The sequence below is a fragment of the Luteolibacter sp. LG18 genome (genome assembly GCF_036322585.1).
In the GTDB taxonomy this organism is placed as follows: Bacteria; Verrucomicrobiota; Verrucomicrobiia; order Verrucomicrobiales; family Akkermansiaceae; genus Luteolibacter.
The window spans coordinates 862106-974652 of sequence record NZ_AP024600.1; the positions used below are offsets into that span (position 1 = coordinate 862106).

General features: G+C 64.4%; 111 protein-coding genes (2 of these 111 running past the window's edge). 53 read left to right on the plus strand and 58 right to left on the minus strand.

Features of this window, described 5'->3' with window-relative positions; translation table 11 throughout:
* The 14 genes from llg_RS03545 to llg_RS03610 all read right to left on the minus strand — a co-directional run.
* Nucleotides 1–474 carry the 5' portion of a hypothetical protein gene (locus llg_RS03545; RefSeq protein WP_338287206.1) on the minus strand. The gene continues 99 nt to the left of window position 1, outside the view, so 474 of the gene's 573 nt are visible here — the first part of the coding sequence; it begins with the start codon at nucleotides 472–474; the stop codon falls past the left edge of the window.
* Nucleotides 475–519: 45 nt separating this feature from the next.
* Nucleotides 520–1527 (minus strand): phage protease, encoded by a 1008-nt coding sequence (locus llg_RS03550; protein WP_338287205.1) that lies wholly within the window; start codon nucleotides 1525–1527, stop codon nucleotides 520–522.
* Complete coding sequence (locus llg_RS03555) at nucleotides 1524–3608, minus strand: DUF935 family protein (protein WP_338287204.1); 2085 nt, start codon at nucleotides 3606–3608, stop codon at nucleotides 1524–1526. Before llg_RS03555 ends, llg_RS03550 begins: the two co-directional genes overlap by 4 nt.
* 145 nt (nucleotides 3609–3753) lie before the next feature.
* Nucleotides 3754–5757, minus strand: a complete 2004-nt coding sequence (locus llg_RS03560) for a hypothetical protein (protein ID WP_338287203.1) — start codon at nucleotides 5755–5757, stop codon at nucleotides 3754–3756.
* Entirely contained in the window at nucleotides 5754–6287 is a 534-nt protein-coding gene (locus llg_RS03565; RefSeq protein WP_338287202.1) for a hypothetical protein, read from the minus strand. Before llg_RS03565 ends, llg_RS03560 begins: the two co-directional genes overlap by 4 nt.
* Before the next feature lie 8 nt (nucleotides 6288–6295).
* Complete coding sequence (locus llg_RS03570; RefSeq protein ID WP_338287201.1) at nucleotides 6296–6562, minus strand: hypothetical protein; 267 nt, start codon at nucleotides 6560–6562, stop codon at nucleotides 6296–6298.
* Nucleotides 6559–7020, minus strand: a complete 462-nt coding sequence (locus tag llg_RS03575; RefSeq protein ID WP_338287200.1) for a hypothetical protein — start codon at nucleotides 7018–7020, stop codon at nucleotides 6559–6561. The genes llg_RS03570 and llg_RS03575 overlap by 4 nt, the downstream gene beginning before the upstream one ends.
* Nucleotides 7021–7028: 8 nt before the next feature.
* On the minus strand, nucleotides 7029–7355 hold the full coding sequence (locus llg_RS03580; protein ID WP_338287199.1) for a hypothetical protein: 327 nt from the start codon (nucleotides 7353–7355) through the stop codon (nucleotides 7029–7031).
* Nucleotides 7352–7975 carry a M15 family metallopeptidase gene (locus llg_RS03585; RefSeq protein WP_338287198.1) on the minus strand — a complete coding sequence of 208 codons (624 nt, stop codon included), beginning with the start codon at nucleotides 7973–7975 and terminating at the stop codon, nucleotides 7352–7354. The genes llg_RS03580 and llg_RS03585 overlap by 4 nt, the downstream gene beginning before the upstream one ends.
* Nucleotides 7968–8120: a hypothetical protein gene (locus llg_RS03590; protein ID WP_338287197.1), complete on the minus strand. Its 153-nt coding sequence runs from the start codon at nucleotides 8118–8120 to the stop codon at nucleotides 7968–7970. Before llg_RS03590 ends, llg_RS03585 begins: the two co-directional genes overlap by 8 nt.
* Nucleotides 8121–8246: 126 nt before the next feature.
* Nucleotides 8247–8783 (minus strand): hypothetical protein, encoded by a 537-nt coding sequence (locus llg_RS03595; RefSeq protein WP_338287196.1) that lies wholly within the window; start codon nucleotides 8781–8783, stop codon nucleotides 8247–8249.
* Nucleotides 8784–8914: 131 nt separating this feature from the next.
* The gene (locus tag llg_RS03600; protein WP_338287195.1) at nucleotides 8915–9202 is read right to left on the minus strand and encodes a hypothetical protein; all 288 of its coding nucleotides are present in this window, start codon (nucleotides 9200–9202) and stop codon (nucleotides 8915–8917) included.
* Between the two features lie 27 nt (nucleotides 9203–9229).
* Nucleotides 9230–9841 carry a hypothetical protein gene (locus llg_RS03605; RefSeq protein ID WP_338287194.1) on the minus strand — a complete coding sequence of 204 codons (612 nt, stop codon included), beginning with the start codon at nucleotides 9839–9841 and terminating at the stop codon, nucleotides 9230–9232.
* A 3-nt stretch (nucleotides 9842–9844) separates the two neighbouring features.
* Nucleotides 9845–10696: a LexA family transcriptional regulator gene (locus tag llg_RS03610; RefSeq protein WP_338287193.1), complete on the minus strand. Its 852-nt coding sequence runs from the start codon at nucleotides 10694–10696 to the stop codon at nucleotides 9845–9847.
* 54 nt (nucleotides 10697–10750) lie between these two features.
* Here llg_RS03610 and llg_RS03615 point away from each other — a divergent pair, with 54 nt between their 5' ends.
* The 20 genes from llg_RS03615 to llg_RS03710 all read left to right on the plus strand — a co-directional run bounded on the left by llg_RS03615 (nucleotide 10751) and on the right by llg_RS03710 (nucleotide 21664).
* Nucleotides 10751–10990: a hypothetical protein gene (locus llg_RS03615; RefSeq protein WP_338287192.1), complete on the plus strand. Its 240-nt coding sequence runs from the start codon at nucleotides 10751–10753 to the stop codon at nucleotides 10988–10990.
* The gene (locus tag llg_RS03620) at nucleotides 10987–11190 is read left to right on the plus strand and encodes a hypothetical protein (protein WP_338287191.1); all 204 of its coding nucleotides are present in this window, start codon (nucleotides 10987–10989) and stop codon (nucleotides 11188–11190) included. The genes llg_RS03615 and llg_RS03620 overlap by 4 nt, the downstream gene beginning before the upstream one ends.
* Before the next feature lie 359 nt (nucleotides 11191–11549).
* Nucleotides 11550–11762 (plus strand): hypothetical protein, encoded by a 213-nt coding sequence (locus tag llg_RS03625; RefSeq protein WP_338287190.1) that lies wholly within the window; start codon nucleotides 11550–11552, stop codon nucleotides 11760–11762.
* A 1-nt stretch (nucleotide 11763) separates the two neighbouring features.
* Nucleotides 11764–12030, plus strand: coding sequence for a hypothetical protein (locus tag llg_RS03630; RefSeq protein ID WP_338287189.1), 267 nt, complete (start codon nucleotides 11764–11766; stop codon nucleotides 12028–12030).
* 2 nt (nucleotides 12031–12032) lie between these two features.
* Nucleotides 12033–12278: a hypothetical protein gene (locus tag llg_RS03635; RefSeq protein ID WP_338287187.1), complete on the plus strand. Its 246-nt coding sequence runs from the start codon at nucleotides 12033–12035 to the stop codon at nucleotides 12276–12278.
* Nucleotides 12279–12287: 9 nt separating this feature from the next.
* Nucleotides 12288–13058, plus strand: coding sequence for a hypothetical protein (locus tag llg_RS03640; RefSeq protein WP_338287186.1), 771 nt, complete (start codon nucleotides 12288–12290; stop codon nucleotides 13056–13058).
* Between the two features lie 5 nt (nucleotides 13059–13063).
* Nucleotides 13064–13234 carry a hypothetical protein gene (locus tag llg_RS03645; protein WP_338287185.1) on the plus strand — a complete coding sequence of 57 codons (171 nt, stop codon included), beginning with the start codon at nucleotides 13064–13066 and terminating at the stop codon, nucleotides 13232–13234.
* 75 nt (nucleotides 13235–13309) lie between these two features.
* The gene (locus llg_RS03650; RefSeq protein WP_338287184.1) at nucleotides 13310–15418 is read left to right on the plus strand and encodes a hypothetical protein; all 2109 of its coding nucleotides are present in this window, start codon (nucleotides 13310–13312) and stop codon (nucleotides 15416–15418) included.
* Between the two features lie 26 nt (nucleotides 15419–15444).
* Complete coding sequence (locus llg_RS03655) at nucleotides 15445–16497, plus strand: ATP-binding protein (protein WP_338287183.1); 1053 nt, start codon at nucleotides 15445–15447, stop codon at nucleotides 16495–16497.
* Nucleotides 16494–16712, plus strand: coding sequence for a hypothetical protein (locus llg_RS03660; RefSeq protein ID WP_338287182.1), 219 nt, complete (start codon nucleotides 16494–16496; stop codon nucleotides 16710–16712). Before llg_RS03655 ends, llg_RS03660 begins: the two co-directional genes overlap by 4 nt.
* Nucleotides 16709–16915, plus strand: coding sequence for a hypothetical protein (locus llg_RS03665; RefSeq protein ID WP_338287181.1), 207 nt, complete (start codon nucleotides 16709–16711; stop codon nucleotides 16913–16915). The genes llg_RS03660 and llg_RS03665 overlap by 4 nt, the downstream gene beginning before the upstream one ends.
* Nucleotides 16912–17406 carry a hypothetical protein gene (locus tag llg_RS03670; protein WP_338287180.1) on the plus strand — a complete coding sequence of 165 codons (495 nt, stop codon included), beginning with the start codon at nucleotides 16912–16914 and terminating at the stop codon, nucleotides 17404–17406. Before llg_RS03665 ends, llg_RS03670 begins: the two co-directional genes overlap by 4 nt.
* 29 nt (nucleotides 17407–17435) lie before the next feature.
* Nucleotides 17436–17981: a host-nuclease inhibitor Gam family protein gene (locus llg_RS03675; protein ID WP_338287179.1), complete on the plus strand. Its 546-nt coding sequence runs from the start codon at nucleotides 17436–17438 to the stop codon at nucleotides 17979–17981.
* Between the two features lie 51 nt (nucleotides 17982–18032).
* A complete protein-coding gene (locus llg_RS03680; RefSeq protein ID WP_338287178.1) occupies nucleotides 18033–18296 on the plus strand; it encodes a hypothetical protein in 264 nt (87 codons plus the stop codon).
* A gap of 100 nt (nucleotides 18297–18396) precedes the next feature.
* Nucleotides 18397–18948 carry a hypothetical protein gene (locus llg_RS03685; protein WP_338287177.1) on the plus strand — a complete coding sequence of 184 codons (552 nt, stop codon included), beginning with the start codon at nucleotides 18397–18399 and terminating at the stop codon, nucleotides 18946–18948.
* A 29-nt stretch (nucleotides 18949–18977) separates the two neighbouring features.
* Complete coding sequence (locus llg_RS03690; protein ID WP_338287176.1) at nucleotides 18978–19256, plus strand: hypothetical protein; 279 nt, start codon at nucleotides 18978–18980, stop codon at nucleotides 19254–19256.
* 2 nt (nucleotides 19257–19258) lie between these two features.
* Nucleotides 19259–19606: a hypothetical protein gene (locus llg_RS03695; protein ID WP_338287174.1), complete on the plus strand. Its 348-nt coding sequence runs from the start codon at nucleotides 19259–19261 to the stop codon at nucleotides 19604–19606.
* 240 nt (nucleotides 19607–19846) lie between these two features.
* Nucleotides 19847–20581 (plus strand): hypothetical protein, encoded by a 735-nt coding sequence (locus tag llg_RS03700; RefSeq protein WP_338287173.1) that lies wholly within the window; start codon nucleotides 19847–19849, stop codon nucleotides 20579–20581.
* 159 nt (nucleotides 20582–20740) lie between these two features.
* Nucleotides 20741–21298 carry an SOS response-associated peptidase family protein gene (locus llg_RS03705; RefSeq protein ID WP_338287172.1) on the plus strand — a complete coding sequence of 186 codons (558 nt, stop codon included), beginning with the start codon at nucleotides 20741–20743 and terminating at the stop codon, nucleotides 21296–21298.
* Between the two features lie 54 nt (nucleotides 21299–21352).
* Nucleotides 21353–21664 (plus strand): hypothetical protein, encoded by a 312-nt coding sequence (locus llg_RS03710; RefSeq protein ID WP_338287171.1) that lies wholly within the window; start codon nucleotides 21353–21355, stop codon nucleotides 21662–21664.
* 209 nt (nucleotides 21665–21873) lie between these two features.
* Here llg_RS03710 and llg_RS03715 read toward each other — a convergent pair whose 3' ends face one another.
* The 3 genes from llg_RS03715 to llg_RS03725 all read right to left on the minus strand — a co-directional run bounded on the left by llg_RS03715 (nucleotide 21874) and on the right by llg_RS03725 (nucleotide 28780).
* Complete coding sequence (locus tag llg_RS03715; protein ID WP_338288171.1) at nucleotides 21874–24057, minus strand: PQQ-dependent sugar dehydrogenase; 2184 nt, start codon at nucleotides 24055–24057, stop codon at nucleotides 21874–21876.
* 138 nt (nucleotides 24058–24195) lie between these two features.
* Nucleotides 24196–27822: an autotransporter-associated beta strand repeat-containing protein gene (locus llg_RS03720; protein ID WP_338288172.1), complete on the minus strand. Its 3627-nt coding sequence runs from the start codon at nucleotides 27820–27822 to the stop codon at nucleotides 24196–24198.
* Between the two features lie 613 nt (nucleotides 27823–28435).
* Nucleotides 28436–28780: a hypothetical protein gene (locus llg_RS03725; RefSeq protein ID WP_338288173.1), complete on the minus strand. Its 345-nt coding sequence runs from the start codon at nucleotides 28778–28780 to the stop codon at nucleotides 28436–28438.
* A 147-nt stretch (nucleotides 28781–28927) separates the two neighbouring features.
* Between llg_RS03725 and llg_RS03730 the strand changes: the two genes are divergently transcribed.
* Nucleotides 28928–29683, plus strand: a complete 756-nt coding sequence (locus llg_RS03730) for a glycosyltransferase (protein WP_338288174.1) — start codon at nucleotides 28928–28930, stop codon at nucleotides 29681–29683.
* Here llg_RS03730 and llg_RS03735 read toward each other — a convergent pair.
* The 8 genes from llg_RS03735 to lpxB form a co-directional block, all read right to left on the minus strand.
* Nucleotides 29671–30666: a glycosyltransferase gene (locus llg_RS03735; protein WP_338288175.1), complete on the minus strand. Its 996-nt coding sequence runs from the start codon at nucleotides 30664–30666 to the stop codon at nucleotides 29671–29673. The two genes, llg_RS03730 and llg_RS03735, sit on opposite strands and share 13 nt — an antisense overlap.
* On the minus strand, nucleotides 30663–31334 hold the full coding sequence (locus tag llg_RS03740) for a DUF2334 domain-containing protein (RefSeq protein WP_338288176.1): 672 nt from the start codon (nucleotides 31332–31334) through the stop codon (nucleotides 30663–30665). Before llg_RS03740 ends, llg_RS03735 begins: the two co-directional genes overlap by 4 nt.
* 80 nt (nucleotides 31335–31414) lie before the next feature.
* Entirely contained in the window at nucleotides 31415–32761 is a 1347-nt protein-coding gene (locus tag llg_RS03745; protein ID WP_338288177.1) for a cytochrome P450, read from the minus strand.
* Nucleotides 32758–33732, minus strand: coding sequence for a hypothetical protein (locus llg_RS03750; protein WP_338288179.1), 975 nt, complete (start codon nucleotides 33730–33732; stop codon nucleotides 32758–32760). The genes llg_RS03745 and llg_RS03750 overlap by 4 nt, the downstream gene beginning before the upstream one ends.
* A complete protein-coding gene (locus llg_RS03755) occupies nucleotides 33729–34694 on the minus strand; it encodes a hypothetical protein (RefSeq protein WP_338288181.1) in 966 nt (321 codons plus the stop codon). The genes llg_RS03750 and llg_RS03755 overlap by 4 nt, the downstream gene beginning before the upstream one ends.
* Before the next feature lie 30 nt (nucleotides 34695–34724).
* Nucleotides 34725–36074 (minus strand): cytochrome P450, encoded by a 1350-nt coding sequence (locus tag llg_RS03760; RefSeq protein ID WP_338288182.1) that lies wholly within the window; start codon nucleotides 36072–36074, stop codon nucleotides 34725–34727.
* On the minus strand, nucleotides 36071–37015 hold the full coding sequence (locus tag llg_RS03765) for a lysophospholipid acyltransferase family protein (protein ID WP_338288184.1): 945 nt from the start codon (nucleotides 37013–37015) through the stop codon (nucleotides 36071–36073). The genes llg_RS03760 and llg_RS03765 overlap by 4 nt, the downstream gene beginning before the upstream one ends.
* 6 nt (nucleotides 37016–37021) lie before the next feature.
* Nucleotides 37022–38218, minus strand: coding sequence for a lipid-A-disaccharide synthase (lpxB, locus tag llg_RS03770; protein WP_338288185.1), 1197 nt, complete (start codon nucleotides 38216–38218; stop codon nucleotides 37022–37024).
* A 201-nt stretch (nucleotides 38219–38419) separates the two neighbouring features.
* Here lpxB and creB point away from each other — a divergent pair, with 201 nt between their 5' ends.
* The 10 genes from creB to llg_RS03820 all read left to right on the plus strand — a co-directional run bounded on the left by creB (nucleotide 38420) and on the right by llg_RS03820 (nucleotide 52975).
* Entirely contained in the window at nucleotides 38420–39136 is a 717-nt protein-coding gene (creB, locus tag llg_RS03775) for a two-component system response regulator CreB (RefSeq protein WP_338288186.1), read from the plus strand.
* Between the two features lie 57 nt (nucleotides 39137–39193).
* The gene (gene creC, locus llg_RS03780; RefSeq protein WP_338288187.1) at nucleotides 39194–40630 is read left to right on the plus strand and encodes a two-component system sensor histidine kinase CreC; all 1437 of its coding nucleotides are present in this window, start codon (nucleotides 39194–39196) and stop codon (nucleotides 40628–40630) included.
* 187 nt (nucleotides 40631–40817) lie between these two features.
* Complete coding sequence (locus llg_RS03785; protein ID WP_338288188.1) at nucleotides 40818–43958, plus strand: DUF1553 domain-containing protein; 3141 nt, start codon at nucleotides 40818–40820, stop codon at nucleotides 43956–43958.
* A gap of 3 nt (nucleotides 43959–43961) precedes the next feature.
* Entirely contained in the window at nucleotides 43962–45380 is a 1419-nt protein-coding gene (locus tag llg_RS03790; protein ID WP_338288189.1) for a DUF1501 domain-containing protein, read from the plus strand.
* A 233-nt stretch (nucleotides 45381–45613) separates the two neighbouring features.
* On the plus strand, nucleotides 45614–47623 hold the full coding sequence (locus tag llg_RS03795; RefSeq protein WP_338288191.1) for a VIT domain-containing protein: 2010 nt from the start codon (nucleotides 45614–45616) through the stop codon (nucleotides 47621–47623).
* Nucleotides 47620–48993: an exosortase/archaeosortase family protein gene (locus llg_RS03800; RefSeq protein WP_338288193.1), complete on the plus strand. Its 1374-nt coding sequence runs from the start codon at nucleotides 47620–47622 to the stop codon at nucleotides 48991–48993. Before llg_RS03795 ends, llg_RS03800 begins: the two co-directional genes overlap by 4 nt.
* Nucleotides 48990–49457, plus strand: a complete 468-nt coding sequence (locus llg_RS03805; protein ID WP_338288194.1) for a hypothetical protein — start codon at nucleotides 48990–48992, stop codon at nucleotides 49455–49457. Before llg_RS03800 ends, llg_RS03805 begins: the two co-directional genes overlap by 4 nt.
* Before the next feature lie 31 nt (nucleotides 49458–49488).
* Nucleotides 49489–50247, plus strand: a complete 759-nt coding sequence (locus llg_RS03810; RefSeq protein WP_338288196.1) for a hypothetical protein — start codon at nucleotides 49489–49491, stop codon at nucleotides 50245–50247.
* Between the two features lie 9 nt (nucleotides 50248–50256).
* Nucleotides 50257–51048 carry a hypothetical protein gene (locus tag llg_RS03815; protein ID WP_338288197.1) on the plus strand — a complete coding sequence of 264 codons (792 nt, stop codon included), beginning with the start codon at nucleotides 50257–50259 and terminating at the stop codon, nucleotides 51046–51048.
* 334 nt (nucleotides 51049–51382) lie between these two features.
* Nucleotides 51383–52975: an MFS transporter gene (locus tag llg_RS03820; protein WP_338288198.1), complete on the plus strand. Its 1593-nt coding sequence runs from the start codon at nucleotides 51383–51385 to the stop codon at nucleotides 52973–52975.
* Between the two features lie 72 nt (nucleotides 52976–53047).
* Here llg_RS03820 and llg_RS03825 read toward each other — a convergent pair whose 3' ends face one another.
* Nucleotides 53048–53899, minus strand: a complete 852-nt coding sequence (locus llg_RS03825) for an SMP-30/gluconolactonase/LRE family protein (RefSeq protein WP_338288199.1) — start codon at nucleotides 53897–53899, stop codon at nucleotides 53048–53050.
* Between the two features lie 159 nt (nucleotides 53900–54058).
* Here llg_RS03825 and llg_RS03830 point away from each other — a divergent pair, with 159 nt between their 5' ends.
* Nucleotides 54059–55081 (plus strand): N-acetylmuramoyl-L-alanine amidase, encoded by a 1023-nt coding sequence (locus llg_RS03830; protein ID WP_338288200.1) that lies wholly within the window; start codon nucleotides 54059–54061, stop codon nucleotides 55079–55081.
* On the opposite strand, the gene folP is transcribed toward llg_RS03830, so the two are convergent.
* Complete coding sequence (folP, locus tag llg_RS03835; RefSeq protein WP_338288201.1) at nucleotides 55059–55907, minus strand: dihydropteroate synthase; 849 nt, start codon at nucleotides 55905–55907, stop codon at nucleotides 55059–55061. The genes llg_RS03830 and folP overlap by 23 nt on opposite strands.
* Before the next feature lie 81 nt (nucleotides 55908–55988).
* Here folP and llg_RS03840 point away from each other — a divergent pair, with 81 nt between their 5' ends.
* The 3 genes from llg_RS03840 (at nucleotide 55989) to llg_RS03850 (ending at nucleotide 57471) form a co-directional block, all read left to right on the plus strand.
* Nucleotides 55989–56534, plus strand: coding sequence for a hypothetical protein (locus llg_RS03840; protein ID WP_338288202.1), 546 nt, complete (start codon nucleotides 55989–55991; stop codon nucleotides 56532–56534).
* A gap of 69 nt (nucleotides 56535–56603) precedes the next feature.
* Nucleotides 56604–57188 carry a YhgN family NAAT transporter gene (locus llg_RS03845; protein WP_338288203.1) on the plus strand — a complete coding sequence of 195 codons (585 nt, stop codon included), beginning with the start codon at nucleotides 56604–56606 and terminating at the stop codon, nucleotides 57186–57188.
* A 7-nt stretch (nucleotides 57189–57195) separates the two neighbouring features.
* Nucleotides 57196–57471, plus strand: a complete 276-nt coding sequence (locus llg_RS03850; protein ID WP_338288204.1) for an acylphosphatase — start codon at nucleotides 57196–57198, stop codon at nucleotides 57469–57471.
* Nucleotides 57472–57681: 210 nt separating this feature from the next.
* On the opposite strand, the gene llg_RS03855 is transcribed toward llg_RS03850, so the two are convergent.
* A complete protein-coding gene (locus llg_RS03855) occupies nucleotides 57682–58536 on the minus strand; it encodes a neutral zinc metallopeptidase (RefSeq protein ID WP_338288205.1) in 855 nt (284 codons plus the stop codon).
* 120 nt (nucleotides 58537–58656) lie between these two features.
* On the opposite strand from llg_RS03855, the gene rlmB reads away from it, so the two are divergent.
* Both rlmB and llg_RS03865 read left to right on the plus strand, forming a co-directional pair.
* Nucleotides 58657–59262 (plus strand): 23S rRNA (guanosine(2251)-2'-O)-methyltransferase RlmB, encoded by a 606-nt coding sequence (rlmB, locus tag llg_RS03860; protein WP_338288206.1) that lies wholly within the window; start codon nucleotides 58657–58659, stop codon nucleotides 59260–59262.
* A complete protein-coding gene (locus tag llg_RS03865; RefSeq protein ID WP_338288207.1) occupies nucleotides 59259–60059 on the plus strand; it encodes a hypothetical protein in 801 nt (266 codons plus the stop codon). Before rlmB ends, llg_RS03865 begins: the two co-directional genes overlap by 4 nt.
* 22 nt (nucleotides 60060–60081) lie before the next feature.
* Here the strand turns inward: llg_RS03865 and llg_RS03870 are convergent, their stop codons facing one another.
* The 3 genes from llg_RS03870 to llg_RS03880 all read right to left on the minus strand — a co-directional run bounded on the left by llg_RS03870 (nucleotide 60082) and on the right by llg_RS03880 (nucleotide 63572).
* Complete coding sequence (locus tag llg_RS03870) at nucleotides 60082–60792, minus strand: hypothetical protein (RefSeq protein ID WP_338288208.1); 711 nt, start codon at nucleotides 60790–60792, stop codon at nucleotides 60082–60084.
* Nucleotides 60793–61232: 440 nt separating this feature from the next.
* The gene (locus llg_RS03875) at nucleotides 61233–62384 is read right to left on the minus strand and encodes a homoserine O-acetyltransferase (protein WP_338288209.1); all 1152 of its coding nucleotides are present in this window, start codon (nucleotides 62382–62384) and stop codon (nucleotides 61233–61235) included.
* A gap of 195 nt (nucleotides 62385–62579) precedes the next feature.
* A complete protein-coding gene (locus llg_RS03880; RefSeq protein WP_338288210.1) occupies nucleotides 62580–63572 on the minus strand; it encodes a hypothetical protein in 993 nt (330 codons plus the stop codon).
* Between the two features lie 202 nt (nucleotides 63573–63774).
* Between llg_RS03880 and llg_RS03885 the strand changes: the two genes are divergently transcribed.
* Entirely contained in the window at nucleotides 63775–64347 is a 573-nt protein-coding gene (locus tag llg_RS03885; protein WP_338288212.1) for a DUF1802 family protein, read from the plus strand.
* 129 nt (nucleotides 64348–64476) lie between these two features.
* On the opposite strand, the gene llg_RS03890 is transcribed toward llg_RS03885, so the two are convergent.
* The 7 genes from llg_RS03890 to llg_RS03920 form a co-directional block, all read right to left on the minus strand.
* The gene (locus tag llg_RS03890) at nucleotides 64477–65136 is read right to left on the minus strand and encodes a hypothetical protein (protein ID WP_338288213.1); all 660 of its coding nucleotides are present in this window, start codon (nucleotides 65134–65136) and stop codon (nucleotides 64477–64479) included.
* 47 nt (nucleotides 65137–65183) lie between these two features.
* Nucleotides 65184–66173, minus strand: coding sequence for a TIGR02597 family protein (locus llg_RS03895; RefSeq protein ID WP_338288214.1), 990 nt, complete (start codon nucleotides 66171–66173; stop codon nucleotides 65184–65186).
* A gap of 411 nt (nucleotides 66174–66584) precedes the next feature.
* A complete protein-coding gene (locus llg_RS03900; RefSeq protein WP_338288215.1) occupies nucleotides 66585–67544 on the minus strand; it encodes a PfkB family carbohydrate kinase in 960 nt (319 codons plus the stop codon).
* A gap of 114 nt (nucleotides 67545–67658) precedes the next feature.
* Complete coding sequence (thiE, locus tag llg_RS03905) at nucleotides 67659–68282, minus strand: thiamine phosphate synthase (RefSeq protein ID WP_338288216.1); 624 nt, start codon at nucleotides 68280–68282, stop codon at nucleotides 67659–67661.
* A 13-nt stretch (nucleotides 68283–68295) separates the two neighbouring features.
* Nucleotides 68296–69648, minus strand: coding sequence for an acetyl-CoA carboxylase biotin carboxylase subunit (accC, locus tag llg_RS03910; RefSeq protein WP_338288218.1), 1353 nt, complete (start codon nucleotides 69646–69648; stop codon nucleotides 68296–68298).
* A gap of 63 nt (nucleotides 69649–69711) precedes the next feature.
* Nucleotides 69712–70173 (minus strand): acetyl-CoA carboxylase biotin carboxyl carrier protein, encoded by a 462-nt coding sequence (gene accB, locus llg_RS03915; RefSeq protein WP_338288220.1) that lies wholly within the window; start codon nucleotides 70171–70173, stop codon nucleotides 69712–69714.
* 133 nt (nucleotides 70174–70306) lie between these two features.
* Nucleotides 70307–71269, minus strand: a complete 963-nt coding sequence (locus llg_RS03920) for a hypothetical protein (RefSeq protein ID WP_338288221.1) — start codon at nucleotides 71267–71269, stop codon at nucleotides 70307–70309.
* A 111-nt stretch (nucleotides 71270–71380) separates the two neighbouring features.
* Between llg_RS03920 and trmB the strand changes: the two genes are divergently transcribed.
* The gene (gene trmB, locus llg_RS03925; RefSeq protein ID WP_338288222.1) at nucleotides 71381–72010 is read left to right on the plus strand and encodes a tRNA (guanosine(46)-N7)-methyltransferase TrmB; all 630 of its coding nucleotides are present in this window, start codon (nucleotides 71381–71383) and stop codon (nucleotides 72008–72010) included.
* On the opposite strand, the gene llg_RS03930 is transcribed toward trmB, so the two are convergent.
* The 4 genes from llg_RS03930 to llg_RS03945 form a co-directional block, all read right to left on the minus strand.
* Nucleotides 72011–73300, minus strand: coding sequence for a WD40 repeat domain-containing protein (locus tag llg_RS03930; RefSeq protein ID WP_338288223.1), 1290 nt, complete (start codon nucleotides 73298–73300; stop codon nucleotides 72011–72013).
* A gap of 107 nt (nucleotides 73301–73407) precedes the next feature.
* Nucleotides 73408–75648 (minus strand): ComEC/Rec2 family competence protein, encoded by a 2241-nt coding sequence (locus tag llg_RS03935; protein ID WP_338288224.1) that lies wholly within the window; start codon nucleotides 75646–75648, stop codon nucleotides 73408–73410.
* Between the two features lie 4 nt (nucleotides 75649–75652).
* Nucleotides 75653–76336: a tetratricopeptide repeat protein gene (locus tag llg_RS03940; RefSeq protein ID WP_338288225.1), complete on the minus strand. Its 684-nt coding sequence runs from the start codon at nucleotides 76334–76336 to the stop codon at nucleotides 75653–75655.
* A gap of 57 nt (nucleotides 76337–76393) precedes the next feature.
* A complete protein-coding gene (locus llg_RS03945; protein ID WP_338288226.1) occupies nucleotides 76394–76774 on the minus strand; it encodes a hypothetical protein in 381 nt (126 codons plus the stop codon).
* Between the two features lie 273 nt (nucleotides 76775–77047).
* On the opposite strand from llg_RS03945, the gene leuA reads away from it, so the two are divergent.
* Nucleotides 77048–78730: a 2-isopropylmalate synthase gene (gene leuA / locus llg_RS03950; RefSeq protein ID WP_338288228.1), complete on the plus strand. Its 1683-nt coding sequence runs from the start codon at nucleotides 77048–77050 to the stop codon at nucleotides 78728–78730.
* Between the two features lie 694 nt (nucleotides 78731–79424).
* Here the strand turns inward: leuA and llg_RS03955 are convergent.
* From llg_RS03955 to llg_RS03965, 3 genes are read right to left on the minus strand one after another with little or no spacing between them, the layout of a single operon-like run.
* Nucleotides 79425–80147: a uracil-DNA glycosylase family protein gene (locus llg_RS03955; protein WP_338288229.1), complete on the minus strand. Its 723-nt coding sequence runs from the start codon at nucleotides 80145–80147 to the stop codon at nucleotides 79425–79427.
* Nucleotides 80148–80173: 26 nt separating this feature from the next.
* On the minus strand, nucleotides 80174–80878 hold the full coding sequence (locus llg_RS03960; protein ID WP_338288230.1) for a hypothetical protein: 705 nt from the start codon (nucleotides 80876–80878) through the stop codon (nucleotides 80174–80176).
* Nucleotide 80879: 1 nt separating this feature from the next.
* Nucleotides 80880–81548 carry a M23 family metallopeptidase gene (locus tag llg_RS03965; RefSeq protein ID WP_338288231.1) on the minus strand — a complete coding sequence of 223 codons (669 nt, stop codon included), beginning with the start codon at nucleotides 81546–81548 and terminating at the stop codon, nucleotides 80880–80882.
* Nucleotides 81549–81701: 153 nt separating this feature from the next.
* Here llg_RS03965 and llg_RS03970 point away from each other — a divergent pair, with 153 nt between their 5' ends.
* Together llg_RS03970 and llg_RS03975 are read left to right on the plus strand one after the other, a co-directional pair.
* A complete protein-coding gene (locus llg_RS03970) occupies nucleotides 81702–81911 on the plus strand; it encodes an addiction module protein (RefSeq protein WP_338288232.1) in 210 nt (69 codons plus the stop codon).
* A 2-nt stretch (nucleotides 81912–81913) separates the two neighbouring features.
* On the plus strand, nucleotides 81914–82207 hold the full coding sequence (locus tag llg_RS03975) for a hypothetical protein (protein ID WP_338288233.1): 294 nt from the start codon (nucleotides 81914–81916) through the stop codon (nucleotides 82205–82207).
* Nucleotides 82208–82222: 15 nt separating this feature from the next.
* Here the strand turns inward: llg_RS03975 and llg_RS03980 are convergent, their stop codons facing one another.
* Together llg_RS03980 and llg_RS03985 are read right to left on the minus strand one after the other, a co-directional pair.
* Nucleotides 82223–82912, minus strand: a complete 690-nt coding sequence (locus llg_RS03980) for an Mpv17/PMP22 family protein (RefSeq protein WP_338288234.1) — start codon at nucleotides 82910–82912, stop codon at nucleotides 82223–82225.
* Nucleotides 82913–82931: 19 nt separating this feature from the next.
* Nucleotides 82932–83855 (minus strand): undecaprenyl-diphosphate phosphatase, encoded by a 924-nt coding sequence (locus llg_RS03985; protein ID WP_338288235.1) that lies wholly within the window; start codon nucleotides 83853–83855, stop codon nucleotides 82932–82934.
* Between the two features lie 145 nt (nucleotides 83856–84000).
* Between llg_RS03985 and llg_RS03990 the strand changes: the two genes are divergently transcribed.
* Nucleotides 84001–84504 (plus strand): DUF2062 domain-containing protein, encoded by a 504-nt coding sequence (locus llg_RS03990; protein ID WP_338288236.1) that lies wholly within the window; start codon nucleotides 84001–84003, stop codon nucleotides 84502–84504.
* Here the strand turns inward: llg_RS03990 and llg_RS03995 are convergent.
* From llg_RS03995 to ileS, 3 genes are read right to left on the minus strand one after another with little or no spacing between them, the layout of a single operon-like run.
* Complete coding sequence (locus llg_RS03995; RefSeq protein ID WP_338288237.1) at nucleotides 84473–85270, minus strand: TPM domain-containing protein; 798 nt, start codon at nucleotides 85268–85270, stop codon at nucleotides 84473–84475. The two genes, llg_RS03990 and llg_RS03995, sit on opposite strands and share 32 nt — an antisense overlap.
* A gap of 38 nt (nucleotides 85271–85308) precedes the next feature.
* On the minus strand, nucleotides 85309–85911 hold the full coding sequence (locus llg_RS04000; RefSeq protein WP_338288238.1) for a signal peptidase II: 603 nt from the start codon (nucleotides 85909–85911) through the stop codon (nucleotides 85309–85311).
* 11 nt (nucleotides 85912–85922) lie between these two features.
* Complete coding sequence (gene ileS / locus llg_RS04005) at nucleotides 85923–88670, minus strand: isoleucine--tRNA ligase (protein WP_338288239.1); 2748 nt, start codon at nucleotides 88668–88670, stop codon at nucleotides 85923–85925.
* A gap of 189 nt (nucleotides 88671–88859) precedes the next feature.
* On the opposite strand from ileS, the gene llg_RS04010 reads away from it, so the two are divergent.
* Both llg_RS04010 and llg_RS04015 read left to right on the plus strand, forming a co-directional pair.
* Nucleotides 88860–89534 (plus strand): response regulator transcription factor, encoded by a 675-nt coding sequence (locus llg_RS04010; RefSeq protein WP_338288240.1) that lies wholly within the window; start codon nucleotides 88860–88862, stop codon nucleotides 89532–89534.
* 90 nt (nucleotides 89535–89624) lie between these two features.
* Entirely contained in the window at nucleotides 89625–90326 is a 702-nt protein-coding gene (locus tag llg_RS04015) for a PEP-CTERM sorting domain-containing protein (RefSeq protein ID WP_338288241.1), read from the plus strand.
* 2 nt (nucleotides 90327–90328) lie between these two features.
* On the opposite strand, the gene llg_RS04020 is transcribed toward llg_RS04015, so the two are convergent.
* Nucleotides 90329–92374: a hypothetical protein gene (locus llg_RS04020; RefSeq protein WP_338288242.1), complete on the minus strand. Its 2046-nt coding sequence runs from the start codon at nucleotides 92372–92374 to the stop codon at nucleotides 90329–90331.
* 263 nt (nucleotides 92375–92637) lie between these two features.
* Complete coding sequence (locus tag llg_RS04025) at nucleotides 92638–93408, minus strand: hypothetical protein (RefSeq protein WP_338288243.1); 771 nt, start codon at nucleotides 93406–93408, stop codon at nucleotides 92638–92640.
* A gap of 761 nt (nucleotides 93409–94169) precedes the next feature.
* Here llg_RS04025 and llg_RS04030 point away from each other — a divergent pair.
* The 4 genes from llg_RS04030 (at nucleotide 94170) to rimO (ending at nucleotide 99744) form a co-directional block, all read left to right on the plus strand.
* Nucleotides 94170–96770, plus strand: a complete 2601-nt coding sequence (locus llg_RS04030; RefSeq protein WP_338288244.1) for a LamG-like jellyroll fold domain-containing protein — start codon at nucleotides 94170–94172, stop codon at nucleotides 96768–96770.
* 154 nt (nucleotides 96771–96924) lie between these two features.
* Nucleotides 96925–97524: a L,D-transpeptidase family protein gene (locus llg_RS04035; RefSeq protein WP_338288245.1), complete on the plus strand. Its 600-nt coding sequence runs from the start codon at nucleotides 96925–96927 to the stop codon at nucleotides 97522–97524.
* Nucleotides 97525–97557: 33 nt separating this feature from the next.
* A complete protein-coding gene (locus llg_RS04040) occupies nucleotides 97558–98232 on the plus strand; it encodes a hypothetical protein (RefSeq protein ID WP_338288246.1) in 675 nt (224 codons plus the stop codon).
* Between the two features lie 108 nt (nucleotides 98233–98340).
* Entirely contained in the window at nucleotides 98341–99744 is a 1404-nt protein-coding gene (gene rimO, locus llg_RS04045; protein ID WP_338288247.1) for a 30S ribosomal protein S12 methylthiotransferase RimO, read from the plus strand.
* A 28-nt stretch (nucleotides 99745–99772) separates the two neighbouring features.
* On the opposite strand, the gene llg_RS04050 is transcribed toward rimO, so the two are convergent.
* Entirely contained in the window at nucleotides 99773–100294 is a 522-nt protein-coding gene (locus llg_RS04050; RefSeq protein ID WP_338288248.1) for a DUF4190 domain-containing protein, read from the minus strand.
* A 107-nt stretch (nucleotides 100295–100401) separates the two neighbouring features.
* Between llg_RS04050 and llg_RS04055 the strand changes: the two genes are divergently transcribed.
* Entirely contained in the window at nucleotides 100402–101304 is a 903-nt protein-coding gene (locus llg_RS04055) for a hypothetical protein (RefSeq protein WP_338288249.1), read from the plus strand.
* Nucleotides 101305–101516: 212 nt separating this feature from the next.
* Here the strand turns inward: llg_RS04055 and llg_RS04060 are convergent, their stop codons facing one another.
* From llg_RS04060 to llg_RS04075, 4 genes are all read right to left on the minus strand, one after another.
* A complete protein-coding gene (locus llg_RS04060) occupies nucleotides 101517–104102 on the minus strand; it encodes a TIR domain-containing protein (protein ID WP_338288250.1) in 2586 nt (861 codons plus the stop codon).
* Nucleotides 104103–104222: 120 nt separating this feature from the next.
* On the minus strand, nucleotides 104223–105623 hold the full coding sequence (mpl, locus tag llg_RS04065) for a UDP-N-acetylmuramate:L-alanyl-gamma-D-glutamyl-meso-diaminopimelate ligase (RefSeq protein ID WP_338288251.1): 1401 nt from the start codon (nucleotides 105621–105623) through the stop codon (nucleotides 104223–104225).
* A gap of 131 nt (nucleotides 105624–105754) precedes the next feature.
* Nucleotides 105755–106636, minus strand: coding sequence for a haloacid dehalogenase-like hydrolase (locus tag llg_RS04070; RefSeq protein WP_338288252.1), 882 nt, complete (start codon nucleotides 106634–106636; stop codon nucleotides 105755–105757).
* Between the two features lie 62 nt (nucleotides 106637–106698).
* Entirely contained in the window at nucleotides 106699–107592 is an 894-nt protein-coding gene (locus llg_RS04075) for a TIGR01777 family oxidoreductase (protein WP_338288253.1), read from the minus strand.
* An 88-nt stretch (nucleotides 107593–107680) separates the two neighbouring features.
* Here llg_RS04075 and lptD point away from each other — a divergent pair, with 88 nt between their 5' ends.
* Together lptD and llg_RS04085 are read left to right on the plus strand one after the other, a co-directional pair.
* Nucleotides 107681–110251 (plus strand): LPS assembly protein LptD, encoded by a 2571-nt coding sequence (gene lptD, locus llg_RS04080; RefSeq protein WP_338288254.1) that lies wholly within the window; start codon nucleotides 107681–107683, stop codon nucleotides 110249–110251.
* A gap of 2 nt (nucleotides 110252–110253) precedes the next feature.
* Nucleotides 110254–110904, plus strand: coding sequence for an NAD(P)H-dependent oxidoreductase (locus llg_RS04085; protein ID WP_338288255.1), 651 nt, complete (start codon nucleotides 110254–110256; stop codon nucleotides 110902–110904).
* A gap of 210 nt (nucleotides 110905–111114) precedes the next feature.
* Here llg_RS04085 and llg_RS04090 read toward each other — a convergent pair whose 3' ends face one another.
* Nucleotides 111115–111558, minus strand: a complete 444-nt coding sequence (locus llg_RS04090) for a hypothetical protein (protein WP_338288256.1) — start codon at nucleotides 111556–111558, stop codon at nucleotides 111115–111117.
* 45 nt (nucleotides 111559–111603) lie between these two features.
* On the opposite strand from llg_RS04090, the gene llg_RS04095 reads away from it, so the two are divergent.
* On the plus strand, nucleotides 111604–112547 hold the 5' end (the start) of the coding sequence (locus tag llg_RS04095; protein WP_338288257.1) for a pitrilysin family protein. Its footprint extends 1567 nt past the window's final position; 944 of the gene's 2511 nt are visible here — the first part of the coding sequence; it begins with the start codon at nucleotides 111604–111606; its stop codon lies beyond the right edge, outside the window.

Here is a 112547-nt window from a genome sequence, read left to right on the forward strand (position 1 = left end):
CGCCGCGTTGCTGGATCCGGTGGCCGCCGGAGTCGCGCCGCTGAACGCGGTGGGAGCGGAGCCAGTGTCCAGGTAGTGAGGATGCGGTCGGAACAGCACGAGCTGCTCGTCCTCCCAGTCCTCCTCGGCGATACCGAGGACGAACAGGCGTCCCGTCTGCGCGGCCAGCTTGGTGGCCTTGCCCAGGTCGCCGCCGGTGGCCAGCACCAGGATGTCGCCTTTGCTTCCGGTGCCGTTGGCGCGCACGCGGACGTTCTCCAGCGGCGTGAGCGGCAACACCGTGCCGGAGGTTGCCCCGCCTTCCAGGATGATCCAGAGGGTGAGGTCGGAAGCGGCGGACGGAAGGGCGAAGCCGTCGCTGGTCAGTTTGGCAAGCAGGCCTTCCTTGCCGGTCAGGTCCGCGGCGAATTCGCCGGGGATATGCCCGGCCTGGGTGTTGCTCTGCGTCGAGAAGATCGCTTTGTTCGAGTTCATGGGATCGGAACTATCGGGTTGAGGTTGGGTGTGGGTGGGGTTGGATCAGGACAGTTCGCCAGCGGCGCGGTTGAAGGCCGCGTTCCACGGGATGCGTTCGGTGCGCTGGATCTCGGCGGCACGGTTGCGGATCGCGGCCGCCTTCTTCTTCCCGGCGGCCTGCTGTTGCTCCGTGCCGCCATCGCTCACCGCGTCCGGGGCTTTCGCCTTCTCGCGGTTGTGGATCGGAGCGACCGGCTTCTTTTCGACTTCCTTCACTTCCTGCTTCGGGAAGGTGGTTTCCATCAGCTCCTCGGTGGCCTTGCGGTTCAGGATGAGATGCGCTTTCCAGCCAGCGCGTGCGGCTTCGGGGACGCGATCACCGAAACGATTCATGATCGTCTCAGCGGCGTTCTCCTTGTTCTCGGTTTCGGCGGTCGCCTGGTCGCTTTTCAGCTTGGCGATCGCGGAAAGGATGGCGGCCTCGTCGGCATCGGCGGGCAGCCCCAGTGCGGTGGCGATGTTCTTCATCGTCGGTTGTGTTGTGGTTTCGGTTTTCTGCCCGCCCTTGGCACCAGCCTCGGCACGGTTCGAAATCGGTTTGATCCGGCCCCGGTTGTTGGGGCGGTTCGTGAAGGCGAGTCCCGCCAAACGCAGCGGCCTCACCTTGCCGCCGCCGAGGTCTTCGAGATCCCCGGCGTCGTATTCGGTGGAGAAGAACTTGAATCGACGGTTCCTCACGGCGGGCTCGCCGATGTCGGTCAGGTCGAGCTTCGCGCACAGGATGCCGTTGCGGACCTGCACATCCTGCGCCCAGGCCATCGCCGCCGTGCTCTTGTCCATGTCGTGGGACAGATGGTCATGGTCCACGAGCAGACCGGCCCATGTGGCACCGGCGGCCGCCTTGTCGGATTGGAAGCGGTTGACGATCGACTTGAAGGCGATGTCATCGAGCACCTGCTCACGCGGGTTCTCGTCTTCATCGACTCCCGCCGGATAGGTGCCGGGGGCTTCGATCTCAAACCAGCCGTCGGCCGGGACTTCGCCTTTGCGGTTGTGGATGGGGTGGCTCATTCGGAATCGGATTTGGGTTGGATCAGGGCGGCTGCCAGCTCCTCGCCCAGAGCGGCCTCCAGTTCGGGGGATTGCAGGAAGTCGGGCATGTCCGCCGAGATCTTCTTCAGCGCCGCCCGCATCGCCGCCTCGTCACCGGCCGCGAGGGCACCTGCCAGGGCTTCGCCGAGCGGCTGCAAGTCCGCGGAAAGGGCGTTGCAAAGCTTTTGCATCGAGGCTGTCCGGCCCATGGCATCGGCCTCCTTGTCGCCGCGCACCGCCCGGATGAAGTCTTGGAAGGTGTCGCCGTTCTCGGCGGAGTAGTGCCGGTTCATCAGCGCCTGGCCGGTGCTCTCCATCTGGAGCAGCAGGCCGATGACCGCCATGATCGGCGCGTCGATCCGGAACACATCCATCGGCACGTTCGGTCCGTCTTCCAGGGCGGACTTGTACTGGTGATGCCCGTCGACGACGTGGTTGTCGGACGAAATCAGGATGGCGCGTTGCGCGCCCTGGTGGGCCTTCGCGGCCGCCACCTTCGCGGGCGAATACTCGGCCTGCGTCGGCTTGAGGTCCGCGGGCTTCACCGACTCCTTGGTGTAGTCGATGCCACGGGCGCGAAGGAAGTTTACCATCGCCGCCCGGTTGCCGCTCTGGATCTGCGGCATGATCTCCCGCGGGATGCCCAGGGTGCCGGTCTCACGGCCGAACTTCTTCCATCCTTCCTCGGAGGGCTGGCGATTGAAGATGTTCCCCACGATCCGGAGCATGTCCTCGGGATGGCGCTTGAAGTCGTTGCGGCTGGTCCGGCCCGCCAGGCCCATCAGTCGGTTGAGCAGTTTCCCCTCGGGAGTCTGCACGGACGGGGCGAGCACCATCTTGTATCCGGTCTTCTCTTCGATGTAGGCCGGGTCGACGGTGAAGCCGCTTCTGTTGAGAAGGCACGCATCCTTCACCACCTGGCTGCTGTCCTGTTCTTCGTTGGCCGCCAGCTCGAAGCGCGCCCAGGCTTCCTCGCCCGGTGTTTCCGCTTCGATCACCTCGGCGTCGATGGCGGCTCGCAGGATCTCGGAGATCTCCGCGGCCTCGGCCCGGGCGATCGCGGCGAAGGTATCGGCATGCGCATTGCCCGCGAGGGTGCCGCTGCCGCTCTGCGCCAGCATCGTGAGCATCCCGCCGGTGCCACGCAGCACCACCTGTTCATCCTGGTAGGCGAGATGTTCTTTAAACGGATTGTTGCCACGCGCTCCGTTGTCGACGGTTTCGACCTTCGACCCGCCGGGCAACACGCCACGGCCGTCGCTGGTGATCTGGTCGGCCGCTTCGAGATACTCGTCCTCCTTGTCGGACGGAACGTTCTCCGGCATCACGATGAAGACGGCCGGGATGCCGAACTGTTCGATAAAGCCGTCCCAGTCTTTTTGAGACAGGCCCTTCCGGACGTAGGCGATGAGCGCCACGCGGTTGATCGGCCGGGCCACCTCGCGGGAAATGAATCGCGGCTCCGGAACCTCTTCGCCGGCATTGGTGCCGAACGTCGCGCTGCGGTTGTATTTCCAGGCACCGTAAAGCCCCTGGCGCACCCAGAACCATTGGTCCACGGGAGCGAGCGCGATGATCTCGCCATCGCCGTTGGTCACCTTCTCCAGCCGGGAGAAGCCACGGAAGCTCGCCATCGCGAGATGCTCGAAGGCGGCGCTGAGATTCTTGATCCGCTTGTAGGTCGCCTCCAGCGCGGCCTTCTGGCGCTTGGCCACGCCGGTCTTCCCCGCCGGAACGTCGACCCGCATCACGATGTTCCAATCCAGCTCCTGGATGGCGGACGTCCGGCGCTCGATCAGAGCGCCCAGGGTGGCGTCCTGCATCTCGATGTAGCGGTAGGTCCACATCAGGTCCGCGAACGCCCCGCGCTCGCCTTCCTCCAGCAGGCACACGGCCCGCTGGATGGTGAGGCTCCGCAGCGGATTGTAGGTGTCCCGCCACGAGTTCGCCGCCGCCACGTGGAATCGGTAGCTGACAGACATCACCGCCCGGTTCACGATGCCGCGCATCCGGCCGAAGAACCCGCCGGAACGGGTCGGAAGGGTGGTTTCCCGGCTCATCGGCGGACCTCCTTCCCCGGAAGGGTCGCGGACCCCGTTGCAAAACGGCGCAAACCCGTTGCAAAACGGTTAGGAACGGAAAGCCGGATGATCTTGGCTCCCAAATCTAACCCCCCCTTAAAATCGATTCTGGCGCGTTTCTCGCTCATACCCCTTTGAGGCTCCTTTCCTTGTTCCGGGTCCGCTTGCCGCCCGGGCGTGGTTTGATCGGGGCGCGCTTGCCCACGGCCGCCTTCACCACCTGCTCCGCGAGGCCGGAATAGGCGTCTGCCAGGGTCAGGTGGTTCTCGCACTTGTCGACATAGTCGCCCTTCTCACCGTTCTTCTCCTCGCGGGCCGATCCGGTGATCAGATGGCGGTCCAGCGTCTGCAGGATGGCCGGGCTTCCCGGCGGCTGCACCGGCAGGCGCATCACCGGTTCCTGGAACACCTCGCCCTTGTGCTGGCGATAGACGTTCTCCTCCGGCGTCAGGAATTCATTCACCACGCGGTCGATCGTGTCGAAGCGGTTGCACTTGATGACCGGATAGTAGCGCGTGATGCCGTCGGCCTGCTCCTGCCCGATCTCCTGGACGATGCCGCCGCCCTGGGGCCGCGTGAACTCGACCACCGCGCACTTGAGCCCCTTCCATTCGCTGTTCTTGCCGTCCCACACCAGGCCGCCGGGGAACTCGATCCGCGAGTTCTCCGGATCGGAAACCTTCGGCCACTTGATGCCTTCCAGGCCGTTGAGCTTGTAGCAGAGCTGGCGCGCTTCGTTCACCGCCGGGCGGGCGTCGACGAACAACGCCGTCAGACCGATCTTGTGGAAGAGCGTTTCGGCCCGCCGCACGACGTCGGCAATCGGGATCTCCTCGGCGTGGACGATGCGCTTCTCCACCTCGCTGGCGACCTCGCGGGCCACGAACCAGCAGCGGTTGCCCGTGTCCAGTCCGCCGTAACCGGTGGTACCAGGGCGCAGCGCCAGCGCGAAGTTGAACGGTTCTCCCGCCCCGCGGCTGCGGATCAGGATCTCCGGGGACAGCGCCTGCGTGGCGTTCTTCGGCAAGGCCAGCACCTCGCAGCAGAACACGATCATGCTGTCCGGATCGATGACCGCCGCCTGCCAGCGGCTCACGATCTGGTTGAGATCGATCGCGTCGATCGCGAGCTGCGGAATCGTGAAGGACACATTCCGCATCTCGATGCGATCCGGCACCAGGTGCTTCTCGATCGGCTTGCGGCGGTCCACCACCGCTCCCGTCTCCGGATCGGCGAGGTAGAACACCTGGCCGGGCTTGTAGGGCCAGCGTTCCTTCTTCTCGTTCTCGAACTGGCCGGTGTGGGTCAGCTTCGGATCGCTCGGCTTCGGCACGCCATCCACCGCCAGGCGGCAGCATTGCGGCCACGAGGTTTCCAGGCGGATCTGTTTGCCGCCGCCCACATCGAAAACGGAAATGCCCTGGCTGCCGTCCTCCCACTCCTTGTTCTGCCCGGCACCGTGCATGCGCTGGGTGCCGATCGAGATGCGGAAGCGCAGCTTGCCCGCCGCCATGCGGCCCACGAGATACTTCGAGTTCTTCGGCGGGATGTCGTCCTTCTCATCCTCGGCGGCCAGCTCCATCGAGAAGGTCGTGGGGATCTTGTTCATCCCCATGATCATCCCCACGGCGTTGCGTTTGCCATCATTCACGGAGAATGCGCCCTTACGGTTGAGCGCCCGGCCACGGTTGTCCTTGGCCTTGCCCACCGTCATCAGCGGGCCGAGGAAATCGATCTGTTGGATGACGTCCGGCCGCAGCTTCGAATCGACCACGCCTTCCACCAGGTTCTCGTCCGGCAGGTAGAGGCCCACGTTCTGGAACCGGATCGCCGTCATGTAGGCCATCAGGTTCAGTTCCAGGATCGTCTTGCCGAACTGCGCGCCGCCGCACAGAGCCAGCACGGAATCCTCCAGCGGCACGCCCGTGTGGGAGCCGAGCACCAGGTCGATGTATTCGATGACCGGAATCAGCGCCTCGCGCCCTTCCAGGGAATACGGCACGTAACGGCCATCGGGCGTCCGCGCCCTGGCGTGCTTTTCGAGGAACTCCCGGAAGCTGCCGATCTTAGGCACCTCCTTGGTGCCGTCCTTCGCCAGCCGTTCGTCGAGGCGATTGATCAGGCTCATTGCGCCAGCACCTCCTTGAGCTGCTTCCAGATCTTCATTGCCGCGTCGTTGCCCTGGATCTCGCCCAGCAAGGCATCGAGTCCGGCTTCCAACTTGGTCTTCGTCGCCAGCTCCAGCTTCTGCCGCTCCAGGGAGTGCTTCTCCTTGGCCAGCCGCAGCTTCGCCAGGGCGACGTAGCCCTTGATGTCCAGGTTCTCGGTGGCCTCGGACGTGAAGACGATCTGCGCCACACGGTCCAGCTCCTCCGGCGTGATGCTCGGATCGTTCGCCAGCTCGGCCTTCGCTTGGTTCGCCCGGCGCTTCGCCTCGGCAATGCGCCGCCTGAATGCCAGCCAGCGATAGAAGTCCGACAAGGTGGACAACGCCACGGTGAAGCCGTAGCGCAATGGAATTTCCACCAGGATGGCATCGAGCTTCAGCTTCTTGCCGCCTTTCTCCGGATGGCGGAAGCGCCACAGCACCTCGTGCTCCTCGTCGGAGAGGTTCTGCAGTTTCGCGTCCGGGCGCGGATCTTGATCTGGGTCCAGCATTCACCCGGTCAGTTGAATTTGGCCAACAGTCCTTCGCCCCGCTCCGTGATCGCCCATTGCACGATCGTTTCATCGATCTCGCAGGGCACCTTCACGATGCGCTTGGTCTCCTCCAGCCACTGGATGTGCTCGGTCCACTCGTCGTCTTCGATGGGCGGGCGGGTCAGGCCGTTCACGTGGGAACGCAGCGACTCGTCCACCAGGGCATACCCATCCGCCCGCTTGAGCGCGGTGAGGATGCTTTTGCGGATCTGGGATGTGCGTTGCGGGTTCATTGCTTGCGCGATGGGGTCTTGATGCCGAAGTGCAGGAAGATGAGATCGAGGCGGCCGTGCCAATCGCGGGCGACGTCATCGATCTTGTCGTTGAAGGCGGCGGTGATGTTCTTCTCCCGCTCGTGGCCGGAGGTGATGATCTCCTTGAATTGGGCGGCCTGCTCCGTGCGGAGCTTCTCCACGGCCGTCTCGATCAGATCGACGCGGGCGGCCAGCGCCTGGTGCTGGTCCCAGGATGGATGCGGCGGGTTGTTCGCCTGCACCGAGACCGTGGGGAACGGGGCCTGCACCGTGACGTTGCGATGGCGCTCACGCTCCTTCGTCGTGGCGTGACGGTGCACGCCGACCAGGGCGGGAACGATCAGGGCGAGCCCTGCGAACAGCGCGCCGATCATCTTGAGCACCCACTCGCCGGAGAGCTGGGAATCCGGAGCGGCCGCCGCTTCGGCGAGGATCATCGCCAACATCACTGCGCACCTCCCTTCAACCACCGCCTGCGGATCTCGTGGATCACGTCCGCCCACAGGTCGCCAGGCGTGCCGGTGAGCACCGCCTTGCGTTCCAGGTAGGCGTCCAGCTCACGCAGCGAGCTGGACGTGACTCCCATCACGAACTCGCGGCGGCTCGTGGCGTCGCAGGCCTGCCGGAACATCAGCTCGCCGTTGCAGATCACCGGAGCACCGGCGGCAACAACCGGGGCCGCGAACTTGATCGGCGGTCCCGGGCGCGCTCCCTGGCAATCCGCGCAACCGCAGCCTCTGGCATGCACGAGTTCGGCGAATGGATCGATCACAGCACGGACCCTTTCTCTTGGAAGAGTTCGCGGTAGTGGTCGTTGGGCGAGGCGGGCAACGACGCGGGCTGGTAGTGCGGGAAATCCTTGATCGACGTCCAGTCACCGCCCCAGGCGAGGCCGCATTCATCCGCCAAGGCTGTCGCGATCTCGCGATGGATCTTGTCGGCGAGGCCCGGCTCGTGCTCGTCCAGATAGCTGCCGCCACGGAACACCCCGAAGTCGACGGCGACGGCGAAGTTGTGCCAGGAGGAACCCGGCTTGGCCTTGGTGACGATCTGACCCGGCGTGGTGCGACCCTGGTTGTAGAGCGCCTGTTGCTCGGCCATCGTGCGGGTGCCCTGCACCGCGACGTAGGAGAGCCCGCGATCGGCAAGCCGGGCATTGGCCTGGCGATAGAAGTCGCGGAAGTTCGGCACGATCTTCGGATCGAGCTTCGCGAAGACTCCGGCCGTGCGGCTGTCGATGTCGCCGGAGGGCGGGATCGGTGCGGGCGTGGCGACCGCCGGAGCGGGCAGCGCGGCCAGGATGGCGGCGGCCGTGGCCGGGCCGTAGGTGCCATCCACCGTCACGCCGAGGCGCGCCTGGATCTGGCGGGTGAGTTGTGGGAGATCACTCATCGTCTTTGGAAGGGTTGATGCCGTGGGTTCGATCGAGGGCGCGCAGCAGCATGCGGAACAGCAGGCCGACGATTCCGGCCATCATCAGCACGCCGATCAGCGTGCCGAAAAACGGGTGGTGGAAATCGATCGCGGCGGTCTGCATGCGCTGGCTGGGGGCAGGGACATTCCTGTCCCGTGGTTGGAAAGTTGTGCGGCGGGGCGTCCTCGATCCGGCTCGCGGATCTCTGCCCTCACGCGGTGCGCATCGGCACCGCTCGCCGCAAAGGGGTCACTTCGTGGCGTTCACCACGGCGGCTTCCGCTTCCGCCTTCGGAAGCACGCGGATCGGCATCGGCTGCACCTTCGCCGCCTTCGGTGGCTTCGGGGCCTTGGCACCCGTCAGCCCCTGGATGAGCTGCCCGGCCAGCGAGGCGAAACCCGTGTCCAGGGCCTTCGTCTCGGTCACGACCTTGTAGCCCTTCGCGTCGGTCCGCGTGATGGAAGTGGTGCTGCACGACGTCAGCGACACCGCCAGGAGCGCGAACGCCGTGCAGGTCACCAGCATCAGCGCGGCGCTCCCCCCGGAGCCCGCGCCTTTGCCGATGAAGAAGGAAAGCCACGGCCACTTGCCCACGGCCTTCACCAGGACGGAGCCGATGTAACCGGCGATCACCAGCGTGGCCGGATCGATCGCGTTGTTGAGGCTCGTGCCGACCATGTCGATCAGCGCGCCTTGGGAGATGAACTTGTGTTTCAGGAACAGGACGAGACCGGCGAACAACGCGGTCAGGATGTGCCGGACGTGGGATTGGAGTCGGTCGTTCATGGGGTGGGTGGTTTCTTGCGAGGAGCCCACCTTGCCGGACCCCGCGGCGGTTGATTCGCCACCCGCCTCCACCTACCTCCACTTGCCGCTACTCGGTCCGGAGGCACCCCCGAAAACCGCCTCCGGAGGCTCTAACCGATCTGCCTGAACTGGCTCTGCTTGTGGTGCCAGACGGACAGGAGATCGACCCGCCAATGCGAGTTCTCCCGGTCCGGCCGCCGCTTGTAGCCGCGGATCGCGCCGGACTTGATCAGGATGTAGATCGTTTCCCGGTCGCAATCGTCGAGCAGCTCGCACGCCTTCGCCACGCTGCCCCAGCGCGGCAACTTCGCCCCCGTGCGCGGGGATACCACGTGCTTCTCCTCTGCCCAGGAAAACAGGGGCAGGGCGTCCAGCTCGTGATTCCCGTCGGGCCTCATGCCCCGACTATAGCACAGCCGGATTTTTTACTTTTGGGCGGCTTGCTTTGCCCTGATCTCCGCGCACTCGCGTTGCAATCGGACAGCCTCGTTCAGCTCGAAACGGGCCTTATCCCCCAGAGCCAAGGAAACCTTCGTTGCCCCTGCCGGGTCACGTTTGAAATCCAAGGCCTGTTCATGAGACTCAGCGTCAAACTTGTCGGCTTTGCCAAGGTGATCGTCTTGTTCCAGCATGAGATGGAGCTGTAGATTGTCGGACTTCTCAGCATCCCGATCCAGGTTGGCGCGCTTCTGGTCTAGCAGCTTCCAGGCGATGTCCGAGTCGAGCTCCAGCTCCTTGGTTTTCCTGTCCTGCTCTTCTGGCATCGGGCCCAATCTTAGAGCCCTGCTTTTTTCCTGTCGGATTTCCATACGTTGCTGGACAGCCTTGACCCGCTTCCCAAGCAATTCGTTCACCTCAACTAGCAACGCCGCGCCGTCAAGATTGCGTATTTCCCGGCGAATCTCAGGGTTCTTTAAAACCGAGTCCGGCTGAGCGCTGGAGGTCAGCGGCTTGACGTCATCGCTTTTGTCGCAGCTCACCAGCAGCAGCGCGGTCACCGTCAATACGCCCAATTGAAAAGGGAGAGAATCCTTCATGGGTCAGTTGGTGATTTGTCTCCACATGCCGTAAACCGGATAGGCCCACGTGACATCCTTCTTTTCGATCACGTCAGGCTCATAGCGCCTGTTCAGCGGGATCAATCGGATCGTGTCGCCGCGAATTTCAATTCGGCGAAACACCACCCCGTCGTTGGCCAGCTTCAACACAGCCAGGCAGTTCGTGTAAATGCGGCGCTCCGGCATCAAGATCAGGAGATCGCGCTCTTTGTATTCCGGCTCCATCGAGTCGCCTTCCAGCCGGACCGCGAATGCTTTCTCGTCGCGGCATTCGGTGGGCACGTGGTCCTCTGGATCACAATGGAGCTCTTCGTAGCTCTGCGCTTCTCCAGCGTGGGCCATCCCGATCACGGGAATGTAGCGAGTCGTTCTTTTCGGTGGAAACCTTGGCGGGGGAGCTTCTCCCACTTGAGCGATCTGAACAAATTGCTCACCTTGAATTCCTGACTCTCTCTCCAATTCGTTCAATCTTTCCAAAATTCGAGGCTGAGGATCTTTCTCTCCCTTCTCGATGTAGTGAAGCTGAGTCCTTGAAATATTAAGCAACGTGGCCAATTCGGCCCGACTTTTGATCCCACGTTTGGCCATCAGGACGGCAAATCGCTGAACAAAGGTTTCAGAAGAGTTCATTTTTGTCTTGCGCCAATGAACAGAAAGTTCACTGTGCCGCTGAACAAGTTGTTCAGAAATGACAGGAGCCCGCAACCAAAAACCAAAAGCTACGGAGACCCGCAGGCGCGCCGTCGATGTGGAGCTGGCTCGAAAGGGCTGGACCCAAAGCGACCTCGCCAAGGCCATCGGCCGTGCCCGCAACACCGTAAACCGAGCGATCAATCACGGGGAAAATCCTAAGACCCTGAACTTGATCCTCAGCGAACTCGGCATCCGATGAGCGATTCGATCGACAAGAATTTTGACGACGAATGCCGCCGAGAGGTGGCGAGTCTCTCCCTCTCCCATTCGGAGGGCCTTCCGATTAGTCGCCGCATCATGGTGGCTCACGGATTGTGCCTCTTGTTTCCAAGTGGCTCGGCCGAGCGAGTGGCGGCTTCGAATTTGGAAGCCACGCTTAAAGACGCGGAAGAACGTCAACTCCAACTGGAGGAAGTGCTGAAGCAACAGCCATGACCACCCCCGCCTCTAACACCGATGCCTTCGCGGCGGCGATCCGCGAGCTGACCGAGCTGCGCGACGATGAACGGGAAATGGCCCGCGAGGCCACGGCTCGGAAGTGGATCGAATCCGGAGCGACCCACCGGAACTACGCCCGCGGCCTCACCGAAGCCATCGCCGTCCTCACCCGCCACCAACAGCAAGCCACCCGCTGATCATGACCGACGACACCTTCAACCGCCTTCTCCTGATCCGGGTCCTGCTGGGGGATTGCGTGGAGGACCTGGGTCTTGCGCCGGAGCTGCTGACGGCGTCGCAGGCAGTGAGCTGGCTGCTCGGGTCCCGAAGCACTCCCAGGCCAGCCGCAGGATCTCCGTGGTTTGGCACCATGTCTCATGCACCAAGCGGTCACGCTGGTGGAACAGATCTACGAGCCATCGGTGCTGCTTTGCCTGCTCTTCTAGCCGGGCTTCAAGCGCGGCAACTCGTTCCCGCAGTCTCACTAGTTCCTCGTCCATGCCCGGACTGTGGCCGTCCGTCCGTTCCCCCTCAAGCCCACTGATCACCCTCACCCATGTCCGACGATCGCACCCCCGAACAACTCGCCTTCGATCAGCGCGTGCTCTCCCTGCACCAGCGCCAGGCGTCCGGCGAAGTGCCGCCGCCCGGGCGGATCTCCCAACGCCAGCTCGCCCGCGAACTCGGCATGACCATCCGCGAGATCCAGCGGGCCGAAGCCCTCGCCCTGGAAGCCATCCGCCGGTCCTTCATCACCCGCACCCACTGACATGAAAACCCTCGCGTGCTTTGCCATCCCCGCGATCGCCGTGGCCCTCATCGGCACCGCTGCGCTCACCGCCGGTGCGGTCCTCCTCTGCGTGGAATCCGGCCTCGGCATCCTCGCCCTCCTGATCCTGGCCGTCGCGGTCGTGATCATCGCCAAGGGCTGCAACGCGCTGCACCGACTCTTCCTCTTCATCGAGTCGAACGACGGCCCGGCCCGCCTCAACCGCCCCGCCCGCCGGATCGCCCGCTGCCCCATCGAACGCGCCTGACCATGAGCCGCCGCCCCGCATCGTCCGCCGGAGGGGTGCCCCTCGCCATCGGCATCGACCGCATCACCGAAGACCGCATGGCCCGGGACGAAAGCCCGACCCTCTACGAGTTCTACGACTTCGACCGCGCCTGCGACCGGTGGCTGCGGAACCGCACCAGCCAGGAGCGCAAGCTCGCCGAATGGAAGGACGCCTGGCGCGAACGCCGCGCCGCCAGCCTCTCCGAATCCGCTGAATCCCTTTCCTGATTTCCACCCATGCCATCCAAGAAGACTCCCAAGAACGCCCCCAAAGTCATCGACATGGAGGTGCTGCCCCCGGCCGGAACGCTGGCAAAAACGAACACGAGTTCGTTTTTGGCCGCCACCGGAGCCGCCGCCATCAACCACCATTGGCAGGCCGCGCAGCACCACCACCGCCAATCCTGCGCCCACCTGATCATGGCCGGGCACGCCCTGCTCGACCTGAAAAAGCAGACCAAGCATGGCAAGTGGGAAGCGCTTTTCGACGGATTCAAGGGCGCGGACGAGCCGGTTTTCGACTTCTCCATCCGCTGGGGTCAACGGCTGATGGACATGGCCAAGGCCTCTAAAAAGCATCTGCCCGAATTGCAGGGACTGCCCTTCGAGCAGCCGATGACCGAGTGGGAGGAAGGCCAGCTCAAGACCCTGAGCACCGCCGTTTCGAAAAAGGCCGATGGCGAGACGCTCCAGCAGCTCGCCGTGGAGTGGGGCGTCGGCAAGAAGCGCCAGATCCCGAAGCCCTCCACCGCGATCACCTACATCGCCGGGGACGACGAGGACGAGCCCGAGGAGGAAGAGGAGACCGCAACCCCCGCGCCGCTTACCAAGGCTCAGGAGAAGCAGCAGCGGATCGAGGAAGCCCGCCACGCCTTCAACGGCCTGATCGAGCGATGGCACAAGGCCGTGTCCCTCGGCCAGCTCGACGACCTCCCGCAGGCCGATCTCAAGGGAGCCGCCGAGTTCCTGAAGTCCCAACACGACCAGGTCAAAACCCGGATCAAGTGACCGCCATGGACCTGACACCCCATCTCCTGCTCGCCGCCGCCCTGTTGCAGTTCCGTTTCTGCCACGTGGTCGAGTTCGGCCCCCGTCACGTCTGGCTGGCGATCGCCACCTATGCCGCCTGCGTCGTGCAGATCGTGTTCTGCATCGTGGTGATCTTCGCCCCATTCCTCCGCTGATCACTAATCACTGCTGACTCGGCACTCTCCGTCTTGCTGAAAACTGCCAACTGAAAACCAGCAAACTCTTCACCCATGCACCTCACCATCGTTCACCCCGACTACGCTTCCCAGGATTGGGAGGACGTGCCCCTCGATCACCGGCCGCTCGTCCGCGCCTGGCTGCGTGAACTCGCGGAGGCCCCGAAGCGCGGCGTCACGAAGTGGCTTCAGGAGATGGCCCAGCGCCTCGGCATCTCCTACAGCACCGCCCGCCGGAAATACGATGATCTTCGTAACAGCGGCGGGGACTGGAAGGTGCTGGTGGACAGCCGCCGCATGGTGACCCCGGCGGAAATGGCCCGCACCAGCCTGCCGGTGTTCCGGGCCGAACTGGCCCGCCGTTTCGAGAAACACCAGCGCAACGGCCGCGCCGCCTTCCGCAAGCTGCGTCAGGATTGGAAGACCCGGGCGAAGACGATCCCCGGCTACGAGGATTGGGTGGGATGGCCGGAACTGCCGGAAGGGTGGAGCGACCGACGCCTCTACGCGATTGTCCAGGAGGAGACGAACCAGGCGCGCCGCCGCTCGATCCGCATTGGCACCAGCAGCAAGACGAATCCCTTCCTGCCCACCGTGCTCACCACCCGCGTCGGCCTGTGGCCGGGAGCCGTCCGGCAACTGGACGACGTGTGGCACGACAACTTCGTCACCGTCGGCCGCAAGCGCGAGCTGACCCGCGTGCTGGAACTCGGCTCGCTCGATCTGTTCAGCGCCTGCCGCTACAACTACGGCGCGAAGCCGCGCATGCGGAAGGAAGACGGCTCCGGATTCGAAAACCTCAAGATGCGCGAGATGCGCTTCTACCTGGCGGGGGATCTCTGGAACTTCGGCTACTCGCCACGCGGCACGATGTATATGGCGGAGCACGGCACCGCCGCGATCAGCGAGGACATCGAGCGCATCCTCTACGATGCCACCGGCGGCATGATCCGCGTGGAGCGCCAGCCGATCGAAGGCAAGCAGGCCGCGCTGTGCGGATTCTGGAGCGGCAGCGAGGGCGGCAACTTCCGCGCCAAGGCCGCGCTGGAAGTGGTGCACAGCCTCATCCACAACGACCTCGGGCACCTGTTGCTCCAGACCGGCCTGGACAGCGACCACCGCCCCGTCACGACCGATCGGCAGCTCGCCTACATCTCCCGCATCGTCCGCGATGTGTTGAAGAAATTCCCGGAGCGCCTCGACCAGCTCAAGCTGCCCGCCCTCGACTTCCACACCCAGTTCTGGCCGCTCGTCACCGACTACTACCAGCACGGGCTGAACGCCCGCACCGATCACGAGCTTCAGGACTGGGAAGCGCTCGGCCACGTCATCACCGAATACACCGCGCTTCCTGGCAGCGGGCTGTTCCTCAACGAGCAGGCCTTCCTCGGACTGCCGGAAGCCTCGCAGGCCATCATCCGCCACAGCGCGAATGCGGCTCCGCAGGACTGGAGCCGCCGCCGCAACCTCAGCCCGATCGAGATCCACGAACCGGCCCGCAAGTCGTTCCTGCCGCTTCCCGCCTCCGTCTACTGCGAGATCATCGGCGGCGATCTGGCCCGCGAGGTGACCTGCAAACGCGGCTTCCTGGAATTCGAGGACAAGGACATTTCCGCCGAGCCGCTCATCTACAAATCCCGCTTCCTCCGCAGCCGTGGCGAGATCGCGCACGGCGAGAAGGTGAGCATGTTCGCCAATCCCTACAACAGCGCCACGGCCTTCGTGATGGATGCCAAGGGCCGCCCGCTCGGCGAGGTGCCGCTCTTCAAGAAGGTGCTGCCCATCGATCCCGATGCCTTCGGTTCCGCCGCGCCTTTCGAGTCCCGCCCGGAGATCCGCAGCAACGACCTCCGCGAGGCCGCGATCGAGAAACACGAGCGCGTCGCCGACATCCTGGAGCCGAGCCGCATCATCCACACCGAGGTGGTGCAGGAGGCGCAAGACCTCCGCGCCCACAATGCCCGCGTCGTGAGCGGCAAGCCGGTGACCCCGGAAGAGATCGCCGCCGCCCGCACCGAGGCCGGGAAGAAAGGCCACCGCACCGCTGCTGCAAACCGCCTGCAGGGCCGTGGCAGCGAGCGCGATTGGGACGCCGAGCCCGGCCCGCAACCGGCCCCACCCGCGCCCGTGATCCACGACCCCTTCGCCTCCCTCGACGACTGATTCCCCACCTCTCACACCGCCACCCCATGAAAGAACAAGACTCCACCGTTAGAAGCCCCCACGCCGGAACCAACTACGGCATCGCTCCCGATCAATTCGAACTCGTCATCAAGGCGCTCGATGAGGAGCAGCAGGAGACCCTGCGCTTCTGGTACTACCTCGCCAAGGAGGAGAGCTGGACGCTCCGCCAGCTCGCCAAGCACAGCGGCGAACACTCCACCACGCTGACCCGCGTCTTCCGTGGCGTTTACGAAGGCAACATCGGCAACGTGTGCGATCGCCTCGAAAACAGCCGGGTGGCCTTCAAGGGCACCGTCGCCAATCCGGATTTCACGATGACGGCGCTGGCCAAGCGCATGTTCGAGATCTTCGACGAACTCCGCGAGCTGAACCTTGTCGGCCTGCTGTGGGGAGAGAAGGGGATCGGCAAGACCACCGTGGCCGAGGAATACCGCCGCCTGAACAACCATGGCAAGACGGTCTACGTCCGCTGCCTGGCCCGCTGCACCTTCCCGCAGTTCGTCCACCACGTGGCCCGCTCGCTCGGCGTCACGGTGAAGAACCAGAACCAGTTCACCGTCCGCGAGAAGATCGTCGGCGTGCTGTCCGCTGGCCAGCGGCTCCTGATCGTCGATGAGCTGCACGAGCTGTTCGCCACGATGCGCCCGGACATGGCCGCGAACTGCTGCGAGTTCCTCCGCGAGATCTACGACCGCTCCGGCTGCGGCATGGCCCTGATCGGCACCGAGCGGATGATCAGCGAGTTCAAGACCGGCACGCAGAAGGAGATCCTCAGCCAGCTCCTGGACCGGGGCTACGAGTTCCGCCTGCCCGGGAAGTCCACCCGCAAGGACTACGAGGCGATGCTGAAACACTTCGGCCTGGCCACACCTGGAGCGGCTGAGCCGGACGCCGCCGAGATCGTCAAAGACCTCGTGGACGCGCACGGCCTCCGCAAGTTCAACGTCCACCTCCGCAGCGGTGCCCGCCGCGCCAAGCGCCGCAATGAGACCTACACCTGGGCGCACTTCGTCGAGGCCTTCGACAACCTGGCCACCCTCTCCACCGCCGCCAAATGAGCCGCAAAGTCCTTTGGTTCGATCGCGGGCGGGACGCCTTCACCGAGGGCAAGCCCTGTCACTTCGATGACGCCCGCGTCTCCGGCCACGACCGCCAGGAATGGTATCGCGGCTGGAGACACCAGCAGCACCTCAACGCGAAGCCCCGCCCCGATCACGAACGGGAGGACACCCGCGCCGCCCTCCGCGAAATCCGCGAATCCCTCGACCGATGAAAACCGATCTACCCACCACCGCCGCCGCATCGGCCTTGTTCGACGCCTGGTCGGAAACCCTCGAAACGCACGCCCATCTGCTGGGCCGTGAGAAGGACAAGACCATCGCATCCATCCGCCGCACCGAAGCCCACATCGGCCGGAGCCTCGCCGCCCTGGGCGATCTCCGCAGCCAGCTCGAAGCCCAGCAAACGAAGCCATGATCGCTCCACGCCCCGTCATCCCGGACATCATCGACGAACAACAGGTCGCCGAGATGCTCGCCCAGGCCGCCGACCTCCACCAACTCGCCGAGGGCGATTCCCTCGGTGCCGTCCTGGCCAGTTCCTCGTCCGATGGCGCGAAGATGGCCGATGAGATCGCCGAGTATCTCGACGTGGTCGCAGGCAACATGAAGGCCCAGCAATCGGCCGGCGTCCCGATCGTCGAGCGCCTCCGCGATTACGCCCGCCAGATCCAAGCGTGGTTCCTCATGGATCTCGCGATGGACGGCGGCGGCCCGGACATCTGGAACGACGCTGCCACCAGCAAGCCCGAAGGGCACGTCCTGGTCTTCTCCGGCGGCGACATCAACTCGGGCTACTTCGATGAGCGCGACGGCTGGCTGTCCCTCTGCGGCCTCCCGTTCCAGTCGCCCGTCACCCACTGGACCGACCTTCCCCCATACCCCGGCGAATGCCCGCCGGTCGAATAACCCACCTCCAACGCAAACCACCCACCACCATGGCCAAATCGAAACCATCCAAACTGCCCGCGATCGAAACCACCGAAGACCTTCACGCCACCGTCGACAAGGTCGCGGTGCTGGAAGCCGAGAAGCGGGGCCTTGAAGCCGCCCGCGACATCGACCTTCAGAAGGTCCGCACCAAGCACGATGCGCAGATTGAGGAAAAGGGCACGCTGATCAAGGCGCTCACCAACCTCTGCGCCACCTACTGCAAGGCGAAGAAGGCCTCGCTCTTCGGCAAGCTCAAGTCGGCCGCGTCCGCCCTGGCACGCTTCGGCATCCGCGAGGGCACGCCCGCCCTGTGCCTGCTCAACAAGAACCACACCTGGGAAACGGTGCTCGCCCGCCTCAAGGATCGCGGCCTCACGGAATACGTCCGCGTCGTCGAGGAGATCGACAAGGAGAAGCTCAAGGGCGCGAAGCTCACCGAGGCCCAGCTCGCCGAACTCGGCCTGCGGGTCGACACCAAGGAATCGTTCTTCATCGAATCCAAGAGCGACGACGCGAACCGCATCAAGACCGCCACCGACGACGAAGTCTAACTGGGAGCGAGGACATTCCTGTCCGTTCTTCGCCTCTAACCAAACCCACCTATGCCCGCTCAATCCGACCTATCAGTGGAGAGTCAGGACGACGTGATGCACGACATCAACCTCGCCCTTGGTTCCAGCCACCTTGCCCGGGCAGGCGTCAGCCTTTCCGAACTCGAAAGGAAGGCCGAGGAGCATCCCCGGCTTCTGTCCGCCCTGGAGCACCTGGTGAACTACATGCGCCACTTTGAGATCGAAGACCCAGAGTGGCCCATCGAGTCCCTTCGTGAAGCCGAAGAGCTCATCGAACAAGTCCACGCCTCCTAACCCCTCTCCGGTGGCGGGCCACGGTTGCACCCGTGCCGCTGACTGCAAGCAGCGGGCCGCCCGCCACCGGTTCCTTTCTGATCACTCCCCACTTTCCCCGATGAAACACGCCATCGCCATTCTCGAAGCCCAGCGCGATCTCCACGCTCACAACGAGAAGATCCACACCCGCGCCAGCGAGTGGGACCAAGCCGCCCTTTGCTTGATCGTCGTCGACGATTGCGAGCAAGCGATCGAGCTGCTCAAGCGCAAGTCGAAGGGCAAGCTCACCGACGAAGACAAGGCCCTGCTCGCCGCGCTCTGGAAGGCCGCCCCGAAGATGGCCCGCCAGCGTAATTCCAAGCACGAGGTGGAGGTGGCCTGGCTCGCGGTCCCCGTGAAGGAACGACCCACCCAGGCAACCATCCTCGCGGCCCTCGCCGCCTGGTGCCAGTGCGAGCAGTGGAAGAAGGACGGCGGCGCCTACATCCGCGGTCTCGCCCGCTGGATCAAGGACCGCATGTGGATCGACCCGCCGGAGATCGAGCAGGCCGCCTCCCGCTACCGCCCGGCACCGAAGCCGGAACCCGCTCCCGCCGAGCCCCACGAAACCGCCACCGTGGCCGACATCAAGAGCCTCACCGCCGCCGTCAAACGCGGCGGCCGCCCATAACCCCCAGCCTCCACCAAACACCGCCAGTCATGAGTGCGAAGCGAAAGCCCAAACAACAGCCCCTCTTTGAGGACGAGGCAGATCCCTGGACCGTGAAGGTCGCAGTCGTGAAGGACCGCAAGAAAACCGAAGGCACGATCGATTACGACGGCCTGCACAAACTCCTCTACCGCCGAGTCGTCATCGATCGCGGCACCGGCCGGATCTACCTCGCGAAGATCGAAGCCCAGGCCCGCCACTTCAACCTCCGCAACGCCACCCCCGAAACCCGCACCAAGGGCGAGGACACCACCGGCAACCTGATCTGACCATGGCCCGAAAAACCAACGCATCGAAGTCCGTCCACATTGTCACTTTCGGCCACCTGTCCTTTGCCTTCGAAAGCTTGCCCAAGGCCACCAAGGCAATCGAGCTGCTCGGCTCCATGGAACGGGTCCAATGGGAGTGTGATGATTCAGGCTCCTACTACATGCCTTATAAGTCGGAGTATCGCAGTGACACCGAACTGAAGCTGGAAACCAACCAGCCCTATGAGCCACGGCTCCGGCTGATTGGCCTTCCGGCTCCCATCAAAAACGCCAAGCCCTGCTCGGCCTGCGGCACGGACACCCCAAAAGGCGGACAGTGCCCGGCGTGCGGGCTGTGGGCTTCCTCCTGATGTCATTTGCGGATCATGACGATGAGAGAGGCAAGGGCGATCACGATGGTAAGGATGGCGTAGATGTGTGCTGCAAGTGTCATACGGCCTCCATTAGCCCTTAGTTTTTAATGCATTTTTCTCCCCGCCCGGCAGGGCTTCCGCCCTCCGGACTCCTTCGGTGATTTCTGCGCCCATGCGCGAATCCTTCCCTAGTTTTTAAACCCCATCCACCGCGCCCCGTGCGCATCCCTCCCAGCCATGAAAACCGATAAAACCACCGGCCGCGCCCCGGCGAAGAAGGCCGCAAAGAAAGCCCCGAAGCGCCAGGGCAACCTCAAGCCGCAGACGCGCCAAAAGATCGCGATCACGGCCCGCCAGGCATTCGACCTCCAGAAGCATGTCGGCAACATCGAGGATGGTGTGACGTTCGAACAGTGGCGTCACGCTGAGGTGATGGCGGCCGTGAAGCGCCCCGGCATCAGCGCCTGCGACGGCCTGCATTTCCGCGATCTCATGGTTCACTTCCTCGTCCTCGCGGGCCGGGAGGAGGAAGCCCTGCCCTACGGTCTCAAGACCGGCAAGGTCCGCGACCACGGCGACGTCCAGGACACCCACGAGGAGCGCGAGAAGTGGCTGGCCATCATCGCCACCGATCTCCGCCTGCACGCCGAGCTGGCCGCCGAGCCGGTGGAACCGCAGTCGCCCGCCTACGCCGCCTCCTGGCACAGCATCAAGGCCAACGGCGGCCCGATCCAGGAGGGCTACGTGGTGTTCGTGGCGGCTCAGAAATTCGGCATCCAGAAATGCCGGTTCGAACGCCTGAAGGAACTCCTGACCGCGCCCCAACTGGAGCAGCTCCACCACACCATCCGCAACCGGATCACCGCCCGCGAGGGCAAGGGAAGCCCCGAAAACCGGAACAAGAGCCAGCGCCGCAAGCCCGTCCAGCCCGCCGATCCGGGCGACCTCGCCCCCCGCGACGTTCCGTTCTGAGTATTTGCCGGAGGGCTGGCCATGGTCCAATTTGGGGCCATGTGCAATCTGTTCAGGAGCCGCCGAAACTCCCACCAGGCCACCATTCCGAACACTGCCCGCGAGTCCTATTTGTCGCACCAGGCTGCTCCGGAAGCCGATTTGGTGAGGCCGTCTGAGATGGCCTTGGTGATCGCCATCGGCCGCATGCGGGTGCCTGTCGCGGTGCCCATGCGATGGGGATGGAGCCGGGATTTCAACCCCACCATCTACAATGCGCGGGCCGAGAAGGTCGGGACGGGCATGTGGGCTCAGGCTTCTCGCTGCCTCTTCCTGGTGAGCGATTACTACGAAACCGACAAGACCACCGGGCAGAAGTGGCGGATCTACGCCAAGCGCCCGGTGGTGACGAGTGGGTTCTACGTTCCAGGCCTGTGGGAAATCGGTCCGGAAAAGCGTCTGTTCGCCGCGATGCTGACCGAACCGGCATCATCCTTGCTGGACGGCATGAACGACCGCCAGCCGTGCGCGTTCGCCGACTGGAGGGAGATGGAGCCTTGGATCAACGGGGGGAACCTACCCAACCGCACGAAACTGCACCTTGCCAAGGAACAGGAAGCGGCAAATAGGCAAAGCCTCCAGGACATCCAGGAACGCAACCACTCCCACTTGGCTTGGAGGCTTCGACAGGAAGCGGACCGGAATTCCCCGGATGGACCAACACTTCCCGGACTCTGATTTTCAGGAGGAGCGGCCCCCGGCATTGGCTGAAATCCCGGTTTGACGGCCCGGATGATCCACCTCCACGATGCCGAACCTATGGAGATTTCGCTGCCTGCCGAGGATTACGAACGACTGCTGGCGCACCTGGAAGCCAGGCAGGACGGCAAGGTCGACCAGATGCTGGCCGCCGCCGCCCTCGCGAACCGATCGGAGATCAATATCCAGGGGAATAGGGCCGCATTGGAGGCCGTGGCCTGGTTGACCCACACCCACGCCGTGTCCTACTTCGACGATTCCGAGGATGCGGAACCCATCCTGATTCGGGTTTTGCACCCGCCCGGCCACCCCTCTGCAAGGCCGTTGCAAGCGCCTGGCCACTGAGAAGCGAACCCGCGTTCGTTTTTCTCATTTCGGTGGCAAACCGGGGTTTTCGGGCCGGTTTTTTCTCAAAAGGGGTTTTTCGGGGTGATGGCCCTGGAAAGCCCCATTTTTCGGGGTTTTTCGGCCTTTTCGGCCTTTTTCGGATTTCTCAACTCCCATGGCAGGGATCACCAAGTCCGCTGCAAGCACTCACAAGTTGAAAACTTGTGCTACTTAGCGCCCACGCGAGTGCGGGTCGGGAGATAGCCATTGGCTTCCACGAGGATTTCCCAGGCACCGCCGGGCGCGGCGGAAGCCGGTGCGGGCGGCAGTTTCAACTCCCCGGAGAGGGTGCCCTTGGTGGCGGAAATGCCATCGCCGAGATGCAAGATCGCCTTCACGATCTTGTCGGCCTCCGCCTCGCTGATCGCCTGCGCGGGCATTGGCACCTCACCCCAATCGCCGGTGCTACCCTTGAGCACACGGCCCTTGAGATACTCCACGGCATCGGTGCGGTCACGGTTCCGCAACGCCACGTCGACATACCGCGGCCCGACGGAAGCCTGGTCCACCTGGTGGCAGGCGAGGCACAGGCGGGACGTCACCAGTTCCTGGATGTCCGGTGCGAATTCCGGACCACCGGCATCATGGCCGGTCGGCGGGATGTAACGGGCACGGACGGAGACCGTCTTCGCGTCCGGGGCCACGGAGGATTTGACCTGGAACTTCACCGTCTCTCCGAACCCGAGGGCTTTCGGCTTTCCTTCCAACTGGAGTGCCAGCTCGGGCTGTGCGTCCTGTTTCACCAGCGGGAACCGCTTGATCGCGACACCGCCCTTGCCATCGGTGGCGACGGCGCGGAGCTCGGTGCCGGAACCTTCCGCCACCGTGACGGTGGCCGCCGTGCCGAGATCCTTCTCCGCGGTGCCGCTGGTGAGGAACCAGCGGACGGTCACTGGATCGCCATCGGCATCGGAGGAAGCCGTCACCGCGTAGGTGCCGTTCTTCCCCGTCACGGCCGCGGCGGAAATCTCGGGTGCATGGTTGTCCGTTCCCGGGCGAAGGCGGCGGATGCGTCCGTCCTTGTTGAACCACCAGTTGGTTCCGTATTCGAGCAGCCACACGGTGCCGTCCTTCGCCATCTCCATGTCCATCGGGTGGAGCAGCTTGTCGGCGAAGGGCGCCAGGGAAACCAGCTTCTCGCCTTCACCCAGCTTCGCCTTCCACATCCGGCCACGGGCCCAGTCATACGTGAGGAGCGTGTGGTCGTCCTCCTTGCCGAGGAGGTTCCATTTACGGGATGCATCGTAATAAAACACCGGCCCCGCCATCGCGTTTCGGGATCCCTTCCCCACCATCGGAAACTCCGGACTATCCGCGTAGGGATACCAGATGAAGGCGGAGCGGGCCGACGGCAGGACCGGCAGGCCGGTGTTCCGCGCCCCCGGATTTTTCGGCACGGCGGGATCGGTCATCTCGCCAGGCTGACCGGTGGTGAAATCGACGATCGGGTACGGTTTGTTATCCCCGACGAGGAATGGCCAGCCATAGTTGCCCGCGGCACGGGCCTGGTTCACCTCGTCGTAACCACGCGGCCCCCGTGGCCCGTCGTTGTTGGCATCCGGACCGACCTCGCCCCAGTAGAGCGCACCCGCCTTCGGATCGAGCGAGATCCGGTAGGGATTCCGGCAGCCCATGACGTAGATCTCCGGGCGGGTTTTGGCCGTGCCCGGCGGAAACAAGTTGCCCGCGGGAATCTCGTAGCCGTTCTCGGTCGGCCGGATGCGGAGCACCTTGCCACGGAGGTCGTTGGTGTTCCCCGCGCTGCGCTGGGCATCGAACTGGACGCGGTCCGGGCGGTTGTCGATCGGCGCGTTGCCGTTGCTCTCGAACGGGTTCGTGTTGTCCCCGGTGCTGAGGTAGAGCAGGCCGTCCGGCCCGAACGACAGCGACCCTCCCTGGTGGCAGACCTTGCGGTCCCGTTCAACCGGGATCTCCAGCAGCATCTTTTCCGAAGCCCGGTCGATCTTCCCGTCCCGATAGGTGAACCGGGACAGGCGGTTGAGCGTTTTGACCGGGTCGCTGTAGTAAATGTAGAGCCGCCCGTTCGTGACGAACTTCGGGTCAACGGTGATGCCAAGCAAGCCCTCCTCCCGCGCCACCGGGCTGTCCGGATCGGCGGCACGCAGGGCGGAGACATCGAACTTCGCGACCTCGAACATGCCGCCTGTTTCCGGATTCACGCGGAGGACACGGCCCTCGCGCTCGATCACGAACATTCCGCCATCCGGCAGCAGCGCGATCTCGATGGGGTCGTTCAGCCCGTCCGCCACGGGGGCGGAGAGTTCATACGCCTCCTTGGCCGCGAGGGAGGCGGTCAGGGCGGCCAGTGACAGAAGGATGGGTTTCAACATGCGGGCCTGATTACGCCGTGCCCGCCCGATTTATTCCATGGGGATTTCTACCGACACGGGCGCGGACAAAAAATATCCCGCCCCGGTCGAAACCGGGGCGGGCCTTGCCTCACCCGATAAAAGGGGAATCCACCTCGGTCACTCGGAGACCGACGCGCGCATGAACAATTTCTCAAGTTCGCCCGGATGAGCGCCCGGCACATAGAACGACCGGTAAATCCAACCGCTGGAAAGCGGGGGAAGATTCGCCTGCAGGGGACCGCTCTGGCCGGATGGCACCTCGGCAATGTCGAGATTCCAGTAGGTGAGATCCACGCTGCCCATGATGTAGTAGGTGAACCCATCCACCGGCAACGACGCCAGCATCCCGCTATACCCATCCGGGAACGAGGCCGCGGCACGAACCGGTAGCGTCAACGTCAGCACGGACTGGCCGTCCACCGTTGCAACCTTCACGGACATCTTGCTGGCGGACTTGCCCGACAGCGGATCTTCATCGAAAGCGAACTCCTGGAGGTTGTTGCGGCCGTCGCCATCGGGATCCTGCGCCTTGCCGTTGTTCGCGACGGTCAGGCCCTTGGCGGTCGCCCAATCCTCGTAGGTCGCCACCGCGGCACCGGTATTGACCTGGAGAATCCCGGTACCGGTGATGCGGCTGGTCTTGTTCACCGCCGAAGAGGTCGGGGAACCCCAGGTGCCGGAAGCCTGCTGCACGCCATCGATGTAAAGCTCGTCGATGGTGTCCGTCCCGGCGAAGCCAAGATTGAGCATCGCGCCGTTGGAGATCTTCACGTCGGCCACGTCCGCCAGCGAGGCGTTCGCCAACGAGAGCGTGCCGCCGGTCGCGACCGTGTCACCGGTGTAGGTGTTGGTGCCGGAGAGCGTCAGCGTGCCGGCACCGGTCTTCACCACCGAACCCGCGCCGGAGAGCACGCCGGAAAGCGTGACGTTGCGAGCGGTGGTGAGGTCCACCGAATCCAGCGTGTTGAAAGTCGTGCCCGCGGTGCTGGTAAGCGTGAGGTTCGCCGTGCTGGTCCAGTCCGCGTAAGCGCCGACGGTGCCATTGCCGAGGCTCACCACGCCATTGCTCGATTTCACGATACCGCCGGTGCCGAGGTTCAGCGTGCCGCCGGAATTGCCCGTGAACGCGTCACCGAGGTAGGCGGTGTTCGCGTTGTTGCTGTTCGCGCCGAGCGTCAGTTGTTTGAGGTTCGCCACGGCGGTGCCGGTGACCTTGAAGGTGGTGGTGCCATCCCAACCGACCTGGAAGGCCGCATTGGGAACATTGAGCGTGCCGCCCGTCAGGTTGTAGATGTTGCCGCCAACGGACCAATGACCGACACGGATCTGGTTCGTGGAGGTCGTGAGGTTCACGGTGCCGCCGGACTGGTTGACCACGCCGGGCCCCGTTCCCGTTTGTTCGCCGGTGAAGAACGCGCCACTGTCCGTGAGGGTACCGCCGGAGATGTTGGTCGTTCCGTTCAAGCCCATCGACCCGAAGTTCACCGTTCCGGCGGTGTTGTTGTAGGTGCCGGATTGCAGCACCGCGAGCGACACGGTCGAACCGGCATTGTCGGTGACGCCGGTTCCAGTGACGGTGAGATTGCCCGCGTTGGTGAACGTGCCGCCACCTGCCACCTGGATGCCGGAGGAACCATTGAGGCTGCCCGCCGCGGTGACCGAAAGGGTGTTCGCTCCGACAAAGGTGGCGCCCGTGTAGGTGTTCGCCGCCGTCAGGATGGTGGTGCCGCTGGAAGTGGTGCCGAAGCCGCCCGCACCGGTGATCGCCCCAGAGAAGGTCATGGAGGCATAGCCGGAGTCCACGTTCAGGAAACCACCGGAGGAAATCGCCACCGGGTTCGCCAGGTTGACCGCGCCGCCGCCGGAGTTGGTGGCGAGCTTCGAGGAACCATTGACGGTCACCGCGCCGGTGCCGAATCCCTGGTTGCCGCCACTGAGGCGCACGAAGACGTTGTTGAGCGTGGTGCCGCCCGCGTAGTCGTTCGTGCCGCTGGTGATGTTCACTTCACCCGGGCCGTAAACCGCAAGCTTCGAGGACGTGTTGTCCGTGATCTTCGACGACAAGGTGAGGACACCCGTGGAACCATTCACGAGCGCCAGCGTACCGCCTGCCGAGGTCGTGAGCGTGCCTCCGGTGATGATGGAGGCATTGCCCGCGACAGTGGAGGTGACCAGGACACCGGCGTTCAAGGTCAGGGTGTTCCCCGTGCCGATGGTCACGGTGCGTGCCGCCGCATCATTGAAGGTGATGCCGTCGATGACCACGCCCGCGCCCACGCTGTTGGTGAAGGCCGCGCCGGTGGTCACGTATTGGGTCGCACCCGAAACCCAGGTGCCGAGATCGGAAGCCGTGTTGTTGGTCGTGCCGCCGGTCACGAAGTTGCTGGCATCCGTCCGCGCGAAGGCCAAACCGGCGGTGCCGTAGGTGGCGTATGGCAACACGCTGTTGGCGGTGGTGCCAGGGAGCTTGAGCTGGGCGGTCCCGGTGCCGGTGACGGACACGTTCAGGATCGAGCCGCCGAGGCCAAGCGTGCCGCTGCTGAAATCCGCGCCAAGCGTCTGCCCCGCAGCCGTGGCCATCACGATCTTCGCCGTGCCGCCGCCGGTCAGGTTGAGCCCCTTGGCCGCCTGGGTGCTCGCGGCCGCCGCATTTCCCGTGAGCTGGAGCGTGGCACCACCGGCGATCGAGGTCGCCGTGGTGCTGGAGATCTTCGAGGTGTTGCTGGCGGTGTAGTCGAGCACCAGCGTGCCCGCGTTCACATTGGTGGCACCGGTGTAGGCATTCGCCCCGAGGAACCGCAGCGTGCCCGCACCGGCCTTCGTGAAGGGGTTCGGACCGTAGGTGTTGTTCGACACCACCGAGGAGATGTCGAGGTCGTAGCCGGAGACCGTGGTTCCCTTCGCCACGGTGAAGACCGCGCCCTGCGTCTGGCGGATGTCCAGTTTCACCCCGCTGATGGTGGAGGTGGTCGGAGAGGCCAGCGAATTGAGCGCCGAGCTGCCGTTGAAGAAATCGAGGTTGCTGTTCGCCACACCGGTCATGCTGCCGCCGGTCAGGTTGATGACCGCGTTGCCGAGCGTCTGGTTGCCGGTGGTGCTGACATCGAGCGTGCCGCCCACGATGTTGAGGTTGGTGAGCGCGGTGGCACCGCCGTTGTAGCCGGTCGCGTCACCGGTCGCGAGCCGCAGCGTGGCTCCAGTGTTCACCGTGACGGTACCGCGGATGGTTCCCGAACCGCCGCCGCCGCCCGTCAGGCTCAGCACGCCGCCATTGACGACGGTGTTGCCGGTGTAGGTGCTCTGCGCGCTGAGCGCGAGGAGACCCGAGCCAGCCTTGGTCATGCCAACGGTGCCGGTGATCACGGAGCTGATCGTCGCGTCCGTGGTGGTGGTCAAGGTGGGCGTGGTGCCCGCCAAGGTCAGGGTATTCCCACCCGAGAGCACCCATGGGCTGCCCGCGGCGCCATTGTCGGAGAACACGATATTGGTGATCGTGCGGGCCGAATCGAGCGTCACGGTCGTGCTCGCCGTGATATCGCTGGTGAAGCTGGCCGTCGAGCCGGAGGCATCGGCTACGATGCCTCCCGACCATTTGGCGGTATCGCTCCAATTGGACGGACCGGTGGTGGTATCGGTCCAGGTTCCGCTGGCGGCGTGCGCCACGGAGACCATGACGAAGGTGATTCCGGCGGCGGCAGAAGTGGCGCCACAAAGGCGCGAGAACAGGCATTTTACAAGTTTCATGCAACTAACAATGAACGAATTAAACAAAAGACGCCGTTGCGCTAAGGCCCGGATGCCGCGAGGTCAAGGAGCATTCCCCGGAAACGCCCTGCCGTTAGGCGGTTTCTGCGTAAATACCCGAGCCCTGCTAGCACCTACGATATCTCCCGTAGTTCCATCTCCATAAATTGCACGTAATAGATGGCCCGTTCGTGGCACAAAAAACGCCGGACGTTTCCGTCCGGCGCGAAACCTATCCCCTCTCCCGGGGATCATGGATGCGATCCACCCGCGCTCGTCACGCGTGATGGTGGTGCCGATGTTTGTGATGGGCCTTTTGGTGGTGCTTGTGATGCTTGTGCGCCTGACGATGGTGCTTGTGATGGCCTGAACCCTCCGCGGCGGATGCGAGAGGAGAGCCCACGAACAGGGCGGCGGCGCCCATGAGCAGCATGAGGTATCGTTTCATGGTTGGAGGACGGAGTGATCCGTCTGCCGATGAAAGCGTTCTCCACAGTGGAAGTTGCGCGGGGATTTCCAGGAAATTCATCCCCGCGCCGGATTGCGAAAAGCAATCGAGCGCCGGGCGTTTCCACCCGGCGCTCGAGACGTCCCTACACTGTTGCAAAAAGAATCAGCCTTCCTTCTTTGGCTCGCCGCCGTCGCGCTTCGGACGGTTCGGACGCTCACCGCCCTTGCCGCCTTCCGGGGCCTTGATGGCGTCGACCTCGGCCTTGGAAAGCTCGCCGTTCTTGTCGGTGTCCCAGCTTTCGAGCAGGCGCTTGGAGAGGCGCTCCGGGGCGGCGGCCAGCTCTTCCTTGGAGAGGGCACCGTCCTTGTTGGTGTCGAACTTGCCGAGGATGCGCTCCTTGGCCGGGCCGCGCTCCGCGGGCTTGTCGCCTTCCCCTTCGGCGCGGACGGCCTGGGTGCTGAGGGCGAGGGCGGAGATGCCGGCGAGGATGATGAGATGATGTTTCATGATTCGGATGGAATGACGGGTTCGACCGCCTGGACATGAAACCGCCGCCGCGGAAAAAGTTGCGCGGAACCGGATGGGAAATCGAACGGTCGGACCTTGACGCCTCTTCCACGCCCGAAGAGCCTTCCGGAACAGCCATCTCCCACCGTGATCCCGCCCGACATTTACGTAACCTGGAAGAACAAGGATCCGGACACGTGGCCGAAATGGATGCGTGAGTATCTGGACGGCTGGCGGACGATGAATCCTGGCCATCGCTTCCACCTCTTCGACGACCGGGACTGCGAGGAACTCTTCAACACGGAGCGGCAGGGAGTGCTCGATGATCTCGGCATCGACATCGTCGACCTCTATCACCGCCTCGACAAGCAGGTGGAGAAAACCGACCTGTGGCGCTACGTGACGATCTACACCCGCGGCGGCCTCTACACGGACGCGGACACCGCCTGCCTGGAACCCTGCGATCACTGGATCCGGCCCGGCGACCGCGCGCTGGTGGGCTTCGAGCGTTTCCGCTGCGACCACCCGACGCAGTACTGCCAGTGGACCTTCGCCGCCGAGCCTCGGCACCCGTTCCTGGCGATGGTGCTCAAGCACGTGGCCGCCAGCATTCTGAAGGTGCGGGGCAGCAACCGCTACGCGACGCTTTCACGAACCGGCCCCATCGTCTTCACGGACGCGCTGATCGAATTCGTCGAAAGCGGCGGCCACTGTTTCAAGTCGGTGATGGACAAGGATGCCGTGGTTGCCCACGGGCTCCGTCTGCTGAAGAAGAAGGCCTTCAGCGGCGGCCATGTCTATCACCGCTTCGCCGGCACCTGGAAACACTGGTTCCACCGCCCCGGCTTCGTGTGGCGGAAGATCCACGCCGGCTCCAGCAAGCCGAAGCGTCAGCGGTCATAGACCAAACCGCCCCACTCGATCCGCTTCGTCCGGCGGCCGTTCCACATCACCGCCAGGCCAATGGCGATCGCCGCCGGCTCGAACAACAACGCGGCCGGAAGCAGCCGTGGCAACCCTCCCCGGACCAGCCACACCGCCACAAACATCGCCCCGGCCAGCCAGCGGACGAGAAAGGCAACCAGGAACCACGCGGGTGCGCAGGCCGCGGCCGCCGCCAGTCCCAACAGCGACAACATCCACAAGCCGAGCGCGACCGACAACACGGACACTCCACCGGCACAGATCCGCTGGGCGCGGTCGACCAGCACACGCCACGATCCGCAGGCACGGACCGATGTCGCGGGACGAGCTACTAGAGTCATCGTGCCTCCATTCCGCCGCAGCGAGCGGCCGAAGACCAGGTCCTCGGTGAGCCCGAATCCCATCGCCTCGTATCCGCCCGCCTTGAGATACGCCTCCTTCCGGAACGCGCAGTTTCCGAAGACAAAGCCGGAGTTGAATCCCAGGCGGTTCAACCATGAGCACACGCCGATGTAGAACAGCCCGTCCACGGTCTGCACGAGCGCGACCCAGCGGTTCCCGCCATCCGGCCGCGGCGTGAACCGCACCGGACCGCCCACCAGATCGGCCCCGGTGGCATCGAGCCGGGCGCACAGAACGCTCACCCAGTCGTCCGGCACGAGGGCGTCGGCATCGGTGACCACCAGGATCTCCCCCCGCGCGGCGCGGAAACCGGTGTCCAGAGCCACCTGTCGGGAAGTCAGGAATGGATGATCGAAGCGATCGATCCGGATCACCCGGAGATGTTCCAATCCAAGACCGGCGAGGATGGCGCCCGTGTCATCGGTGCTGCGGTCGTCCACGATGAGGATCTCCAATCCCCCGTCATAGCGCTGCGCGGCGAACGAACGAACGCACGCCGCGATGGTGGAGGCCTCGTTGTAAGAAGCCACCACGATCGAAACCCGCGGACAACCGTTCATCGGAACCATTCCATCGAGAATTCCAAAGGTTGCCAGCCCTGATCCTGCAACTCGGCCATCAAATCGACGACCTGCCGCCATGTCTTCGGCTGGGAAAGTTCGGCCGGATGCAAGGTGAGGCGGAAGGTCGTGCCGCTCTCGATCCAGCGGCGGAGCTGCACGCGTCGGATCGAGCGGTTCACCGTATGCCGCCACGCCAGTCCGCCATCGTCGAAACACACCGCGGGCATCTCCACGCGGCCGCCCGAAACGGTCTCGTAGCGGTTGGAGAGCATGAAGCCCTCGAAGCCCAGCTCGACGAGCGTCTCGCGCACCACGGCATTCTGTTCCCACCGCGGCGCACAGAACCAGGAAGGTGTTTCCCCCAATGCGGTGGCAAACAGGTCCCGGGATTTCTCCAACCGCTCTCTCGCCTCAGCCCGGGACAGCGACGCGAATTCCGAATGGTTCTCGGTGCCGTAGAAAAGCGTGTTGAACAGGTCCGGGCCGAGCGTGTGCGTGTAGCCGTGCAGCACCTTGCGACCCGGAAAAACTTTCAGCCGTTGGACGAAGGCTGGATGCCGGTCGAGCGGATAGCGACCGCTCCAGTCCGGCACCACCAGCACCATCGCCTTCGAGCGGGCGCTTTCCGGGAAGGCCTCCAAAAGGAGGTCGAGTTCTCTGTCCATGCCAGGGTGGACATCGTGGATTTCTGGCACGAAGTGGCGCGGGGGGATCATGGGTTTGGGGGAGAAAAGAAACCGGGACGCTAGGTTCGCCTCCGGACCATCATCGGAAGGCCCTTGCGGGGCCGGAGGGTGACCAAGGTCTCCTTCCCCACCGGACCGGACCGCGCCATCTCGAAGCGGAAGCGCCGGCCGATGAGCACCATGGCGACCATGGCCTCCAGGCGGGCGAAGCCCTCGCCGATGCAAAAGCGCGGGCCCATGCCGAAGGGGTAGTAAGCGAACTTCGGAATCGACTCCTTGTTGCCCGCCTCGAATCGCTCCGGCCGGAACGCCTCGGGATCGGGGAACCATTCTGGATTCCGGTGGGAAACATACTGGAGCATCAGGAACTCGTCCCGCGGCTGGACCTCCATGCCGGATGGCAGGCGGTCCGCGGCGACCGCGCGGCGGGCCAGCGTCCACGCGGGCGGATAGAGCCGCATCGACTCCGCCAGCACCGCGGCGGTGTAGGTGAGGCGGCCGACGTCCTCAATGGCCGGGGCCCGGTCGCCGAGCACGGCCTCCCATTCCGCGGCCATTTTCTCGTGGATCTCGGGATGTTTCGAAAGCAGATACCAGGTCCAATTCAGGTGGTTCGCCACCGTTTCGTGGCCGGCCAGGATGATGGTCACCACCTCGTCCCGCACCAGCTTGTCCGGCACCGCGGTGCCATCCTCGTAGCGGGACGAAAGCACCATCGAAAGCAGGTCGTTCGGCCACTGCTCCTGAGGCAGGGCCTTGCGATCCGCGATGATCTTTTCCATCGCCGCATCGATGTTCGCGATGGAGCGGTCATAGGCGCGGTACAGTCGTGCCGTCATCCAGCGTGGAAGCGGCGGGAGCAATTGCAGGCGCGTCACGAGCTTCATCGCACGGCCAAACTCATTCCCCAGTTCCCGGCCCTCGTGGTAAAGGTCGATGCTGAACAAGGACAAGCCGACGATCGAGATGGTGAGGTGCATCATCTCGGACGCCATGTCGACCCGGTCGCCGTCCTTCCACCCGGCGATGTGCCGCTCGGTCGCGCGGGCCATCATTTCGCCGAAGGAGGCGATCGAGGACTTGTGGAAGATCGGCTGCATCATCTTCCGCTCCTTGCCATGGAGCGGCTCCTCGCTGCTCACGAGACCTTGCCCCAACAGCTTCTCGCCCACGGTGAGACTGCCGGTCTTGTGGTAATTGAGCGGGTTGGACACCAGCAGGTGCTTCACGTCCGCCGGATCCCGGATCACGAAGGTCGGGACGCTCATCGGCAGCGAGAAACGGTCGCCGTGCCGCTCCGCGAGCTCGACGAGGTAATCGACGAAATTCATCCGGTGGCGGATGACATGGCCGAGGAAAGCGACGATGCCAGGACCGGGCGCGCGCCGTTGGGAAGGCTGGGTCATGCTGGGACGGTTTCGGAAAGGGAGAACGCCGGATCGGCCGGGACTTCGGAAAGCTCCTTCAGGTTTCCATGTCCCAACAACCACCATTGCTCCGGATACAGCGCGAGCTGATCGGCGAGGCGGGCGCGAAAGAAATCGAGGACAGCGCCGGGCGTGGGATGGTCGGTGCCGCGTCCGGCCTGGATGGGCGCATGAAACCGGATGTTCGAACGGCCGGTTTCATCATGCCAGGTATCCACCCACACCACCGGCACCTGGTGGCGCACCGCCATCACTCCCGGGCCGGTGTCCACGGGAAACACCGCGTGATCGCCCACCGGCATCCAGATGCTGCGGTCCGAGCGCGATGCGAAATCGAAGGAGAGATAGAAAATGCCCTTCTGTTTGAAGGCGGCCTTCGCCCCCTCGTAGGCCCCCATGCGCACGAAGGTCAGGGAACAATCCAGCTCATGGGCCACGCCATCGAGGTAGCGGACGATGGCATTCGGCAGGAACTGGGTGAGCACCGAGGAAACCGGATGGCCCAGCGACGCGGCGACGGCTGGGGCATGCCACCACGTCCCGGCATGGGCGGACACCATCAGCACGCCCTTCCCTTGCTCCAGCGCCGCGGCGAGATGCTCGGCCCCGGATACGTTCACCTGCGAGAGGATGCCGCACGGGCCCGCCCCCTGGAGGCGGGAGATGTGGATCTTCAGGCGGCTCAGATACTCGAAGCGGCCAGCCTGGATTTCTCCAGCACGACCGGGATCGTAGGCGAGAGGAATGTTGCGGCGGGCGATCGGCTCCTCCGCCACCGTGAAAAACTTGTTCAGTCTCCGCGAACGCGCCATCGCACGATCATCCGGCAGGTGGCGGACCCAGCCGAGGGCGCGGATGTAGACCCAGCCGAAGAAATGCCGGGCCGCCATTTCGAGCCGGCCGGGTGCGGCCGGAGCGGGACGCGCAGGAGGCTTTTCGGGCTGGGTCATGCTTCGGGAGGATTCGGGGAAAGGCGGACGACGTCCCACGGCCACCACTGCTCGGGCTGGCTGCGGACGACCAGCAGCATCTCCTCCAGCGCGGTTTGAAGCAACACTTCCGCTGCTTTTTGCAACCGCAGCCCGGGAGCCGGCAGCGGCAACCTCGAAACCACGATCCGGTGGCGGTTTTCCCCGGTCCGGACCGCCGTGAGCGAAAGCACCGGCACCCGGTGGCGCAAGGCCAGCAGCGCAGGGCCGATGTGGACATCCATCCGGCATCCACCGAATGGCAATGGCACCGTGTGTTTCTCCTCCACCGGAAAATCGATGAACATCCCGAAAAAACCGTTGCGCGCCAACACCCGCGCCATCTTCGCGGGCAGGTCATCGCCGAGCAGCACCCGCTCGACAGACACGCCGCGGAACATCCGCTGGATCAGGCCCTCCATCCGGTCGAGGCGGTACATTCCATTCGCGTCCGCGTAGTTGATCGCGTTGCCCGCGATCGCCACATCGTAGCCACGCGGGCCCAGGCTGGCGACCACCGCGCCGGGGCTGCCGAGATGATTGAGGAACAACACGGCGCCGCGCCCTTCCGCCCGAACCTTTTCGAGAACGTCTCCACCCACAAGTTCGATCCGCTCCAGCAATTCGGGCTTCGGCATCCAGGTCAGGTCGATCGGCTCGAACACGCTGCGCCCCAGATGCATGGCATGCTGGTCCCAGAACCGTTGTTTCGCCTCCTCGTCCGGGAAGTCTCCGAGCACCCCTGCGACATGCCGGAGCACATCGTCCTTCAAGTGGCCGCGCATCAACCATCCGAGCCGCTTCGCGAAGCGACCGTAGGTCCAGCGCGGTGGAAGCCAACGGAGCACGTGGAACAGCGCGATCACCACGCCGCTCGCCGCGACGATCTTCCACGGCGGATTCGGGGCACCGGCGGGATCCCTGCTTTCCAGCCCGGCATTCATGGATGTGAGGGAACGACCATCGGCTCCACCTCAACGCGCCTTCCGGACGATCATCGGCAGCCCCTTGCGCGGCCGCAGAGCGATCAAGGTTTCCGGCAACACGGGACCGGACTTCGCCATTTCGAACCGGAAGCGGCGGCCCATCTCCACCAGCACCAGCACCGCCTCCAAGCGGGCGAACCCTTCACCGATGCAGAACCGCGGCCCGAGGCCGAAGGGGTAATACACATACTTCGGAATGGCATCCTTGTTCGCCGCGGAGAATCGCTCGGGATCGAACTTCGCCGGCTCCGGGAAATAGGCCGGATTGCGATGGGAAACGTACTGCATGATGAGCAGCTCGTCGCCCGCCTTCACCTCCAGCCCGCTGGGCAGCTTCCCCGGAGCCACCACGCGGCGGGCCAGCGTCCACGCGGGCGGATAGAGCCGCATCGATTCCGAAAGCACCATCTGGGTGTATGGCAGCCGCGCCATGTGCTCCATCGAGGGAGACTCATCGCCCAGCACCTCGTCCCATTCGCGGAGCAACTTGTCGTGTGCCTCGGGGTGGCGGGCCAGCAGATACCACGTCCAGTTCAGGTGGTTCGCCACCGTTTCATGCCCGGCAAGGATGATGGTGATGACCTCGTCCCGCACCAGCTTGTCCGGCATCGGCGATCCATCCTCGTAGCGGGAGGACAGGATCATGCTGAGCAGGTCGTGGGGCCACTCGCTTTCGGGAAGGGCCTTGCGGTCGGCAATGATCTTCCCCATCGCCTCGTCGATCTTCCCGATACTGTCATCGAGCCTCCGTTGCAGAGCCCCCATCGCCCATTTCGGCAAGAACGGCAGGAGCTGGATGCGGGTGACCAGATTCAGCGCGCGGTTGAACTCCATGCCGAGTTCCCGCCCCTCGCGGTATAGGTCCACATTGAAAAGGGACAGCCCCACGATGGTGATCGTGAGATGCATCATCTCCAGGGACATGTCGATGGAGTCCCCGTCCTTCCATTCGCGGGTGTGGCCCGCGGTGGACTCCAGCATCATGTCCGTGAACTTCGCGATGGAAGCCTTGTGGAACATCGGCTGCATCGTCCGCCGCTGCTTGCCGTGGAGCGGTTCCTCGCTGCTCACCAGCCCCTGGCCCAGCAGTTTCTCGCCCACGGTGAGGCCGCCGGTCTTATGGAAGTTCAGCGGATTGCCGACCAGCACGTGCTTGATGTCATCCGGGTGGCGGATCAGATAGGTCGGCACCTCCAGCGGCAGCACGAAGGTGTCGCCGTGCTTGTCCGCCTCCTGCGTGAGCGCCTCCACGAACTGGAACCCCTCGCGCAGGAAGTGTTTCAGGAGGTCCAAGCGCGATGGCCCTGGCGTGCGGGTGGGTATTTGGGTGGCACTCATTTCAGGGCGGGTTGATCCTGTGAAACACTCGAAGCGGCGGGCTGTTCAAGACAAACCTCATCCCATGGCCACCACTGCTCCGGATGGCGGCGCAGGGTCGTGCACATTGCATCCAGCGCCGCTCCCACCACCTCCGCCGCGGCCTCCCGAGATTGGATCGAGACCGGATCGGGAATGCGGGTCACCACCACGTGATGCCGGTTCGACCCGACCCGCGTGCTGGTCACGCCGAAGATGGGAGCGCCCTGGCGCAGGGCCAACAGACCGGGACCGAGATTCACGCTCACACCGGTGTGGCCGAAGGGCATGACCACGTTGTGTTTCAGCACCACCGGGAAATCGATGAAAATGCCAAACAGGCCGTTCCGTTTCAGCACGGACGCCATCCGCGCCGGCAGGCGGTCGCCCAGCAGCACGCGCTCGACGCGTCCGCGCTTGAACAACCGCGCCACCATATCCTCCACCGCGATCACCGGATTGCCCGCGATGGCCACATCATAGCCACGGAGCCCGAAGGCCGCGACCAGCGAGCCCGGGTTCCCCATGTGATCGAGAAACAACACCGCGCCCTTGCCTGTGGCGAGAGCCTCCTGGATCAGTTCCTCCCCGGTGATCCGGATGTCCGCCACCAGTTGCTCGTCCGTGGACCAATACATCTGGAACGGCTCGAACACACAGCGGCCGATGTGCTCCACGTGGCCTTTCCACACGCGGTCCCGCTCGGCGGGCGATTGGAACGGCCCCAGCACCTTCTCCATACGGGAAAGGATCTTGTCCTTGTGGCTGTGTCGCATGAACACCGCCACCGGGTGTCCGAGCCGGGCCAGCCACCGGTCCGGCAACCATTTCGCCAACAGAAAATTCGCCGCCACCACCCACCTCGCGACCTGAATCAGGCAAGCGGTGACCACTCGGATCAGCAGGCGGCGAACACGGGCCACGGCACCTCAGGCTGATTTCAACTGGCAGGCCAATCCCACCGGCACGGCCTGATGTTCTGCCGTCAGATGCACCAAAGCCCATGCCGCGCGCTCGATCGCGCCCTGGCCGCCCAACACCGCCGGGATGCGGGCCAGATTCCGCCGCATTTCAGCCGCGCGCACCGAATCCCCCAAGATGGACGATGCCTCCTGGACAATGGAATCCACGGTGAAGTTTTCCTGCAAAAGCTCGGGGACGACCGCCTCATCCAGCAGGATATTGGGCATCGCCACAAACCGGGTCTTCACCAGCAGCTTGGCCGCCCAGAACGTGAGACGGCGCACCTTGTAGAACACCACCATGGGCACACCGGCGAGGGCGGTCTCCAAGGTCGCGGTGCCGGATGCCACCAGCGCGAGCCGGCATTTCGGCACCACCCGCTCGGACCAACCGGGACGCAACTCGATGGCGTGGGTCATGTCCGCGGATTCGATCATGCGCAGCAGCGGTGCCCGCAAGTGCTTCGCCGCCACCGGCAACAGGAACTTCATGCCCGGATCCATCTGCCGCAGCCGCTTGGCCGCGGCAATCAAGGTGGGCGCGTGGGATTCGATCTCCTGCACCCGGCTGCCGGGCATCAACGCCACCGGACGCCGGTCCTCGTCCCCGGGAATCAGGCCCGGATCCTTGGACTTCTCCACCAGATCCAGCAACGGATGGCCGTACCACTCCGCACGGGCCCCGCAGCGCCGGAAAATCTCCAGCTCCTTCGGAAACGCCGGAATCACCAGTGACGACTGGCGGGCGATCCGCCGCGCGCGCCAACGGCCCCAGAACCAGACCTGCGGCACGAAATAATGGACGAAGGGAATACGCTCCCGCCGCAACACCGCGACCAGGCGCTCGTTGAATGCCTCGCCGTCGACCAGTACCACCAGATCCGGCCGCTCCGCCTTCAGCAGTTCGGCCAAGCGGGCGCGGGCACGCTTCATTTCCGGCAGGAAACGCAGCGACTCCTGGAGCCCCACGTACCCCCAGCCCGCGGTATCGCAGCGGATCTCGACCCCGGCGGACCGCATGTGGTCCCCCCCGTAGCCCACCAGCTCCACCCCCGGGTGGATGCGCTGGAGCGTCCGCGCCAGTTGCGCGGCCTGATAGTCCCCACTCACCTCGCCGGCGGACAGGAACATCTTCAGGGGGCGGTCTCCCGGAGGCTGCTGCATCACCGGATTCCTCGCTCGGTTCGGGTTTCGAACTCCCCATGCCCGGAGAGCGGGAGGGAGAGCAGGGAAATTACGCAGCGGTTCACTCCGGGCAGACTACTGGACTGGCCTGCTCGGGATCAAGTCCGCTCGTTCGCAGTTAGGACATCGATTTCGCCTGTTCTTCATTGGCATTTCACGGAACGGCGCTGGAATGGCCCCATGCCCCGCGTCCTGCTCGTCGAAGATGAACCCGCGATCGCCGACACGCTCGTGTATGCCCTTGAAACCGAACGATTCGAGGTCACCCACGCGCTCACCGGCAGCGAGGCCCTGGCCGCCTATGCCGAGCTCAACCATGACTTCGTGATCCTCGACATCGGCCTCCCCGACATGACCGGTTTGGACGTTTGTCGCAAATTGCGCGATTCCAGCATGGTGCCGGTGCTGTTCCTGACCGCCCGGGACGGCGAAATCGACCGCATCCTCGGCCTTGAGCTCGGCGGAGATGACTACGTGACCAAACCCTTCTCCCCCCGCGAGATCGTCGCCCGCGTCCGCGCGATCCTCCGCAGAGCGGCCGCAACCGGCGCCAATGGAGCCGAGGCCACCCCGCCCGTCACCAGCCCATCCACTGAAGTTCCCGCCACCGCCCTCCACCACGACACCACCGCCATGCGCATCCACTGCCATGGCAAGCTCCTCGATCTCACCGCCCACGAGTACAAACTGCTGCTTGTCCTGCTCGGCCAGCCCGGCCGGGTGTTTACCCGCGACCAGCTTCTCGACCGCGCGTGGGAAGACCCCGGCGCTGTGACCGACCGCACCGTGGACGCCCACGTCAAATCGATCCGCGCCAAACTCCGCACCGCCAAGGAAGGCGCCGAAGACTACATCCAAACCCGCCGCGGCCTCGGCTACCTGCTATCCCTCTCCTGACACTCTTCTTCTCTCTTTTTAGTCATTAGGATTTAGTCATTTGGCATTTCTTCCACCGTGCGTTTCACCCGCGTCACCCTCTTCTTCATCGCGTTCATCATGGTGCTGGGCTTCTACCAGCTCGCGAACTACTTCCTGTCCGGGGTCGAGCCGCAGACCTTCCAGGCCACGGAGGAAACCATGGTGGACGCCGCCCACCTCCTGGCGGAGCTGGTGGAGAACGAGATGGAGCACGGCAAGCTCGACACCGAGCGGCTACGGGAGGTCTTCGATGGCGCGCACGACCGGGTCTTCCGCGCGCAGATCTTCAACCACGTGAAGGAACACGTGGGCCTCAACGCCTATCTCACCGACGCGAAGGGCATCGTCATCTTCGATTCGGAAGGCGGCAAACGCGAGGGCCAGGACTTTTCGAAACGGCGCGATGTGTCGCTCACCCTCCGCGGCCTCTACGGCGCGCGCAGCAGCCGGAACAACGAGTCCGACTCGACGTCCTCCATCCTCTACGTCGCGGCCCCGGTCGGCGATCCGGCGAAACCCGCCGGGGTGCTGACCGTTTTCAAACCCCAGGCCGACGCCCTGCCAATGATCAAGGAGCGCAAGCTGGTCATCTACCGCGCCTTCAGCCTCATCGGCGGTGGCACCCTGTTCCTGATCACCGTCGTCTTCCTGTGGCTCTACCGCCCGATCGGAAAAATCACCGAATACGCCCGCGCGATCGAACGCGGCGAACGCCCGACCCTTCCCAAGATCGGCATCGGCCGCGAGGTCAACACCCTCGCCCATGCCCTGGAGTCGATGCGCGAGGCACTCGAAGGCCGCGCCTACGCGGAGCACTACATCCAGACCCTCACCCATGAGATGAAAAGCCCGCTCGCCGCCATCCGCGGTGCCGCGGAGCTGCTCAACGAGGACATGCCGGCGGACACCCGCCACCGGTTCATCGAGAACATCCGTGCCGAGTCCGCCCGCACCGAGCGTCTCATCAACCGCCTGCTGGAACTCTCCGCCATCGAGAGCAAGGCCCGCCTCGAATCCGCCGAGGAGATCGATTTCCAGACCGTGATCACCCAGGCGATCGACCAGGCCCGCCCGCTGGCGGAACTGGCCGGCATCCGCCTCGACTGGACCGCGGCGGAGCAAGCCATCCCCTTGCGCGGCGACGCCTTCATCCTGCGCGCTGCCGTTACCAATCTCTTGGAAAACGCCATCGACTTCTCGCCGAAGGGCACCCCGGTGGAAATCACCACCACCGTCTCCCACGATCGCATCACCTTGGCCGTCCGCGACCACGGTCCGGGCATCCCGGACTACGCCCGCGAGCGCATCTTCGACCGCTTCTATTCGCTCCGCCACCACACCATGGGCCGCAAGGGCACCGGCCTGGGACTGACACTCGTGCGCGAGGCCGCCGAGCTCCACGGCGGGCTAATCTCACTCGAGCCCGCGGAGGGCGGCGGCACCGTCGCCACCTTCAGCCTGCCGATCGGTTGATTGCCCATGTGGCAAACCATCATGGGTTTCAGCTCCGCTTTGTATCAGTGGGTGGCGTGATTCCAGCGCATGGCAGGGAGAAGCCCCATAATTGCGTCAGCCTGATAATCCGCCCGGCATCCCGCCGTTGAATGCAGCGCCGTTTTGCATCCACGCCAAGTTGATTGCGAGGACGGCGTATTCCCTGATGCCAACGCCCGTCCAGTCCTTCGCCGCCGTCCTCAGCGCCATCGCCTGCGGCACCCTCGCGCATGCCGCGGAACCGGTGCCCGCCTACAACAAGGACATCCGCCCGATCCTTTCCGACAAATGCTTCCAGTGCCACGGACCGGATTCGGCGAACCGAAAGGGCGACCTCCGGCTCGATCGTCGCGAGGACGCGCTGGCCGCGAAGGCCATCGTCCCAGGCAAGCCCAAGGAAAGCCACCTGATCCAGCGCATCCATGAGCACGATCCGAAGGAGGTGATGCCGCCGCCGGAATCGCCCCGCCAGCTCGATGACCGCGAGCGGGACCTGCTCGCCCGCTGGATCGCGGGTGGAGCCGTTTACGAGAAGCACTGGTCGTTTTCACCGCTGCCCGCCTCGGTGGCTCTCCCTGCCCCGAAGGACACGACATGGCTACAGCAGGATCTCGACCGCTTCATCGCCGCCCGGCTCGACCAAGAGAAGTTGCAACCCTCCGCACCCGCTTCGCCCGAACGCTGGCTGCGCCGCATCACCTTCGATCTCACCGGCCTGCCAGCCACCCGCGCCGATCTCGATGCCTTCCTCGCCGACTCATCCGCGGAGTCCAAGGAACGCGTCGTCGACCGGTTGCTTGCCTCCCCGCGTTACGGCGAGAAAATGGCCGTCGATTGGCTCGATGTTGCCCGCTACGCGGACTCCTTCGGCTACCAGTCCGACCTCGACACCCACGCCTGGCCCTACCGCGACTGGGTGATCGATGCGCTCAACCGCAACCTTCCCTGGGACCAGTTCATCACCTGGCAACTCGCCGGCGACCTGCTGCCGAATCCCACCCGCGAACAGATCATCGCCACCACCTTCAACCGCATCCACCGCAAGACCCAGGAAGGCGGCAGCGTGGAGGCGGAGTTCCGGCAGGAAGGCATCTCCGACCGCGTCCACACCTTCGGCACCGCCTTCCTCGGCCTCACGCTGGAGTGCACCCGCTGCCACGACCACAAGTACGATCCGCTCACCCAGCAGGACTACTATTCCCCTGGTACTTTCTTCAACTCGATCGACGAGTGGGGCCTCCTCCATGGCAACGGTTCCATCCAGCCGAACCCCACCCTGCTGCTCACCACCGCGGACCAGGACAAGGCCATCGCCACCCAAACCGTGGCGATCCAGGAAGCGGAAACCGCGATGGAAAAGCAGCACGAGGAAAGGGAAGCCGCTTTCCAAGCCTGGCTCGCCTCGCCGTCGAGCCCATCCCCCGATCTCGCGATCTCCTGCGATCTGGACGCCATCGACCGGAACAACCTCGCGAACGCCGCCGATCCCAAGCACCCCGCCACCACCAATTCCAAGAACAAGCTCGTCCCCGGCCACCGCGGACAGGCTCTGCTTTTCACCGGCGATGACCCGCTCAAGCTCGGCAACCCCGGCATCGCCAACCGCGAGGATTCCGTCTCGGTGGCCTTCTGGTTGAAACCGGGACCGGCCGCGAAACGCCAGGTCGTCTTCCACAACAGCGCCGGCTACGATCCCGGTTACAACGGCTTCGAACTCCTGCTGGAGGATGGCAAGCTGCGCTGGCAGGTATCCCGCGAATGGCCGGGCAACTGCATCTCGGTGCGCGCCCAGCAGCTAGTTCCCGCCGATCAATGGACGCACGTGACGGTGACCTACGATGGATCCTCCCGCGCCAACGGCCTGAAGGTTTTCCTCAACGGGCAGCCCGCGCCGCTCGACACCGTCCGCGATCACCTCACGAAAAACAGCGGCAGCGGCGAAGGCTTCGCGTTCGGGGAGCGGGTCCGCGACTCCGGCCTGCGCGAAGGTGCGGTGGATGACATCCGCCTCTACAAGCGCGCCATCACCCGCCTGGAGGTCGAGGCCCTGGCCGCCGACCAGACGCTGGCAGACCGCATTGCCGCGCGATCGAAGAACGACGCCGAGAAGGCTACACTGCGGGAGTTCTATTTCTCCGCCGTCGATCCGGATCTACGGAAGGCAACCGACGATCTCCAAGGGCTCCGCGTGGCACTGCGGAAAACCCTCGATGGCGTGAAGGAACTCCCCGTCATGGAGGAGATGGCGGAAGCCCGCCCCGCCTACATCCTGTCCCGCGGTGCCTACGATGCCCCGCAGGGCGATCCGCTTCCGCGTGCCACGCCCGCCGTGCTGCCAGCCATGCCCGCGGATCTCCCGCGCAACCGCCTCGGGCTCGCACGCTGGCTCACGCAGCCGGACCACCCGCTCACCGCCCGCGTGCAGGTGAACCGCGTGTGGCAGCATTTCTTCGGACGCGGCCTCGTCGCCACCGCCGAGAACTTCGGAACGCAGGGCGAACTGCCGTCCCACCCGGAGCTGCTCGATTGGCTGGCCCGCGATTTCATCGCCCACGGTTGGGATCTGAAACGCCTCTGCAAACAGATCGCCCTCAGCGCCACCTATGGCCAGGACTCGAAGGTCACGCGGGAACTGCGCGAGCGGGATCCCGCGAACATCCTCCTCGCCAGGGGCCCGGTGAAACGCCTGCCCGCGGAAGACCTGCGCGACCAGGCGCTGGCGCTCTCCGGCCTCCTCCAGCCCGCCATCGGCGGACCGTCCGTGAAACCCTACTTGCCGGACGCCGCCACCTGGCGCGCGCTCAACAGCTTCCTCCCGGAATACAAACGCGACGCAGCGCCCGCCATCTACCGCCGCAGCCTCTACACCTTCTGGCGCCGCACCGCGCCACCGCCCGGCATGCTCGCCTTCGATTCACCGGGCCGCGAGGTCTGCGCCGTCAAACGCCAGCAGACCAACACCCCGTTGCAGCCGCTGGTGATGCTCAATGACCCGCAGTTCGTGGAAGCCTCCCGCGCGCTCGCGCTCCGCATGATGAAGGAAGGCGGCACCGATCCCTCCGAGCGCGCCGCGTGGGTCTTCCGAGAAACGCTCGATCGCCAGCCCGACGCCCGCGAGGGCCACCTGCTGCGTGAGCTCTACGATTCCCAGCTCGCCACCTTCCAGGCCGATCCCGCGCAAGCCGAGGCCTACCTGAAGGTCGGCGACCTGCGTGCGCCCGCCGGATTCCCCGCCCCGGAGCTCGCCGCCTGCACCGCGCTCGCGAACGCCGTCCTCAACCTCGACGAAGCCATCACCCTGCGCTGAACCATGGACGATCCGCTTTTCATCACCCGCCGCCATTTCTTCTCCCGCATGTCCGCGGGGCTCGGCGGCCTCGCGCTCGGATCGCTGATGGGAAACCGCGCGTTCGGCGAAACCGCATCACCGCTGCTGCCCGGCTACACCCCGAAGGCGAAGCGCGTGATCTATTTGTTCATGAGCGGCGGCCCGGCCCAGCACGACCTGTGGGACGACAAGCCACTGCTCCGCCAGCGCAACGGCGAACCGCTCCCGGACTCGGTGCGCGGTGGCCAACGCCTCACCGGCATGAGCGGGAACCAGGCGATCCTGCCGCTCGCCGGATCGCAGTTCAAATTCAGCCCGCGTGGGAAAAACGGCACGATGGTCAGCGACCTGCTGCCGCACACCGGCGCGATGGTCGATGACCTCTGTCTGGTGAAGTCGATGTTCACCGAGGCAATCAACCACGATCCGGCGATGACCTTCTTCCAGACCGGCTCGCAGATTGCAGGCCGCCCGAGCATGGGCTCGTGGATCCACTACGGCCTCGGCAGCATGAACGAGAACCTGCCCTCCTTCGTGGTACTGGTGACGAAGAAGCAAGCCGACCAGCCGCTCTACGCCCGCCTGTGGGGCAGCGGTTTCCTCGACTCACGTTACCAGGGCGTGCGTTTCTCGTCCGGCGCGGATCCCGTGTTCTATCTCTCGAATCCGGATGGCGTCTGCGGCAGTGGCCGCCGCGCCCTCCTCGACAAGCTCGGCGACCTCAACCGCGCCTCGTTCGAAAAGGAACTCGATCCCGAGATCGAATCCCGCATCGCCCAATACGAGATGGCGTACCGCATGCAGACCAGCGTGCCGGAAGCCACCGCGATCAAGGATGAGCCGAAGGGCGTGCTCGATCTCTACGGACCGGACGTGGAGAAGCCCGGCACCTTCGCCGCGAACTGCCTGCAGGCCCGCCGCCTCGCCGAACGCGGCGTGCGCTTCATCCAGCTCTATCACCCCGGCTGGGACAGCCACAACGATCTGCCGAAGCACCTCCCCGGCCTGTGCAAGGAAGTCGACCAGCCCTGCGCGGGCCTGCTGAAGGACCTGAAACAACGCGGCATGTTGGAAGACACGCTCGTCGTCTGGGGCGGCGAGTTCGGCCGCACCAGCTACTCACAGGGCGTGCTCACCGCCGACAACTACGGCCGCGACCACCACCCGCGCTGCTTCTCGCTGTGGATGGCCGGCGGCGGCATCAAGCCCGGCATCGTCCACGGCGCGACCGACGACTTCGGCTACAACATCACCGAGAACCCGGTCCACGTGCACGACCTCCACGCCACGATCCTCAACCAGCTCGGCCTCGACCACACCAAGCTCACCTTCTTCCACCAGGGCCGCCACTTCCGCCTCACCGACGTGGCCGGCAAGGTGGTGAGGGAGATCCTCGCCTGAGCACACCCCGTTTGAAGCCCCTCCTCCACGGCCCTCTTCGTCGCGGAGCGACCGAACGATCGTAGCCGTGGCTTTCAAGCCACGGACCCCGGCCCGTTTGGAAACCGGAGTCGCGGAGCGACGATGGAAGAGCCTGGAGTCCTTCACGCCGCTTTCACCTCCCTTTCACCAACTCCCGGCCAAGGTTTCACACGCTCCCGCTTTCATCTCGTCGTCCACTCCCGACGACCGCCATGAAACTCGTGCTCCGCCTGATCTACTTCGCCGCCGTCTTCGGCTTCCTCGCCGCCACCACCCACGGCGAAACCACCGCCGCCCCCTATTTCCAAACCGTCACCACCGGCGGCGAGAAATCCGGCGACCACCTGCCGCTGAAATCCAGCACCGCGGAGGTGAAGATCGATGGCACCATCGCCCGCGTCTCACTGGAGCAGGTCTATGCCAACACCGGCGACAAGCCGATGGAGGCCCTCTACGTCTTCCCCGCCTCCACCCGCGCCGCCGTCCACGGCATGGTCCTCACCACCGGCGGCCGCTCCATCACCGCCCGCATCAAGGAGAAGGCCGCGGCGAAGGCCGAATACGAACAGGCGAAGACGGAGAAGAAAACCGCCGCCCTGCTCGAGGAGCACCGCCCGAACGTCTTCCAGATGTCGGTGGCGAACATCCTGCCCGGCGATGACATCCACGTCACCGTCCAGTGGTCGGAGAACATCCCCGCCACCGATGGCACCTACGAGTTCGTCTTCCCCACCGTGGTCGGCCCACGTTACGGCCACGGCAGCGCCGAGCCCACGGAAACCTGGTCGGCGAACCCGCACCTCGAAGCGGGCAGCCCCTCGACCGCCACCTTCAGCCTCGGCGTCCAGCTCGCCACCGCGCTGCCACTCGCGGAGGTGAAATGCACCAGCCATTCGGTGAACGTCGACTTCCAATCGAAGTCGACCGCCGCCGTGAAGCTCGTCACCCGCTCCGGCGAGGAGGCCGCGAACCGCGATTTCATCCTCCGCTGGAAGCTCGGCCAGGACCGCGTCGACACCGGCTTGCTCCTGCACAAGGGCGAACACGAAAACCACTTCCTGCTCCAGGTGGAACCACCGAAGCGCGTGACGCCCGACCTCATCCCGCCGCGCGACTACGTCTTCGTCCTCGACATCTCCGGCTCGATGCAAGGCTTTCCGCTCCAGACCGCGAAGGACCTGCTGTCCCAACTGACCTCGGTGCTGCGGCCCGATGACACCTTCAACATCGTGACCTTCTCCGGCGGCAGCGAGGTGCTGTCCGAGAGCCCGGTGGCGAACACGCCCGCGATGGTGGAGCAGGCACGCATCTTCATCACCAAGCAGCAGTCCAGCGGCGGCACCGAACTCGGCCAGGCCCTGGAACGCGCGCTGAAGCTCCCCGGCGGCGAGGGCCGTTCACGCTCGATCGTGGTGATGACCGATGGCTTCGTGGGCTTCGACAAGGAAGTCTTCGCCACCATCCGCAGCCACCTCGGCCAGGCCAACCTGTTCTCCTTCGGCATCGGTTCCTCGGTGAACCGCTCGCTCATCGAAGGCATGGCCCGCGCCGGACAAGGCGAACCTTTCGTCGTGACCCAACCTTCCGAGGTGAAGGAAACCGTGACCCGCTTCCGCGATCTCATCGCCAACCCGGTGCTCGCGAAGATCCGCGTCGAGGCCGATGGCGTGGAGCTCTCCGGCATCGAACCCTCGCCCTACCCCGACCTCTTCGCGAACCGCCCGCTGGTCATCACCGGCAAGTGGAATGGCGAACCGAAGGGCCGCATCATCGTCCGCGGCATCGCGGGCAATGGCGCGCCCTTCGAAAAAGCCATCGACCTCGCCGAAGCCGCCACCAAGGGCACCGACCATCCCGCGCTGCCGGTGCTGTGGGCCCGGGAGCGCGTCCGCCATATCGAGGACGCGCTGATCACCCACGATGGTCGCAGCGTGCCCGCCGCCCCGCTCGAAACGGTCCGCGAGATCACCACCCTGGGCCTGACCCACCAGTTGCTCACGCCTTACACCTCCTTCGTCGCCGTGGATGAAACGCCGCGCTCCTTCGAGGGCCTGGCCCAGACCGTGAAGCAACCGCTGCCGCTTCCCGCCGGGGTTTCGAGCAGCGCCATCGGCGGCACCAGCCAGCCGATCGTCGCCAACGGCTCCGTGCCCGAACCCGGATCGATCGGCCTGATCTCGCTGCTCGTCGCCCTGCTCGCCCTCCAGCGCCGCCGCCCATGAACGCTTCCGTCTCGCTGCCGCCCGCGATGATCACCGGCAGCCCATCCAGCCGACCGCTCGGCGGGGCCGCCCGCGCCTGGTTCGCCGCCTGGTTGATTACCGCCGCCCTGCTGCCGGTGATCGTCTGGTTCATCCGCCGCCTGGACGACGGCAGCGATGAACCGCTCGGACTCATTGCGCTCGCACTGGCCTTCGTTCTCGCGTGGCGGGACCGCCGCTCGCTCCGCGCCACCCCGGCCTCCCGCACCGCCGGGGCGCTGCTGGTGCTGGCAGGCGCGCTCGCCACGCCGTGGCTGCCGCCGCTGCTCCGCGCCGCCACCGCGGTCACCGGCATCGCCTTTTTCTACGGCATCCATCGTAATATCGGCATCGCCGCCCTGCTGGCGCTCTCGCTGCCGGTGATCGCCTCGCTCCAGTTCTGGGCCGGATATCCGATGCGGGTCGCCTCCGCCTCCGGGGTGGTGGAAATCCTCCACCTCTGCGGCGTCACCGCGGAGCGCGCCGGCACCGGCATCATGATCGACGCCCGCACGATCAATGTCGATCCCGCGTGCAGCGGCATCCGCATGCTGTGGCACATCGTGTTCGCGGGCGCGGCCCTCGCCGCACTTCACCGCCTGCCTACGCGCCGCGCGCTGGCCCTCGTCATCGGGGCCGCCGTGCTCGCCATTCCCGCGAACACCCTGCGCGCGCTCCTCCTCGTCATCGAATCCACCGGCAGGCTGCCGCACCTCGGGGCGTTCCACCAAGGCACCGGCCTCGCCTGCACCGCCGCCGTGCTCGGCCTGCTGTGGTGGTTCGCCGCCCGCGGCCGAAGCGCGGCTCCTTCAACCGCACCCTCCGCCCCGATCCACTCCCGCCATCTGGCGGTGCTGGTCCTCGCCGCCATCGCGGGCCCGTGGCTGGCCGTCTCGTCCCACCGCGACATCGTCCCCGCGCCCTTGTCCGAAGCCCCCGCCACCTTCTCCTTCGAAGGCCTCACGCTGCCGCTTCAACCGCTCCCGGCCACGCCCACCGAACAAGCCTTCGCCAGCGGCTTCCCGGGAACCCTCGGCAGTTTCACGTGGAGCGACCGCCAGGTCATCCTCCGCCGCGTCACCACCGCCACCCGCCAGCTCCATCCATCCCGCGATTGCCTCCGCGCCGCCGGTTACTTCACCACCGACTCCATCGTCGAAACCCACGCCGACGGCGGAAAGTGGTCGCGCTTCAGCGCCATCCGCAGCGGCCGCGAACTGATCGTCCGCGAGCGCATTCTCAGCGAAACCGACGGCCAAACCTGGACCGATGTCTCGCCCTGGTTCTGGTCCGCCCTCTTCCATCCGCTCAATGGCCCCTGGCGCGCCGAAACCGTGATCGAGGAGCGATGAAAGAGCCCCGTCCGTTTCTCGCGTTCCTCGGAACCATCATCGGCCTCGCAACCGGCGCGGGTTCACTCTGTCTCCTCGCCGCGTGGGACTTCCGCAGCAGCGTCCGCCAATACTGGAGGTCAGGCGACATCGAGCATCTTCTGGCCCGGGCGATGCAATATGGCATCGCCTTCAGCGGTTTCATGACGATTCCGTATCTGGTTTGCTCACTCCTCTTTTTCTCTCGTCTCCGCACGTCCCGAACCCGGTGGTGGATCACGATATTCCTCGGCATCGCACCCACCGTCCTCGTCCTCTCCCCCAAGCTGATCTCCGCTTGGTATTTCATCACGTGGCACATTGCCGCCGCCTGTCTGCTGGGAGGCATCGCCCAGGTCGCGGCGTTGCACATGCTGCTCTCCTGGCACGGATCGAGAACGTCACCTTCACCCCTTCTTCACCCAAACTCCACCCACCGCGAATAAAGCCTTCATCCGCCCCCGCTTCATTGAAGCCGTGACCCTGCGCGCGTTCCTGCAACCCGACACCGCCTGGCTGGATGACCCTGCCTCCCGCCGCATTTGGCAAACGGCGCTCGTCACCTTCCTCGGGCTCGCCGCCTACGGGTTCAGCGTCGGCTGGTGGCGATCGCCGGTGATGGCCGGCTATGTCGCGCTGAAGATGCCGCTGCTCATCGCCCTCACGCTCGGCTGCAATGTCCTTCTCAATGGCTTGCTTGCCCTACTGCTCGGCACCGGGCTGGGCGTCCGCCAATCGTTTCTGGCCCTGCTCATGGCCACCGCCGTGTCCGCGCTCATCCTCGGCTCGCTGGCACCGGTGACGCTCTTCCTCGCGTGGAACGCACCGCCGCCGGACTCCCCCGGCGCGGGCGCGGCCCACTCCGCCTACCTCGTCACCCACACCTTCCTCATCGGCTTCGCCGGAGTCGCCGCGAACGCCCACCTCTACCGCCTCCTCCTCGGCCGCGCGCCGAACCGCTCCGCCGCCAATGCCACCCTGCTCGCCTGGCTCGCGGGCAATGGCTTCCTCGGCGCGCAATTCTCCTGGGTGCTCCGCCCGTTCTTCGGCTCGCCCGGTCTGGAGGTCGCCCTCCTCCGCCCGGACCCGCTGAAGGGCAATTTCTACGAATCCGTCTGGCACTCGCTGGTCCACATCACCGGCAGCGACTCCGCCGCCGCCTGCGCCCTCGTCCTGATCGCCCTGCTTCTCTCCATCCCGATCCTCGCCGCCCTCCGCTCCCAACCCACCACCTGAACCACCACCATGGAAACGCCCACCACCCCGCCGCCGCTCGATGCGCCGCTCCCGGAGAAACTCGACTTCCGCACGCTCTTCGAAGCCCTGCTGCGCCGCCCCTACGAACTCGTCCACCGCCTCGCCCAACGCGGACACGGTGCCACCGGCCGCTTCGCCGCCATCATGACCGGCTCCTTCCTCCTCTTCGGCGTGGTCATCGGCTGCTTCTACAAGCATGAGCAACTCTGGGCCGCCCCGCTGAAAATCACCGCCGGCCTCGCCATCGCCGCCCTGATCTGTTTCCCCAGCCTCTACATCTTCTCCACCCTGGCCGGTGGCCGGCTTTCGATCCAGCAGCTCGCGGCCGGCTTCGCCGGAGCTCTCGCCCTCGCGGGCCTGCTGCTTCTTGGCTTCGCCCCCGCCGTCTGGATCTTCTCCGAATCCACCGACTCCTACGGCTTCGTCGGCGCGCTCGGCATCGGCGCCTGGCTCGTCGCCCTGCTCTTCGGCCTGCGCTTCCTGAAGACCGCCGTCTTCGCCGCCGGTGCCAACCGCTCGGGCCCGCTGATCCTCTGGGGCGGCGTCTTCGCGCTGGTCACCCTGCAAATGACCACCTCGCTCCGTCCCATCCTAGGCCACTCGGACAAGCTCCTCACCCAGGAGAAGAAGTTCTTCCTCGCCCACTGGGGTGATTGGATCGGCGAAAGCCAGAAAACCACGACCCAAACCACGCCCGTTCTGCGAAGCGCGGAGGCAACTCCGAACCAAAATCCCACTCCCGACCCGGAAGCCCACCGCAACCCACATGTCGATAATTGATCAACCCTAACTCACATGAAAGCCCCTACCCCGCATCCCGGCTTCGGATTCCCGGAGCCGCCCCGGAAAACTTCCAGACCCTCCTCTGAAACTCCGCCACACTCACCCTCGCATGCTTACAGATCCTTGATTTCAAAGCCTCCGCCATCGCGGGCAGGCCGCCACGCCCCGTCATCCCGCGATTACCGGAAATGGCGCGACGAGCTCCTTGAATGAACCCTAGTCATTACAGACCGGATTCCTGATTCGCGAAATTGCTTCCCCCCGTGGCTAGGAGTGCTAGGGTGCCCATCACCAAACTCCAGAATATCCCAAGCAAACGCGAACCCACTTGATGAATACTGGCCTATTCCGATCCACCGATGGCAAAAGCCACGCCGTCACTTTCTGTCTGGTAAGCTCGCTGTTCCTCCTCTGGGGATTTTGCAACGGGATGATCGACGTGATGGACAAGCACTTCCAGGAAGAGCTTCACCTCACCCTTGCCCAGTCCGCCTGGGTTCAGTTCGCCCACTACCTCGGCTATTTCCTGATGGCCATCCCGGCGGGCTACCTCGCCAACAAACTCGGTTACAAGGGCGGCATCATCGCTGGCCTTCTCATGGTCGCCGTCGGCGGCTTCTGGTTCATCCCAGCCACCCAGATCGCGACCTTCTGGGCGTTCCTCGTCGGCGTCTGCTTCATCGCCTCCGGCCTGACATTCCTCGAAACCATCGCCAATCCCTACTCGACGGTACTGGGTCCGAAACAATTCGCCGCCACCCGCATCAACCTGGCTCAATCCTGCAACGGCGTCGGCTGGATCTTCGGGCCGATCGTCGGTAGCCGGTTCTTCTACGCCCAGAATGCCGCGGGTAAAAGCACCGGCGCTGAAACCCTCTGGATCCCCTACGTTGGCGTCGCCGTGGTGGTGATCATCCTCGCTGTCCTGTTCTTCTTCGCCAACGTGCCGGACATCAAGGCGGATGATGAGTTCCACATGGACGACAGCGCCGCCGATCCCGCCCCCGGCAAGCAGGAGGTGATCCCAAACCGCCCCGTGGCGATGGGCCTGCTGTGGCTGAACATCGTGGTGCTCGCCATTGCTGTCGGCATGATCTGCTCGGCGGTCGCCACCATCTGGGACCCCAGCAAGGAATTGCCCACCTTCATCGGCACCTCGGTCATTCTCGGCCTCATTGGTACGGCCATCCTGTTCACGAAATCCAAGGCAATCACCCACCACAGTGTGTGGAGCCACCCGCATTTCTCCTCCGCCACGCTCACGCAGTTCTTCTACGTGGCTGCCCAGTGCGGCGTTTTCGCCTACTTCATCAATTACATGACCAGCCAGATCCCGGCCATGCCGATCGAATGGAAGAATGGCATGGACAACTTCGCCTCCCACATGGGACCGCTCCAAGGCTGGTTCACCGGCTGGCTTGAGGTCCACCCGAACGGGAATCTGGGATTGAGCAACCTTGGTGCCGGCAACCTCGCCTCCCTCGGCTTCTTCTGCTTCCTTCTCGGTCGCGTCGTGGGTGCTTGGCTTCTGAAACAAAACCCCGCCCACAAGATCCTCGGCATCTTCGGCACGGCTTCCGCCATTTGCAGCCTCCTGATCTTCCTCAAGCTCGGCTGGCTCTCCGCCATCGCCTTGTTCCTGAGCTACTTCTTCATGTCGATCATGTTCCCCACGATCTTCTCGCTGGGAATCCATGGCCTCGGTTCACGCGCCAAGAAAGCCTCGTCCTTCATCGTCATGGCCATCATGGGCGGCGCGATCATGCCGAAGATGATGGGCCACATCGCCGACGTGAAGGGCATGTCCATCGCCTTCATCGTGCCGCTGGTCTGCTTCCTCGTCGTGGCAGGCTACGGCTTCTTCTGGAGCAAGCTCAGCGGCTCCGATGGCGTCGTCGGCCTCGAAAGCAAAGGCGGCCACTGACCTCCCCCTTCCACGTAAAACGGCGCGCCGGTCATCCGGCGCGCCGTTTTGCTTTAAATGGATCTGAAGTGGTCAGCCCGCGAAGGCATTCGCCTCCACACCCTTCACTCCGAGCCCGCGGACCACGAACAAGCGGCCGCCATGCTCCTCCTGGACCTTCGCATGCACCCCGGTGGTCACGTAAAGGTCCGCCAGCCCCGGGCCACCGAAAGCGCAGGAGGTCGTCTCCAGCGCCGGGATCTCGACGCGGCGGACTTCTTCGCCCGTCGCCGGATCGTAGCACGCCACACAGCCACCATGGCAGAAGGCCACCCACAGGCGGTCGTCCGAATCGATCGTCATGCCGTCCGGCGAGGCGTCGATCGCCTCGGTGGAGACCACGCTGCGCAGGTTCCGCAGGTGGCCGCCGTCGTAATCGAACGCCAGGATCTCGCGCCGTGGCGTGTCGATGTAATAGACCGTCTTCCCGTCCGCGGACCACACGATCCCGTTCGAGTTGGTCACCGGACCAAAGGCCTCGTGCAGCGTGAGATCCGGGTCCAGGCGGTAGAGCTTCGCGTCGCCCGTCTTCTTCACCAAGCTGATCGTGCCCGCGAAAAAGCGGCCGTCCGGCGAGCACTTGCCGTCGTTGAAGCGGTTGTCCGGCTTGTCCGGCTCCGGATCGGCGATCGGCGACAGCTCGCCGGTCTCCTCGTCCAGGAACAGCAGCCCGTGGTCGCCGGCGATCACCAGCCCGCCGCCATCCCGCGGCACCACCGTGCCCACCCGCTGGCCCACGTTCCAGGATCGCTCCTCGCCGCTGGCCGGATCGTAGCGGTGGACCTGATGGCCCTCGATGTCCACGTAGTAGAGCGCGTTTTTCCACCAGATCGCGCCCTCACCCCAGCGGGCGCGGACGGTCGAGACGGGTTCGATGTTCAACATGGCCCAAACGTTAGGCACCCGCGCCGCGGAGTCGAGAGCCGGATGACCCTCCGGGTGGGCATTTTCGCCATGCTAACGGCTGGGAAATCACGTTGTCATCGCCCCCGAATCCGCGTATAGGGCACGTCCAGCGACAAATCGCGAATCCCCTGTCCCGCCATGCCGCGTCCCTCCCTCTCGTCCTTCCTGAAGCTCGGCTGCCTCGCCGCCGCCCTCCTTTGCGGAAGCCTGCCCCCCCTCGCGAAGGGCGAAATGCAGGGCCCCTGGGAGGTGATCAAGATGAACGACCGCGACTACGTGACGGTCGACAGCATCAAGACCTTCTACAATTTCAACAAGATCACCCGCACCGGCGAGGCCATCCGCCTGGAGAACCCCAAGGTCATCATGGACCTCAAGGTCGGCTCCCAGGAGTGCGTGATGAACGGCGTGAAGTTCGTCTTCAGCTACCCGATCGAATCCTCCGGCGGGAAGGCCGTGGTCTCCCGCATGGACCTCGCCAAGCTGATCGACCCGGTCCTGCGCCCGAACTACATCAAGAACGGCGGCGATTTCCGCACCGTGGTCCTCGATCCCGGCCACGGCGGCAAGGACAACGGCGCCACCAATCCCCTCGGCACCGAGGCCGGCTACACCCTGATGGTCGCCAACAAGACCAAAGCCATGCTCGAGGCCAAGGGCTTCAAGGTCGTCATGACCCGCAGCAGCGATGTCTACCTCTCGCTCCAGGAGCGGGTGAACGTGGCCAATGCGGTGAAGGAAAACGCCATCTACGTCAGCATCCACTTCAACTCCGGCGGCCGCGCTGCCCGCGGCATCGAGACCTTCGCGCTCTCCCCGCAGGGCGTGGCCCACTACGGCAAGGGCCTCAAATCGAGCGATTTCGGCATGTTCAATGGCAACGAACATGACTCCGCCAACATCGCCCTCGCCACCGCCGCCCACGGCTCCGTGCTCCGTCGCCTCGGCGCGAACAGCTTCGACCGCGGCATCAAGCGCGCCCGCTGGAGCGTGCTCAGCGGCGTGCGCCACCCCGCCATCCTCGTCGAATGCGGCTTCGTCACCCATCCCTACGAGGCCCGCCTGATCGAAAACGACGACTACCGCACCGCGGTGGCCGCCGGGCTGACCGATGCGGTGGTGAAATACCGCTACGCCGTCAGCCAGAAACCGGCACCCTGAGGATCGCCTCCACCATCCGCAGCGCCTCGACGTTCGGCCGGACGTCGTGCACCCGGTGCAGCATCACGCCCATCTCGCGGGTGTGCGCCGTGATCGCCACCGTCGGCCAATCGCGCTCGTCGAGCCGGTCGCTGCCGAGGATGCGGCCGATGAACGATTTCCGCGAGATCCCCAGCAGCAGCGGGAATCCCTCCGGAGCCAACCGGTCGAGGTGCCGCAACAGCTCCAGATTGTGCTCGTGGCCCTTGCCGAACCCGATCCCCGGATCGAAGCACAGGGTCGCCGGATCCAGCCCCGCCGCCGTCAGCGTCGCCAGCCGCTCCGCGAAATAAGCCCGCAGCTCCGCCACCACGTCGTCGTAACGCGGCGCGAACTGCATCGTGCCGGGCGTGCCCTGCATGTGCATCACCACCACCCCGGCTCCGGACTCACGGCACACCCCGGCCATCGCCGGATCGCCGGTCAGGCCGGAAATGTCGTTCACAATGTCCGCGCCCGCCGCCAGCGCCTCCGTCGCCACGGACGCCTTCCAGGTATCGATCGAGATGAACCCGTCCCACTCCCGGCGCAGCGCCCGGATCACCGGCACCGTCCGCGCGATCTCCTCCGCGGCGGGCACCTCCGCCGATCCCGGCCGGCTGGACTCGCCGCCCACGTCGATGATTTCCGCCCCCTCCGCGATCAGTTTCCGGGCGTGTTCCAGCGCCTCCTCCACCGCCGCGTGCCGCCCGCCATCGGAAAACGAATCCGGCGTGACGTTGAGAATCCCCATCACCACCCCGCGTCGCGCGAGGTCCAGTTCACGCCCTTTGATCCTCCATTTCATGGGAAAAACTGCCGCTTGCGCTAACACGCGGCCCTCCCTAGCTTGCGCTCCATGATAGGTCTGACAATCCGGAATTCAGTCGTGGCTTTGCTTTTCGGAATGGCCGCCGTGTGCTCGGCGGTGGACAAGGATTTCAATGCCGTGGATGGACCGAACGTGCGCGTGATGCGCCACGAGGACGGCTCCCGGACCATGTTCGAGCGCAGCCCGGACAACCTCACCCTCACCACCAAGACCTTCACCGGCGGCGGCGTCCTCCAGCTCCTGACCATCTACCGGATGGACAAGAACACCAACCCACTGAGCTGCAAGATCTACGACGGCCAGCGCCAGGAGCTCTTCAAGGTCAACTACGGCTACCGCAAGAGCGACGGCCAGCTCGTGGCCGAGGCGATGTTCGACTCGCGCGCGAAACGGCTCAACCCGCAGACCGGCGAGGAGATGCCGGTGCGCTACATCACCTACACCTACGACTCGAACGGCAAGCGCAGCGCCCCCACCGCCATCACCACCCAGAAGGGCGCCCTCGCGGACGACCTCTACAAGGGCAAGAAGATCGATCCGTTTGTTCCCGAGGACAACCCGTTCAAGCAAGCCGCCCCCGCCAAGCCGGCCGGTCGCCGCTGAACCCCGCCTGACAGCCCCTTTTTCCAAATGCGGCGGGACAGGATCCCGCCGCATTTGTTTTTTCCCGCCATGAACCTCGCCGCCACCGCGCTCACGCTCTTTCTCGTCTTCGACCCCTTCGGCAACATGGTGATCTTCCACACCGTGCTCGCCAAGGTACCGCCGGAGCGCCGTCGCCGCGTGATGATCCGCGAGCTGCTGTTCGCCCTGCTGATCCTGATGGGCTTCCTGTTCGCGGGCTCCACCATCCTGTCCATCCTCGGCGTCCGCCCCGCCACCCTCAGCATCTCCGGCGGCATCCTCCTCTTCCTGATCGCGCTGGGCATGGTCTTCCCCGCGAAGTCGATGCTGCAGGACGCCACCAACGAGGAGCCGTTCATCGTCCCGCTCGCCGTGCCGCTCATCGCGGGCCCATCCTCCATCGCCCTGCTGCTCCTGCTTTCAAACAAATACCCCGGCGCGCTCGGCCAATCCGCCCTCGCCCTGGGCATTTCCTGGGGAGCCGCCGCCTTCATCCTGCTGATCTCTCCGTTGATCCTGAAACTGCTCGGCAACAAGGGCACCGCCGCCTTGGAGCGCCTCATGGGCCTGCTGCTGATCCTCATCGCAGTCCAAATGTTCCTCGACGGCCTCGCCGCCTACACCGCACGCTGAGCGCCACATGATTGCCAAACGGGTTATCTTCGAAGGCCGCGTCCAGGGCGTGGGCTTCCGCTACACCACCAAGGATCTCGCCCGTGGATTCGAGGTCGTAGGCTGGGTGAAGAACCTCCCGGACGGCACCGTGGAAATGCAGGCGATGGGCGAGAAGGAAGAGCTCGAGGATTTCCTCAAGGAGATCACCGAGGAATCCGCCGTGTCCCATCACATCCAAACCGTCCGTACCGAGGCCATCCCGCTCCTCGAAGGCGTCCGCGGCTTCAGCATCGAAAAGTAGCACAAGCATTCCTGCTTGTGAGTGGGAAGATTCCCGCACAGCCGTGCAGATCCAGTATGGCTTTGAGTCGCCAGTTGCTGGTGGTCCGTACAGAGAGGGAAAGAACCACCGATGACTCTTTCTCTTCACCCTAGCCCCTGAATCCTAGTCCCCAGCCCCTCAAGGGCCGACCGGATCGACATGGATGTTCGCGAATCTTCCCTGCACGCCTCAAAGATCCCGCGCGCTGAACGTATCCCCCTGCCGGATATCGCCCGTCTGATACCCCTTCATGAACCACTTCACCCGCTGGGCCGAAGATCCGTGGGTGAAGGAATCCGGCACCACCCGGCCCTGCGCCTGTTTTTGAAGCGTGTCGTCCCCGATCGCCTGTGCGCATCGCATCGCCTCCTCGATGTCCCCGGGCTCCAGGAACTTGTTCCGGTCGTCCTGCTTCCGCGCCCACAGACCCGCCAGAAAATCCGCCTGAAGCTCCAGCCGCACCGACAGCGCGTTCTGCTCGGACTTGCTCGCCCCGCGGGCCCTCGCCTCGTCCAGAGGGCGTGACAATCCCAGCTCATGCTGGACGTGGTGCCCCACCTCGTGAGCGATCACATAGGCCTGCGCGAAATCCCCCGGCGCGCCGAAACGCTCCTTCAGCTCCCGGTAAAACGACAGGTCGATGTACACCTTCTGGTCCGCCGGACAATAGAACGGCCCCATCCCAGCATCCGCCAGCCCACAGCCGGACTGCGTGCGCTGGGTGAAAATCTCCAGCCGCGGCTGGTCGTAATGCCGCCCCAGTTTCTGGAACTCGACGGTCCACACGTCCTCGGTGCTGCCCAGCACCTTCTTCACGAAGCCCACCATCTTCTCATCCCCCGGCGAGGCCGGAGCAGTGACCGCCGGCCCACCTTGCTCCGCCACCATGTTCAACAGCGCCCGTGGGTCCTTCCCCATCAGCAGCAGGATCACCACGACCACCACCGTGCCCATGCCACCCAAGGCAATCCCACCCCGGCCACCACCACCGCCTCCGCGATTGTCATCCACATTGTCGCTCTCCCGCAGGTCGTCCAGTTTCATAAGGATAAGGGCACCGGTTTCGCCCATCTTCATCCCTCCCCCATCGTTCGGCAAGTCACGAACCGCCCGCCCGTTCGATCCGGTGTTGCCCGCCACCATCACCGCCGCCATGCTCGGCCCATGAAACAGCGCCCGCGCGGCCCAGCCTCCCGTCACGACCGCCAAGAACACCAGGCCCGCGACAACCGCCACGTCCGCAGCACCGAGGAAACCACACCCTCGCTCGATGAGGAGGATCTCTATACCCTCCTCGCGGACAAAAAGGACGCCTTCGTCCTGATCCTTGACTGCGTCCAGGACCCCCACAACCTCGGCGCCATCCTCCGCACCGCCGATGGCGCGGGCGTCCACGCCGTGGTCGCCCCAAAGGACAAGGCCGTGGGTATCACCGACACCGTCCGCCGCATTTCCGTGGGCGCGTCCGACCATGTGCCCTTCGTGCAGGTCACCAATCTCGCCCGCACCATGGAGAAGCTCAAGGCCGCCGGCCTGTGGCTGGTCGGCACCTCTGACCGCGCCGACAAATCGATCTACGAACTCGACCTCAAGGGCCCGCTCGGCCTCGTGCTCGGTGCCGAGGAAAAAGGCATGCGGCGCCTCACCGAGGAGAACTGCGACTTCCTCGCCTCTCTCCCGATGGCCGGCAAGGTCGAGTGCCTGAACGTCTCCGTCGCCACCGGCGTGTGCCTCTACGAAGCCGTCCGCCAACGCCGCGGCGGCAAATGAAGGGCCCGGTCCGGATCCTGTCCGACCTCCACCTCGGCCACCGGGTGTCCCGGATCGCCACGGTGGAGTCCCTGCGCCCGCTCATCGCCGGAGCAGGGACCGTGATCTTCAATGGCGACACTTGGCAGGAGCTCGCCCTGCCCTTCCGTGAAAAATCCGCCCGCATGCTCGACGAGCTGCGGGCCCTCTGTGCCAGCGAAGGCGCGGAGCCGGTGTTTCTCTCCGGCAACCACGATCCCGGCTGGCCCGGCACCGGCTGGTTGGAAATGGCGGAAAGCCGCATCCTCATCACCCATGGCGATGCCCTGTTCTTCGATGGCTCGCCGTGGAGCCGCGAGGCGATCCACGGCCAGCAGATGATCCGGAATTTGTGGCGGGAACACCATGCCGCCGCCTGCAATGCCGGTGAACGCCTGCGTCTCGCTCGCCGGATCGCCCGCAACCTCGTCCCCAAGGTTTTCCCGAAGGGCAAGAAACTCTGGCAGCGCGTCTGGGAAGCCGCCCATCCCCCGCAGCGGGCCCTCAACATGCTCCACGCTTGGCTGAGCCAAGCCGGAGCCGCCGCCGATTTCGCGGAGCGCTTTTTCCCCAAGGCCGAGATCGTCATCATCGGCCACTTCCATCTCGGTGGCATCTGGCAGCGACGCGGCCGACTGATCATCAACACCGGCGCCTTCCTGCCTCCGGGCAAGGCCACCTGCGTGGAAATCCACGAGGGCTGGCTCACCTGCTCCCGCGTGCTGGAGAGCACCGACACCTGCACGCTGGAGGCCCCGTTCGCCCGCTGGCGGCTGTGAACCGCCGCGCGGACGAAACACATCAAGCCGCACGACGGCGACGCAACAGCGCCAGCCCCACCGGCAACACCGAGATGACCATCACTGAAGGCTCAGGCACGGCAGCCGCCACCTTCGAAGTCACCGTCACGTTGTCGTAGCGAGCGGTCGGGAAAGGATAGCCACCGGTCGTCGCACCGAAGAACAACGCCACCGTGCTCACGCCGTCGTAGTTGAAATCCATCGTGATGCCCGTGCCGGTGCCAGTGAACGTGGCGGATGCCACCTGGTTCGACACCGCGCTGCCCAGCGCCTGCAGCTGACCCGTCTGCGTGTTCAGGATCAGGGAATTCCCGCTGGATTTGGTCAGATCGTAACCGGAGCCTGTCCAGATCCCCACGGTGGCGGTATCGTTCGCGTCACCCGTGTAGCTGACGATGTCGAACGTCAGCGTGTATTGCCCGGCCGACGGAAACAGCGAAGGGGAAAGCAGGATCGCCGCGCTGCGGAACCCGCTGTCGCTCGCCGCTTGGAGGGTGCCGGAGGCCAGCGTGATCGTCGGACCGGAGCGCACCCATTCACCGAAGTTCAGTTGGTTGCCGTAGTAGCCACCCAGATAGGAGTTCGGCTTATCGGCGAGGGTGGTGCTCGAAAAGTTCTCGGTGAACACGGTGGCGGCCATGGCGGCGGGGCTCAGGAGAAGCACGGCCAAGGCACGACGGTACAGGGATCCCGGGAGGGAGAGGAAGCTCATGGGGGATAGGGGGATGAACGTGAACCGCGGAACGGAAGTGGGGTGTGGGGGACCCGAACCGCGTGGGCACAAAATCGGCCAAACGCATCCGGCTTTCAACCCAAAATCCTTAATCAACCTTAACGAGATCGCGTGTATCCCATCACGTTACTGGGTTTTACGCATCCCCACCTCCGTAGCCGAAGTGGTGACACTTCGGGGCACGGCCCTGGCCCTTATATACCTCTTGGCCTCTGCATCCCGAATGGGATGACAGCCCCAGTAGCCGGAGGTTGAGAAGCCTTGGCGACGACACCTCCGGTTAGGCCGGGAATATCATTCGATCCCGAAGGGGATCGCAGCCGAGCTCGAAGGCACGCGGAATTCCATTTCCCATTCCACCCGCGGAGCCGGGACACGCCGCTGCCCGCCCCCTCTTCACCACTCCTCCGGGAACCCGCTCAAGACCGCCCCAGCACCCACGCGATGTGCGGGGTGTAGAGGTTCGGCTCCAGCAGGAACGAATCGTGGCCCTTGTCCGAGTGCACGGTGATGTGCATCACATCCACCTTCGCCCTCTCCAAGTGACTCACCAGCTCCGTCTGTTCCTCGGGGTAAAAGCAGAAGTCCGAGTCGATCGAGAACACCAGCCACTTCTGGCCGGCATCCTTGACGCGGGCGAACAGGTCCTCCGGTGAACCCGCGTCCCCTTCCTGCGCCCCATCGAAGCGCGACCACATGTCGTTGATCCGCAGGTAGGTGTTCGCATCGAAGCGTTTCACGAACTTCTTCCCCTGGTGCAGCATGTAGCTCTGGAACTGGTCGCGCACGCGGTACCAGGCCAGCACGTCGTCCGGCTGCACCACGTCCTGGCGCGCCCGCTTCTCGATCGCATCGAGGTGCACGAAGGTCTTGTGCGAGATCATACGTGCCAGCGCGAGACCATACAGCGGCGGAGCGGCGTCGTAGTAATCGCCACCATTGAAATTCGGATCATTCTCGATCGCCAGGATCTGCTCGAACAACACCAGCCGGTTCAACACCGTGGTCTTGTAGCCGGAAGCAATCGAAATCACGTTCGCCACCCGCTGCGGGAATCGCGTCGCGAAGGTCAGCGCCAACAGGCCGCCGACCGACGGTCCGATCACCGCCACCAGCTTTCCGATGCCGAAATCATCCAGCAGCCGCGCCTGGGCTTCCACCTGGTCCGCGGCGGTCACATGCGGGAACTTCGATCCCAACGGCTTGCCCGTCTCCGGGTCCAGGGACGTCGGACCGCTCGATCCATAACAGCCGCCAAGGTAATTGGCACAGATCACGAAATAGCGGTTCGTGTCGATGGCCAGGCCCGGCCCGATCATGTCGGACCACCAGCCCTCGTGCAGCTCCGGCTGCCAGATCCCATTGATCGCCTCGATGTCCGGGTTGAACCCCGCCGCGTGGTGCGAGCCTGAAAGCGCGTGAAACAGCAGAATCGCGTTCGATCCATCCTCGTTCAACGTCCCCCAGGTCTCATACGCCAGCGTCACCTCGCCCATCTCCCCGCCGTCACGCAAACGGAACGGATCGGCGGCGCTTCCCGTGCGGAAAAAGCGGGTGGTGACATTCGACATGCGCGGGACGCTAGTGGCCCCGCCCCCCGGAGTCCAGAGCGCATGCCTCCCGGTCCAGTTTCGCCCCTTCCTAAGCCAGGAAGACCGGAACCAAAACCATCGCCAAATCGCAAGCCAAGCCCTCGAATGACCCACCTCGATGAGGCGCCCCCTCCACAGGCTTCATGGCAGTCGGGGACCGCCAGCGACGCGCGGCTACTTTTTCAACAACTCCTCTACTTTGCCGCGGGTACCCTGATCGACAGTGGAAAGACTAGCGCGGATCTCCTGCGCCGTGTCAGCCTTCAACTCCGGGTTCGTGATACGCCCGGCCCACATGGCGGCGGAAACAGGATCACCGGAGTCCAGCAAAAGAAGAGAAGTCGCTTGGTAGGGCTGATCGTATTTCGGCGCGGACGACCGGTTCCCAAGGTGGCTGGTGATGACGTCGTGGTTGGCCGGCGAAGCGTTGCGGATGACGTTGGCGAGGGCGTTGGAATAACCTTGGTCGGATTCAAGGCCATCGAGTTCACGCATGGCCACGGTGACATCGGCACGGGAAAGGCCTTTGTTGGAGGCGAAGACCGTGAAGAAAAAGGAAATGGAGGAACCGGGACGGTTTGCCCGATAGTCGGCAAGGGCGGCCTCCAATCCCTTGCTGTCGACCTCGGCGCTTGTGATCGCGCGAACGGCAAGGACGGGATTGGCGGCGATGCGGTTTTCTTTGAGAACGGCCCAAGCCGTGCCTGGCTCATTTCGGGCCAAAACCGAATAAAGAGCGCTTCCAAAGGCGAGAGATTGCCCCCCATTCGGGACGGTAGCGGCGATGGAGATGGCGGCTTCAGGGTCCTTCTTCAGCATCGCCTCAATGAGAGCGCCATAGACCTCCTCTAATGCGGCATCCGGAGAAGGCAATGTCTTAACAATCCATTCAATGCCAGCGCCGGGATCACTCTCCCCATACTCGGCAGCCTTGGCACGAAGAGCCGCGATTTCCTCTGGCGTGTGCTTGGCCACGACGACAGGGCTCCCGGGCTTCGGTCTTTTCTTGTAAGCAGCCGCTTCCCCATCCCGAACGGCACGATCAGGGCGGGTGGCACGAACGGACTTCAAATCGCCCGAAGCCCCCCCGGAGTCCGATCCGGATTTCTTATCACAGGAGGAGAGGCCGAGAGAAAGCGCGAGAAAGAGACTGGAAGCGCGGCGCATGAGACTGGGTATTGCGCAACGAGTAACCCACGGGCATGGGAACTGCAAAATGAAACCGCCGCAGCGGAGGGTGTTTGCCGACGACGCTCTTCAGCCCGGAACTTGAAGCAGACAACCGCTATTCCAGCACCACAATCCAGAGCCCGTTCAGACTCCGATTTCTGCTCTGGATTCCAAGGCTTGGATTCCGGAACCTCTGTCCATGTCAGACGTGATCGGCTTCAAAGAGTGGCAGGTAGTGTGTGACGCCCTCGCGTCCGGTCGCCAAACGGTAATTCTTCGCAAAGGCGGCATCCATGAAGGCCGTGCAGGCTTCTCCTTCGCCCACGAGTCGTTTTTCCTTTTCCCAACCCGCTTCCACGCCCAAGGCAATCATGTGACGGAAGGTGCGGCCGAGCCCATGCCTGAGTGGCAACCCGGAGATACAGTTCGTATCACCCACCACGCCAAAGCACTATGGGCGAGAACCCTTACTGACTGGAACCAAGTCGACGCCCTTACCCCCTATCATATTTACGCCCCAGAACTCGTCCGTGAACGGTTCGATTGGGAGGGCAAAGGCATGACCAGCGGCAGCATCCACGTCGCCCTCCTCCAAGTCAGCCAACTCGCCGAACCTTGGGAGTTCCCTTACGCAGGGAAATACGGAGGCTGCAGAAGCTGGGTAAACCTACCTGCTCCTCCGGAAAACTGGGAAAAGGCAAGCACACCGGTGATCGATTCGAGCACTATGAGCCACATCGACATGACCCTTGGGCAGATCCGCGCCCACTGAGTTCGCCGGGTTCCTAGGGACAAACATGGTCGACGGCATCCACCGCCGATCACTTCCGTTAGCCCAAAATAAAAGGAGGCGGGTTTTCACCCGCCTCCTTGAAATACAGCCTTTTCAGCCAAAACCGGATTAGCGGCGACGGCGAAGAAGAGCAAGAGCGCCAAACGCACCCAAGAGGGCGGCGGACGGCTCGGGCACGAAGGTCAGGTTGGTCGGACGAACCGGATCCACCGACGTGAAAAGAGGATTGTATCCGACGTTGGAACCATCACCAGGAAGCTTGAGGCCCGGGTCGGTCACGATTCCAAACTTGCTGCCACCTGCCACAGTACCACCGAGGAGGGTGGTGCGGTCGAACCAGATGATAGCGAAGGAATCGCCAGCAACAGTGCCGAGAGTGGAACCGGAACCCTGGACGCCAAGACCACCGTTAAGGGTAAGGCCCGCAATGGAGATCGCCGAACCAACACCGCCGCCCGTCCCGAGGGAGGTCGCGGTAAGGTTATTCGAAGTAGCGATATAAAGGACGTCGTCCCCGGAACCGGGCATGAGAATCCCCCCCGCGGTCGTATTCAGCGTCCACCCACCCTGATAGTTCGCGGTATCAAAACCATTGCCGGAGGCATCGACAACGATACCCCACACGAGGCCGTTGGCAGTGCTGCTGCTGGAATCCGCAAGGCTGGTCAGCGCACCAGTGCCGACACCACTGATGGTGAGGGTGACGGTTGCATTAGCGAAGGCAGACAAGCCAACTAGGGCGAGAAGAGAACCAAAGATTTTTTTCATGGAATTTAATTCAGAAATGATTGCGTAAGTGGCTATTCAACCGTTCTTCAGAGAGAAGCGCGATAGCTTTGGCTATCGGAAACAACAACATCGCCCACTGGCGCATCGGCAACGCGACGGTAGATGTAGCCTTCACCCGCCTTGAGGGTAAAAGTGTTGGTCACATCATTGCTACCACCATCATACCAAGCACCCGCAAAGTAGAAGAGGTTGTCGCCGGACTTATTCAGGCCGACACCATTGTCGAAAAAGATCAACTGATCGCCGTCAGAAGAGCCCAATCCAGAGGAACCGATGGTTTGATCAACCGGCGACAGATAGGAGATGCGGTTGTCCTGTTCGGTGCCAGCCGCCAATTTGGAGATCACGACGCGGCTGTTGAACTTCGGCACTTCTCCCGACACCACCAGCGACTGCTGGTTGCTACCGGTGACATTGCGGATGATGAAACTCTCACCCGGATAAAGAACGGTGTCATTGGCAATATTGCTGCCTGCGTCATACCAGTCACCGGCGAAGTAGAAAAACAGAGCATCCGGCGCGAGGTTCGTTCCAGCCGTTGCACCGCTGAAAGCGTCGAGCTCCAGGCCGTCGACAAGGGTGTTGCCCGAGAAAAAGCTCTTGATCGTGCTGGCCGGGCGAATCGAAACCGTATTGCCAGCGGACACGCCGGTAAGGCTGTCTCCAGGCTGAAGGGTGAGAGTCACGTTAGCACCCGAGGTCGAAGCAACGAGAGCGACCAAGCCTTCTTTCGTGCCAGACTCAACCACCGCGATGAAAGGACCGGTTCCGAGGGTCGGCGAAGCGGAAAGAGTCACTACATTGCCCGCCACGGAAGCGACCGTGCTCGTGAAAGCAGCCGCGTTCACAAGCGGAATGGAGATCGCCACGTCGGAACCGTCGGCGATTGCCGGCTGCCCCGTGGTTTTGTTGCCCAGGCTCACATACCCCACCGGCGTGGTGGTAGCATCAACGGCGAATGCCTGACCGACCGCGGCGATCGCGGCGAGCATGGCGAAGGAGTGAAATGGTTTCATGACGGGTTGGATTTAGGATCGGTTTGGAGGGACGTCGAGGATTTAGCCCCGCGGGTGCGTGACGTCTTCGTCACGCACTGAGTCCACGGAACGGTAGGTTTCGTAGCCAAAGAACAGGGTACAGGGCACAGGCGCAAGGAAATTCTGCGGATTTACCCGAGCCTCACGCCACGCACGGCGCATCTAACGCCACCCCTTCATCCAATCCATTGAAAATGAATGGATTGAAAATCAAAAATTCCGGGGCGCACAGGCCAAAATTTTTATGTCTGGAAGCCTCCCATACGGGGCGAATTACCCCTTTTGGGTGGGTATTTTAATCCACCCTTGAAAAGTTTTAATGGCCGAAATTGACCCGATGCCACCCGAACTTCGAACCGCCTTCGGCTTCCCAATTTCGGCCACAAGGGTTCACCAATCGCTCATGCGCTTGAAGAGATCCAAGCGCTGACCGATGGCCGCCTCGTCCAAGGATTCCAAGCGGCGGGTCGAAAATGCCTCACAGGTGAACGACGCCACCACCGAGCCCTGAACCACCGCACGGCGGATATCATCGAAACCGAACCGGGTCTTGCCGGTCGCCGCGAGGTGCCCGGCGAGACCGCCGAGGAAGGTATCCCCCGCTCCGGTCGGATCCGCCACCTCGCGCAGCGGGAAAGCGGCGCAGCGGAAGAAGGTGTTCTCGGAAAGCTCCCACTCGGAGTCACCGGTTTCCTGCTCGGAGAACAACATGGCCCCGAACTCGCCCAGCTTGATAACGACATTGCGGGGGCCGGTTTCGAGAAGACGGCGGCCCGCCAGGATCAGGTTGGAGGTTCCCATGAAATCACGGGCCTCGCCCTCGTTGATCACCAACAGATCGATGCGCTTCAGCACCTCATGCAGGCGCTCCCGGGCAATGTTGATCCACAGGTCCATGGTGTCCGCCACCACGAAGCGCTCGGCGGCGGTGCACTGGTCCAGCATCTGGAGCTGGTTGTCCGGCGACATGTTCGCGAGCACCACGATCGGGCTGGCGGCGAGCGACGCCGGCACCTTCACCTCCCAGTTCTCCAGGACGTTGACCGAGACACTGCGGGTCGTGCGGTCGTTCATGTTCTCATGGTACTCCCCGGACCAAGCGAAGGAGTCTCCCTCCGAACGCTCCACCCCCTCAAGGGTGACGCCGTGGCTCTCCAGCATCGCGAGATGCTGCGGCGGGAAGTCCTGGCCGACGATGCCGACCAGGTGGACCGGAGCGGTGAAATAGGACGCGGCCAAGGCTGCATACGACGCCGAGCCCCCGAGCAGGTTCTCCGCCTCCGCCGCGGGCGTTTTCACGTGATCGATCGCGATCGTTCCACCAACGAGGATTGCAGAGGGAGTGGCCATGAGAAGAATGATTGGGCTGGAACGCTCTAACCGACCAGCGCCGGGATGAGAGTACAAGCGGGCGGAAGGCTCAAGGGAAAACCCTTTGGGACAACGAAAGATCCGTCGCGCGGCCTAGGAAAGCCGATCCACCACCAACCGGGTCGCCTGAGCCACATCTTCCGCGGTCAGGAGGTCGGACACGATCACCACCCGACGCGCACCGGCCGCGAGCACTTCGGGCAAATTGGAGCGCTTGATGCCACCGATGCAGAACGCGGGGATCTTCGAACCCACCCGCCGCTCCATTTCGGCGACGTTCTCCATGCCGATCCCGGGGCGGCCCAGTTTGGTAGGCGTCGGAAACAACGGGCCGAACCCGATGTAGTCGAATCCCTCGGCCAGCGCGGCTTCCGCCTGCTCCAGCGAATGGGTCGAGCGGCCGATGATCTTTCCCTCGCCCACGATCGCCCGGGCCGCGGCCAGCGGGCCATCGTCCTGACCGATGTGGACCCCGTCCGCACCGAGCTCAGCCGCCAGATCGGGGTAATCGTTGAGAATGAACGGCACTCCGGCCTCGTGGCACAGCGGGACCAGTTCCCGGGCCACCGCCGTAATGGTTTCCCGGTCCTTGCCCTTCGCCCGGAGCTGGAGCAGCCCGGCTCCACCCGCCAGCAGCGCGGAGGTGATCCGCGCCGCATCCACGGGCTGGACGTAGCCGAGATCAAGGATGGCGTAGAGTTTCGCGGTCGCGAGCATCGTCCGCCGCGGCTCAGGCCTTCTTCTCTTCCAGGTAACGGGTCACCCAACCGATGTCGTAGGTGCCGCTGACGAAATCCGGATGATTCATGATTTCGAGCTGGAAGGGGATGGTGGTCTTGATGCCGCGGATCATGAATTCGCCGAGCGCGCGCTTCATGCGGGCGATGGCGATCTCACGGGTGGCACCGGTCACGATGAGCTTGGCGATCATCGAGTCGTAGTGCGGCGGCACGGAGTAGCCGGAGTAAACGTGGGTGTCCACGCGCACACCCTTGCCACCCGGGGCATACCAGAGGTCGATCTTGCCCGGGCTGGGGCAGAAATTGTTGTAGGGGTCCTCCGCATTGATGCGGCACTCGATCGAGTGGCCGCGCGGGGTGGCGTCGAGCACGTGGTGCGACAGCGGCTCACCGGCTGCCACGCGGATCTGCTCCTTGATGAGCTCGCAGCCCATCACTTCCTCCGTCACGGGATGCTCCACCTGGATGCGGGTGTTCATCTCCATGAAGTAGAAGTTCTCGCCCGCCTCATCGACGAGGTACTCGATCGTGCCCGCGTTCTCGTAGCCGATCGCGGAGATCAGATCCACGGAGGCCTTGCCCATGCGCGCGCGCAGTTCGGGAGTCAGCAGCGGCGAGGGACACTCCTCGATGATCTTCTGGTTGCGGCGCTGCATCGAGCAATCGCGCTCGCCGAGGTGGATGAAATTGCCGTGGGTGTCGGCGATGACTTGGAACTCGATGTGGTGCGGGTTGAGCACCAGCTTCTCCAGGTAGCACTCGCCATTGCCGAAGGCCGCGAGGGCCTCGTTCGAAGCGGCGCGGAACAGGGAAATGAAGTCCTCCTCCTTGAAGCACGGGCGCATGCCGCGGCCACCGCCGCCGGCAGTCGCCTTGATCATCACCGGCAGGCCGATCTTCTTCGCTTCCACCAGCGCGGTTTCGGCATCGGCCATGATGCCGGAGCCCGGGGTGACCGGCACGCCATTCGCCACCGCGGTGGCACGGGCGGTGGCCTTGTCGCCCATCATCGAAATGACGGAGGCGGACGGCCCGATGAACTTGATGCCGGAGGTGGCGCAGATTTCCGCGAAGCGGGCGTTCTCCGAAAGGAAGCCGTAGCCCGGATGGATCGCGTCCGCACCGGTGATCTCGGCGGCGGCGATGATGCGGTCCGGCTTGAGATAGCTCTCCTTGCTGGAGGCAGGCCCGATACAGACCGCCTCATCGGCGAGGTGGACGTGCATGGAATCGACGTCCGCCTCGGAGTAGACGGCCACGGATTCGACGCCGAGCTCACGGCAGGCGCGGATGATGCGGAGGGCGATTTCGCCGCGATTGGCGACCAGGACGCGCTTGAACATGAGGAAGTTTGCGAGTTTTCAGTGTTCAGCTTTCAGGAAGAAAACCGAAGACGTGGAAAGGGATCACTTGATGCGGAAGAGGACGTCGCCGTATTGGACCGGGTTGCCTTCCTCGGCGACCACGGCGCAGATCGTGCCGGAGCGCTCGGCCTTGATCTCGTTCATGACCTTCATCGCTTCGATGATGCAGAGCGTCTGGCCTTCGGAAACGGCGGTGCCGACTTCGACGAAGTTCGGGGCATCCGGAGCCGGCTTGCGGTAGAAAGTGCCCACCATCGGGGAATTGATCTCCGCGCCTTCGGCAGCCGGAGCGGCGGCGGGAGCACCCGTGGCGGCGGGGGCGGCGGCAGGAGCAGCCACGGCCACCGGGGCGGCGGCCGGGATGGAGCCGATCAGGCCGCGCAGGGCCTCGAGATCCGGGCCCTTCTTCATCTTGATGTGGAAATCCTCACCGGTGAGATCGAAATAGGTGAGTCCATGCTCGTTCATGAGCTCGACGATCTTACGGATTTCCTGGAGGTCCACGGTCGGAAAGGGGTTCGGTTGGTCGGTTGGGGCGGGCCGATGCCCGCCTGAGTTCCCGGAGGCTAGGGATGGGCGGGAAAGAGCGTCAAGCCGAACCCACCTTTCCAACAGATCGAGGGCCTTCCAAGCCCCCTCACGGCCCCGCCTTGGCCGGAGAAGGAGCGGAAAGGCTCCACACCACCTCGCCGACCTCCTTCCCCTCGTCCGAAGCCGTCCCGAAGGTGGTCACCTTCTCCTCATTTTGCTGGAGCGCTGATTTCCCCTCCCTCGTCCCAGGAGCCACTTTTGCCCGGGCCATCAGCAACTCGTAGGCGTCCTTCGACTTCGCCTTGAGGACCTTCCGGGAGAAATCGTAACCCACCGCCCCCTGCGGATCGAGGCTCCACCCGAGATCCACCCCCATCCCCCGGAGGCCGCCCTCCGGCATGTCCCCGCTGTCCGCCGAGTCGCTGAAAGCAAACAAACGGCTTTTCCCCTCCTCAGGCCCCGCCGGCAGCCCGGCAGGCGGCTTGCCGGTTTCCAGCCACTGCCGCTGTTCCGGGGTCAAGAACCACGTGAACTCGGAGCCCAGCACCGGCTCGACCTTGAACGTCAAGCGCCCGGCAGACGTGCTCACCTCCTCCGCCGAGGCCGGATCCCGCTCCAGCAGCAACCGCAGCACCGCCCCTTTGCGCAGCAGGAACACCGGCGTCCATTCCTTGGAGAGCTTCCCGGTGGTGGTGATGCCGAGCACATTGAAAGCGGGCAGCGGTCCGCGGATCTGGAAGGTCCGCGTGGCGGCACCCTCGACGTGGTAACTGGAACCCGTGGAGGCCTCCTGGCCCTTCTCCAGCTTGATTTTCTTCCGCGGAAACTTCGGGCCTCCGGTCTCGGACTGGGCCACCCCCACCTTCTCGATCTCCCGGATCGCGCCGCTCTGGATCAATTGCGGCAGCTTGGCGACGGCCTCCTTCCACCCCGCCGGATTGCCTGCCTCGTGGCGGGCCAAAAGGGCATCGGCATATTTCGCGTCCATCTCCAGCCACCAGCCCTCTTTCGCCCACCCCACGCCCGGAAGAATCAGCCACGCCAGAAGTCCCACCACGGATTTTGTCATCGTCCGATGCCCCCAAAAAGCGCGCCGGGGGTCAACCTGCAAATCCTCCGCGCAGCCCTCCCCCGGATTCAGTCTTGCGGGAACAGCCCGCCTTGGTTTGCGATTCCGCCCGTGACCGCCACCGAGCCCGCCCGCACCCGCACCGCGTTTCCCGCCGAGTTCATGCCCGCGGACTATTTCAAGCGCTGGGAACCCGTGGCGGTCTTCGGAGACGCCAAGCCGCTCGAAATCGATCTCGGCTGCGGCGATGGCTCGTTCCTGCTCGGCATGGCGGAGCAGTATCCGGAGCGAAATTTCCTCGGCGTCGAGCGCCTGCTCGGCCGGGTCCGCAAGGTCAGCAAGCGCATCACCAAGGCCGGCCTGCCGAACGCCAAGGTGCTGCGCTTGGAAAGCCGCTACACCGTGGAATGGCTGCTGCCTCCCGCCTCCGCCAGCCGCATGCACCTGCTGTGCCCGGACCCGTGGCCGAAGGCGAAGCACCACCGCCGCCGCCTGATCCAGCAGCCCTTCCTCGAAGCGGTCTGGAACGCCCTCCAACCCGGCGGCGAGTTCCTGTTCATGACCGACCACCCCGAATACTACGAGTGGGGCGTGGAGGAGATCGCGAAGTTCGCCCGCTTCGAGCGTCTGGAGTGGGAGGAAGACACCTTCTTCTACCCGAAGACCGACTTCCAGATCCAGTGGGAGGCGGAGGGCAAACGCATGTGGCGGCTGCGCGTGCGAAAGCCCGCAGGGGCGTGATCACCGCGCCACCCCGGCCACCGTGGTGGAGGGGAGTTCCTTGAGATCCGCCACTTGGAAAAGCCGGACCCGGCCATCGACCACCAGCAAAACCCGCACCCCATCCGGCGAAATGGCTAGGCTGTCACCTGTCAGGACTTCCTGATACCGAAGTGAGGTATACCCTGTGCAGACCAACGGCTGTCCCGGAGCAGCATCCTCTTTCCGGTCCAATCGCATGAGGGTGGCGGAACCTGCTTTTTCCTCGGCGAGGCGCTCCCTCCCCAGCAACGCAACGACGCGATCCTTCACCGGACTTGCCGCGATTTGGAGCACTGGCTCGCTCCCGTGATAGGAACCCCGGGGGGAGCCTGTGGACGCCTCGGTGAAGGACACAATCCCGTCCGCACCCCATGAGACGAACAGGCGCCCAGCGTCCGCACCCAGGACGTGAGGCCCATCCAGATCACTGTGCATCGGCAGGTAATAGTCAGCGCTCCATGACGGCAACGAGGCGACATAGCTCGCCCCGCGCCCGAAGAAGACCCGCATCCTTTTGCCGCCATCCACGAATTCCGCCCCCGCCCCCCAGGCTTTCTCCACCGGTTTCCCGACCAAGCGACGCGTGGCGGCATCCCATACGCACACCATTCCTATCCCTCCGCAATCGGGCTGATCGCTGCAAGCCATGATGTAACGCCCGTCCGCCCCGATCGACAACCTCGAGTAATATCCCGACCCAGGATGCCGGAGCGTCTCTCCCACCGGCTTCCACGTCGTGGTGTCGAAACAACGGATCGCTCCACTGCTGTCGAGTATCCATGCTCTCTTGCCATTCTGCTCGAACACGCCTTCCGGCATGGCGTCCGGGTCGTCCTTGGAAACGTCCAACGGGATCTCCGCCACCTTCTGGCCGGTCTTGGTATCGTGGATCCTCGCCACCTCGCGTTGCTCGAAAGTCATCAAGCGGAAGCCTCCAGGAGACAGCGCCGCCCGAATCCGGCCATTCTGAAAAGAAGCCGGGATTTCCGCCGACATCGCCTTGCCGGTCTGAAAATCATAAAGTCGGCTACCACCTTCCTTGGAACCAGCGAGGACCCATTTTCCCTCCTGATCGACCTTGGACCAGGAATTCTCGCCGCCCACAAACCGGTCAATTTCCGCAGCCAAGGCCTCCCCGCTCACGGCATCCCAGAACCCGATGCGGCCTCCTCTTTCCGAAGCGATGATCCTATCGCCGTTACCCGCGAACCATGCCCCCTCGACCTTCCCTTGCTCCGAAAGCGGAGTCGCTCCGGCCTGCACGCTCAAGCCCATCACCATCGAGAGCACCCACGCGCGGAGAGATATCATGCCGCGGATGATACGATCCCGCGCCCTACCTTCGATCAAAACGTTGCGAACAAGGCCCCCATTCTTCAGCGCGTGAGCACGCTCGCCCGGCCGCTCACGAACCCCTCCAACCGCAATCCCTGCTCCACGGGCCGGACGGTCACCCCACCGGACTCCCGCTGGTCGAAAACTTCGATCCCCTGCCCGCGCCACCACGCGGTCTTGGCCGGGTCAAGATGCTCCGTCACCGGAAACGCGGCGTTGCTGACGATGATCGCCTTGGGGGCAACGGCCTGAACAAAGCCGTCTCCCAATGAGAGATCACTGCGGTGATGCCCGGCGATCAGGACATCCGCTCGGAGGTCCACGTCCGCCTCCAGCAGGCGACGCTCGGTCTTCTGCCCGGCATCGTTCACGAACAGGATCTTCCACCTCTGCCAATGAAGCCGGTAGATCGCCACTTGGTCGTCGGCCACTCCACCCTTCGCCGCGGAATCGGGCACCGCCACCACCTCCAGCCAAGCCCCGTCGGCCAAGGGCAATCGCATGCCCTCCGCCGCCGTCAGAAGTTTCGCCCCCGCCGCCGGGGCCTCGGTTTGCCAAGCCTTGTAGAGCGTGCTCCGCGCCTTTTCCACCGGCATCACCACCTGCCGGATCCGGTAGGTTTGGAGCAGCTCGCTGCCGCCGCCGACATGGCCGCCATCGGCGTGGCTGAGCACCACCGCATCCGGGGCCACCTCCAGGTTTCTCAGGGATGGCAGGACCGTGCGGTGGAACGTCCGGCGGTCCCCGCAATCGAGCAGCACCGCGCTGTCACCGCTGGCGAAACAGGCCGCTCCTCCACCGTATTCCAGATCGTAAACCAGCAGGAACGGCTTCTGTATCCGCCCGAAGTGGGTGTTTCCAAACGGCAGGCTGGCCAGCGACTCCGCCGTGGCCGTGCAGCCACGTGCCACCCAGCCGTTCAAGCGGTTCACTTGGGAAGCCGCTCCCGGCGAGAACGGAAACAAGAAGGTCGAAAACGCCGCCAGCACCATCAGGCCGAAGATTCCCAGCGACATCGGAATCGCCGCCAGGATCGCCACCGGCGTGGTCATCCGGAAATGCCATAGCGTCAGCGGGGTCGAACCCAGCCACGCCACCGCCGCCACGGCCACATCGTCGCTGCCCTTCCGCGCCAACCAATGCCAGCGCTCCTGCCACTTCGTCAGCAACACCCGTGGCAGGTAGTCGTCATGGGCCACGAAACGCCCCATCCAATGGCGGCAGGGCTCGCCTAGGAATCCGATCACGGCAACCACGCCGTAGGAAAGCTGGACCCCGGGCAACAGCAGCAACCGCCCCTCCCACAGCGCGGTGCACAGCAGCACCGCCCCGAGGCCATTGAGCAAGCTCGGCCGCCGCCGCAGCGCGAATGCCGCTAGGAACACCGCTCCCATCCAGGCCGAACGCAGCGCGGGCGGACTGTTTCCGCTGATCCACGAATAGCCGAACATCAGCGCAATCAGCAGCGGCACAGCCACCTGCCGGGAAACCCCGAATCGCCCGAGCACGAACCAGCAGATGATCCCGGCCAGCGCCACGTGCATGCCGCTCACCGAGAACGCATGGAGCGTGCCGCTGTCCCGGTAGGCCGCGATCAGCGCATCCTCGCCACGCGGATATTCCCCGATCACCACCGCCCGGATCACATCCGCCTCCTGGCTGTCCGGGGGCAGGCCGATGGTGACCGCTTCCCGGAACCCCTTCCGGATCCACGCGCCAAACGCCGCGATCTTCCCGGTGGCGACCTCACCCGAACCCCGGTCCGCCAGAAACATCGCCGCCAGCCCCTGCTGCCGGAACCACGCCACCTGATCGAACTCGCCCGGATTCCGCGGCGGCTCCGCATCGGCGAACTTCCCCCGCGCCGAGACCTTCGCGCCCGCGACCGGCGGCTCGCCTTCCCCCAACCACCAGGCAATCGCGATTGGCAGCCCGTTTCCGCCAGAAAGCCGCACCGGTGCCGACCACCCGGACGTGGTCGCCCGGGCATCCGCCAACAACGTTCCGGAAACGGCCGGACGCGGCACCGCCACCAAGGCCGCGGTCGCCGCGGCACGGTCGTGCTCATGCTTCCAAAGCAATCCACCCGACGCCCCGGCGCAGATCAGCGCGAACAGCGCCCCGCGCCAGGAAGTCAGCCACCATGCCACCGCCGCGAGGGCGATGGCCGCACCCGTTCCCCACTCCGGGGACAGACACCAGAACGTCACCGCGACAACCGCCGCCACGGCACCACCGAACAGCGGGTTCAGCCGGAAAAAGCCGCCCAACCGCCGCTGCATGGCTTCAGATCAAGCCCCACTCGTGGAGACGGTGGCGGGCGTTGGCCGAGTGGCGGGTGTTCGGGAACTGCTCCATCACCTGATTGAGGATCGAGGCCGCGGTCATGCGGTCCTTGTTGTCCTCGTCATACAGTTCGGCGAGGCGGAACAGGAGGTAGGCCGCGTCGTTGAGCTCCCACTCCTGGCCTTCGAGCGCGGTCCGGATCGTCTGGATCGCCGCCGCCGGGTCCTCGAGGTTCTCGCGCTGGATCTTGGCGATTTCCACCCATGGCAGGCGGTTCATCGGCTCGTTCTGGGCCGCGATCTTGAAGGCCTCGATCGCGCCATGATAGTCGCCCTGCGCCACCTTCGAGCGGGCGTCGTGCATCACATCGGCTTCGACTTCCTCGCCGCTGTCGTAGACGGAATGCGTGAACCGGTGAGCCACGATCGGCAGGACTTCGACGACGACCACCACCCCGACCAAGCCGGCGGTGAGGAACGCCAGCAGCATGCCGGAAAACTTTTTCTCATCCTTCTTGGCATCGATCTGGCTCTGCCATTTCGGCACCTCCTCGATCTCCTCGTTGGTGGCCGTGGCCGCGTCGATCTTCTTCTGGATGGCCGCCATCTCGGGGCTGGGCTTGGAGTTCATCACCCAACCGCCCGCCACGAGCACCGCCAGAACCAGATAGATCACCCATTTCATGTTTCTGGAAATCTATCCGACCGCCTCTGATTGACGGAAGGAAAAACTGAGCCTCGCTCAGACCCGCTTCGCGTTGCGGCCCTCGTCGATCAGCTTCCAGAAGTGCTTGGACTTCGCCAGCTCCTCGTCCTCGCCCACCGGCATCTTCGAGCGGAAGAGGAAGTCGGAGAGCGTGCCGCGGTGCAGCACCCGGTGGACGATCACCGCGCCCTCCTTCACCTCGAAATAGAAGCGGTAATCCTTCGAACGGAACCGGTAGAGCGTCTTGCCGTCGCGCTCGATCTTGCCGAAGCGCTCGCCATCCATGTTCTCCAGGTCCTTTTCGGAAACCTTGAACTCATCGAGCAGCTCAAGCTGTTCGAGCGTGCCGAGCTGGGAGATTTCGGCCGCGCTGATTTCGTTGAAGACGATCTGGAACACGCGGCGGAGCGTAGGCACCGGCGGATTCCGATCAAGTTCGGACCGCCTGCCACTTCGAGAATCCCGCTCGGGGCGGCTTGACAGCCCCATTCCGATCCCCCAACTTCCGCCCGTGACCATCAAGTCCAGCGAGCTCCTTCTGCTCGGCCACCTCCTTCTAGGGTTGGCCTCCCGCTGAACTTTACCCTCTTATCTCCATTGGTCATCCGTCGTCCCGCATTTGTTCGCGGGCCGGATCTTCTTTCCGCCACCCGGCACGAATTCCCATCCGTTTTCCCATTTTCATTTTCCATGAATCCCACCGCGATTTCCAAGTATCGACCTTTCCCGCCCGTCCGGCTGCCTGACCGCACCTGGCCGGACCAGACCATCACCACGGCGCCGATCTGGTGTTCCGTCGACCTGCGCGACGGCAATCAGGCGCTCCCGCAGCCGATGTCGGTGGAGGAGAAGCTCGAGTTCTTCGACCTGCTGTGCCGGATCGGCTTCAAGCAGATCGAGGTCGGATTCCCGTCCGCCGCGGACACCGAGTTCAATTTCCTGCGCCGCCTGATCGAGGAGGACCGCATCCCGGAGGACGTGACCATCCAGATCCTGGTGCAGACCCGCGAGCACCTGATCCGCCGCTCGTTCGACGCCATCGCCGGGGCGAAACGCGCGATCGTCCACATCTACAACTCGACCTCGCCGCTGCAACGCCGCGTGACCTTCAGCGATGCCTCCCGCGAGGACATCAAGAAGCTGGCCGTGGACGGTGCGAAGCTGGTCAAGGAGCTGGTCCCGACCATCCCGCAGACCGAGGTGATCCTGCAATACTCGCCGGAGTCCTTCTCCGACACCGAACTCGATTTCGCCGCCGAGATCTGCAACGCCGTCATCGAGGTCTGGCAGCCCACCCCGGAGAAAAAGATGATCGTCAACCTGCCGGACACCGTCCAGTGGACCACACCGAACATCCACGCCGACATGATCGAGTGGATGATCCGCCACCTGAACCGCCGCGAATCGGTCATCGTCTCCCTGCACACCCACAACGACCGCGGCACCGGCACCGCCGCCACCGAGCTGGGCCTGATGGCCGGCGCGGACCGCGTGGAAGGCACGCTCTTCGGCAACGGCGAGCGCACCGGCAACCTGGACATCGTGAACGTGGCGCTGAACATGAACGGCCACGGCATCGAGACCGGCCTGGATTTCTCCGACCTGCCCGCGATCCGCGCGGTGTACGAGCGCATCACCAAGATGATCGTCTCCGAGCGCCAGCCCTACGCCGGCGAGCTGGTCTTCACCGCCTTCTCCGGCTCCCACCAGGACGCCATCAAGAAAGGCCTGGACCGCCGCGAGAAGGAAACCGCCGCCGACCCGGCCACCCCCTGGGGCGTGCCCTACCTGACCATCGATCCACAGGACATCGGCCGTTCCTATGAGGCCATCATCCGCATCAATTCGCAGTCCGGAAAGGGTGGCATCGCCTACATCCTCGATCGCGAGCACGGCCTGGACCTGCCGAAGACCATGCACCCGCAGGTCGGCAAGTATGTCTACGACCTGGCCGACCAACTGGGCCGCGAGCTGACGCCGGACGAGATCCGCGACGCCTTCTACCTGCGCTTCACCAACCTGACCTCGCCGCTGGTGCTGGTGGACTACGAGCTGGTCCACCACATCGAGTCCCGCGGCCAGGTGGAATGCAGCGCCGTGGTGCGCCTGGACGGGGATGAAAAGCAGATCAAGGGCGTCGGCAACGGCCCGATCAACGCCTTCGTCCACGCGCTGGAAAGCATCGGCCTGAAGGACTTCAAGGTGACCGACTACCGCTCCCACGCCGTGCGCGGTGGGTCGGACGCGAACGCCGCCGCCTACGTCCAGGTGCAGCATGACGATGGCCGCATCGTCTGGGGCTGCGGTGTCGATCCCTCCATCGAGATGGCCGGCTTGAAGGCACTGGTCAGCTCCTGGAACCTGCTCCGCTGAACAGCGGAAGAGATTCCAGAAACCGGTTGCGCGGAGTCATTTCCGCGCGACCATGTTTCCAAGAGCCGGACGAACTGGTCTTATCAAAACACGAATCCGCAACTCAGGTTTGTCGGAGGAGTGAAGATCAGAGGAATCGCCCGGCTCTCCTTTTGTACGATAGTCACCGTAGCCACGATCTCCACTGCTCCGCTGAACAGCCTAATAGTTCGCGGAAAGCCGTTGCGGAATCCGGTTTCCGGTCGACTTTTTTTCCAAGAGTCGGACGAACTGGTCTATCAAAACACGAATCCCACAGGCTTACAGGGGAGGAGTGGAGATCAAGAAAATCGCCCGGCTCTCCTTTTGTACCGAGGTCGCCCGCGGCGCGAAAAACCGGTTGAGATTCCGGCAACCGGAGCGACTGTCAGTCAGAGCCGGACGATTGGATCGGGTTGGCATTCAGAGTTCATCAGGAGCTCTCCCCGATTTGGATGATGTCGCCCGGCTCACTTTTTGTACGACAGCCGCAGTCGTTCTTCCGCTGGTCCGCCGAACACTCTAATTGTTCCGCAAAAGCAGTTGCGCGAACCGGAATCCGGGCGACCGTGCTTCCAAGAGTCGGACGAAATCGGTCTCATCAAAAACACGAAATCTCGATGATAAGAGAGGAGTGGAGATCAGATAATCGCCCGGCTCTGCTTTTGTACGGGGATCACGATTCCCACACGCCCTGCGCCACCAGTTGCTTGGTGGCGGCCTCCGACCAACCGCGGTTGGCGGCGGGCGAGGCTGGCGAGGGATGCAGCACGCGGCCAATCTGGAACGTGCCACCCGCCTGCGTGGACGCGCGGCGCAGGCGTTCCTCGGCAAAGGCTCCCACGCCGATCAGCCACTCGGGCTTGAGGATGGCGATGACCTCCGCGAGGTGATCCAGGCAGGCCGTTTCCACGGACTCCATTTCGGCGGACGACAGCTTGTCCGGTGTGAGGTTGGCACCGGTGGCGCTCATCCACACCAGCGGGCAGTAGTTCGCCACGAAGTGCTCCTTGAAGAAGCTCTCCGCCTTCCCAAAGCGCTCCGCGAACAGCCCCCACAGGCGGCGTCCGCTGACTTCCGACTTCGGGCACGCGAAGCCCTCCACCGGACGCTTCGGATGCTCCGGCACCGGCTTGCCGACCGGGGTCTGAATGCCCATCCAATCGCGAACCGCCGCGATCTCGCCGAAGGGCACGCCGGTCTGGGCCATGCCAAAGGGCCCCGGGTTCATGCCGAGGAACAGCACGCGCTTCTTCCCCTTCCCGTATTTCGTCAGGTAGGCCTCGTGCGGCTCACGGGCGTACTCCAGCGGGTTGTAAACGTGGGACACCGGAGCGGAGAACGACGCCCCATGCAGGGCGGCGGCCAAACGGCGGGAAGACTCGATCAGTGCGGACACGCCCGGACTCAACCGGGCCACGGCGCTCAACGCAATCCCCAAGCCCCGGCACGACGGCCCTTCGCCTCCCGCTCCATGGCGCGGAGTTGATCCTTCCGCCGGGCCATCGGCGTGCCGTCCGGCATCTCCGCGCCTTTCGTGAAGACCCGGCAGAAACCACGCTCCACCAGCAGCTCGTCCAACCAGCGGGACTTGCCGCCGTCCTCCACCTCGATGAAGGCGTGGTAGCGCTGGTCATTGAACGGGCTGTCCCAGACCGTGTAGATCGTGAACGGACGCTTCGCCAACAGCGGCAGGGTGAACTCCTTCGCCCGGCGACCGATCTCGACCGCCTGCTCGGAGGTGATGCCGCCGAAGTACTCCGCCTGCTGCTTGATGCGGGTGTAATTGTCCTCGCCGCCGCGGTAGGTGCGGAACTCGCTCTCCGGCGTATCGACGAAATAGAGCCGGAAGATGTCGGTGCGGCCGCCCGGCAAACTCACCTCGAAGCTGTCACCGTCGTTGTGCTTCTCCTTCGCCAAGGTGCAGCCGCGGTAGACCTCGTAGCGGCCCGCTCGCTCCGAGCCCTTCCCCGGGCTCGGCGGCGCGGATTCCTCCGCGGACGATTTCCGGTGCCCCGCGGTGTCGACGGACGGATGGGCTTTCTGCCACTGGTCCCAGCCCCACAGGCAGACCGCGGCCACGACCACCAGTAGCGAACTCAGGGTGCTCTGTCGGGCACGAATCGCCATCTCAGAGTCCCTTGAAGCCCTGATACTCGGTGTAGGTGCCGGTCGGCACGGCCACCTGGCCCCACTCGCGGTTCAGGCGGCGGTACTTGTTGATGAAATCGCTCGGCACCGCCCAGTTCACCCAATCCCGGTTCACGGATTCCCGCTGCATGCCGGTGCTGATGTTGTGGCGGATCTCGAAATGAAGGTGCGCCGGATACATCCCGAAATTGCTGCCGATGGTGCCCACCTGGGTGCCGCGCTTCACCTGCTGGCCGACCTTCACCATGATCTCATTGAGGTGGCCGTAGAGGGAGTCGCAGAACTTCACCTGACCGCTGGCCGGATCACGGTAGGCGTGGCGGATGAGCACCACGTTTCCCCAGCCCTGGTGGACGTTGTAGGCCCAGGTCACCACCCCGTCGCCGCAACTGTAAACCGGATCGCCAAGGTCGGTGTCGCCGCCATTGCGGCCATTCCAGTCCTCGCCGAAATGGATGGGCGAGGTCAGGCGCACGCCGCGGGCGATGTAGTAGCCCGCGCCATTCGGTTTCCCCACCGGGAAATCAAAGCCATCCGCGAGGGGCATCCGCACCGTGGACTGGGCGCGGACCGTGGCGGACATCATCGAAACCACCAGCGCCAAAAGAAAGGCGAGGAGGAAGCCGGTCCGGGTGCCGCGGGAAATCATCCCCGCAAGTGCACTCCTCCACCTCGGTCCGGGCAATCAAAAAACCATTCTCGATAGAACCGATATTCAATGGATGCGTAATGAATCGAGGGCAGGCGGGCTCCCCCGAAGAATGGAGTATGCAAGCAAGCCCCCTGCCACTAATTTGGAGACATGAAACTCGAGGAGATTCAGCGTCACGCCATGGAACTTCCGGATACCGACCGGGCGGAATTGGCCGCCGAGCTGCTGAACTCGCTTCCAAGGGTTCTTGCCGATGACGATGAGGGCATCGCCGAAGCCCGACGACGAGCCAAGGAACTTGACCAAGATCCGTCCGTGGGCTGCTCCTGGCAGGAAATCAAGAATGCCTTGGGCAGGTAAACGTGGAAGTCGTTTTTCATCGACGCATCCAAGCGGATCTCCGCTCCGCCTTGGCGTTTTATGAGACCGAGGGAGGTTGTCGCCTTGGAGACCGGTTTTTCGCCGAGGCGGAAGATGCGGTGGCCGCGGCGTTGAAAAACCCGAAATCCTTTCACTTCGCCGCCGAAGGTCTCCGCCGGGTGGCCACAAAAACCTTCCCTTACCATTTTCTCTACGAGGAAGATGCCCAAAGGATTCGCTTCCTCGTGCTCCGACATGACAAGCGCCACCCTCGGTTCGGACTGAACCGCCGCTGAACTCCGCCTCCGAGCTCACCCTTCCTTCGTCTCCTCTCCGGCGATGCTGATGCACAGCAGCGCCCAGAAGCAGCAGATCAGGTTCGCCACCGGCACCTGGAGCATCGGGGGCAGGCTGTAAACCACCGCCACGCCGGGGATCCACACCATCCAATTCGGGATCAGATTCGGCAGGACCATCCGCCGGTACCAGCCGGGGGTGAAGATCCTCCCCTTCAACGGAAAGCCCCGCGCTTTCCAGAGGTGGATCAAGGCATTCGCCGGAGCCGCCCACAGCGGGGTGTAAACGCCCATGTCGATGAGCATCTTCGCCGCGATGGTCCGGAACGAGACATCCGTCCCCCACCAGCGCCCCTGGGCGGTGTAGAACACGTCCACCAGGATTCCGGAGAACGCCCACCAGGCGATGCCGAACACCAGCTCCGAACCCGGCGAGCGCGGCCGCAGCGAGGGGATCGCCATCCGGAACACCCACGGCAGCAGCCCGCAGAACAGAGCCGCGCTGGTGGCGGAATAGAGGAAGCCGCCCGCCAACTTCAAGCGCTCGACATGAGCCAGCACCTCCCTCAGCGCCGGATTGGTGGAGTAAGCCACCAGCAGCAGGATCGCCGCCGCCTGCAGGATCAGCCCCGGAATCAGGTTCGCCCGAGCGGCATACCACCCCGCCCGCCATGGCGAGTAAACCGAGGTCGTGGGATCACTCATTTCGGGGAAACCCGGCCGGTCAGGCCGTGAAAGTATTCGTCAGGATCAGGGTCGCGATGGCCACTCCGGCCGCGATGCGGTACCAGCCGAAACCCGCCAGCCCGTGGCGCTGGAGGTAGCCGACCAGCCATTTCACGGCGAGGAAGGCGGACACCATCGCGGCCACCCCGCCAATGGCGAGGTTCACCGCGCCGAACTGGTGCAGCATCAGCTTGGCGGTGCCGAAATGATGTTCGAACTCCGGACCGCTGGCGTGGGCCTTGTCGAGAGCCGTCTTGGCGGTCGCCGCCGTCAGCGTGAGCACCCCGAGGAGAAAGGAGTATTCAACCGCGGCCCGGACCGTGAGGCCGACCATCAGGCCACCGGCGATGGTCATGAGGCTGCGGCTGGTGCCCGGCCACATCGCCACGCACTGGAGCAGGCCGATCACCACCGCGAGTTGCCAGGTAAGTTGGCCGAGCTCGCGCTTGTTACCGGTGGCCGGGTTCTTCTTTCGCCACCAGACGGCCGCCAGGATGGCGACGCCGCCGACCACCCACGAGGTGATCACCGGCCACAGCCCGAAAAGCTTTTCCTCGATCCAATGGTGCAGCACCAAGCCGACCACGGCGGCCGGCAAGAAGCCGACCACGAGATTGATCAGCAGCTTCAGCCCCGCGGAATCGCGCCCGATCAGTCCGGAGAGCATCTGCTTCACGTGTTTCCAGTAAAGGCCCAGCACGGCGAGGATCGCCCCGCCCTGGATGCAGATGGCGAAAGCGTCCGCGGCTTCCTTGTCAGCGGGGGAAACGGTGCCGATTCCCATCAGCCGCTGCGCGACGATCAGGTGGCCGGTGGAGCTGATCGGGAGGAACTCGGTGATGCCTTCGATCAGGCCGAGGAGGAGCGATTGCCAGTGTTCCATGCGCGGGGGCACCGTGACGATGTTGCCCGGGTCCGGCAAGGGATTTGCGGTTGCGTCCTCTTCACGGAAGACGGATGTTCCGCCCGTGCGACCGGGATTGAAACATCGCTACCTCCGGATGGTCCGGAAGATGTACCGTGCCCTGCGCCATCCCAAGCTCCGGCACCGTGGATGGTGGCGGAAAATGACCCATCCGCTGTTCGAACGGCGGCTGTGGAAACCCTGCCGGGACACGGTGGCCACCGGATTGGCAGTGGGCATGTTCTTCGCTGTCCAACCCGTCCCTCTACAGTCGATTTTTGCCGCCCTGATCGCCACTCGACTGCGGGCCAATGTTCCCTTTGCGATGGCCGCCTGTTGGCTGAGCAATCCCGTCACGGCTGGCCCCATCTGTCTCACTCAACTTGGCTTGGGAATGTTTCTGCAAAGAACATTCAATCTACCGGTGCCCAAAGGGGAAATCCGCTGGGAAGCCCTCGCCAAGCTGAGCCCAAAACTAGCCTCGATTCCCTTGGGCGAGTTCCTCCTCGGATGCCTCGCTTCGGGAGTGCTGCTGGCCTTGCTCACCTACCCGCTGGTCCACCTTTTCTCAGCCTTGATGCCGCACCATTTGCCGGTGCGGAAATATCTGGCTGAGCCCTCCGGGCCAAGTGGTGTCACTGGCGATCCAACGAAGCCGATCCCCTGAACGGCCGCGAGCTGACCATGGCCCCGAAGGGAGCTCCCAGCCGCTGCTGGTCCGGCACCGGCGGGAACCGGTAGGTCCGGCGACGCTCGACCTCTGCCCGGCGCGCCCGGCGGGCAATCCACCAGCCCAGCCCGCCCAGCACCACGGCGGCCCCTGCTCCGATCCAGAAAATCCGCGCCGTGGGCGCATCGATGGCCGAACCGCGGCTCGCCTCAAGATAGCCGCCGAACTCGTTGACCAGCAGCCCCGTCAAATGATCGAGCAGGGCTTGGGAATCGAGCGTCCGCTGTTGATCCGAGGCCAATTGGCTCCGGACCCGCTCCACCACCCCGGCGGCCACGAACGAGGGAATGCGCGCGCCATTGCCCGGTTTGGTCACATTGCCGGAGTCGTAGGGGCGGCCCATCCCGAACGCGCGGGTATCGACCTCATACACCAGCACGACCCCGTCTCCCTCCGGCAGCCAGGCTTGCTGGAGGCGCGCCGCGAGATCGACCGGCGTCGCCCCCATCACCACCGATTCGGTGACCACGTAGAGGTGGAACCCGTGCTGCTGTTCCAGCCCCCGCAACCGGTCGGAAATGACCCGCAGGCCCTCGGGATTGCGGGTGTAGAGCCCGGCATTGTCCTGGACATTGAACGCCGGACGCGGCGGCGGCGGACCATCGGCCGAAAAGCCAGCCATCATCTGGCCCCGCCCGAACGGGGCCACCGCCAGGCACGCCAGAAGCCACAGGGCCCATGCAAAGGATTTCAGTCCGGTCACCGCCAGCCAGCATGCCGGAGGCGGGCGGCGCTGGCAAGTCAGGCCGATGCCTCCGCCTGCTTCGCCTTCTTTTCCTCCCGCAGCCCGCTGATGAACAGCAGCGTGGCTGCCACGCAGATGCAGGAGTCGGCGACGTTGAAGGACGGCCACCAACCTCCGCTCGAAGGAGAAAGCTTCTCGAAGTAGGGGAGCTTCACCGAAATGAAATCGACCACATAGCCGGCGGAGAGACGGTGCCAGAAGGAGTCCCCTTTAAGCGACTCCAAGGCAAAGCCTTGAGTGAGTCGATCCGTCAGATTCCCCCAGATGCCGCAGAGCAGCAAAGCCACCGCAACCCTGGCCAATCCGGTGGCAAACACGCCCTTTTTCCAAAAGATCCGGATGACCAGCATCGCCAGCAGCGGAACACACAGGAACACCACCGGAGCCCAATCGGATCCATTTCCCATCCCGAAAGCCACCCCTTGGTTGTGGACGCGGACGAGATTGAACCACCCCTCCACCACCGCTTGATGCTCTTCCACGGAATGATACCCCGGCGGCGGTTCGGGGAATTTCCCCACGATCCACCATTTCGTCCACTGGTCGAGGACGTAGAGCGGGAGCGTGACCAGGAGCAGCAGCTTCTTCAGGGAGGGCATGGGCGTTGGAGTCAGGCCTTCACGGGAACCACGGCATCGCAGCGGTCGCACAGGCCGCTATCGAGCAGCGGCTCGTGGCGGCGGCAGCGCGGGCACAGGCAGAGGTCGGTCTTGCGGGCGGTGGCGGCGAGTTCCGCGCCTTCCGTGACGTTCAGACCGGCGAGGATGAAGAACTCCTTCGCCAGCTCCTGGTCCTTCAGCAGCGCCAGCACCGGCTCGCCGGCGGGCACCGTGAGATCGACCGCGGCCTCGTTGTTGCGGGTGAACTCCTTGGCCTGGATGCTCTTCTCGATGGCGGTCTGGATGACCGACTTGATCTGGAACAAGCGGTCGGCGGACGCGGTGGCCTCGCTGGGCGCGAAGGCCGCGTCCGGTTCCGGGAAATCGCGCTCGTGCACGCTCTGGTCGCAGAACCCGGCGTGCTCCCACGCCTCGTCCGCGGTGTAGGCGAGGATCGGCGCGAGCAGCTTCGCCAGCGCGACGAAGACATCGAACATCGCGGTCTGCGAGGCGCGGCGGCGCAGCGACTTCGGGGCATCGCAGTACATGCGGTCCTTGGTCGCATCCACGTAGACGGCGGAAAGGTCGGTGGTGCAGAACTGGTTGAGCGCGTTGAAGACCTTGCGGAACTCGTAGCCTTCATACGCCTTGCGGCACTCGGCGACCACGGCGTGCAGGCGCTCGAGGATCCAGCGGTCCAGCAGCGGCATCTCCTCCGGCGCGACCCGGTCGGCCTTCGGATCGAAACCGTCGAGGTTGCCGAGGAGGATGCGCAGCGTGTTGCGGAGGCGGCGGTAGGGTTCGGCGACCTGCTTGAAGAGATCCTCGCTGAACGGCACCTCGTTCTGCCAGTCGACGGACGAGACCCACAGGCGCACGATGTCCGCGCCGTACTTGTTGTAGAAGTGGGCGGCGTCGATCGGCTTGCCGGCCTTCTCGGCCTCGGACTTGGAGAGCTTGCCCTTCTTGTCCTTGTCCACCACGAAGCCGTGGGTCAGCACGGCCTTGTACGGAGCGGCCTTGCGCCAGGCGATGCTCATCATCAGCGAGCTCTGGAACCAGCCGCGGTGCTGGTCGGTGGCTTCGAGGTAAAGGTCGGCCGGAGCGTGCAGCTCGGGGCGCTTCTCCATCACTGCCACGTGCGAGCAGCCGGAGTCGATCCACACGTCGAGCGTGTCCTTGCACTTCTTCACGCCCGCCGGGAGGCCCAGCAGTTCGGCAAGCTCGGCATCGGTCTTCTCGAACCAGACATTGGTGCCTTCCTTTTCGACGAGATCGGCGACCTTGCAGGCGAGCTCGGAGGAAAGGATGGCGACGTTGTTCTCATCGAAGAACACCGGCAGCGGCACGCCCCAGGTGCGCTGGCGCGAGATGCACCAGTCCGGGCGGGATTCCACGGTGCCGTAGATGCGGTTGCGGCCCCACGCGGGCAGCCACTCGACGCCGTCGATGGCCTTCAGGGCCTCGCCGCGCAGGGTTTCCAGCGAGATGAAGAACTGCTCCACCGCGCGGAAGATGATCGGGGTCTTCGACCGCCAGCAGTGCGGGTAGGAGTGCTTGTAGCTCTCCCGACCGAGCAGCGCGCCCTTCTCCTCGAGGATCTCGATGACGCGGTCGTTCGACTTGAAGACGTGCTGGCCCACGAGCTCGGGCACGCCGACCTCGACGGTGAAATTGCCGTCGTCATCGACCGGCGAAAGCAGGCCCAGACCGTATTGCTGGCCGGCGACGTAGTCGTCCGCACCGTGGCCGGGGGCGATGTGCACCGCGCCGGAACCGGTCTCGGTGGTCACGAACTGGCCGAGGATCAGCTTCGAAGTGCGGTCGAGGAACGGGTGGTGCGCCTCGAGGTTCTCGAACTCGCGGCCCTTCGCTTCCTTGATCGTCTCCACCAGCTTCACGCCGGTCTTCTGCTCGAAGGTCTCCACCAGCTCGCGGACGACGACGAGCGTCTCCGAGTGGCCATCGCGCTCGAAACGGCCGATGATGTAGGTGAAATCAGGGTGCAGGGCCACGCCGAGGTTCGCCGGCAGTGTCCACGGGGTGGTGGTCCAGATGACCATCGAGGCCCCGGCGGCACCGAGGTTGCACGCGGCCTCCGTGGACAGCGGGAACTTCACGAAGATCGCCGGGCTTTCCTTGTCCTTGTACTCCACCTCGGCCTCGGCCAGCGCGGTGTGCGCGCCGTAGGACCACTGGACGGGCTTCTTCGACTGATAGACGCTGCCGCTCTCCACGAGCTTCGCGAACACGCGCAGGATCTCCGCCTCATAGCCCGGGGCCATGGTGACGTAGGGATTGTACCAGTCCCCGAACACGCCGAGGCGGCGGAACGAACCGCGCTGGATGTCGATGAACTTCTCGGCGAACTCGGTGCAGCGGCGGCGGATTTCCGCGGGCTCCAGCCCGGCGGCCTGTTTCACCACCTTGAACTCGATCGGCAGGCCGTGGCAGTCCCAGCCCGGGATGAAGGGGGCCTCGTAGCCCGCCATCGTCTTCGACTTCACCACCAGGTCCTTCAGCACCTTGTTCAGCGCGGTGCCCATGTGGACGTCGCCGTTCGCGAACGGCGGGCCGTCGTGGAGGATGAATTTCGGAGCCTTCTGCTCCTGGCGGCGGGCAATGATCCGCTGGTAGAGTCCGGACTCCTCCCATTTGGCCAAACGCTTCGGCTCGTTCTCGACGAGGTCCCCGCGCATCGGGAAAGTCGTCTGCGGCAGGGTCAGCGTGTCTTTGTAATTCGGGGCGTCCGCGCTCATGGGAAGGGGGCGGACGCTAGCAACGCCCCCCCGGCGGGTCAACCACCGGCGAATACGGGTTCCCCGGCACCCACCGGAAGCTACCACGGGCGCACGCTCAAGGAGATGTGCGGATTTCGTGAACTTGACTTTTTGCATGATGGCAAGCATTCTGCTTCTCCTCGTATTCCCCCCTTTCCGTTTCCGCATATGGCTCCCCCCCGCATGCGCGTTGCGGTGATCGATTCCCAACCGGTCGTCCGAGCCGGCTTGCGCCTCGTCATCGATGCCTGCACCTCCCTGTCCTTCGCCTTCGAGGCCTCGGACCCACGGGAGGCGATGGAGAAGATTCGTGCCGGTGGGGTGGATCTGGTGGTGTCCGAGGTGGCCTTCCAGGACCACGAAAGCGTCTTCGAGCTGCTGCGCGAGCTCCGCGAGCTGCCCCGCCCGGTGCCGCTGCTGGTTTTCTCCCACCACCTCGAACAGCAGGTCGCCCCGAAGGCCCTCCAGGCCGGGGCCCGCGGCTATCTGGAAAAGCACGCGTCCATGGAGGAAATCGTCCGCGCCATGCACCGCGTGCTGGCCGGAAAGGTCTACCTGAGCCGCGAGATGACGGAATGGGCGCTGGATCATCTAACGCCCGGCGGCACCACCCCGCAAACCCCGGCCACCCAGGTTTCCGGACTGACCGTGCGGGAGCTGGAGATTCTCGAACTGATAGGCAGTGGCATGCAATCCAAGGAGATTGCGAATTGTCTCCACATCAGCCTCAAGACGGTGGAGACCCACCGCGCCCACCTCCGCGAAAAGCTTGGTATTGCAAGCGGTTCCGGGCTCGTCTGCTACGCCAGCCAGTGGGTGGTGACGGAGCACGCGGCCTCCTGATTAGATAACATCTCAGGGTTAACCCTGAGATGAGAATCCGGGTTGCAGCCGATTGTATTTAGCCCCCAAACCCTTCAGGGTGTTAGGGCTATGAAAACCACCCCCCAACAGGAAGGCACCCTCTCCTTCCGCACCCGCCCGGCTTGGTTGGCCGCATCACTCCTCATCATGGCCGCCCCCCTGGCGCAGGCGTTCGTGATGACCTTCCAACTGGTGACACCCGCGAATTCCAGCGACATCTCCGGCGACCTGTCCGCCACCGTCACCGACATCGGTGGAGGCCAAGCCCTGATCCAGATCAGCAAGGGCTCATCCTTCGTCGGGCGGATCGACGAGGTGTATTTCGATGTCAACGACAGCATCACGCTGATCAGCAGCATGGCCACCTCCACCACGCCCGCCGACTACACCATCATCAATGGCGTCAGCTACACCGGCGGAGCGGTCCCGAATTCCATCTCCCCCGACCATCCCCCGGGAGCGACCAATGCCCCGTGGCTGTTCGACACCGATTTCGACTTCGGAGCCACCAGCACCGCCAATAGCATCAACAACGGCGAAACCGCGGCCTTCATCGCAACCTTCTCCGGCACGGTGACCTTCGCCGACCTCGAGCAGGCCGCGACGGACGAAAACTTCCGCATCGCCATGCACGTGAAATCCCTCGTGGGCGGCCAGAGCGACGCTTACGTCAGCCTGCCCCCGGATGGTGGCGGCACCATTCCCGAGCCCTCCAGCGCGCTCCTGGGCGGCCTGGGCGGCCTCCTGATGGTCCTGCGCCGGAAACGGTGAGGTCAGTTCGCCGTCGTCTCATGGACGGCAATCCGGAAGAAGCACGCCTTCCCAGCCCCCGCCGGCGCGTGCGCTTCGAGCGTCTCAATCCCCCCGCTGGTCGCAATCACGGAAACCGGAACCGCCTGCCACGTCTTCAGATCGCTGGAACATTCCACCTGCCAGCCCACGTTCGCCGCCGCCGTGTCGTGGGTGAACCGGTAGCTGGCGGAGGAACCCGAGGCGATCGCTCCCCCTGAAGACGCCGCCAGGGAAACGGCAGGAGCCGCCGCCCCATCCTTATGCAAAGGATCCAAACCCAGGGTGTATTCGACCAGGTTCGGAAGGCCATCGCCATCCGGATCCGCCGTCGCGGCCACCCGCGAGGCGGGCGCGTTCGCGCCGAAACGGGAGGCCTGCCAGACGCCAAAGGGCGAGTCCGTAATCGGGACATCCGCTTCACCGGAGGCGGCGACATAGCCGCTGCCTCCAGCCACCTGCATGCGAACCGTCCTGGTGCCATCCGGAAGGTCGTTCTTCACCGCCACCATCTGGATCTGGCCGGCGGTCTGGAATGCGGGCACCACGACATCCGTGCTGCCGGGAGCCACGATCGAGAAATCGGTCCCCGGCGCGACGGTGCCCGCGAATGCCAAATGGACGACCGTGTCCTGGGCAGCCGGGGTGGAAAGGGTAACCGTCGCGGTGGCCATGGTGCTGGTGGAGCCCTCCACCATCGAACCGGAGGCGGACACCGAAGCGACCGGCGGGGCCAGCGGCAGGCTGCCGAAACTGGCGACCGCAAGCGGATCGCCGAGCACGACGTTCTGCCAGGACAAGTAGCGCATGCCGGACCAAGCGGACTCCACCCAGGTGCGCCCGTCGTTGAAATAGCGGGCGAGCATCAGGTAGTTCCGCGCCACCGCGGTGGTGAGCGGCTCCCAGACATGGCCGGTGCCGAAGGTGCCGCCCGCGTCCACCCAATCGGAAAGCTGGCCGTGATCATCGAAGCCCCCGACCCCGCCGAACTTGCGGGCGTTGTAGCTTTCGAAGGCGTTGTAGATCGCCCCCTGTCCGAGCTGGCCGCGGTAGGTGTTGATGTAGCCGTCCTTCAGGCCACCGCTGTGGTTGCCACCGTAGCCGGTGAGCGCGGCGACCCGGCCGCTGAACCGCTGCGTGCCGGCATTGCCCGCGGGGAGGTCGCCGTTCAATCCGATCAGGAACGCATCGGTCTGCTCGAACACGAAGGCCGGCCAGGTCGGAGCCATCAGGGTCTGCGTCGAACTGTAGTCCCCGGACTCGAAGGTGCCGCCGGCGCTCTTGTCCTCGATGATGGTGTCGACGCTCTTGTCGTAGACGGGATGGAGGCCGCGGTCGATCATGGCGTTCACCGCCGCGGCCGAGTTGCCGTCGAGGCGGGCTGTTAGATAGATGCTTCCCGGAGTGACCGCGGTGCCGCCGGACTTGTCGAGGAGCTGCCACTTCGGGCCGGAGACCTGCTTGCTGAAGAACTTCGTGGCGGTGATCGTGGAGCGGTCGTAACTGGTGATGTCCGCGTTCACGCTGTAGTACGGATTCACCACGTAGTTGTCGGCGCCGGAGTCCATGTTGCCGCCCGCTTCGCCGGTCTCCAGGTTCTGCCAAAGCAGGGTGAGTTCGGAATCGACCGAGGCATACGAGGCGTTTCCACCGGTGATCCGCGTGGCGGCGGAGCCCGGATTGTCCCCGACATCCCCGCCCTGGATGTCCTGGACTCGGTGCGGCAACCCCTTTGTTAGAACGAACACCACCACCTGTTGCTGGAGGCTGTTAGAGGTGAGGTAGGTCCGCAGCGGCTGGCGGATCTTCGAGATGAAGTTCGCGTAGGAGATCGTGCCCGGAACGAGGGTCGCGTCGTTGAAATCGAAGCCGCGCACTCCGGGGCGGACCGCCGCGTAGTGGTTCCAGATGGCGAGGCTGTCCGGGTCCTTCGAATTGTAGAGGACCAGCACCTTGGCCGGAGTAAGCGCCCCGGAAGAAATGAGCGCCGACCCTAACAGAAGGAGGCAGGCCCACCAGTGAACCAGCATTCCGGAGATCCGGAGCCGGGATCCGCGGACGCGCCCTGGGCAGGACGCGGGTACGTGATTCCCCCGATTGGAAGTCATTCGCTTAAGAATGATTAAAGACCCGGGGGAGACGTGTGCAAAAAGCCCTATAAGCGAATTACCTTCAAGGGGAAAGTTAACGGCTGCGTAAATTCCCCACTTCTTGCGTAAATTTACGCAACCGTTAGCTAACAAAAAATCCCGGCATGATCACTCATGCCGGGATGGAGCCTCACACGCGCGGGTCAGAAGGCCCGGGAGCGGATGAATTCCGTGTCCGTCGCCGGGGGGGGCGGCGGCGGAATCGGAATCGGGGGGGGAGGCTTCGGAGGGAGATCGAGCGGATTGGAAACGATGCCCGCCACTTCCGGCAGGGCCAGTTTCGCATCCTTGGCGTCCTTCGAGTCGCCGAACGGGCTCCGCCCGGCGGGATCCAAGCGGGACAGGACCGCCTGGACTTCCGAAAGGGAATCCGGAGCAGCGGCCAAGGCGCATTGGGCGGTTTGCCGCATCTGATCCGGATTGGCCATAATCGCCGCCTCCAAAATCACCGCGACCATCCGGGGCTCGGCGTGGGTGGCTTCGATCACGGTCTTGACCACCTCGCAGGCGGCATCCGGCTTGCTCTCGATCGCCGCGGTCACGAGATCGACCACCGATCCTTTCGAATCCGCGGCGAGCTCCCGCAGCCCCTGCAACCACCGCCGACGTTCGGCGGAGGTTTCGATCCGCGGACCACTGGCGTTTTCAGCCACCGGCATCCCGCGGAGTGGAGCTTGACCGGTCAACGACACCCAGTGGAGGGCGGCGGCGGTATCCGCCCCGGCGTTTTCACGCGTCTGGGTGGCGGAAGTCTGGATTTCCACCGCCGGGACGATGCCCGGGCGATAGGAATCGGGGGATGCTTCCGAGGCATCCGGCGAGCGACTGAGTCTCGTTTGGCTTTCTGCGAGCAGGAAGGAACATGCTCCGGCCAAGGTCAGGCCCAGCGCCCAGGGGCGCATGGTTCGTTTCATCGGGGGAAGGAATGAAATCGGCTTTTTCTATCAACTATTTCGCCCCCTCTCAACCCTCCTTCACCTCAACCTTTTTGACACCCACTCTCATTATACAACTTGCTCATTTTACGCATTTTACAAAATCGCAAACAGACCGATTCAACCAATCTAGCAAGTTGTGATTTTATATTTTTCCTAAGCGGTTTCAGGTTGGGATTTTGAGAGGGCGTCGCAGCCGGAAACGAGGCCATCGCGAGCCCGTTTGGAGGTCAAACCAAGGGAGGGTGGCGATCCCCGACCAAGGCCCCCTCTGAAAAAAAATTTCGCTCCCGTCGCGGAAAATCGGACCGCTCCGCGGCCACCTCCCGAGCGCTCCGGAAGCCCTCCACAAGTGGTCCCGTGGGACGATTTCCGCGCCGTCCTCACGAGAACAACCTAGACACCCCAAAATCGGACTTTTGACGACGTCCGACAGGGGTTCCGGAGCCCCTACGTGGGACTACGAGAATTGCAGCAAACAAGGAAGATGCCGACAGCCATGTCGGAATCATACAATCTGATGAGACCTTCAGAGCCTAAGTTTGGCCCCGTAACTTCCGCTATAGACCGAGCTTTTTCGAGACGTGACCCATCGTGTGCGTCGCCCGCGCCTACTGTTGCATTTATCGTTTTAATACCAAACTCAGAAACTCATGAAGCCGATTAATAGCACCGCCCTCACCGGGCTTCGATCTGCGAATAAACGTCTTCCGGGGACTGTTCCCGCGCTATTAGCCGCGATGTCCGCCCCCCTGTTTGCCGCCGACGTGACCTTGACGGCCACCAACGCAATCAACACCAGCTCCTTCAACTCCAACCTTTCGTGGTCGAACGCCCTAGCGCCGGCCGCTGGAAACGCCTACATCGTCCCATCGGGCTTCAATTTACGAACCCCTGCGGACGCTACCACCAATTTCACCTTCGGCGGCGATTCGCTGACGTTAAATAGTTCCTCGCTTGTCTATAAGGGCGGCACCAATATCAATACGATAACAATAAACAATTTCACGTTAAACGGAGCCACCATCAATAACGCCAGCAATAGCTCGACAGCATTTATCGTAGGTGGCAACAATATGGCTATCGCGGGAACTGGCGCGTCCACCATTCTCGCAAACAACGCCACCATCACCATTACATCGCCCATATCCGGCAATTCCGGAAGCCTTATACTAGCATCCAACGGGTCAACCTCCGGCCGTCAGATCATTTTGAGCGGCGCCAATACTTATGTCGGCAATATACAGGTGAGCGGTTTGAGCGGAGCGGTCCTTTCCGCCACCACCGGCAAGCTCGCCTTCGCGCTCGGAACCTCCGGGGCCTACAACACGATCTCCGGCACCGCGGCGACAGTCCCGTTCGCGTTCAACGGAGCCTTCACGATCGACCTGACCGGCGCCTCCACCACCGTGGGCACCACCTACCCCCTGCTCACGCTCAACACGATGGCCGCGACCTTCGGTGCCACCTTCTCGGTGCAGGGCTGGTATCTGGTGGGCAACGTGTGGATTTCACCGGACGGGAACTACAGTTTCTCGACCGCCACCGGCCAACTCAAGGTGATCCCGACGGACTCGGACCACGACGGACTGCCGGATTCCTGGGAAAGCTTCTACTTCGGCGACCTCACCCACACCGGCACGGAGGACTGGGACGGTGACTTCACCACCAATGCCGGGGAATACGCCGCGGGCACCGATCCGACCAACCGGGCATCGTTCCCGGACACGGACTCCGATGGCCTGCCCGACGGCTGGGAGACCAATTACTTCGGAAACCTCGCGCAAACCCCGAGCGGTGACCCGGACGGCGACTACAGCACGAACCAGGAGGAGTTCCTCGCCGGCAAGGATCCATCGAACCGCCTGAGCTTCCCGGACGCCGATGGCGACCAAATGAGCGATGGCTGGGAATCGCACTTCTTCGGAGCCCCGGAGGCATGTGCCCCCGGCGGCGATCCAGACGGTGACCTTCACAACAACCTGGCGGAGTTCACCGCCAATTCCAACCCGACGAGCATCCTTTCCTCCCCGGATCAGGATGGGGACGGCCTGCCGGATGGCTGGGAGGTCAAATACTTCGCCACCACCGGAGAAACGCTGGAGCAGGCCATCGCGCACGTGAACGGCACCGCCGACAGCGATGGCGACGGCCGCACCGACCTGGTGGAATACCACGAAGGCACCAATCCCAAGGTCGCGGACACCGCTCCGCCAACCCTCGCCTACTGGCGCTTCGAGGAAAAGACCGCGGGCACCGTGGCCTATCCGCAGGTCGCCGGTGCGGTGAAGGACGTGACCGGAAACGGCAATGACATGATCACCTATGCCGATTACACCGCACCTGCCTACAGCACCCGGGCCCCGGCCGCGGATGTCACCAACACCCGGGCGATGAACCATTCCTCGCTCAATTTCGCGGCGGTGGCCGGGAACCGCTACACCTCGGACAACATCTACACCCCGGGCACCGCGCCGATCAACACAACCGTCTTCACCGCCTACACGGTGGAAGCCTCGTTCCGCTCGACGGTCACCGGCCAGGCCCAGGGGATCATCGGCAAGGGCGGCAACCCGACCGGTGCCGCCGCCCCCTACCAAGCCCCCTTCACGCTCAAGCTGAACGCCGCGAACAAGGTGGTGGCCGGCATGGTGGATTCCGTTCCTTCCGCCCACGAGGTGGTCAGCACCCGCACGGTGACCGCCGGCTCCTGGTACTCCGCCGCGGTAACGATCAGCTCCACGACCCTCTCGCTGTGGCTGAAAGCCCCTGGCGACACGGCCTACGTGCTGGAAGGAACCGCCACCATCAACGGCGCCGCTCCCACGACCGCTCCCAATGTCGCATGGGTGATCGGCCAGACGGAATACAACGCCGCCGGGAACTTCGTCGGTTTCGACAGCTTCACCGGCGATCTCGATGAAATCCGCATCAGCGGCCGGGTGCTGAGCACTTCCGAGTTCCTCGCCACCAACCGTTTCACCGAAAACGATACCGATGGCGACGGGCTAGCGGATGACTGGGAGACGCTCATGTTCGGCAACCTCGATCAGACAGCCGACGGCGACTACGATGGCGACGGCACCAGCAACCTGACCGAGTACCGCCTGGGGCTGAGCCCGGTGAACGGAAATTCCCGCTTCGCGATCACGGTCGAGTCCTGGGGGCTGTCCTGGCCGAGCGTTTCCGGCGTCACCTTCACGGTGAAACGCAGCACCACGCTGGCGGCCGGAAGCTGGCAGACCGTCGGCACGGTGACCGGCACCTCGGGAACCGCCTCGTTCACCGACCCCGCCCCGCCCGCCGGAAAGGCCTTCTACAAGGTCACCCTGGAGCCATGATTCCATTTGTCCTGTAAATAACCGCGCGCATCAGGAAGCCGGAAACCGCGAGGTTTCCGGCTTCTCTTTTTGCGCCCCGGCTCACCCCACGGATACAATTTCCGTCCACCGCTCCACTTGTCAGCTAGCCGATTCGTTCTCTAACCTGCCGGGCGTGATTCGTCGCACTGCCTTCCTGTTGGCTCCCCTCCTTCTGGCCCAATGCGCGTGGAAGACCCCGCCGCCCCCAGAGCAGCCGAAACCCGTCTTTCATGTCCACCAAACCCGCTATGACGCGCTGAGCCCGCGGGAGACCAAAGTTTTGATCGACCTCACCGAGCAGAAAGCCCGGCTGGTGGACCGCCACAACGTCGTGGTGGTGGAAACCGACGTCTCCACCGGGAAGCCCGGCCATGAAACGCCGACGGGCAGTTTCCGGGTCACCGAAAAGATCGCCGACAAGCGCTCAAACCGCTACGGCCGTTACAAGGACCCGAAATCCGGAACCGACCTCGGAGCCTCCGTGGATCTCCCGAAACCGCCGAAGGACGCCGTCTACGAGGGCTACTCGATGCCCTACTGGATGCGCCTGACGTGGGACGGGGTGGGCATGCACGTCGGCTACGTGGTTCCACGGAAGGCCCTCAGCTACGGCTGCATCCGGTTTCCGGCCGCCGTCCAGCCCCTGATCTTTGAAAAATGCCGGGTCGGCACGCGGGTGGACATCACCGGGGAGGCCCCCAGCGAGCTGAAACCGGCCCACCCGTCGCGTTGACATTCGGTCGACGCCCCACCAACTTCCCCCGCCATGGATACGATGAAAATCCTCCTCGGCGCCACGGTTGCCCTTTTGATCGGGGCGCTCGCGATGTCGTGGAACGGCATGAAGCAAGGCGTGGCGACCGCTCCGGGCGAGGAGCAGCTCCGCATCAAGCAGCAGATCGAGGAGCTCAATCTCGAAGTCCAGCGCCTGAAAACCGAGAAGGCCGTGCAGGAACTCCGCATCCCGACCGCCTCCCAGTCCGCTCCGGCACCCGCCCCGTCTTCCGCCGACCTGGAGGAAGCCAAGGCCCAGCTCGCCGCCAAGGAAGCCCAGCTCAAGGCGCTCGAAGACGAGAAAAACAAGGCCGAACGGAAGGCCCGGCTGTATAAGGACGAAGCGGGTGAAGTTGGATCTCAAATACTCGAATCCCACGACCAGGAACTCCGCCGTGCCCGCCAGATCTCCCAGGCCCTGGTGATGGCCGTGGTGACGGAATACCAGGAAGACCCGGCGCTGGGCGGCGTGGTGGTCATCGACGTGAAGATGCCGGAGCAGGTGCAGGTCGGCTCGATCCTCGGCATCCGAAAGAACACCGGCATCCTCGGCCAGGTGAAGGTCACCAGCATCTCGCCGGAAGGCGCGATCGCCAGCCCTCTCGCGGGTTTCGGCCAGCTCAAGCCGCAGCCGGGTGACGAGCTGATCGTGCCGCCGCAGCTCTGAACTGTTGGATTGCCCGGGGACGATATTTCCCCTTTCATCCGCGCCCGCGCCGGGACATCACCGCCGCGGGCGATTTTTTTGCCGCGTTTCCCGAACCCTTTTTCCGCCATGTCCACCACCGTCGGTCTCATCTCGCTTGGCTGCGCCAAGAACCTCATCGACTCCGAAGTCATGATGGGTCACCTCGCCGAAGCCGGGATGACCCTCACCTCCGAGGCGGATCTGGCGGATGTGCTGATCGTGAACACCTGCTCGTTCATCGACATGGCGAAGCAGGAGTCCATCGACACCGTCTTCGGCGCGGTCAACGAGCGCGGCACCAATCCCGAGCGCGCCCGCCAGAAGATCATCGTGGCCGGCTGCCTGTCCCAGCGTTTCGCCAAGGACCTGCCGGGCATCATGCCCGAAGTGGACGCCTTCATCGGCCTCGACCAGATCACCAAGGTCGCGCCGATCATCGAGAACCTGCTCGGCAAGAAGAACGACGCCGAGGTCCAGAAGACCGAAGGCCCCGCCGCCACCGAGGACCCGCGCGATTTCGTGACGCTGAAGCCGCAGTACGTGCCGGACTACACCACCCCGCGCTTCCGCCTCACGCCCGAGCACTTCGCCTACGTGAAGATCGCCGAGGGCTGCAACCACACCTGCACCTTCTGCATCATCCCGCAGATCCGCGGCCGCCACCGCTCCCGCACGCAGGAGTCCGTGGTGAAGGAAGTGGAGGCGCTGGTGAAATCCGGCGTGAAGGAGATCAACCTGATCTCCCAGGACACCACCTACTTCGGCATGGACAAGTGGACCGAGTCCCGCCCGAACCCGAAGTCCCCGGTGGACTCCTCGAAGGGCGAGTCGCTGGCCACGCTGCTGCGCGAGATCAACAAGATCGAGGGAGAGTTCTGGGTCCGCCTGCTCTACACCCACCCGGCCCACTGGTCCGACGAACTCATCCAGACCATCGCCGAGTGCGACAAGGTCGCGAAGTACGTGGACATCCCGCTCCAGCACATCTCGGACAACATGCTCAAGCTGATGCAGCGCCAAACCAACGGCGACTACATCCGCGACCTGCTGCGCCGCATGCGCGCGGGCATCCCGAACCTCGGCATCCGCACCACCTTCATCGTCGGCTTCCCGGGTGAAACCGAAGCGGACTTCGAGGAACTGCTCGAGTTCATCCGCGAGTTCCGCTTCGAACGCGCCGGCGTGTTCTCCTACTCGAAGGAGGAAGGCACCCGCGCCTACAAGATGGGCGACCAGGTCCACCACATGACCCGGAAGAGCCGCTGGTCCCGCGCCATGCAGGAGCTCCAGACCATCGCCGGGGAAACCAACCAAGCCCAGGTCGGCAAGCAGGTCCGCGTCCTCGTGGAGGAACCCGGCATCGCCCGCACCGAATGGGATGCCCCGGAAATCGACGGCTCCGTGCACGTCGACGACACCATCCCGGTCGGCAGCTTCGCGGACGTCACCATCGGCGACTGGCGCGGCTACGACCTGGTGGCGGCGCGCTGAGGCCCCACCACCGTTTCGTGACACCGGGTCACCAATCGTGGTGATCGGTCGGTTCGTGCTTGTCCGGGACGCCTCCGTGCGGGCACTCGACCGCCATCATTCCCACAGGCGGGATGGTTTCGGTAACGAAGTATTCTCCACCGGCCGGGCAGGGCTTGGTGATGGCGGAGCCGACGGGCAAGGTGACCTTGCTCCAATCGATCCGCGCGCCGGTCTTGAGATGGTTGGCAGCCTGATAACTGCGAACCGCCTGCTGGACATTCCTCTGGTGCATGATGCAGGCAGCCCGGTCCGAACCCTTCTTCCAGGCACGGGCACCCACGAACAGGAAGGACAGGACCATCAGGACGACCACCACCGTCACCGAGATGTAGCCGATGATGAGGCCCGCGAGCGCGATCCCGTGGCCAGTCAACGCGCCGGCGGATTTCTTGATCCTGGAGAGGGCGATGTGACCGCAGACAACTCCGACCAAACCGAGGCCGAGCAAACTGGTCACCAGACTGGCGATGGCCAGGCCCGAAGTCTTGGGCTGCTGTTGTATTTCCATATCACGATCAATTCAGGGCAAGTCCAGATGGTCAATCTCCATTAAGGTTCCAAATCCGCCAGCTTGGAACCTTCCCCCACGGACCCCACCTTGTTAGACCTCGCGGCATGAAACTCTCGATCATCGGCCCGGGAAAGGTCGGCATGGCCCTCGCGTTCGCGGTGACGCTGCGTGGCTTCGCGCGCGAGCTGGTACTGGTCGGACGCGACCCGGCCCGGCTGGAAGGCGAGGCGCTCGACCTGCTCCACGGCGAGTCGTTCTATCCCGCGCCGGTGAAGATCCGGGCGGGCGACGTGGCAGACACGGCGGGCTCGGACGTCATCGTGTTCTGCGCCTCGGCGACCTTGGAAGTAGAGGACCGGCTCGCGCTCGGCCCGAAAAACACCCGGCTGTTGGAGGCGATGCTGCCGCCGCTGGTGGAGGCCTCGCCGCACGCGCTGCTGCTGATGGTGGCAAACCCGGTGGACGTGCTGACGTGGCAGGCGCTGCGGATCACCGGCTGGCCCGCCTCACGGGTCTTCGGCACCGGCACGCTGCTGGATTCGATGCGCTTCCGCCACCTGCTGTCACGCGAGCTGGGCATCTATCCGGACGATGTGCGCGCCTACATCCTCGGCGAACATGGCGACACCCAGTTCCCCGCGATGAGCATGGCCCACGCGGGCGCGGAGCGGATCGCGGACACGCCGGAACGGCGCGCGATGTTCCGGCAGGCCGCCACCATGGGACAGGAGATCTACCGACGGAAGGGCCACACCAGCTACGGCATCGCCATGTCCGCCGCCGCCATCCTGGAATCCATCGCGCTGGACGACAAACGGACGATGCCGCTGAGCGTGCGGGTGGACGGTTACGAAGGCGTGAACGACGTCTGCCTGAGCCTGCCGGTGGTGGTGGGGCGCAGCGGGATCGAGAAGGTCTTGAAGCCGGTTCTCAGCGAAGAGGAAGCCGCGGCATTCCGGCACTCGGCGGAAGTCGTGAAGGCGGCGATCGGGTTGTGCGGGAGTTGAGCCTTGAGGCGAGGAAGGTCTTCCGGGAGGCGGAGGCCTGAAAGTTTGCTGGTTGGCAGTGTTCAGTTTTCAGGAAGAGGAGAGGGCTGGCGGGACACATTCCACGATCCCCAACTCTCCCCTTTTGCAATTTTGCGCCTCTTTGCGGCTAAAATCTCGACAGACTCCGCCTCCCGGAAGACCTGCCTCGCCTAAAGGCTCAACTCCTTTCCTTACTTCACGCGCTTCCGCCACTCGGTCTTGAAACGCTCATCGAACTGGGTCTCGTAGGCCTTCCGCCAGTCGGCGGTGGCATCGATGCCGAGCTGGGAGCGCGTCCAGGGTTCGGTGCTCCACTCCTGCTCGAAATCGAGGAACTCACCGGGCACATAGGAGGTGCCACCGAGACGCCGACCATCCGCGGAGAAACCGAGGCCGGTGCCACGCTTGCCGAGGCAGGGCAGCACGATCGACGGCTCGCTGCCATCGCCCTTCCATAGCCGCACCTGACCATCCTCGCCGGTGGAGGCGAGGAACTTGCCATCGGGCGTGGCGACTTTCACCCGCGTGCCCGCTGGAGAGCCCGCGGGCGGTTCGGCGTCGGAGTTCTCCTTCGCGAACTTCGGCCAAGTGTCCGGGTCGTTCTTGAAAAGCGAATCCTTGATCTCACTCGTCTGGGTGCCCATGCGGACGCGGTCGTGCGGGATCCAGAACCGCATCGTGCCATCCGAGCCGACGCTGGCGAGGAGATCGGTGAAGGGAAACCGCAGATCGGCGACGAGTCCATCGTGCCCGAGAAATCGCTCGACCTCCTGAAGGTCGTCGGTGCGGGACACGGCGATCGCGTTGTTGGCCAAGGACACGGCGATCCACTTGTCGCTCACCGCCATCTTGTCGGTGGTCTCCGTCGGGAACTCCCAAACCCACACCGGAGGCTCCTTCAAATCGAGATCCCAAACACGAACCTGATGGACCGTGCGGACGACCAGACGTCTCCCCACCCAACACACGGTGCTGCCATTGGTGAGATGCGCGATGACACCCTCGCCCTTGTCTTCGAGCTTGCGGTGTTTGCCATCCGGCATCCGCACCGTCACCGCCTCGCTGATGTCGGCGATCGCGATGGTGCCATTGGCGGAGATCGCCGCCTGCGCCCGCCAGACCCCGGGAAACTTGTCCACGATGTGACCTTCCTCATCGTAAACCGTCGCGCCGGTGTCGATGGAGGCCGCCACCCAGCGATGCCCATCGGCGGAGGTGGCGGCGAAGGCTTCCTGCTCGAAATTCTCCGCCACGCGGTTGGTCTCATGCATGCCATCCAGATCGGCATGGACGAGGTGCCACATCTCTCCGGATTTCACGACCAACAAGGTCCCGGCGTCATTGAGGAACGACACCGACTCCGGCTCCTCGTCGTCCTGACCGGTCATCGGCAGCGATCCGAGATCGCGCCCGTTGGCCGTGATCACGCGCAGCGCGCCCTCCTCCAGAAACGCCACCGTCCCCGAGCGACTGATCGCGGCCGTGGCGACGGACGGCTTCACCTTGAATGCATCCACCAGAACCGTGCCGTCCGGTTCGACGCGCGCCGTCTTCAACTGGCCCGCGTTCCAAAACACGGCGCGGCGGCCATCGGGAGCGAGGCTGGACTCCAGCGCGTAGAACGGGCTGCCATCGGTGGGAGCCATGGAGACATAGCCCGTTTCCGGATAGGCCTTCCCGAGCAGATAGCCCCAGTCCCACTGGCGTTCGTGCTCGGGGATCTCCCACAGCGCGTTCGCCGCACCAAGGGTGTTGCCCTCGCGCGCCAGGCGGTCGGCGAGCAGGATGTTGCTCTTCGCGAGGCGGGATTCGGATTCGAGGCGGCGCTGCTCGGCGAGGGTCTGCGCCTGCTCGGCTTCGGTGCGGCGGGTTTCGGCCACGCCGCGGGCTTCCTCCGCCTCCACGCGTCGGGACTCCGCGAGCGTCCGCTGCGCGGTCTCGGCGTCCTTCGCGGCGACAGCGGCGCGGCGCTGGGTCTCGGCCTCGCGCTGCTTCAGCGACGCGAAGACGCCGCCCGCGATGGCGGCGACGAGCAGCACGGCCATGGCGGCGGTGACGCGACGGAAGATGCGCGCGCGGCGGCGCTCCTTTTCGAGCTGATAGACCTTGTCGCGCTGGGTCAGCGTGCCGAGCGGCAGGCCGAGCACGCCGGCGATGATCTTGAGTTTCCCGAGTTCCAGGCGGCCCCGGTATTCCGAAACGAGGCGCTCGATCTCCTTGCGGGGAATGCCTTGGCCTTCCAAGGCCTGGCGGTAGGCCTCCGGACTGGTCCAGCCCTGCGAGTCGTCGGCGAGGCGGAAGTCCGCGGCGATCGGCTCGGCGTGCTCGCTTTCGATCAGGGCACCGCTCGCATCGACCGGATGCCGGAGCGGCTTCGGGAAGCTGTCGCGCGGCTCGCCATCGAGCACCGCGGCGAGCACCCGGTCGCTGCGGCCGATCCTCTTGTAGTAGAGGATCTCGTCCGCGACGTAGCTGGACTGCACGGCACGTGGCGAGCAAAGCACGACGAGGAACTTCGAAACGTCCAGCGCGCGGTAGATCGGCGAGGCGAGGTCGGCGTTCGCGGGCAGCTCGTCCTCGTCGCGGAAGACCGGAAAGATCCGCTCGGGGATGGTATCGCCGCGACCATTGACGGTGCCGACCAGATCGGACGGCACCTCGTAGGTCTCGATCTGCTGGTGGAGCCACGTGGCCCACTGGCGGCCGGGCTCCTTGTTATCGGCGTGCCGGTAGCTGATGAAACACCAGAACGAACGCGGCGGGGGTTGCGCTTCCATGATTCGGAGGCATGGAAGCGAACACGCAACAGGGAGCAAGGACATTCCTGTCCTTGTGGAATCAAGCACGGTTGTTGGAATGGGGGGAACAAGGACGGCGATCGCCCCGTTCCCCGGACCTCACACCGGCGCGCACTCCTTGAGCGACTCCAACAGCTTGCCGTGGATGCCGCCGAAGCCACCGTTGCTGAGCACCGCCACGGTATCACCGGGACGGGCTTCCGCGGCCACGATGGCGACGATCTCGTCCACCGTCTGGACGTAGCGGCCATGGCCGCCATAGAGACCGATATCGGCCGCGAGCTTGTCCGGATCGAGGCGGTCGTTCTCCGGAATCTTGTGGAGATCGGGAACCGCGGCGACGACGGCGAAGTCCGGCAGCGCGAGCGCCTCGGCGAGCTCGTTCTGGAACACGGCGCGGCGCGTGGTGTTCGAGCGCGGTTCGAAGAGCACCCACAGGCGGCTGCCGTTGTAACGCTGGCGCAGGCTCTGCACCGCCAGCTTGATCGCCGTCGGGTGGTGGGCGAAGTCGTCGATCACGCGGATGCCATTGATCTCGCCACGGACTTCCTGGCGGCGGGCGACCCCCTCGAAGGATGCCAGCCCGGCGCGGATCTCGGCGATGGAAAGGCCGGCGAACTGGCCGGACACGGTGGCCATGGCGGCATTGCGGACGTTGAACTCACCCGTCATCTGGATGGTGTAAGGCTCGCCATCGAGGGTGAACGAGCTGCCGTCGCGGTCATAGGACACATCGACGATGCGGTGGTCGCAATTCGCGCCGAAGCCGACGGTTTTCACCGGACAGGGGGCGTTGGCGGAGACTTCGAGGCAGTTCGGATCATCGCCGTTCACGAAGGCCACGCCGCTGCGGGGCACCACGTTGAGGAGGCGCTTGAAGGTCAGCTTGATCTCCTCGATCGAGTTGTAGATGTCGGCGTGGTCGAACTCGATGTTGTTCATCACCACGCACTCGGGGAGGTAGTGGAGGAACTTCGAGCGCTTGTCGAAGAAGGCGGTGTCGTACTCGTCGCCTTCCAGAACGTTGAACCCGGAGGGGCTGAAATACGCGCCCTGGCCGAGGTTCTTCGGCAGGCCGCCGATCAGGAAACCGGGATCGCGGCCGGCCTGGCGCAGCAGCCAGGCGAGCATCGAGGTGGTGGTGGTCTTGCCGTGGGTGCCGGAGACGACGAAGTTCCGCTTCCCGTGGAGGAAATACTCCTTCAGCACCTCGGGGAGGGACATGTAGAGCAGCTTGCGGTCGAGCGCGGCTTCCGCCTCCGGGTTGCCGCGGGAGATGGCATTGCCGATGACGATCACGTCCGCGTCGGCGGGCAGGTTTTCGGATTGGTAGCCCTCGGTGATGGTGATGCCCTGGTTCCGGAGGAAGTCGGACATCGGCGGATAGACGTTGGTGTCCGAACCGGTGATGGTGTAGCCGCGCTGTTTCATGGCCGCGGCGACAGCGCCCATGGCGGTGCCGCAAATGCCGGTGAAGTGGAATCGTTTCTTTTCGGACACAGGGAAATCTCGGTGATGGGATGGAAATCGGCCGCCTTTGCGTCGCGCGGACCGGTTCCTGTCATCTTTCCCGCGGATGTGCCGCCGTCAATCATCCGTTCCACCGGAAGGCCTAACAACCGGTGGGGCGCTCAAAACGTCGGCGCCGCCACGGTGCTCTTCTCCCGCTCCTCGATGCGGCGGTAGAGGATGCGGTCGGCCATTTCGCGGACCATCTCGGAGAGCAGCAGCCACAGGTGGGAGCCCTGGCGGTAGTCGGCGGGGGCAATGTGCTTCACCCGGCCGGCGTGGGTGGAGAGCTGGAAGCACTTCCGGAAACTGCGGCCGGTGGTGTCCTCCGGATTGTAAACGGCGATGGCATTTCCGCCGTTCTTGTTCATCACGGTGAAACACGGGACGTCGGTCGGACCGTCGCCGACATAGACCATGTTCTCGAAGGGAATCGGCCGCTGGTCGTGAGGCATGTGGTCGTTCACATCCTGATCGTAACGGAGCATGCCCTTGTTGATGCGGAAGAGGAACTGGGTCTTGGTGGTGTGGGAGATGGCGCGTTTCGGGAAGCTGATGCGGCCCTCGCTGTCCTCGCCGAACTCACAGCCGAAGATCGATTTCACGAACGGCTGGAGGCGGGAGCCATCGAGCAGGGCTTTCAGGCCGGAGGAGACGATGTAGTGCTCCACCTTGATCCCGGCGAGCTCGTGCTCCGGGGTGAGGACGGCCTTCGGCAGTTCGGTGAACAGCTCCGGCAGGCCCGGATAGAAACGCAGGCCCGCGCCGAGCTGGGTGAGCCGGGCGTTCGAGACATTGTCCATGCCGAGGTAATCGAGGAGGCACTTCATGTAGGCCAGCTCGCCGTCCCACTTCTGCTCGCTGACGAGGCCGTTGCACTTCTTCCAGAACTGCGCCGGATCGATGCCGAACTCGGGGAACAGCACGTCATCCTGCATGTAGCGGGGACTCAGGGTCTGATCGTAGTCATAGACCAGAGCGATGACGTTTTGCGGGGCGGCCATGCGCGGAGAATCCAGAGTCCGGAATCCAGAAGCAAGAGTGGAGGGGGCCGTGGATCGCGCTTCTACGCGATCAAGTCCGCCAGCGCCCCTTCGAGATCGGGATGACGGAACTGGAAGCCGGAGTGCTCCAAGGCGGCCGGGACCGCGCGCTGCCCGCCGAGCATCGCCTCGCCAAAGCCGCCGAGCGCGAACTTCAGGGCGAAGCCGGGGACGGACAGGAACGCCGGACGGTGGAGCGCGGCGGCGAACTTCCGGGTGAAGTCGGCATTCCGCTCGGGCCGGGGCGCGACGAGATTGACCGGCCCGGATACGACCGGAGAGCGGATGGCGTGGAGGATGGCGGCAACCTCGTCGTCCACGTGAATCCACGGCATCCATTGGCGGCCGGAGCCGAGCTTTCCACCAAGGCCGAGGTTGAAGAGCTTCCGGAGTTTCTCGTAGGCCGCACCGCCCTTGCCGAGGACCACGCCGGTCCGCAGCAGCACGACCCGCACGTCCAGCGATTCCGCCTCGCGGGCGGCGGCTTCCCAATCGATGCAAACCCGCGCGAGATAATCGGTCCCGGCGGGCGCGGTTTCGTCCAACAGGGCGTCCGCGCCATCGCCGTAGAAGCCCACGCCGGAGGCATTGACCAGGACGCCGGGGCGCTCGGCGGGGGTGAGTTCGCGGAAGTGGTCGACCAAGCGGCGGGTGCCCCCGGCGCGGCTGTCCTCGATGGCACGCATTTTCTCGGCGGTCCACAGGCAATCGACCGGCTCGCCCGCCAGGTTCACCACCGCGCGGTGGTTGGCGAGATTGAGCGCGCCGGGCGTTTGCCACTCCGCGACGTCTTCGGAGAGGATCGACCGGGACCGGCTGATGCCGGTGACGGGGATGCCCTCCGCGGCCAGCCGGGCCGCCAAGTGCCTGCCAATGAAGCCGGTGGCACCGAAAATGGCGACGGGCGGGTTGTCCATGGCCGGGATTCTAGCGGCAATCCACCACGCCGCCAACCCGGGGCTTTGACCTTTACTTCATCGGGCCTAACCCGTGTGATCGCCCGCGATGAGGATCAATGCCGGAGCGCCGCTTTTACCGCTTCTTTTCGCCCTGCCGCTGATGGCCCAGGAGGCGGAAGTGCTGCCCAATCCCGGAGGCGCTCCCGCCGTGGACAAGATCACGCCGGTACCGGCTCCTTCGCTCCCCTTCGGCACGCCCGAAACCAGCGCACCGACCCTGCCCAAGGAGGTGACGATCACCAACACCGGCGGCGGTTCCATCCAGTATGACGCCACCAGCGGCCTGCTGACCTACGGCTCCGCGGTGACCATGACGACGGACAACGGCACCACCGTCACCGCCCGCTCCGCCGTGGCGAACCTGAACTCCAAGACCGTGGAGCTGGCCGGCCCGGTGAAGGCCCTCACGGACAACAAGACCGAGATTTTCGCCGACCGCGCCGTGGTGGACACGAACGCGAAGACCATCACCCTGCTCGGCCACGTCAGCGTCTATCAGGGCAACATGCTCCAGCGCGGCGAGCAGGCGGTGTATGACTACGGCCGCAAGGCGCTGGATGCCTCCGGGCTGCGCTCGTCCGTCGACCCCCTGCTGCTGGAGGCCAACAAGTTCAGCGTGGACACCGATGCCGACGGCAAGCAGGTCTTCCGTGGCGAGGACGCCGGGATCACCACCAACGACGTCGAAACCCCGAACTACTGGATCCGCGCCAAGCAGACCACGGTCTATCCGGGCGACAAGGTGGTCTTCGAAAACCTCAAGTTCTACGCCGGGGACACGCCCGTGTTCTGGCTGCCGTATCTGAGCCAGCCGCTGAACAAGGAGCTGGGCTACCACATGGTGCCGGGCGCGCGCTCGAACTGGGGCCCCTTCATGCTCAACACCTACGGCATCATGCTCGGCGGCGAGCGCGATCCGAAGACCGGTGAGACCAAGGACGACTGGCTGCTTTCCCGCTGGCACCTCGACCTCCGCGCGAGCCGCGGCGTCGGCACCGGCGTGGACCTCGTGGACACCCGGGTGAAGGACAATCCGAACCTCGGCTGGCTGAACCTCTACTATCTCCACGACCTCGATCCTTCGATCCAGCGCTCCGGCATTCCCCGCCAGCCGATCGACGACGACCGCTACGCCGTGGAGCTGAAGTACCGCATTCCGCTCGAGGTCAAGGACGGGGCGGACTGGCGCCTGGACACCGATCTCTCGCTGCTCAGCGACCAGTATTACCTGGAGGACTTCGATCCGAAGCTGTTCCGCACCAATCCGTTCCCGGACAACACCATCGGCCTCTACCGGAACGACGGCGCCTCGCTGGCGTCCCTTTACACCCGCCTGCGCCTGAACGACTTCTACCGCAGCGACCAGCGCATCGAACTGGCCTACGATCAGGCCCGCTCCCCGCTCTTCGGCACGCCGATTCTCCACGAAGGAGGCACTTCCGTGGGCGTCTACGGTGAAACCACCGGCGACCCGACCCGCAACGCGGTGATCCAGCCGCTGCTGACCCTGCCGGCGGGCGATCCACGCATCCCCGGCCTCCTGGCCCAGCTCCCGCCCTACGAGCGCCTGCTGGTCCAACAGATCCGTTCGCTGCCGCCGGGCAACCCGGCGATCCCGTCGCTGGCCACCCAGTTGCTCGATCCGTCCTACTCGCGCTTCCACACCTACCACGAGTTCTCGATGCCGCTGAACGTCGGCGGCTGGCTGACGGTGGTGCCCGAAGTGGGCGTGGGCCTGAGCCGCTACTGGAACGTGGGTGGCCCGGAGGACGCGATCACCCGCGCCTACGTCGAAACCGGTGCCGAGGCCTCGGTGAAGTTCTCGAAGGACTACGCCGACTATCAGAACCGCACGCTGGGCCTCGATGGCCTGCTGCACGTGGTCCAGCCGTATGCCCGCTGGTCGATGGTGAACACCGACGACCTCGACTCCACCTTCCCGAAGATCGACCGACTGTCGTTCTCGACCCGCCCGCAGACCCTCGACCTGGGCCGTTTCACCGCGATCGACGACATCGCGGACTGGAACATCATCCGCCTCGGCGCGCGGAACCGCCTGATCACCCACCGCGATGGCCAGAGCTACGAGTGGCTCTATCTGGACACCTACATGGATGCCTTCATCGGCGATGATCCGCAGAACCTCGGCCGCAACGTCTCCAACCTCTACAACGACGCCCGCTGGCGGCCGCTGCCGTGGATGTCCGTGGACCTTGAAACGCAGTTCCCGGTGGTCAGCGATGGCAACGGCTACAGCGAGTTCTCGCCGCGGCTGCGCTTCATGCCGACCCCTGATTTCGAATTCTCGGTCGGCGAGCGCTTTCTGAACAGCCACCCGGTGCTGCCGGACTCCAACCGCATCGACTTCCGCGCCTACGCCCGCCTCCACGAGGACTGGGGCTTCGGCATGCTGCAGGTCTGGGAACTAGACGACAACACGCTGGAACTCCAGCAGTACACGCTCAGCCACGATCTCGGCAACTGGGTGGTCGGCGTCGGCCTGACCAAGCGCGACAACCGCGTGCACGATGAATACGGCGTGATCTTCAGCCTCACGCTGAAGGACTTCCCGGCCGTCTCGCTGCCCTTCGAGATCGACACCGACTCGAACCAATAATCATGTCCACCCCGACTCCCGATTCCGTCATCGCCGCCCTGCGCTGGCGCTACGCCACCAAGACCTTCGATCCCAGCCGCCAGATCCCGGCGGAAACCTGGGGCGCGCTCGAGCAATCGCTGGTGCTCACCCCCTCGTCCTTCGGCCTCCAGCCGTGGAAGTTTCTGGTGGTGGAGAACCCGGCGGTGCGCGCCGAGCTGCGGGCGAAATCCTGGGGCCAGGGGCAGGTGACGGACGCGTCCCATTTCATCGTCTTCGCCGCCCGCACCGACGTGGCTCCGGAAGACATCTCCGGCTGGGTCGCACGGCTGGCGGACGTGCAGGGCAACAGCGTCGAGGCGCTGGCCCCGATGCAGGGAATGATCGAGGGGTTCGTCTCGGCGATGCCGTTCGAGGCGCGCCACGTCTGGAACGTCCGCCAGGTTTACATCGCGCTGGGCCAGTTCATGACCACCGCGGCGCTGCTCGGAATCGACACCTGCCCGATGGAGGGACTGGATCCGAAGGCCTACGATCAGATCCTCGGCCTGGAAGGCAGCGGCTACGCCACCGCCGTGGCCTGCGCCGTGGGCTACCGCTCGCCGGACGACCACACCGCCGCCCGCCCGAAGGCCCGTTACGAGGCCGACAGCGTGATCCAGCGGATCGTTTAGTAGCACAAGCATTCCTGCTTGTGGGTGGGAAGATCCGCGAACACCCGTGCAGGATCAGTCCGACCTCGAGGGGCCGGGGGCTAGGGTGAAGAGAAGAGGTATCCTCTGGTTCTTTCTCTCTTCTCTGGCAACCGGCCACTCATAGACGGACGGGACATACAAGGGGGCGCAAGTTTGCTCCGCCCACGTTCTCCCGAACGCAGCCTATGGTTAGAACGCCACTTGAGAGGGCTGCTTGATCCCGGCCAGGTCGAAGACCTCCTTGGTGAGGCGGGCCGAGATTTCCTGGAGCGTGGCGTGCTCGCGTCGGGTGCCGTTCACGCCGATGTTGAGCGCCGGGGTACGGTCGGACGGCGGATTGGCCTCCGCCACCTCGATGAACATGCGCTTCGAGAGCTCGGCGACGGCGGCCTCGTCGGACGCGACCTTGAACTTGGCCGCCAGGTTGAGCTCCTTGGCGATCTTCATCAGCACGGCGGGTTTCCGCAGGGCCGTGCCGATCTGTTCGGACGCGGGCTTGAGATCCTTCTCCTGAAGCTTGAGCGGCACCCAGATGCGGTCGGGCTTGTTCTTGCGGTAGTTCAGGTACGCGAATCCCGCGCCGCCTGAAGCCAGGATCACGAGAGCCGCCACGAGCACAATCCATCGTTGCATACTCCTGCTTTATCGCTCATCCCATTGGGTCCAAGCCGGAAATTCATGGAATACCCTGTTGTCACCGCCACCGCCGAGACCCTGCCCAACGGATTGTCCCTGATTCTGGACCCCGATCCCTCGGCCCCGGTGGTGAGCGCGCAGATCTGGGTGGAGACCGGCAGCATGCATGAAGGCGGACGACTGGGCTCGGGCATCTCCCATTTTCTGGAGCATATGGTGTTCAAGGGCACGCGCGATTACGACGGCGAGGCGCTGGCCAACGCGGTGCAGGCCGCGGGCGGCCACTGGAACGCCTACACCAGCTTCGACCGCACGGTTTACTACATCGATGGCCCGGCCGCCTCGCTGCCGGAGTTCCTCAAGATTCTAACGGGCCTGGTGTTCTTCCCGACGCTTCCGGAAGCGGAGTTCGAGAAGGAGAAGGACGTGATCCGCCGCGAGATCGACATGGGCCTGGACGACCCGGACAACGTGGCGAGCCGGCTGTTGTTCTCGACCACGTTCGTGTCCGACCCGCGCCGCCATCCGGTGATCGGCCACCGCCACCTGTTCGACGCGCTTTCCTACGACGACCTTCGTAATTACCACCGCACCCGCTACACGCCCGAGCGCGCCTTCGCGGTGGTGTCCGGCGACTTCGACGCGGACGAGGTGCGCAAGCAGATCACCGCGGCCACCGCGGACCTCGCCCTGGGCGGCGGCCCCGACCCGCTGGTGCCGCAGGACACGCCCCAGATCGGTCCGCGCCGCGCCCGAGCCACCTTCGCGATCCCAGCCAGCCGCCTGACGATGGCGTGGAAAACGCCGCCGCTTTCCCATCCCGATGCCCCGGCGCTGGACGTGCTGGCGGCGCTGCTCGGCCGTGGCCGCTCGGCGCGCCTCTACCGCCATCTCCGCCAGGAGCGGGAGCTGGCGCTCGAAATTTCCGCCTGGGCTTGGAACGGACCGGGCCGCGAGGGCCTCTTCGCCGTGAGCGCGGAGGTCAG

What these genes read in the sequence shown, in the direction of transcription:
- llg_RS03720 (WP_338288172.1), bottom strand. Translation starts at nt 27,822, where the DNA reads ATGAAACTTGTAAAATGCCTGTTCTCGCGCCTTTGTGGCGCCACTTCT.
- llg_RS03735 (WP_338288175.1), bottom strand. Translation starts at nt 30,666, where the DNA reads ATGAACGGTTGTCCGCGGGTTTCGATCGTGGTGGCTTCTTACAACGAG.
- llg_RS03900 (WP_338288215.1), bottom strand. Translation starts at nt 67,544, where the DNA reads ATGGCCACTCCCTCTGCAATCCTCGTTGGTGGAACGATCGCGATCGAT.
- llg_RS03875 (WP_338288209.1), bottom strand. Translation starts at nt 62,384, where the DNA reads ATGTCGAATGTCACCACCCGCTTTTTCCGCACGGGAAGCGCCGCCGAT.
- llg_RS03830 (WP_338288200.1), top strand. Translation starts at nt 54,059, where the DNA reads ATGCCGCGTCCCTCCCTCTCGTCCTTCCTGAAGCTCGGCTGCCTCGCC.
- llg_RS04075 (WP_338288253.1), bottom strand. Translation starts at nt 107,592, where the DNA reads ATGGACAACCCGCCCGTCGCCATTTTCGGTGCCACCGGCTTCATTGGC.
- llg_RS03680 (WP_338287178.1), top strand. Translation starts at nt 18,033, where the DNA reads ATGCCCGCTCAATCCGACCTATCAGTGGAGAGTCAGGACGACGTGATG.
- llg_RS03670 (WP_338287180.1), top strand. Translation starts at nt 16,912, where the DNA reads ATGATCGCTCCACGCCCCGTCATCCCGGACATCATCGACGAACAACAG.
- llg_RS03990 (WP_338288236.1), top strand. Translation starts at nt 84,001, where the DNA reads ATGACCCATCCGCTGTTCGAACGGCGGCTGTGGAAACCCTGCCGGGAC.
- llg_RS03850 (WP_338288204.1), top strand. Translation starts at nt 57,196, where the DNA reads ATGATTGCCAAACGGGTTATCTTCGAAGGCCGCGTCCAGGGCGTGGGC.
- llg_RS03675 (WP_338287179.1), top strand. Translation starts at nt 17,436, where the DNA reads ATGGCCAAATCGAAACCATCCAAACTGCCCGCGATCGAAACCACCGAA.
- llg_RS03560 (WP_338287203.1), bottom strand. Translation starts at nt 5,757, where the DNA reads ATGAGCCTGATCAATCGCCTCGACGAACGGCTGGCGAAGGACGGCACC.
- llg_RS03620 (WP_338287191.1), top strand. Translation starts at nt 10,987, where the DNA reads ATGACCACCCCCGCCTCTAACACCGATGCCTTCGCGGCGGCGATCCGC.
- llg_RS03800 (WP_338288193.1), top strand. Translation starts at nt 47,620, where the DNA reads ATGAACGCTTCCGTCTCGCTGCCGCCCGCGATGATCACCGGCAGCCCA.
- llg_RS03635 (WP_338287187.1), top strand. Translation starts at nt 12,033, where the DNA reads ATGAGCCGCCGCCCCGCATCGTCCGCCGGAGGGGTGCCCCTCGCCATC.
- llg_RS04040 (WP_338288246.1), top strand. Translation starts at nt 97,558, where the DNA reads ATGGATACGATGAAAATCCTCCTCGGCGCCACGGTTGCCCTTTTGATC.
- llg_RS03970 (WP_338288232.1), top strand. Translation starts at nt 81,702, where the DNA reads ATGAAACTCGAGGAGATTCAGCGTCACGCCATGGAACTTCCGGATACC.
- llg_RS03725 (WP_338288173.1), bottom strand. Translation starts at nt 28,780, where the DNA reads ATGAAACATCATCTCATCATCCTCGCCGGCATCTCCGCCCTCGCCCTC.
- llg_RS03715 (WP_338288171.1), bottom strand. Translation starts at nt 24,057, where the DNA reads ATGTTGAAACCCATCCTTCTGTCACTGGCCGCCCTGACCGCCTCCCTC.
- llg_RS03820 (WP_338288198.1), top strand. Translation starts at nt 51,383, where the DNA reads ATGAATACTGGCCTATTCCGATCCACCGATGGCAAAAGCCACGCCGTC.
- llg_RS03660 (WP_338287182.1), top strand. Translation starts at nt 16,494, where the DNA reads ATGAGCCGCAAAGTCCTTTGGTTCGATCGCGGGCGGGACGCCTTCACC.
- llg_RS04010 (WP_338288240.1), top strand. Translation starts at nt 88,860, where the DNA reads ATGGCTCCCCCCCGCATGCGCGTTGCGGTGATCGATTCCCAACCGGTC.
- llg_RS03705 (WP_338287172.1), top strand. Translation starts at nt 20,741, where the DNA reads ATGGCCTTGGTGATCGCCATCGGCCGCATGCGGGTGCCTGTCGCGGTG.
- llg_RS03585 (WP_338287198.1), bottom strand. Translation starts at nt 7,975, where the DNA reads ATGAGTGATCTCCCACAACTCACCCGCCAGATCCAGGCGCGCCTCGGC.
- llg_RS03965 (WP_338288231.1), bottom strand. Translation starts at nt 81,548, where the DNA reads ATGATTTCCCGCGGCACCCGGACCGGCTTCCTCCTCGCCTTTCTTTTG.
- llg_RS03960 (WP_338288230.1), bottom strand. Translation starts at nt 80,878, where the DNA reads ATGGCGATTCGTGCCCGACAGAGCACCCTGAGTTCGCTACTGGTGGTC.
- llg_RS03550 (WP_338287205.1), bottom strand. Translation starts at nt 1,527, where the DNA reads ATGAGCCACCCCATCCACAACCGCAAAGGCGAAGTCCCGGCCGACGGC.
- llg_RS03935 (WP_338288224.1), bottom strand. Translation starts at nt 75,648, where the DNA reads ATGCAGCGGCGGTTGGGCGGCTTTTTCCGGCTGAACCCGCTGTTCGGT.
- llg_RS03920 (WP_338288221.1), bottom strand. Translation starts at nt 71,269, where the DNA reads ATGACAAAATCCGTGGTGGGACTTCTGGCGTGGCTGATTCTTCCGGGC.
- llg_RS03625 (WP_338287190.1), top strand. Translation starts at nt 11,550, where the DNA reads ATGTCCGACGATCGCACCCCCGAACAACTCGCCTTCGATCAGCGCGTG.
- rlmB (WP_338288206.1), top strand. Translation starts at nt 58,657, where the DNA reads ATGAAACAGCGCCCGCGCGGCCCAGCCTCCCGTCACGACCGCCAAGAA.
- llg_RS04025 (WP_338288243.1), bottom strand. Translation starts at nt 93,408, where the DNA reads ATGAAACGAACCATGCGCCCCTGGGCGCTGGGCCTGACCTTGGCCGGA.
- ileS (WP_338288239.1), bottom strand. Translation starts at nt 88,670, where the DNA reads ATGAGCGCGGACGCCCCGAATTACAAAGACACGCTGACCCTGCCGCAG.
- llg_RS03980 (WP_338288234.1), bottom strand. Translation starts at nt 82,912, where the DNA reads ATGAGTGATCCCACGACCTCGGTTTACTCGCCATGGCGGGCGGGGTGG.
- llg_RS03605 (WP_338287194.1), bottom strand. Translation starts at nt 9,841, where the DNA reads ATGAAGGATTCTCTCCCTTTTCAATTGGGCGTATTGACGGTGACCGCG.
- llg_RS03825 (WP_338288199.1), bottom strand. Translation starts at nt 53,899, where the DNA reads ATGTTGAACATCGAACCCGTCTCGACCGTCCGCGCCCGCTGGGGTGAG.
- lptD (WP_338288254.1), top strand. Translation starts at nt 107,681, where the DNA reads ATGAGGATCAATGCCGGAGCGCCGCTTTTACCGCTTCTTTTCGCCCTG.
- llg_RS04090 (WP_338288256.1), bottom strand. Translation starts at nt 111,558, where the DNA reads ATGCAACGATGGATTGTGCTCGTGGCGGCTCTCGTGATCCTGGCTTCA.
- llg_RS03615 (WP_338287192.1), top strand. Translation starts at nt 10,751, where the DNA reads ATGAGCGATTCGATCGACAAGAATTTTGACGACGAATGCCGCCGAGAG.
- llg_RS03880 (WP_338288210.1), bottom strand. Translation starts at nt 63,572, where the DNA reads ATGCGCCGCGCTTCCAGTCTCTTTCTCGCGCTTTCTCTCGGCCTCTCC.
- llg_RS03870 (WP_338288208.1), bottom strand. Translation starts at nt 60,792, where the DNA reads ATGAGCTTCCTCTCCCTCCCGGGATCCCTGTACCGTCGTGCCTTGGCC.
- llg_RS03575 (WP_338287200.1), bottom strand. Translation starts at nt 7,020, where the DNA reads ATGATCCTCGCCGAAGCGGCGGCCGCTCCGGATTCCCAGCTCTCCGGC.
- llg_RS03565 (WP_338287202.1), bottom strand. Translation starts at nt 6,287, where the DNA reads ATGCTGGACCCAGATCAAGATCCGCGCCCGGACGCGAAACTGCAGAAC.
- llg_RS04060 (WP_338288250.1), bottom strand. Translation starts at nt 104,102, where the DNA reads ATGGAAGCGCAACCCCCGCCGCGTTCGTTCTGGTGTTTCATCAGCTAC.
- llg_RS03630 (WP_338287189.1), top strand. Translation starts at nt 11,764, where the DNA reads ATGAAAACCCTCGCGTGCTTTGCCATCCCCGCGATCGCCGTGGCCCTC.
- llg_RS03845 (WP_338288203.1), top strand. Translation starts at nt 56,604, where the DNA reads ATGAACCTCGCCGCCACCGCGCTCACGCTCTTTCTCGTCTTCGACCCC.
- llg_RS04085 (WP_338288255.1), top strand. Translation starts at nt 110,254, where the DNA reads ATGTCCACCCCGACTCCCGATTCCGTCATCGCCGCCCTGCGCTGGCGC.
- llg_RS04050 (WP_338288248.1), bottom strand. Translation starts at nt 100,294, where the DNA reads ATGGAAATACAACAGCAGCCCAAGACTTCGGGCCTGGCCATCGCCAGT.
- llg_RS03650 (WP_338287184.1), top strand. Translation starts at nt 13,310, where the DNA reads ATGCACCTCACCATCGTTCACCCCGACTACGCTTCCCAGGATTGGGAG.
- llg_RS03595 (WP_338287196.1), bottom strand. Translation starts at nt 8,783, where the DNA reads ATGAACGACCGACTCCAATCCCACGTCCGGCACATCCTGACCGCGTTG.
- llg_RS03600 (WP_338287195.1), bottom strand. Translation starts at nt 9,202, where the DNA reads ATGAGGCCCGACGGGAATCACGAGCTGGACGCCCTGCCCCTGTTTTCC.
- leuA (WP_338288228.1), top strand. Translation starts at nt 77,048, where the DNA reads ATGAATCCCACCGCGATTTCCAAGTATCGACCTTTCCCGCCCGTCCGG.
- llg_RS03940 (WP_338288225.1), bottom strand. Translation starts at nt 76,336, where the DNA reads ATGAAATGGGTGATCTATCTGGTTCTGGCGGTGCTCGTGGCGGGCGGT.
- llg_RS03690 (WP_338287176.1), top strand. Translation starts at nt 18,978, where the DNA reads ATGAGTGCGAAGCGAAAGCCCAAACAACAGCCCCTCTTTGAGGACGAG.
- llg_RS03685 (WP_338287177.1), top strand. Translation starts at nt 18,397, where the DNA reads ATGAAACACGCCATCGCCATTCTCGAAGCCCAGCGCGATCTCCACGCT.
- llg_RS03745 (WP_338288177.1), bottom strand. Translation starts at nt 32,761, where the DNA reads ATGACCCAGCCTTCCCAACGGCGCGCGCCCGGTCCTGGCATCGTCGCT.
- llg_RS03570 (WP_338287201.1), bottom strand. Translation starts at nt 6,562, where the DNA reads ATGAACCCGCAACGCACATCCCAGATCCGCAAAAGCATCCTCACCGCG.
- thiE (WP_338288216.1), bottom strand. Translation starts at nt 68,282, where the DNA reads ATGCTCGCGACCGCGAAACTCTACGCCATCCTTGATCTCGGCTACGTC.
- llg_RS03740 (WP_338288176.1), bottom strand. Translation starts at nt 31,334, where the DNA reads ATGGACAGAGAACTCGACCTCCTTTTGGAGGCCTTCCCGGAAAGCGCC.
- lpxB (WP_338288185.1), bottom strand. Translation starts at nt 38,218, where the DNA reads ATGCAGCAGCCTCCGGGAGACCGCCCCCTGAAGATGTTCCTGTCCGCC.
- llg_RS03785 (WP_338288188.1), top strand. Translation starts at nt 40,818, where the DNA reads ATGCCAACGCCCGTCCAGTCCTTCGCCGCCGTCCTCAGCGCCATCGCC.
- llg_RS04055 (WP_338288249.1), top strand. Translation starts at nt 100,402, where the DNA reads ATGAAACTCTCGATCATCGGCCCGGGAAAGGTCGGCATGGCCCTCGCG.
- llg_RS03760 (WP_338288182.1), bottom strand. Translation starts at nt 36,074, where the DNA reads ATGAGTGCCACCCAAATACCCACCCGCACGCCAGGGCCATCGCGCTTG.
- llg_RS03710 (WP_338287171.1), top strand. Translation starts at nt 21,353, where the DNA reads ATGATCCACCTCCACGATGCCGAACCTATGGAGATTTCGCTGCCTGCC.
- creB (WP_338288186.1), top strand. Translation starts at nt 38,420, where the DNA reads ATGCCCCGCGTCCTGCTCGTCGAAGATGAACCCGCGATCGCCGACACG.
- llg_RS04070 (WP_338288252.1), bottom strand. Translation starts at nt 106,636, where the DNA reads ATGGCCGCCCCGCAAAACGTCATCGCTCTGGTCTATGACTACGATCAG.
- llg_RS04015 (WP_338288241.1), top strand. Translation starts at nt 89,625, where the DNA reads ATGAAAACCACCCCCCAACAGGAAGGCACCCTCTCCTTCCGCACCCGC.
- llg_RS03665 (WP_338287181.1), top strand. Translation starts at nt 16,709, where the DNA reads ATGAAAACCGATCTACCCACCACCGCCGCCGCATCGGCCTTGTTCGAC.
- llg_RS04030 (WP_338288244.1), top strand. Translation starts at nt 94,170, where the DNA reads ATGTCCGCCCCCCTGTTTGCCGCCGACGTGACCTTGACGGCCACCAAC.
- llg_RS03890 (WP_338288213.1), bottom strand. Translation starts at nt 65,136, where the DNA reads ATGAAAAAAATCTTTGGTTCTCTTCTCGCCCTAGTTGGCTTGTCTGCC.
- llg_RS03790 (WP_338288189.1), top strand. Translation starts at nt 43,962, where the DNA reads ATGGACGATCCGCTTTTCATCACCCGCCGCCATTTCTTCTCCCGCATG.
- llg_RS03885 (WP_338288212.1), top strand. Translation starts at nt 63,775, where the DNA reads ATGTCAGACGTGATCGGCTTCAAAGAGTGGCAGGTAGTGTGTGACGCC.
- llg_RS03645 (WP_338287185.1), top strand. Translation starts at nt 13,064, where the DNA reads ATGGACCTGACACCCCATCTCCTGCTCGCCGCCGCCCTGTTGCAGTTC.
- llg_RS03700 (WP_338287173.1), top strand. Translation starts at nt 19,847, where the DNA reads ATGAAAACCGATAAAACCACCGGCCGCGCCCCGGCGAAGAAGGCCGCA.
- llg_RS04020 (WP_338288242.1), bottom strand. Translation starts at nt 92,374, where the DNA reads ATGCTGGTTCACTGGTGGGCCTGCCTCCTTCTGTTAGGGTCGGCGCTC.
- folP (WP_338288201.1), bottom strand. Translation starts at nt 55,907, where the DNA reads ATGAAATGGAGGATCAAAGGGCGTGAACTGGACCTCGCGCGACGCGGG.
- llg_RS03555 (WP_338287204.1), bottom strand. Translation starts at nt 3,608, where the DNA reads ATGAGCCGGGAAACCACCCTTCCGACCCGTTCCGGCGGGTTCTTCGGC.
- llg_RS03865 (WP_338288207.1), top strand. Translation starts at nt 59,259, where the DNA reads ATGAAGGGCCCGGTCCGGATCCTGTCCGACCTCCACCTCGGCCACCGG.
- llg_RS03750 (WP_338288179.1), bottom strand. Translation starts at nt 33,732, where the DNA reads ATGACCCAGCCCGAAAAGCCTCCTGCGCGTCCCGCTCCGGCCGCACCC.
- llg_RS03795 (WP_338288191.1), top strand. Translation starts at nt 45,614, where the DNA reads ATGAAACTCGTGCTCCGCCTGATCTACTTCGCCGCCGTCTTCGGCTTC.
- llg_RS03590 (WP_338287197.1), bottom strand. Translation starts at nt 8,120, where the DNA reads ATGCAGACCGCCGCGATCGATTTCCACCACCCGTTTTTCGGCACGCTG.
- rimO (WP_338288247.1), top strand. Translation starts at nt 98,341, where the DNA reads ATGTCCACCACCGTCGGTCTCATCTCGCTTGGCTGCGCCAAGAACCTC.
- llg_RS03855 (WP_338288205.1), bottom strand. Translation starts at nt 58,536, where the DNA reads ATGAAACTGGACGACCTGCGGGAGAGCGACAATGTGGATGACAATCGC.
- llg_RS03755 (WP_338288181.1), bottom strand. Translation starts at nt 34,694, where the DNA reads ATGAATGCCGGGCTGGAAAGCAGGGATCCCGCCGGTGCCCCGAATCCG.
- llg_RS03695 (WP_338287174.1), top strand. Translation starts at nt 19,259, where the DNA reads ATGGCCCGAAAAACCAACGCATCGAAGTCCGTCCACATTGTCACTTTC.
- llg_RS04000 (WP_338288238.1), bottom strand. Translation starts at nt 85,911, where the DNA reads ATGCCCTCCCTGAAGAAGCTGCTGCTCCTGGTCACGCTCCCGCTCTAC.
- accC (WP_338288218.1), bottom strand. Translation starts at nt 69,648, where the DNA reads ATGTTCAAGCGCGTCCTGGTCGCCAATCGCGGCGAAATCGCCCTCCGC.
- llg_RS03640 (WP_338287186.1), top strand. Translation starts at nt 12,288, where the DNA reads ATGCCATCCAAGAAGACTCCCAAGAACGCCCCCAAAGTCATCGACATG.
- llg_RS03655 (WP_338287183.1), top strand. Translation starts at nt 15,445, where the DNA reads ATGAAAGAACAAGACTCCACCGTTAGAAGCCCCCACGCCGGAACCAAC.
- llg_RS03895 (WP_338288214.1), bottom strand. Translation starts at nt 66,173, where the DNA reads ATGAAACCATTTCACTCCTTCGCCATGCTCGCCGCGATCGCCGCGGTC.
- llg_RS03815 (WP_338288197.1), top strand. Translation starts at nt 50,257, where the DNA reads ATGGAAACGCCCACCACCCCGCCGCCGCTCGATGCGCCGCTCCCGGAG.
- llg_RS03805 (WP_338288194.1), top strand. Translation starts at nt 48,990, where the DNA reads ATGAAAGAGCCCCGTCCGTTTCTCGCGTTCCTCGGAACCATCATCGGC.